86 protein-coding genes and 1 pseudogene (2 of these 87 running past the window's edge) are annotated in these 115,343 nt (G+C 47.1%); 51 read left to right on the forward strand and 36 right to left on the reverse strand.

The window, feature by feature from the left end:
* Positions 1 to 592: the 5' portion of a RagB/SusD family nutrient uptake outer membrane protein gene (locus ASG33_RS03565; RefSeq protein ID WP_056280387.1), read on the reverse strand. 1,166 nt of this gene lie to the left of the window's left edge; 592 of the gene's 1,758 nt are visible here — the first part of the coding sequence; it begins with the start codon at positions 590 to 592; its stop codon lies beyond the left edge, outside the window.
* Between the two features lie 27 nt (positions 593 to 619).
* Positions 620 to 3,721: a SusC/RagA family TonB-linked outer membrane protein gene (locus ASG33_RS03570; RefSeq protein WP_229238549.1), complete on the reverse strand. Its 3,102-nt coding sequence runs from the start codon at positions 3,719 to 3,721 to the stop codon at positions 620 to 622.
* A 371-nt stretch (positions 3,722 to 4,092) separates the two neighbouring features.
* On the opposite strand from ASG33_RS03570, the gene ASG33_RS03575 reads away from it, so the two are divergent.
* From ASG33_RS03575 to ASG33_RS03585, 3 genes are all read left to right on the forward strand, one after another.
* Complete coding sequence (locus ASG33_RS03575; RefSeq protein ID WP_409012507.1) at positions 4,093 to 5,547, forward strand: arylsulfatase; 1,455 nt, start codon at positions 4,093 to 4,095, stop codon at positions 5,545 to 5,547.
* 91 nt (positions 5,548 to 5,638) lie between these two features.
* Positions 5,639 to 5,824, forward strand: coding sequence for a hypothetical protein (locus ASG33_RS03580; RefSeq protein ID WP_157474551.1), 186 nt, complete (start codon positions 5,639 to 5,641; stop codon positions 5,822 to 5,824).
* A gap of 38 nt (positions 5,825 to 5,862) precedes the next feature.
* A complete protein-coding gene (locus ASG33_RS03585; RefSeq protein WP_056280393.1) occupies positions 5,863 to 6,924 on the forward strand; it encodes a PLP-dependent aminotransferase family protein in 1,062 nt (353 codons plus the stop codon).
* 4 nt (positions 6,925 to 6,928) lie between these two features.
* On the opposite strand, the gene ASG33_RS03590 is transcribed toward ASG33_RS03585, so the two are convergent.
* The 3 genes from ASG33_RS03590 to ASG33_RS03600 form a co-directional block, all read right to left on the reverse strand.
* Complete coding sequence (locus ASG33_RS03590; RefSeq protein WP_056280395.1) at positions 6,929 to 7,546, reverse strand: response regulator transcription factor; 618 nt, start codon at positions 7,544 to 7,546, stop codon at positions 6,929 to 6,931.
* 20 nt (positions 7,547 to 7,566) lie between these two features.
* Entirely contained in the window at positions 7,567 to 9,495 is a 1,929-nt protein-coding gene (locus ASG33_RS03595) for a sensor histidine kinase (protein ID WP_056280399.1), read from the reverse strand.
* Between the two features lie 268 nt (positions 9,496 to 9,763).
* Positions 9,764 to 10,960 carry a M23 family metallopeptidase gene (locus ASG33_RS03600; protein WP_056280402.1) on the reverse strand — a complete coding sequence of 399 codons (1,197 nt, stop codon included), beginning with the start codon at positions 10,958 to 10,960 and terminating at the stop codon, positions 9,764 to 9,766.
* A 131-nt stretch (positions 10,961 to 11,091) separates the two neighbouring features.
* Between ASG33_RS03600 and ASG33_RS03605 the strand changes: the two genes are divergently transcribed.
* Entirely contained in the window at positions 11,092 to 12,102 is a 1,011-nt protein-coding gene (locus ASG33_RS03605; RefSeq protein WP_056280405.1) for a GlxA family transcriptional regulator, read from the forward strand.
* 36 nt (positions 12,103 to 12,138) lie between these two features.
* On the opposite strand, the gene ASG33_RS03610 is transcribed toward ASG33_RS03605, so the two are convergent.
* Together ASG33_RS03610 and ASG33_RS03615 are read right to left on the reverse strand one after the other, a co-directional pair.
* Positions 12,139 to 15,918, reverse strand: a complete 3,780-nt coding sequence (locus ASG33_RS03610; protein ID WP_056280407.1) for a carbohydrate-binding protein — start codon at positions 15,916 to 15,918, stop codon at positions 12,139 to 12,141.
* Positions 15,919 to 16,170: 252 nt separating this feature from the next.
* Positions 16,171 to 16,437: a hypothetical protein gene (locus tag ASG33_RS03615; protein ID WP_056280410.1), complete on the reverse strand. Its 267-nt coding sequence runs from the start codon at positions 16,435 to 16,437 to the stop codon at positions 16,171 to 16,173.
* A gap of 177 nt (positions 16,438 to 16,614) precedes the next feature.
* Here ASG33_RS03615 and ASG33_RS03620 point away from each other — a divergent pair, with 177 nt between their 5' ends.
* The 9 genes from ASG33_RS03620 to ASG33_RS03660 all read left to right on the forward strand — a co-directional run bounded on the left by ASG33_RS03620 (position 16,615) and on the right by ASG33_RS03660 (position 26,991).
* Complete coding sequence (locus ASG33_RS03620) at positions 16,615 to 16,776, forward strand: hypothetical protein (RefSeq protein WP_157474554.1); 162 nt, start codon at positions 16,615 to 16,617, stop codon at positions 16,774 to 16,776.
* 114 nt (positions 16,777 to 16,890) lie between these two features.
* Positions 16,891 to 17,166 carry a helix-turn-helix transcriptional regulator gene (locus tag ASG33_RS25480; RefSeq protein WP_082489077.1) on the forward strand — a complete coding sequence of 92 codons (276 nt, stop codon included), beginning with the start codon at positions 16,891 to 16,893 and terminating at the stop codon, positions 17,164 to 17,166.
* 155 nt (positions 17,167 to 17,321) lie between these two features.
* Positions 17,322 to 18,416 carry an efflux RND transporter periplasmic adaptor subunit gene (locus ASG33_RS03630; protein ID WP_056280418.1) on the forward strand — a complete coding sequence of 365 codons (1,095 nt, stop codon included), beginning with the start codon at positions 17,322 to 17,324 and terminating at the stop codon, positions 18,414 to 18,416.
* 14 nt (positions 18,417 to 18,430) lie between these two features.
* Positions 18,431 to 21,556, forward strand: coding sequence for an efflux RND transporter permease subunit (locus ASG33_RS03635; protein ID WP_056280420.1), 3,126 nt, complete (start codon positions 18,431 to 18,433; stop codon positions 21,554 to 21,556).
* Positions 21,557 to 21,582: 26 nt separating this feature from the next.
* Positions 21,583 to 22,926, forward strand: a complete 1,344-nt coding sequence (locus ASG33_RS03640; RefSeq protein ID WP_056280423.1) for a TolC family protein — start codon at positions 21,583 to 21,585, stop codon at positions 22,924 to 22,926.
* A gap of 158 nt (positions 22,927 to 23,084) precedes the next feature.
* Positions 23,085 to 24,044, forward strand: coding sequence for a YjgN family protein (locus ASG33_RS03645; RefSeq protein ID WP_056280426.1), 960 nt, complete (start codon positions 23,085 to 23,087; stop codon positions 24,042 to 24,044).
* An 18-nt stretch (positions 24,045 to 24,062) separates the two neighbouring features.
* Positions 24,063 to 25,157, forward strand: a complete 1,095-nt coding sequence (locus tag ASG33_RS03650) for a M48 family metallopeptidase (protein WP_056280428.1) — start codon at positions 24,063 to 24,065, stop codon at positions 25,155 to 25,157.
* Between the two features lie 43 nt (positions 25,158 to 25,200).
* Positions 25,201 to 25,983, forward strand: coding sequence for an SHOCT domain-containing protein (locus tag ASG33_RS03655; protein ID WP_056280430.1), 783 nt, complete (start codon positions 25,201 to 25,203; stop codon positions 25,981 to 25,983).
* A 102-nt stretch (positions 25,984 to 26,085) separates the two neighbouring features.
* Complete coding sequence (locus ASG33_RS03660) at positions 26,086 to 26,991, forward strand: mechanosensitive ion channel family protein (RefSeq protein ID WP_229238550.1); 906 nt, start codon at positions 26,086 to 26,088, stop codon at positions 26,989 to 26,991.
* A 19-nt stretch (positions 26,992 to 27,010) separates the two neighbouring features.
* On the opposite strand, the gene ASG33_RS03665 is transcribed toward ASG33_RS03660, so the two are convergent.
* Positions 27,011 to 27,691 carry a hypothetical protein gene (locus ASG33_RS03665; RefSeq protein ID WP_056280436.1) on the reverse strand — a complete coding sequence of 227 codons (681 nt, stop codon included), beginning with the start codon at positions 27,689 to 27,691 and terminating at the stop codon, positions 27,011 to 27,013.
* Positions 27,692 to 27,967: 276 nt separating this feature from the next.
* Between ASG33_RS03665 and ASG33_RS03670 the strand changes: the two genes are divergently transcribed.
* The 4 genes from ASG33_RS03670 (at position 27,968) to ASG33_RS03685 (ending at position 31,787) form a co-directional block, all read left to right on the forward strand.
* The gene (locus ASG33_RS03670; RefSeq protein WP_056280439.1) at positions 27,968 to 28,477 is read left to right on the forward strand and encodes a hypothetical protein; all 510 of its coding nucleotides are present in this window, start codon (positions 27,968 to 27,970) and stop codon (positions 28,475 to 28,477) included.
* A gap of 83 nt (positions 28,478 to 28,560) precedes the next feature.
* Positions 28,561 to 29,649 (forward strand): type I restriction endonuclease, encoded by a 1,089-nt coding sequence (locus ASG33_RS03675; protein ID WP_056280442.1) that lies wholly within the window; start codon positions 28,561 to 28,563, stop codon positions 29,647 to 29,649.
* 39 nt (positions 29,650 to 29,688) lie between these two features.
* Positions 29,689 to 31,104, forward strand: coding sequence for an RES family NAD+ phosphorylase (locus ASG33_RS03680; protein WP_162242721.1), 1,416 nt, complete (start codon positions 29,689 to 29,691; stop codon positions 31,102 to 31,104).
* Between the two features lie 449 nt (positions 31,105 to 31,553).
* Positions 31,554 to 31,787, forward strand: coding sequence for a hypothetical protein (locus ASG33_RS03685; protein ID WP_056280448.1), 234 nt, complete (start codon positions 31,554 to 31,556; stop codon positions 31,785 to 31,787).
* A 99-nt stretch (positions 31,788 to 31,886) separates the two neighbouring features.
* On the opposite strand, the gene ahcY is transcribed toward ASG33_RS03685, so the two are convergent.
* Positions 31,887 to 33,203 carry an adenosylhomocysteinase gene (gene ahcY, locus ASG33_RS03690; RefSeq protein WP_056280451.1) on the reverse strand — a complete coding sequence of 439 codons (1,317 nt, stop codon included), beginning with the start codon at positions 33,201 to 33,203 and terminating at the stop codon, positions 31,887 to 31,889.
* A gap of 1,022 nt (positions 33,204 to 34,225) precedes the next feature.
* On the opposite strand from ahcY, the gene ASG33_RS03700 reads away from it, so the two are divergent.
* The 8 genes from ASG33_RS03700 (at position 34,226) to ASG33_RS03735 (ending at position 40,845) form a co-directional block, all read left to right on the forward strand.
* Complete coding sequence (locus ASG33_RS03700; RefSeq protein ID WP_056280456.1) at positions 34,226 to 35,323, forward strand: sensor histidine kinase; 1,098 nt, start codon at positions 34,226 to 34,228, stop codon at positions 35,321 to 35,323.
* 5 nt (positions 35,324 to 35,328) lie between these two features.
* Positions 35,329 to 36,051 carry a LytTR family DNA-binding domain-containing protein gene (locus tag ASG33_RS03705; protein WP_056280460.1) on the forward strand — a complete coding sequence of 241 codons (723 nt, stop codon included), beginning with the start codon at positions 35,329 to 35,331 and terminating at the stop codon, positions 36,049 to 36,051.
* Positions 36,052 to 36,197: 146 nt separating this feature from the next.
* On the forward strand, positions 36,198 to 37,664 hold the full coding sequence (locus ASG33_RS03710) for a PKD domain-containing protein (RefSeq protein ID WP_056280463.1): 1,467 nt from the start codon (positions 36,198 to 36,200) through the stop codon (positions 37,662 to 37,664).
* A 4-nt stretch (positions 37,665 to 37,668) separates the two neighbouring features.
* A complete protein-coding gene (locus ASG33_RS03715; protein WP_056280466.1) occupies positions 37,669 to 38,433 on the forward strand; it encodes a hypothetical protein in 765 nt (254 codons plus the stop codon).
* Positions 38,414 to 38,737 (forward strand): hypothetical protein, encoded by a 324-nt coding sequence (locus ASG33_RS03720; protein ID WP_056280468.1) that lies wholly within the window; start codon positions 38,414 to 38,416, stop codon positions 38,735 to 38,737. Before ASG33_RS03715 ends, ASG33_RS03720 begins: the two co-directional genes overlap by 20 nt.
* A complete protein-coding gene (locus ASG33_RS03725; protein ID WP_056280471.1) occupies positions 38,724 to 39,203 on the forward strand; it encodes a hypothetical protein in 480 nt (159 codons plus the stop codon). The genes ASG33_RS03720 and ASG33_RS03725 overlap by 14 nt, the downstream gene beginning before the upstream one ends.
* 51 nt (positions 39,204 to 39,254) lie before the next feature.
* Positions 39,255 to 40,079 (forward strand): hypothetical protein, encoded by an 825-nt coding sequence (locus ASG33_RS03730; protein ID WP_056280475.1) that lies wholly within the window; start codon positions 39,255 to 39,257, stop codon positions 40,077 to 40,079.
* 7 nt (positions 40,080 to 40,086) lie between these two features.
* Complete coding sequence (locus tag ASG33_RS03735; RefSeq protein WP_157474557.1) at positions 40,087 to 40,845, forward strand: carboxypeptidase regulatory-like domain-containing protein; 759 nt, start codon at positions 40,087 to 40,089, stop codon at positions 40,843 to 40,845.
* 167 nt (positions 40,846 to 41,012) lie between these two features.
* Here ASG33_RS03735 and ASG33_RS03740 read toward each other — a convergent pair whose 3' ends face one another.
* From ASG33_RS03740 to murF, 3 genes are all read right to left on the reverse strand, one after another.
* Complete coding sequence (locus ASG33_RS03740; protein WP_056280480.1) at positions 41,013 to 41,603, reverse strand: carboxymuconolactone decarboxylase family protein; 591 nt, start codon at positions 41,601 to 41,603, stop codon at positions 41,013 to 41,015.
* 122 nt (positions 41,604 to 41,725) lie between these two features.
* Positions 41,726 to 42,277 (reverse strand): peroxiredoxin, encoded by a 552-nt coding sequence (locus ASG33_RS03745; RefSeq protein ID WP_056280482.1) that lies wholly within the window; start codon positions 42,275 to 42,277, stop codon positions 41,726 to 41,728.
* A 216-nt stretch (positions 42,278 to 42,493) separates the two neighbouring features.
* Positions 42,494 to 43,798 (reverse strand): UDP-N-acetylmuramoyl-tripeptide--D-alanyl-D-alanine ligase, encoded by a 1,305-nt coding sequence (murF, locus tag ASG33_RS03750; RefSeq protein WP_056280487.1) that lies wholly within the window; start codon positions 43,796 to 43,798, stop codon positions 42,494 to 42,496.
* A gap of 118 nt (positions 43,799 to 43,916) precedes the next feature.
* Between murF and ASG33_RS03755 the strand changes: the two genes are divergently transcribed.
* The 15 genes and pseudogenes from ASG33_RS03755 (at position 43,917) to ASG33_RS03825 (ending at position 71,250) form a co-directional block, all read left to right on the forward strand.
* Positions 43,917 to 46,160: a T9SS type A sorting domain-containing protein gene (locus ASG33_RS03755; protein ID WP_056283221.1), complete on the forward strand. Its 2,244-nt coding sequence runs from the start codon at positions 43,917 to 43,919 to the stop codon at positions 46,158 to 46,160.
* A gap of 41 nt (positions 46,161 to 46,201) precedes the next feature.
* The gene (rhaT, locus tag ASG33_RS03760) at positions 46,202 to 47,284 is read left to right on the forward strand and encodes an L-rhamnose/proton symporter RhaT (RefSeq protein ID WP_056280490.1); all 1,083 of its coding nucleotides are present in this window, start codon (positions 46,202 to 46,204) and stop codon (positions 47,282 to 47,284) included.
* Positions 47,285 to 47,443: 159 nt separating this feature from the next.
* Positions 47,444 to 48,043: an RNA polymerase sigma factor gene (locus ASG33_RS03765; RefSeq protein ID WP_162242722.1), complete on the forward strand. Its 600-nt coding sequence runs from the start codon at positions 47,444 to 47,446 to the stop codon at positions 48,041 to 48,043.
* A 90-nt stretch (positions 48,044 to 48,133) separates the two neighbouring features.
* Entirely contained in the window at positions 48,134 to 49,219 is a 1,086-nt protein-coding gene (locus tag ASG33_RS03770) for a FecR family protein (RefSeq protein ID WP_056280496.1), read from the forward strand.
* A gap of 22 nt (positions 49,220 to 49,241) precedes the next feature.
* On the forward strand, positions 49,242 to 52,757 hold the full coding sequence (locus ASG33_RS03775) for a TonB-dependent receptor (protein WP_200942718.1): 3,516 nt from the start codon (positions 49,242 to 49,244) through the stop codon (positions 52,755 to 52,757).
* A gap of 12 nt (positions 52,758 to 52,769) precedes the next feature.
* On the forward strand, positions 52,770 to 54,662 hold the full coding sequence (locus ASG33_RS03780) for a RagB/SusD family nutrient uptake outer membrane protein (protein WP_056280499.1): 1,893 nt from the start codon (positions 52,770 to 52,772) through the stop codon (positions 54,660 to 54,662).
* A gap of 37 nt (positions 54,663 to 54,699) precedes the next feature.
* Positions 54,700 to 57,822, forward strand: coding sequence for a SusC/RagA family TonB-linked outer membrane protein (locus ASG33_RS03785; RefSeq protein WP_056280502.1), 3,123 nt, complete (start codon positions 54,700 to 54,702; stop codon positions 57,820 to 57,822).
* A gap of 17 nt (positions 57,823 to 57,839) precedes the next feature.
* Positions 57,840 to 59,609: a RagB/SusD family nutrient uptake outer membrane protein gene (locus ASG33_RS03790; protein WP_056280505.1), complete on the forward strand. Its 1,770-nt coding sequence runs from the start codon at positions 57,840 to 57,842 to the stop codon at positions 59,607 to 59,609.
* A 71-nt stretch (positions 59,610 to 59,680) separates the two neighbouring features.
* Positions 59,681 to 61,405: a hypothetical protein gene (locus ASG33_RS03795; RefSeq protein ID WP_056280507.1), complete on the forward strand. Its 1,725-nt coding sequence runs from the start codon at positions 59,681 to 59,683 to the stop codon at positions 61,403 to 61,405.
* Positions 61,406 to 61,524: 119 nt separating this feature from the next.
* Positions 61,525 to 63,300: a hypothetical protein gene (locus ASG33_RS03800; protein ID WP_200942719.1), complete on the forward strand. Its 1,776-nt coding sequence runs from the start codon at positions 61,525 to 61,527 to the stop codon at positions 63,298 to 63,300.
* A gap of 59 nt (positions 63,301 to 63,359) precedes the next feature.
* Entirely contained in the window at positions 63,360 to 66,944 is a 3,585-nt protein-coding gene (locus ASG33_RS03805; protein WP_056280510.1) for a PVC-type heme-binding CxxCH protein, read from the forward strand.
* A 206-nt stretch (positions 66,945 to 67,150) separates the two neighbouring features.
* Complete coding sequence (locus ASG33_RS03810; RefSeq protein WP_056280513.1) at positions 67,151 to 68,347, forward strand: VCBS repeat-containing protein; 1,197 nt, start codon at positions 67,151 to 67,153, stop codon at positions 68,345 to 68,347.
* A 5-nt stretch (positions 68,348 to 68,352) separates the two neighbouring features.
* Positions 68,353 to 69,198, forward strand: a complete 846-nt coding sequence (locus ASG33_RS03815; protein WP_056280516.1) for a sugar phosphate isomerase/epimerase — start codon at positions 68,353 to 68,355, stop codon at positions 69,196 to 69,198.
* 86 nt (positions 69,199 to 69,284) lie between these two features.
* Complete coding sequence (locus ASG33_RS03820; RefSeq protein ID WP_056280519.1) at positions 69,285 to 69,881, forward strand: Uma2 family endonuclease; 597 nt, start codon at positions 69,285 to 69,287, stop codon at positions 69,879 to 69,881.
* 117 nt (positions 69,882 to 69,998) lie between these two features.
* Positions 69,999 to 71,250: pseudogene (locus ASG33_RS03825) on the forward strand (transposase).
* A 154-nt stretch (positions 71,251 to 71,404) separates the two neighbouring features.
* On the opposite strand, the gene ASG33_RS03830 reads toward ASG33_RS03825, so the two are convergent.
* Both ASG33_RS03830 and ASG33_RS25710 read right to left on the reverse strand, forming a co-directional pair.
* A complete protein-coding gene (locus ASG33_RS03830) occupies positions 71,405 to 72,931 on the reverse strand; it encodes a malate:quinone oxidoreductase (protein ID WP_056280522.1) in 1,527 nt (508 codons plus the stop codon).
* A gap of 252 nt (positions 72,932 to 73,183) precedes the next feature.
* Complete coding sequence (locus tag ASG33_RS25710) at positions 73,184 to 73,867, reverse strand: hypothetical protein (RefSeq protein ID WP_157474563.1); 684 nt, start codon at positions 73,865 to 73,867, stop codon at positions 73,184 to 73,186.
* Positions 73,868 to 74,193: 326 nt separating this feature from the next.
* Here ASG33_RS25710 and ASG33_RS03840 point away from each other — a divergent pair, with 326 nt between their 5' ends.
* Both ASG33_RS03840 and ASG33_RS03845 read left to right on the forward strand, forming a co-directional pair.
* Positions 74,194 to 77,217: a C25 family cysteine peptidase gene (locus ASG33_RS03840; protein WP_056280526.1), complete on the forward strand. Its 3,024-nt coding sequence runs from the start codon at positions 74,194 to 74,196 to the stop codon at positions 77,215 to 77,217.
* Positions 77,218 to 77,289: 72 nt separating this feature from the next.
* On the forward strand, positions 77,290 to 80,604 hold the full coding sequence (locus ASG33_RS03845) for a C25 family cysteine peptidase (RefSeq protein WP_056280529.1): 3,315 nt from the start codon (positions 77,290 to 77,292) through the stop codon (positions 80,602 to 80,604).
* A 3-nt stretch (positions 80,605 to 80,607) separates the two neighbouring features.
* Here ASG33_RS03845 and ASG33_RS03850 read toward each other — a convergent pair whose 3' ends face one another.
* The 7 genes from ASG33_RS03850 to gcvT form a co-directional block, all read right to left on the reverse strand.
* On the reverse strand, positions 80,608 to 82,392 hold the full coding sequence (locus ASG33_RS03850; protein WP_162242723.1) for an asparagine synthase-related protein: 1,785 nt from the start codon (positions 82,390 to 82,392) through the stop codon (positions 80,608 to 80,610).
* Positions 82,393 to 82,871: 479 nt separating this feature from the next.
* Entirely contained in the window at positions 82,872 to 83,591 is a 720-nt protein-coding gene (locus ASG33_RS03855; RefSeq protein ID WP_056280534.1) for a hypothetical protein, read from the reverse strand.
* 36 nt (positions 83,592 to 83,627) lie between these two features.
* Positions 83,628 to 84,266: a uridine kinase gene (locus ASG33_RS03860; RefSeq protein WP_056280536.1), complete on the reverse strand. Its 639-nt coding sequence runs from the start codon at positions 84,264 to 84,266 to the stop codon at positions 83,628 to 83,630.
* A gap of 53 nt (positions 84,267 to 84,319) precedes the next feature.
* Positions 84,320 to 86,134, reverse strand: coding sequence for a two-component regulator propeller domain-containing protein (locus ASG33_RS03865; RefSeq protein ID WP_056280539.1), 1,815 nt, complete (start codon positions 86,132 to 86,134; stop codon positions 84,320 to 84,322).
* A 59-nt stretch (positions 86,135 to 86,193) separates the two neighbouring features.
* Positions 86,194 to 88,188 (reverse strand): hypothetical protein, encoded by a 1,995-nt coding sequence (locus ASG33_RS03870; protein WP_056280545.1) that lies wholly within the window; start codon positions 88,186 to 88,188, stop codon positions 86,194 to 86,196.
* A gap of 17 nt (positions 88,189 to 88,205) precedes the next feature.
* On the reverse strand, positions 88,206 to 88,916 hold the full coding sequence (locus ASG33_RS03875; protein ID WP_056280549.1) for a 2-phosphosulfolactate phosphatase: 711 nt from the start codon (positions 88,914 to 88,916) through the stop codon (positions 88,206 to 88,208).
* A 27-nt stretch (positions 88,917 to 88,943) separates the two neighbouring features.
* Positions 88,944 to 90,026, reverse strand: coding sequence for a glycine cleavage system aminomethyltransferase GcvT (gcvT, locus tag ASG33_RS03880; protein ID WP_056280553.1), 1,083 nt, complete (start codon positions 90,024 to 90,026; stop codon positions 88,944 to 88,946).
* 162 nt (positions 90,027 to 90,188) lie between these two features.
* On the opposite strand from gcvT, the gene ASG33_RS03885 reads away from it, so the two are divergent.
* On the forward strand, positions 90,189 to 91,358 hold the full coding sequence (locus ASG33_RS03885; RefSeq protein ID WP_056283229.1) for a VCBS repeat-containing protein: 1,170 nt from the start codon (positions 90,189 to 90,191) through the stop codon (positions 91,356 to 91,358).
* A 148-nt stretch (positions 91,359 to 91,506) separates the two neighbouring features.
* Here ASG33_RS03885 and ASG33_RS03890 read toward each other — a convergent pair whose 3' ends face one another.
* The 4 genes from ASG33_RS03890 to panD all read right to left on the reverse strand — a co-directional run bounded on the left by ASG33_RS03890 (position 91,507) and on the right by panD (position 94,234).
* Positions 91,507 to 92,187, reverse strand: a complete 681-nt coding sequence (locus ASG33_RS03890; protein WP_056280556.1) for a zinc metallopeptidase — start codon at positions 92,185 to 92,187, stop codon at positions 91,507 to 91,509.
* A gap of 8 nt (positions 92,188 to 92,195) precedes the next feature.
* Positions 92,196 to 92,684, reverse strand: coding sequence for a D-glycero-beta-D-manno-heptose 1-phosphate adenylyltransferase (gene rfaE2 / locus ASG33_RS03895; RefSeq protein ID WP_056280559.1), 489 nt, complete (start codon positions 92,682 to 92,684; stop codon positions 92,196 to 92,198).
* A 139-nt stretch (positions 92,685 to 92,823) separates the two neighbouring features.
* A complete protein-coding gene (locus ASG33_RS03900) occupies positions 92,824 to 93,852 on the reverse strand; it encodes a lysylphosphatidylglycerol synthase transmembrane domain-containing protein (protein WP_056280562.1) in 1,029 nt (342 codons plus the stop codon).
* A gap of 31 nt (positions 93,853 to 93,883) precedes the next feature.
* The gene (gene panD / locus ASG33_RS03905) at positions 93,884 to 94,234 is read right to left on the reverse strand and encodes an aspartate 1-decarboxylase (RefSeq protein WP_031526370.1); all 351 of its coding nucleotides are present in this window, start codon (positions 94,232 to 94,234) and stop codon (positions 93,884 to 93,886) included.
* Between the two features lie 230 nt (positions 94,235 to 94,464).
* Between panD and ASG33_RS03910 the strand changes: the two genes are divergently transcribed.
* Complete coding sequence (locus ASG33_RS03910) at positions 94,465 to 95,940, forward strand: Gfo/Idh/MocA family protein (protein WP_056280565.1); 1,476 nt, start codon at positions 94,465 to 94,467, stop codon at positions 95,938 to 95,940.
* Positions 95,941 to 96,107: 167 nt separating this feature from the next.
* On the opposite strand, the gene panC is transcribed toward ASG33_RS03910, so the two are convergent.
* Positions 96,108 to 96,950: a pantoate--beta-alanine ligase gene (gene panC / locus ASG33_RS03915; RefSeq protein WP_056280568.1), complete on the reverse strand. Its 843-nt coding sequence runs from the start codon at positions 96,948 to 96,950 to the stop codon at positions 96,108 to 96,110.
* 205 nt (positions 96,951 to 97,155) lie between these two features.
* Between panC and ASG33_RS03920 the strand changes: the two genes are divergently transcribed.
* The 4 genes from ASG33_RS03920 to ASG33_RS03935 all read left to right on the forward strand — a co-directional run bounded on the left by ASG33_RS03920 (position 97,156) and on the right by ASG33_RS03935 (position 101,531).
* Entirely contained in the window at positions 97,156 to 97,962 is an 807-nt protein-coding gene (locus ASG33_RS03920; RefSeq protein WP_056280570.1) for a glycogen/starch synthase, read from the forward strand.
* Positions 97,963 to 98,177: 215 nt separating this feature from the next.
* Positions 98,178 to 100,016, forward strand: a complete 1,839-nt coding sequence (gene glmS, locus ASG33_RS03925; protein ID WP_056280573.1) for a glutamine--fructose-6-phosphate transaminase (isomerizing) — start codon at positions 98,178 to 98,180, stop codon at positions 100,014 to 100,016.
* Between the two features lie 133 nt (positions 100,017 to 100,149).
* Complete coding sequence (gldD, locus tag ASG33_RS03930; protein WP_056280576.1) at positions 100,150 to 100,743, forward strand: gliding motility lipoprotein GldD; 594 nt, start codon at positions 100,150 to 100,152, stop codon at positions 100,741 to 100,743.
* Between the two features lie 71 nt (positions 100,744 to 100,814).
* Positions 100,815 to 101,531 carry a hypothetical protein gene (locus ASG33_RS03935; protein WP_056280579.1) on the forward strand — a complete coding sequence of 239 codons (717 nt, stop codon included), beginning with the start codon at positions 100,815 to 100,817 and terminating at the stop codon, positions 101,529 to 101,531.
* A gap of 2 nt (positions 101,532 to 101,533) precedes the next feature.
* Here the strand turns inward: ASG33_RS03935 and ASG33_RS03940 are convergent, their stop codons facing one another.
* Both ASG33_RS03940 and ASG33_RS03945 read right to left on the reverse strand, forming a co-directional pair.
* Positions 101,534 to 102,331 (reverse strand): SDR family NAD(P)-dependent oxidoreductase, encoded by a 798-nt coding sequence (locus ASG33_RS03940; RefSeq protein ID WP_056283232.1) that lies wholly within the window; start codon positions 102,329 to 102,331, stop codon positions 101,534 to 101,536.
* Between the two features lie 26 nt (positions 102,332 to 102,357).
* The gene (locus ASG33_RS03945) at positions 102,358 to 104,076 is read right to left on the reverse strand and encodes an IlvD/Edd family dehydratase (RefSeq protein ID WP_056280581.1); all 1,719 of its coding nucleotides are present in this window, start codon (positions 104,074 to 104,076) and stop codon (positions 102,358 to 102,360) included.
* 150 nt (positions 104,077 to 104,226) lie between these two features.
* Between ASG33_RS03945 and ASG33_RS03950 the strand changes: the two genes are divergently transcribed.
* Entirely contained in the window at positions 104,227 to 105,441 is a 1,215-nt protein-coding gene (locus tag ASG33_RS03950) for a serine hydrolase (RefSeq protein ID WP_229238551.1), read from the forward strand.
* A gap of 1 nt (position 105,442) precedes the next feature.
* Here ASG33_RS03950 and ASG33_RS03955 read toward each other — a convergent pair whose 3' ends face one another.
* Positions 105,443 to 105,838: a MerC domain-containing protein gene (locus tag ASG33_RS03955; protein WP_056280587.1), complete on the reverse strand. Its 396-nt coding sequence runs from the start codon at positions 105,836 to 105,838 to the stop codon at positions 105,443 to 105,445.
* A 188-nt stretch (positions 105,839 to 106,026) separates the two neighbouring features.
* On the opposite strand from ASG33_RS03955, the gene ASG33_RS03960 reads away from it, so the two are divergent.
* Positions 106,027 to 106,437 carry a Fur family transcriptional regulator gene (locus ASG33_RS03960; protein WP_056280590.1) on the forward strand — a complete coding sequence of 137 codons (411 nt, stop codon included), beginning with the start codon at positions 106,027 to 106,029 and terminating at the stop codon, positions 106,435 to 106,437.
* Positions 106,438 to 106,501: 64 nt separating this feature from the next.
* Here ASG33_RS03960 and ASG33_RS03965 read toward each other — a convergent pair whose 3' ends face one another.
* From ASG33_RS03965 to ASG33_RS03995, 7 genes are all read right to left on the reverse strand, one after another.
* Complete coding sequence (locus tag ASG33_RS03965) at positions 106,502 to 107,056, reverse strand: hypothetical protein (protein WP_056280593.1); 555 nt, start codon at positions 107,054 to 107,056, stop codon at positions 106,502 to 106,504.
* Between the two features lie 28 nt (positions 107,057 to 107,084).
* Positions 107,085 to 109,415, reverse strand: a complete 2,331-nt coding sequence (locus ASG33_RS03970; RefSeq protein ID WP_056280596.1) for a TonB-dependent receptor — start codon at positions 109,413 to 109,415, stop codon at positions 107,085 to 107,087.
* Between the two features lie 149 nt (positions 109,416 to 109,564).
* Complete coding sequence (locus tag ASG33_RS03975; RefSeq protein ID WP_056280599.1) at positions 109,565 to 110,626, reverse strand: 6-bladed beta-propeller; 1,062 nt, start codon at positions 110,624 to 110,626, stop codon at positions 109,565 to 109,567.
* A 66-nt stretch (positions 110,627 to 110,692) separates the two neighbouring features.
* A complete protein-coding gene (locus ASG33_RS03980) occupies positions 110,693 to 111,652 on the reverse strand; it encodes a 1-phosphofructokinase family hexose kinase (protein WP_056280602.1) in 960 nt (319 codons plus the stop codon).
* 128 nt (positions 111,653 to 111,780) lie between these two features.
* Positions 111,781 to 112,548 carry an SDR family NAD(P)-dependent oxidoreductase gene (locus tag ASG33_RS03985; protein WP_056280606.1) on the reverse strand — a complete coding sequence of 256 codons (768 nt, stop codon included), beginning with the start codon at positions 112,546 to 112,548 and terminating at the stop codon, positions 111,781 to 111,783.
* Positions 112,549 to 112,650: 102 nt separating this feature from the next.
* The gene (gene clpX, locus ASG33_RS03990) at positions 112,651 to 113,895 is read right to left on the reverse strand and encodes an ATP-dependent Clp protease ATP-binding subunit ClpX (RefSeq protein WP_056280609.1); all 1,245 of its coding nucleotides are present in this window, start codon (positions 113,893 to 113,895) and stop codon (positions 112,651 to 112,653) included.
* 248 nt (positions 113,896 to 114,143) lie between these two features.
* Entirely contained in the window at positions 114,144 to 114,818 is a 675-nt protein-coding gene (locus ASG33_RS03995) for a ClpP family protease (protein ID WP_031526349.1), read from the reverse strand.
* A 243-nt stretch (positions 114,819 to 115,061) separates the two neighbouring features.
* On the opposite strand from ASG33_RS03995, the gene ASG33_RS04000 reads away from it, so the two are divergent.
* Positions 115,062 to 115,343, forward strand: partial view of a helix-turn-helix domain-containing protein gene (locus ASG33_RS04000; RefSeq protein WP_056280613.1) — the 5' portion only. The gene runs 96 nt beyond the window's last position; only the first 282 of its 378 coding nucleotides appear in the window; its start codon is at positions 115,062 to 115,064; its stop codon lies beyond the right edge, outside the window.

Consider the following 115,343-nt stretch of genomic DNA (forward strand, 5'->3'; position numbering starts at 1 on the left):
CGGCTGTTGCGGGCAAATGCTGTACTGCAAATTCCATATCCGACTGGATCTTGTTCAGGATCGCCCAGCGGCTGTGCGTTTTGAAATCCAGCTTCGCACCGATCAGCTCTTTACCGATAAACGGAACATCTCCGTACGTATTCACAAGCCGGTAGTACCAGTAAGCCCGGTGCCAGTAAGCTTCTGAGAGCAGCATATTACGGTCGGCTTCATTGGTCCATTTGATGTTATCAATTCTGGAAATCAGCACATTCGCATTCTTGATCGACGCATAAGCCGAGTTGAACATCGCCAGGAACTTGTAGTACCGGTCGGTGTTAGGGGTGAGTTTGTAAAAATCCAGCTGCACGCTCGCTGCACCCAGGTCGGAAGCTGCGAACTCGTTGATCAGGAAGTTGATCGCGCCGGTATTTTCATTTTTCAGATCCTTGCGCATCGTGATCAGCAGAGATTCAAAACCTGCTTTGTCGGTATACACATTTTCAGGGGTAAAAAACGAAAGCGGCTGAGGTTCAAGCCATTTTTCGGTGCAGGAAATTGTCACCACAAACAGCAGCAACAATGTAAATGTTATGTTTAAGATCCTTTTCATGATTTCAGATTTTGGGATTGCAATGCATTAAAGAGAAACCGAAACGCCGAATGTGTAAGTCCGCGGCATAGGCGAATACCCCGATTCAGGGTCCCAGCCGGGCCACTTGTCAAATGTGTACAGGTTGCGGACAGAAGCAAACAAGCGCGCATTGTTCAGCCGGATCTTCTCTGAAATACTTGAAGGAAGGTTATAGCCGAGCGACAAATCCTGAATTCTCACAAAAGAACGTGGCTTGTAAATCATCACGCCGCCGCCGAATGCATTCTCATTTACATTCAGGCGCGCATAATCGTTGATCGGATTGTCGGGTGTCCAGTAGGGGATAGCCCAGGTATTCCGGCGATCGTAAGTTTCGGAGCCGCGGTGCAATGCTTCTGCAAACGAACCAATATGGCCCAGATCAGCCCGCACGAATATGGAAGCAGTAAAGTATTTCAGGAAGTTGACGTCATTACGAAATCCAAGACGGAACCTCGGCCGCTCCCAGCCGATGAATTTCTTGTCTGACAAAGCCTCGTAAACTCCGTTGTTATTTACATCTTCCGCTTTGAAATCGCCGGGTTCCATTCTGTAAACTGCGGCTGCGTCTTTCTCGGCTGTCTGCCAGACTCCCTTGATATTATAGTTCCAAACGCGGTCGATTGCCTGTCCGGGAAACCATTCATTGGAATAATCCGGCAGCTCGCGGGTTACCTGTTTTCCGTCCACTTCCACCGTTTCATAGTCACCAAACAGTTCTTTGATCTTGTTCCGGTTCAATGAAAACACAAAACTCGACCGCCAGTTGAGTTTAGGTTTGCTCACGTTGACTGTATTGATCGTCATCTCAAAACCTCTGTTACCCAGCTTTCCTAAATTGGAAGTCACACTTTGAAAACCAGTGAGCTGAGGAAGCAGCCGGTTCATCAGCAAATCCGTCGTGGTCATATCGTAATATTCCGCACTTACATCCAGTCTGTTTTTGAACAAACTGATATCTGTACCGATGTTAATAGACTGCGTACGCTCCCAAACCAGATCGTGGTTAGCTAACGTACTGTTATATACGCCAACTTGTACGTTTGTTCCATCATAATATAAATTCTGGCTCATCTGCGCCAGTGCTGAGTAGGCACCGATTTCGCGGTTGCCATTCACACCCCACGAAACGCGTAGTTTCATCTGGCTCACCCAATCCAGCTGGAAGAAATCTTCTTCCGAAATCCGCCATGCCAATGCGGCGGCAGGGAATACTGCGCGGGGATTTTTGATACCAAAAGCAGAGTAACCATCGCGGCGGACCGAGCCTGTGAAAAGGTACTTATCGTTGAATGTGTAATTCAATCGCGCCATAACCGCGTCGCCGGTGATGATCGAGTCGGCATTCATCAGGGCAGGATTGGTACCGTATTGCAGTCCATTGAAGCCCAGGTTTTGATTCGGGACAAAAATTTCATTGCTGATCCGCGTATAGAATTTCCGGTTTTTCTCTGTGCTGTAAAGCATGGTTACGTCAAAGCTGTGCTTGCCGAACTGCTTGTTCCAATGCAAAAGGTTATCCAGGATAAATTCGTAATTGGAAGATTCCACGCGTGTTCCGTAACCTTTTGAATGGTCGTTTCCGCCTACAATCGTTTGTGCCGACCAGAAATTATAGTCTTTCAAAAACTGGAATCTCGGCTGATAGGAGATTTTATAATCAATACCAAAAGGCAGCTTGATTTTGGCAAACATACTGGCAAACAAGCTGTTGATCTTCCGGTATTTATCCTGACCATAATAATCGATCAGCGGATTGATACCTCCCGGATAATCGTGCGGGTACCAGTTGATATCGCCGGCAGCATTGAACTCCGATCCGTAGGGACTGGAGTTGAACATGCCTGATAGATTGGCAGGTACTGCACTTTCATCACGATCGGAAAACTGGGTGTTTACACCTACATTCAGCCAGTCAGTGATCGTGAAATCCACATTCAGGCGCGTTCTCAGGGCCGAAAATTTGTCGCCGATTATCACACCTTCATTGTTGGTGTAACCCAGCGAATAGTAGTAATTGAATTTTTCAGAACCGCCCGCTACGCTCAGATCGTAGTTCTGGCGAAATCCGGGCTGCATTACTTTGTTGTACCAGTCGGTTGTTCGGCCGGCTTTATAATTTTCGAGTTCGGTAGGGAAAAGTCTGAGCCTGCCCAGCCACTCGTCGGTATTGTCGGGCTGCGGGTTATTGCTCGCATTCCGCCATTGTTCCGTAGTCACGCCGGCGGGTAGTTGTTGTGGGTTAAAATAGTAGAAATCAGGATTTCCGGAGTTGGTTACGCGCAGGATATCCCTTCTGAAATCCAGGTAGCCTTTGGCGTCAAATGGTTTGAAATCATTTGCAACTTCCGTAATGCCCAGCTCACTCGAAAAGTTAATGGTCGTCTTCCCTTTGGTGCCTTTTTTGGTCGTGATCATCAAAACCCCCGCCGCTGCGCGTGCACCGAAAACTGCTGTTGAGCTCGCATCTTTGAGGATGTCAATGGTTTCAATGTCAGACGGATTAATGTCCCGGATACTTCCATTGAAAATCACCCCATCGAGCACGATCATCGGTTCAGTAGATGCATTCAGCGATTTCGGCCCGCGTATTTCCAGCGATCCCCCACCTGCTGCGGTGGTAGACTGATTGGCGTAAAAGCCGGCTACCGTACCTGTGAGCATATCCGTCAGCTGCGTCATCGACTGATTTTGATACGCTTCCTTATTCACCCGCATTACCGCGCCCGTCAGGTCGCTTTTCTTCATTGTTCCGTAACCCACTACCACCAGCTCTTCCAGATTGGTTAGCGAGGGTTGCAGGATCACGTCAATAGTCGACTGGCTTCCGACGGTAACCTCCTGCTTTTCATAACCTATAAACGAAAAAACGAGTACTGCTTCCCGGGCAGCAGCAATCTCGAAATTGCCTTCCGCGTCGGTGGTAACCCCTTTTTCTGTGCCTTTAATTACCACATTCACTCCAGGCAGACCGATCTGCGCTTGCTTATCAGTAACTTTTCCTTTCACAGGCACTTCGGTTTGAGCGAGGCAAAAGGCTGGTAACATACACACCGTGAACGCCCAGCAAGCAAAAACCTTCAAATAGTAGAGCTTTACTTCTTTCATGTAGGAAATGGGTTAAGAGTTTAGAAATAGTTTCGGGTACGTACACGCATTGACCTAATTGAATTCATCCTGGAAACCACCTGAAATGAAAAATGCAGCGGCTCTTGTTAGAACTTAATGTAAGCTTTTGATGGAAAAATATCGGGTACGTACCCGAAAGATAGAAAGTGTAAATCATAAATCCAAAGTGTGTTATTATATTTTGTTAAAAATCATTTTGGTAGAATAATGTTGTTCGATACACTGCGCAGACATAAAAAATTAAGTAAACAAAAGTCCACTAACTCAGTAGAGAACAGGATAATTTGATAAATTCCCGGATTACTCACCGCCATATCACTTTCGCTTTGACTTCTTTTCACAGGAATATGATGAAATTCAGTATTTTATCAGCACTCATCTTCTCCATTATATGGACACCAGCTACACTGAAAGCCCAGTCTCCGAAACCAGCCCGGCCGAATATTGTTTTTATACTGGCCGACGATCTGGGATATGGCGATGTAGGTTTTAATGGGCAAAAGCTGATCAAAACACCCAACATTGACAAGCTCGCCAGGGAGGGAATGATTTTCAGCCAGTTTTATGCAGGTACTTCTGTGTGCGCACCGTCGCGTTCTTCCCTGCTCACGGGTCAGCATACCGGTCATACTTACATTCGCGGCAATAAAAGTGTAGCACCCGAAGGCCAGTACCCGATCGCCGATTCGGTAACAACCATTGCCGAGGTGTTGAAAAAGGCGGGTTACATCACAGCTGCATTCGGGAAGTGGGGACTGGGGCCGGTAGGGTCGGAGGGGGAGCCGGGTAAGCAGGGATTTGATAAATTTTACGGCTATAACTGTCAGAGTCTCGCGCACCGCTACTATCCAGACCATTTGTGGGATAACAGCGAGAAAATCGTACTGGAGGCGAATAAGAACCTGATGTATGACAAGGACTATGCGCCGGATCTGATCCAGCGGCAGGCTTTGCAGTTTATGGACAAACAGCAGACAGGAAAGCCATTTTTCCTTTTCCTGCCGTACATACTTCCCCATGCCGAGCTGCTCGTGCCCGACGACAGTCTTTTTCAACAGTACAAGGGAAAGTTTGAGGAGAAATTTTACAGAGGCGCGGACTATGGTTCAAATGCAACTCCGGGCGGATATGCGTCTCAGGAGTATCCGCGGGCCACTTTTGCCGCAATGGTAGCCAGGCTGGATATGTACGTAGGGCAGGTGATGAGCAAGTTGAAAGAGAAAGGATTGGACAAGAATACGCTCGTAATTTTCACCAGTGATAACGGTCCGCACGTGGAAGGCGGCGCGGATCCTAAGTTCTTTGGCAGCAGCGGCGGGTTCAGGGGTGTGAAGCGCGATTTGTACGAAGGCGGAATTCGCGAACCTTTTGCGGCACGCTGGCCGGGTACCATCAAACCCGGCTCCAGAAGCGACTACATAGGTGCATTCTGGGACATATTACCCACGTTCGCAGCGCTGGCCAACACGCCCGCGCCTGCCCATATTGACGGGATCTCATTTACGGATGCATTAAAAGGCAAGCCCACCCAGAAAAAGCATGATTATCTGTATTGGGAATTCCACGAACAAGGCGGGCGGCAGGCTGTGCGGCAGGGCAACTGGAAGGCAGTCCGCCTGAAAGCAGCCGGAAACCCCGATGCATTGGTTGAACTTTACGACCTCTCCAAAGATCCTGCTGAAACAACCAACCTCACACCACAATTCCCCGAAAAAGCCAAGGAGCTCGGCCAGCTCATGAACCGCGCACACGTGACGTCGTTGGTATTTCCATTCGGGAGTCTGGCGACGAATTCGGAGAAATAGTTACCGTTTGTGCATTGTAAAAGGTTATTATAATTTCTTTTTGTAAAATCGAGGGTTAATTAATTTGCATTCGACAAACACTATGAAGGAAATGACACACACCAATTGGGCATCGGTAATTACTGCGGCATTGTCGGGAATTGGAGGAGGAGCAATGCTGGGAGGTTCCTTGTTTGGTTTTCCAGGCGCGGTGACTGGCGGACTGATCGGGGCATTTGTTTGCGGGCTTGCTGAGGTAAATACGGAAAAACGTCTGCGCAGGGAGCAAAACATGTGATTTGATGGAAGTTAACTGCCACATTTAGTATAAATTCAATGATCGATTTCCGTTTTAACTATCCCCTTACCAGTTCGCATCATGAACTTATGAAGGGCGTGCTGGCTGGTATTTCGGAGGAAATAAGCCTGCGGATGGTGCCGGTAGGAGGGGTGGGGGAAGACCGTGAAATTGGTGCCCGCTGGCTATCGCGTCCCGACCATATTATTGACGCTGAGAACATTCTGATTGCAGGTGGCGGGCACAATGCATTGACCTCTATTTTACTGGGCTTAAAATTTTCAGGAGAAGTTGTGGTGACTGACTCCATTACGTATAACGGATTTAGTGCGCTGGCCAGAATGCTCAATGTGCGGCTAATTCCTTGTGCCTTCGACAGTGAAGGTATGTTGCCAGATGCATTGGAAAACATCTGTATTCAGGTTGGTGCGAAGGCGGTTTACCTGATGCCGACTGTTCATAATCCTTTGTGCATTACCATGCCGGAGAATAGGCGAAGGGAAATTGTGGAAGTGGCAAGAAAGTATGATTTGATGCTGATTGACGATGATGCCTACGGGTTCCTTGAGGTGCAATCGCCCCCTAATTTTGAGCAACTGGCACCTGAAAGAAGTTTTTACATTTACAGTTTCGCCAAACCACTGGCAGCCGGGCTCAAATGCTCCTACATTATCTCACCGCCTAAATGGCAAAGCAATATTGTAGAGGGCATACGTTTATCCGGCAGCGGCGCGCCTGCATTGACGACAACATTGGTTGGACGGTTGATTAATACTGGCGTTGCCAATCGAATTATCCAGGAAAAACGTGTTGAAGGCGCTTTCAGGCAAAAGATCGTAAGCGAAATACTGACCGGATTGCCATACATTTCTCAGGAAAACAGCTTCCATCTTTGGGTCCCGCTTTCTCTCAAAACGGATGTCGCCCTGTTTGAAGGTGAGTTGAAAAACGTCGGCGTTGAGGTCGTGACCAGCCTGGCATATCAGGTTGAAAACAATCCGAAAAACAATGGTTTTCGGATTGCGCTGGGCAATGTTGAAAACCATTCTGAGATACGCACCGGGTTAAAGATTATATCCGATATTCTCAGAAAGCCTTAACCAGCTAAATCAACCCCAACCCCGCCGCCAGCTTAATCAGCGAAGCCGTATTTGATACTTCGAATTTCATTAACAGGTTCTGCCGGTGGGTGTTTACGGTGGTGACACTTACGAAGAGTTGCTCGGCGATTTGAGGGTTGGTGAGTCCCTCCGCGATGAGCAGCAAAACTTCCTTTTCTCTTCTGGTTAAAAAAGGTATCGTTTTCGAGGGAGCAGGTGAAGATGCCTGGTCGAAATTGACATTCATGAAATAGCCACCCGCCTGCACCTGCCGGATCGCTTCAAGGATTTCTTCTTTACCCGAACTCTTGATCAGATAACCCGATGCGCCATTCTGGATCATCCGCGATACATACGACCGTTCATTGAATGTGCTCAATGCGAGTGTCTTCACTGACGGGAACTGCTCTTTGATTTTCTTGCAAAGCTCTATCCCACTGATATCGGGCAGACTGATATCCAGAAATGCAATATCAACCTCATTGGTCTTCAAAAATGCAATCGCTTCAATTGCATTCGAGGCGGTACCTGCCACCAGAATGCCTTCGCAATCCGCCAGCAGCGATTTTAAACCTTCCAGTACCAGCGGGTGGTCGTCGACGATCAGTATCTTAACACTCATAATAGCTGTTTAGTAATCTTTCAGACCTCAATTTCAACCAAAATAGAAGTACCCTCGTCAGGTGCAGACTGGATATCCAGTTTTCCATTCAAATAGTCCACCCGCGCCTGCACATTCCGCATTCCGGCACCCTTATTCTGGTCAAGCTTGCTGACATCAAAGCCTTTTCCATTGTCTTCCACCGTCAAACTGACCCGGTTATCGACTTTGGTGAGCTGTACCTGAACTTCGGTCGCTTCTGCATATTTAAGCACATTATTGAGCAGCTCCTGCACGATCCTGTACAAAACGATTTCCACGGAAGAGTCGAGCCGCTTCTCGAAACCGAAATGCTGCATGCTCACCAGCAGCTTACCCGAGGCGCTTATCCCGTCGCAAAAGTCGCTCAATGCATCAATGAGCCCGAAATGCACCAGTGTTTCGGGCATCATACTATGGGCAACGCGGCGCATTTCGCTGATCGCCCCGTCCAGTTGGTTCAGTGCCCGGGTGAACGTCAGCGCGCTCTCTTCGGGCAGGATTACATTTCCTTTCACGGAGTTGAGTGTTAATTTAATACCTGATAATAGCCCGCCGAGCCCGTCGTGTAAGTCCCGCGCCACACGTGTGCGTTCCTCTTCCTGACCTTTCAAAATAGAATTGGTAGCCACCAGCTGCTTTTCCTGCTGCAACTGCAATACTTCCTGCTCGGCAATGCGTTTTCTAATTGTAATGTTACGGTACACCAATACTGAAATACTCACCAGCACAACGAGCCCCGCCGCCAATCCGTAAATCAGCGTGTTGCGCGTTTGTTTTTCCTTTTCCAATGTAAGTATCTGCTTTTCCTTTTGTGCTGTGAGGTACTTCGCGTCAAGTTCCTGCAGTTGCTTTTGAATGTCTGTTCCCTGAATGGAATCGTTGAGTACCACGTATTTCATCAGGTAATCGTAAGCAGCTTTATGTTTGTTCTGCCGGCTCAGGTCTGTCGCATAATCTTCATAGAGCTCGATCAGGTGGTCGGTCATTTCATTTGCTTCGGCAATCTTCAATGCTTCTTCGGTGTACCTGGCTGACAATGCGGTATCCTTATAGTCTTCCGCCACAAACATCAGTGCGCGCAGGCATTCCATTTCAAGAAATACATTGCCTGTTTCTCTTGCCAATGCCAGTCCTTTTTCACCATATTCCCGCGCCTTTTGTAGGTTTTTAAAACCTCTGTTGGCGCGGCACAAACCTGCATAAGCCTGTATAACAAAAATATCCGAGCCTTTTTTCTGCGCAATAACAAGTCCCTCATTGAAATGGACAGTCGCCTCTTTGAATTTCTTTAAATTGAGATAGCATGTGCCCAGCGTAGTCAATATATCTGCAAGTTGCAGGCTGTCCTTCATTGGCCGGGCAAGTTCCAGTGCCCTCTTTTTGTATCCCAATGATTTTTCAAAAAGGTTAGCGTGTTCAAATGCAGCCCCGATGTTGACGTAAAGTCTAGGCAGATAGTCTTTCCGGCCCAGCTTGTCAAACTGGTCTGCCGACTGCTGGTAATATTTGATCGCCTCCGTAAAATTGCCCATGTAGGTATGGCTAGCCGCTACATTAGCCAGCGCTTTTCCCACATTCAGCGGGTTCTTCATTTCCCTCGCAATGGTCAGGCTTTCTTTGTTCAGCTTCAATGCCTGCTCAAACTTCCCCTGCAGGTTTAGAATGTAAGTATAATAAGTCCTGAACTTGAACTTGCCGGCCGGGTAAGCCAGTTTGTCACTCAATGTCCCGGCTTTTAAATAGTACTTCGCTGCACTGTCCAGATTTTGGTTTTCGAGGTATTGACCATAATCAATGTAGGTGAGCACCATGCTGGTGTCCTGCTTTCCAGCCTGCAAGCGTCGCCGGATGGATTGAACATCCGAATCCTGCGCAGAAACACGGAAGCAGATCAGCAATAACAGCAGCGCCTGAACAAAAAACTTCATATTGCCGGAGGATGGATCGACAGGATTTTACAGGAAGCAAAATTCTGAAATAAAACGATTTAGAAATATCCTCTAAAAGCATGATTTTTCAAAAATCGTGTTTTTAGAGGATTGATTTGGAAGAACACAAGGGGGTACCTTTGTTTTGTCAAGAGGCACAGCAATGTCCTTGGTAGATTACAAATTAGCCATGAAAAAGAGCCTTGTGCCGGATGTTATTGCCGGGTACGGGGGTAAAATGAAGAGCCCGGCCCGGTCGCTTTGCAGCTTACAACCCTGCACTGGACCGGGCCGGACTGTTTTTTATCAGCTCCGGACGCTTGTATTTTTGAAGTGGTACTGTGGGTATATATCCTTTGGTGCCGTCTTCCAGCGTCACGCGGTAACCTTTCGCCATTTCTCCAATGATCCTCACAACCGTATTGGCCGGCAATGTGCTGATCTGGCTTGTTTTGTCAAATTGCGGAGAATAGAACAGGTTTGCCTTCTTTTTTAATGTAACTGTATCACCAAACCATTTAGACGTCTCAGGCAGGCCGGACAGCTTTTCTTTCCTGTCGTTGATAAATGGAAGTGGGTTAACAGCGCCCTGCCCACGCAAGTAGATCCCAAAATGCAGATGCGGCGCGGTTGTGATTGCATTGCCTGTATTTCCTACGAGCCCGAGCGTATCGCCCAGGGTAACGCGCTGTCCGCTCGACACAAGCTGGCTATCAAGGTGTGCATAATAGAGCGAGTAGGGACTTGACAAAGTCGATAGAAACACCACTTTTCCGCCCAGATTGTTGGTCCCGGTTTGTGTTACAAAACCAGCCTGCGCTGCCACCACGGGCGTACCGCGTTTTGCCCGGATATCGACTCCCTCGTGTGACCTGATGCCACCATCGCGGTCGGCACCCCAGAAACTGATCAGAGCTGACATGTTGTGACCCGCAACCGGAAAGCTCAGTGACGGCAGGGTGGTCAGTGAGAGTGTAACCGACAGCTTTTCATTGAGGCCCGTTTGCAGGCGAAGCAAGAGGGTATCCTGTTCGTAGTTGGTATAGGTGAGTGATTGTCCGTCTTTGTTCAGGTAGTCGAGCCGCTGCGTTTTTCCATTGCTTTTGATTTTATAGAGTTCAAGAAACAGGTGCGCAGTTGTGTCTGCGTCCTCACGGAGCGGGGTAATGACGAGTTTTCTTCCTTCGGGTATTTTAAGCCGGATTGCCTGTGCAGGAACCGAATCGCCGAGGTAGAAACGTTCCTGATAAGGCGCGAGCGAAAATACGGAATCGGATAAAACTTTCTCGCCGACGCGAAACCAGGTTTGTCCTGCGGGTGTCTTTTCAAGCTTGGCTTTCAGCAGGTCACGTTCGTAAAATTCTTGTGGAGTCACCGGAAACCAATGCGAAACGGGCACAGGCTTGCAGGAAGCGAGCAGCGCTAAAAGCAATGCGATCAGTGACAGTTGTTGCAAATGTTTCATGACTTAGGACTTCGTTTTAACCGGCTACTAACAAATCCATGCCTGTTACGTCTGATATTTTGTAGAAGAGGGGTATTTAGGACAAAAAATTCTATATTACGTGCAACTTCAACCTATTAGCCGCTAAAAACATGATACAGTTAGGCCTCTTGATCACACACAAACATCGTTTATTGAGTGTTGCTGCTATTCTGGATGTTTTTGAATCAGTTAACAACTTTTGCGAAAGCGAAGGAGCACCTCCGTTTTTTAACATCACGCTCTTTTCACCCGAAAATCAATCCGGGCAATTTTACGGAGCCTACAACATGGAACCGATCGCAGGTGCTCCCAAACAGGACTTGATCCTTGTGCCTGCATTCGGTGCCGGCGACCTGAAATCTTCTCTCGCGATCAATCAAATGTGCATTCCCTGGCTGCACGAGCAGTATAAGCAGGGTACTGAGCTGGCCAGTTTCTGTACGGGCGCATTTTTGCTGGCAGCGGCGGGCTTGCTGAACGGGCGGCAGGCAACTACCCACATTGATTCAGCGCAGGCACTCGCATCGAATTTTCCGGATGTGATTATGAAGAGTGACGCAGTAGTGACCGAAGATCGGGGGATATATACCAGCGGCGGCGCCACGAGCAGCTTCCATTTAATGCTATACCTGATCCAGCGTTTCTGCGGAAAGGAAATCACGTTGCGCACAGCCAAAATGTTCGCGATTGATATGGACCGGGAACAGCAAACCTACTTCGGCACATTTACCCCGCCCCAAAATCACGGCGACGGGCTCGTAAATATGGCGCAGCAAAAGATAGAGAAAGCATATCAGGAAGGAAGTACGATTGAAACCCTGATCCAGGATATTCCAGCGAGCCGCCGCAATGTAGTGCGCAGGTTCAAGCAGGCAATCGGAGTAACACCCATTGAATATCTGCAGCGCACCAGGATAGAAGCTGCCAAGAAACTACTCGCGCAAACCGACCAGAGCGTACTGGAAGTAATGCTCAATTCGGGCTACAACGATCTTAAATCGTTTCGTCAGCTATTCAAGAAAAGTACTGGTGTTACACCCAAAGAGTACAGAGATAAATTTAACATTGCCCGGCTGGAAAGCGGCGCCCGACTCGACCGCAGGATGAGCGGCGTGGCGTAAAAAAGAAGCGGAGCCGGTTTAATGCTCCGCTTCTTTTTAGTTTAACTTGGCCAGCTTCCTGAATGCCCGGTCCTGATCCTGACTGATCTCGACTACATACATACTTGCCGGCAAATTGGTAATGTTGATTTTATGAATGAATTTGTTACCCGTTTTCTGCACTTTGGCTTTGTGGTGTAAACGGCCCGTGCCCGCCTCAAATATCTTGATTTCAACCTCCGTATTTCTTTCATTCGCCAGATCAATGCTCACAAAGTCGGAAGACGGGTTGGGGTAAATGCTTACATCGGTGTGCAAAAGCTGTTCTTCAACGGGAGGCGCGGGCGCTTCTACCATTGCCTTTCTTGCACTGGATTGCTCTGCGATAACAAAAATGGGCGTTTCACCTGCGGTAACCGTCACTTTTCCATCCACAATGGGAAGTTCCTGCATGCTCATGCTGTTGCTTCCCGCTTGCGGCGTGTAAATTCTTGCGATACCTGCTTCGTTCAGGTTCACGGTGTACTGCTCTGTGCGGCCAATCTCGTCTGGTACGGTCAGGATGAAAAGTGATTTTCCATCGAGTTCATAGCGGTCGACGATCGGATCGGAGTTCAACGTTTCTTTATACCGGTAGTTACCAAAACGCTGGTTAACCTGGTAAATGTAATCTGCGGCTGGACGGCGTGTCTGGTCCCAGTTCAGCAGGCCCGACGTTCCAAACATCCCGGAACCGTTGTTATCATCATACATCTGATAAAAGAACACTTTCTCAATACCCGAGCGTGCTGCAACCAGTGAAGTTCTCAAAATCCAGTCAGCCTGAGTTACCAGCTCCGATTTGCTACCAACGGGGATTGCTTTCAGCGGACTTCCCTGGTTCACATCGTAGCCTGTTTCTGTAATCCAGACGGGCATATCCTGCGAAACCTCGTGCGTTGTTTTAACATAATCGTCGATGATCTGCTTCGCATTCGGGTTTTCAGGAGCAGTACCGCGGGTAGATGTTCCGCTCTGGTTCAATGTGGCGTTATCAATGTATAAATGGAAGTTGACGATATCCCAGCAAAGGTTTACAGAACCGTCTGCGCGGTAACCGCGGAATTCCCGGCACCAGTCTACCATTCCTTTGATGTAATCCGAACCGGTTACAAGTCCCGCGATCACTACTTTCATGTTCGGGTCGGCATTTTTGATCCCTACGCCTGCACCCATTGTATTTTTGTGTCCGTCGTAAAATGCAGAAAGATTGGCTGCATATTCCCGTGCGGTCTGGTAGGCTTTGCGGCCTTTCCACCATTTGTCGCGCTCATTGTCGCATTCAATGTACTTCACCAGGTTCAGCCCGATCTTCACTGAATTGGGAACATCTCCATTCCATCTTGGCGTGTTATGTGTGCTTAAAAGGTTGGGATCAACGTTCGTGTTGCTTCCGTACCTGGCTGCATACTGAAAACCAACTTTCGCCTGTTCAATGTATGAAAGCGGATCTGCGAAATCTTTACCATAACGTACCGGCGTATTCTCATTGTCGCGCTCGCCGGCAGGGTAAGTATCCAGCATCCAGCCCGGAAGTGTTTTCAGGCAAGCCAGTACTTCCATGTTTTCAGCTTTGCAACGCTCATAAATCGCATCATAATTCCAGCCGCCCGAAAGGGTCGGGTTGTAAGTAAAAACACCTTCCTGCGATTCCAGCTTTTCCCAGTCGATATAGTGACGGAAGCCAGGGAAACCTTTCGCCAGGTTCATCAGCGGCTCATTGATCACCTGCGGGTTATTGCCCACTTCGAAATTCCATTCGTATCCGTTTACGCCAAAGGTATCCCCCAGTCGCACCGACTTGTGCGGAACGGCAGTCGGGCCTTGTGACGGTGCTGTATATGTGCCGTAAAATTCTATTTCGGTAGGCAGTACACCCTGTATTTTCAAAACCAGGTACCTGATGTTGCCCACAGTTGCATTCAGCTTGAACCTGTTCTCCTCCGAAACCTGTGCGTCGGGGTAGGGACCTACCCAGCTGTTGTATTCATATCCTTTAAAAGAAGCGATTTCAATGCGCTCCCAGTTGTTATTAATGATTGAAAGCGTCATCGGGTTGTTAGCCGCACTGCCTTCGAGGTCGAAGAACTTGATGCTTTCCAAAGTCATTTGCTCGCCTTCGAGCAGCGGGTAATATGCCTCGTATTCGTTGATTACCTTGCCCCAGCCGGTGTTCACCGATGCTTGTGTGTTACCATCAAAAAGTGGTTCGAGCGAGCTGGTGGCGTTGGTAAGCTGGTACCAGCGCTTTCCGTCTATGGTAACCTTATTCGTCGGTGCCGAAGGTTGTACGGGATAAATTACCTGTGTTTGGGAAACCTGATCTGCCGCAGCAAAAGAAGTACTCGCCGCCTGAGAGGCTGTAATTACAGCGCTGCCCTCTCCCTGAATAATTGCCTGCCAGGCAGAGCCCGTGTTGGATACGGTAATTACCGCCGTGTTTGAAGAGGTAAATGTAACAGGTGCTTCGTTGTTGGTACTGATTGCATTCAGTGTAAAAGGCGCATTTGCAACTGTTTTGGCAGGAAGCGTAGCGAAGGTAATAATGCCCTTTGGCTGTGGAATTGTAGCCTCTTCCACTTCAAACCAGTTGAAATTAAAGCCGCCCCGGTTCACCTGAAGGCGCAAAACCTGCTGTCCTGCTGGTAACGTTACCGTGTCCGCGAAAACGGCATAAGTTTGCCAGCCGCCTGTCCAGGGTATATCCACGCTGCCGAGGGTATTACCGGCGGCATTTTTGATTTCAAGCTGGCTGTTACCTGTCGCTCCTGCTACCCGGAAGCGAAATGCGTGCGGACCGGCATGCTGAACATTCACGTGGTAATCCATCCAGTCGCCATTGTCTGTTCCGCTTACATTCAGGCCACCTCCGTTTGCGTCGCCTGTATTCTCGGTTTGCAAGCCATTAACCCCGTCAAAATCCTCTGCCTCTATTTTTCCGGGAATGTTTTTGGTCAAAAGCGGGGTGGTACCTGCAACTTCAAACCAGTTGAAATTGAATGCGCCTCTCGTCGCCTGAATGCGCAGCAGGTGACTGCCTGCCGACAATGTAGCAGTCGTGCTCACGGTAACATAGTTCTGCCACCCGCCTGTGCGAGGAATGCTCACCTGGCCAAGTGAAGGACCATTTCCATCCCTGATATCGATCAACCCGTCTCCCCACGCGTTGGATACCCGGAAGAAAAACGTGTAAGTGCCGCTGGTTGCCACATTTACATTATAATCCATCCAATCATTATCATCAATATTGGCGACATTCAGGCCGCTGCCGGTGTCCGGTGTATTCTCTGTTGTCACATTAGCGGCTGCGTCAAATTGCTCTGCTTCTACTTTGCCGGGGATATTGATTGTGCCTGCGGCTGCTTCAAACCAGTTGATAGCAAAAACGCCATGTTCGGCAAACAAGCGGATTGTCTGATTACCTGCTGGCAGGGAAGCAAACATAGTCACCGTTGCCCAGCCCTGCATTCCGCCGGTTCTTGGAAGTGTTTTTTGTGAGAGTACCGTTCCGTCTGCTGATTTGATCTGCAGCGAAGCATTGTCGCTGAAACCGTTGGCAATGCGGATTTTAAAAGTGTAGAATCCCACAGTAGCTGCATTGACATTGTATTCAACCCAGTTGTTGTCGTTCATCCAACCTACATCCATGCCGCCGCCGGCATCTTCTGTAGGCTCTGTTCCTACCCCGGAAATCGCATCGTAGCTTTCGGCTTCTATTTTGCCCGTAAGTGGACGAAATGTTTGGGAAAATGCATTAAAGCCAACTATCAATAAGAAGGAGAGTAAAAGACTTTTCATAGAGGAGAGGTTTAAATTCGATCCAAGATAGTATTTGTTCGTATTATTTTATTTGAGGATCAAATTTATTCATTAAATTTTTTGTAGCAAAGTAGCTACAAAGTCTACATATTGTTCAATGCAGTTGTAAATGTGCCTGAACGGCGGGTAGTTTGGTTTGTAATGCGAATGGAAGTTGTACTACACGATATGAGAAGAGGGTATGTAGCTGCCGTTTGATTCAGACAAAAAAAACTAACCTTGGAACGAAGGTTAGTTGAATGCTGGAATTCCTGGTTCTCCGCCGGGCTCCCGGATCGGTTCCACTTCGGGGACCACAGGTTCTACGGGTGGAATCCCAGGTTCAGGGTTAATGGGCGGCGTCTCGGGTTCTTTCTCGTAAGGCGGCGTTTCTTCCGGAATATCGGGCGAAGGTACCTCGGGTCTTGGATCAAATGGAGGTGTTTCGCTTGGCCCGGTAGGGTCGCCACCGCCATCAGCGGTCGGCTCCCAGTAAGTATTTGCAAGATAAATGTCCATGTCTTAGTTGTTGTTGAAGCTGTAAAGTGACGATCAGGTAATTACAATAACTGTGCCTGACATTATGCTCCGCTCGCCTATTGCTTTGCAAAAAACTTATATGAAACTTTGAAGAGCTGCATAACTATATACACCATGAGTAATTCAATACAGAATCAGAAGCAATTCAAACTTATTATGGAAAGGATTGAAGACTACCTTCAATTAGCAACTTCGGAAGGCGGCTTTCAGATGTTCAATGAGGATGAATTAGCTGAACTTCAACAACTATCAATGCTTGCTGAACAATATGAAGATACTGTCTTGCATATAATGCCTATCATAGTTAGAAAGGCCTAAAAATTCTCTCGCCTTGAAAAAAATCGTTGCGTCAGGAATTATTTTTTGAGCACGGTTGTAATGTAGCCACTGTACAGTAAATCAATATATTCAAATCTATCAATATATCTAGGCATGGAGGTTCGAAAAGTAGAGCGGATATCGAAAGCGTTGAGTGACCCAAGCCGCATTCTCATATTAAAGCAGTTGCGTCAAAAAGAAGATTGTTTGTACTGTCATGAAATAGCTGATTTTATAGACCTGGCCCAGCCTTCCATTTCTCACCACGTCAAACAGCTCGCAGATGCCGATCTGATCGTAGTAGAAAAAGAAGGAAGGAACGTGAAATACAAACTCAATCAAGCCATACTGAATGAGTATGTAGATTTCCTGAATACGCTGAAAGTTTAAAATTTTTTGTTCAAATACATCGAAACATTTCAATATATCAATAAGTAACCGGTGTTAACTTAATCCCCAATGCCGGTTACATGATTACTCTCCCAAATTGCCCGTTACTCGTTTTTCATTCATCGAAATATTCAAATATATAAATCAATCAATACATGGAAAAGACAATTCTCTCTGCCAAAATCGTCTCCGGTCTGATCATCACCGGTGTGATCTTGCTCTCGGTGTTTCTTAAAGGGTATACTTCCGAAGACGGGGTTCCCAGGAAAGCAGCAACTACTACTGAAAAGCCTGCCGCTAGCGCAGGTTCAGGTGTGCCGGTTGACGGCCAGGTACTCCATTCAGAATCACTGAATGATGAAATGACGGTTTCAGGTACGCTGCTGGCTTACCAGGAAGTGAATATTACCAGCGAGCTCAACCGCAAAGTGGTTGCAGTGCACGCAAAAGAAGGTAAATACGTGAATGCAGGTACATTGCTTTTTAAGCTTGACGATGCTGATCTGCTTGCTGAAATGGAGCAGTTGAAACAACAGGAAAAACTTGTGTTACTCAACGAAAGAAGATTGAAAGACCTGATCGATAACGAAGCAGCCAAACAACAGGATTATGACGAAGCATTTACAAATCTGAAAGTATTGCAATCGAAAATCGAGCAGTTGAAAGTAATGATCGCGAAAACGAGCATTCGCGCGCCATTCAGCGGTAACCTGGGGATCGTGAATGTACATACCGGCGCTTATGTTACTCCGGGCAGTCCGCTTGCGCTGCTTACAGATAATAGCAAGCTCAAAATCGATTTTGCCATTCCAGAAAAGCACGCGAATACGCTGAAAACGGGGGACGAAGTGCAGTACCACGTCGAATCTGACGATCGTACTTTCAAAGCGCACATTATCGCACATGAAGCTGGCCTCGACCAGAAAACACGTACTCTGCTAACGCGCGCCGTCACCAACAATAGCAGCCGCGACTTACTGCCGGGCCAAAGTGCCAGACTTACCTTACGTTTAAACAACACCGGTAATGCATTGATGGTACCAAACCAAGCTCTTATCCCTTCTTCAAAAGGATACAGTGTGTACGTGGTTAATCAAAATAAAGCCACCTTCAAACCGATCGAAGTAGGCCAGCGCAATGCGTACTCGGTACACGTGACCAAAGGACTGGCTCCCGGCGACACCGTGATTACCAGCAATATGCTTCGATTAATGCCAGGTGCTGAGGTACAGCTGGTTTCAGTTCACTAATAAATTATTCAAAAATGAGTGCGATTTCTCAAGTAAGTATTTCCCGGCCGGTTCTGGCCGGGGTAATGTCCGTACTGCTTATACTTTTCGGGATTGTAGGCTATACCTTCCTCGGAACGCGGGAATATCCCGTTACCGATTCCCCGATCGTGATGGTCACTACGGTGTATCCGGGTGCGAGCGCAGATATTATCGCGTCGCAGGTGACCAAACCACTGGAAGAAGCAATTGCGGAAGCAAATGGGATCAGGTCGGTTTCGTCCACGTCCCGCGAACAGGTGAGCATTATCACCGTCGAGTTTGAGCTCAATGCAGATCTTGAAGCAGCCGCAAATGACGTGCGGGACAAAGTTTCCAAGTCGCGCCAGCAGCTGCCTACCGACATTGAACCGACGATTGTTGAAAAAGCCGGTCCGGCCGATTTCCTGGTCTTCCTGACAGTTCAGAGCAAGACTAAAACATTGGAAGATGTTACCGATTTTGTGAATATCAATATCAAGGAAAGGCTCCAATCCATTCCCGGTGTAAGGCTGGTTGATTCTTATGCCGGCCGCAAACGGGCAATGCGTTTGCGAATGGACCCGGTAAAGCTGGCAGCATACGGATTGACTCCGGTGGACATTCAAAATGCATTGCAGCGTGAGAATGTAGACTTACCAAGTGGCCGCATTGAAGGCCAGAACACAGAGGTAACCCTCAAAACGCAGGGGCGGCTTGTGACCGAGGATGATTTTAACAATATGATTATCCGTGAAAGCGACGGTGCAATTGTGCGGTTCAAAGATGTGGGCCAGGCAGTGATGTCTTCGCAAAATGAACGTACCGCGATGATCATTTATAATGGAAAAACTGCTGATTACGGAGTAGGTACCGGGGTAAGTCCGCAGCGCGGCGCCAACTCACTCGCGATTGTGGATGAGTTTAAAAAGCGGTTTGAGGAAATCAAGAAAACCGCGCCGAAAGAGTATGAGATCGCATTGGGTAAAGACTTTACGGTGCCTGTTAGGAATTCACTTTCCGAAGTGGAGGAGACTTTGCTGCTCGCATTCGCATTGGTTTCGCTGATCATTTTCATCTTCCTCCGCGACTGGCGCAGTACGATTATTCCGCTGCTGGCTATTCCCGTTTCGATTATTTCGGCCTTCTTCATTATGTACGTAGCCGGGTTTTCGATCAATGTATTGACACTGCTCGGGCTGGTACTCGCGATCGGGCTCGTGGTGGATGATGCGATTATTGTTTTGGAAAACATTTATAGTAAGGTTGAAAAAGGCATTTCGCCCATTGAAGCCGCTCGTCTTGGATCTAATGAAATCTATTTTGCAGTAATCTCTACTACCATTACCCTGGTCTCCGTATTTCTTCCGATCCTCTTTTTGGGCGGATTGACCGGCCGGCTCTTCAAAGAATTTGCGATCGTAGTGGCAGGCTCCGTTACCATCTCGGCATTCGTCGCATTGACTTTAACCCCGATGATGAGCGCGTATTTACTTAAATCCAATTCGGGTCAAAGTTGGTTTTACCGCAAAACAGAACGCTGGTTTGTGGCGCTGAACAATGCTTACGGAAGATCCCTGTCCGCATTCATGAAAGTGCGCTGGCTGGGGATTGCGCTCCTGCTGGTTTCATTTGGAATTGCATTTTGGCTCGCGCCGAAGTTGCCTTCTGAACTGGCACCACTGGAAGACAGATCGATGATCGGACTCGCTGTGATTGCACCGGAAGGAACTTCATACGAAAGTATGGAGCAAAGCATGAAGGCGATCGGGAATTACATCAGTGACTCCATTCCCGATTTGAATGCACAACGCACTTACACAGCCGTGGCTGCGGCGGGAGGTACTTTGGCCCAGCCCGTGAATGGCGGTTTTCAATGGATTTTCCTCAATGAACCCAAAGACCGGAAAAGTGGATTGACACAAGGCCAGATCTTCCAGAAACTGGTTGTCGCTTCGCAGCAGTTCAGGAATGTATTGATTATACCCGTGCAAACGCCCACTATCGGCGGGTACGGAAACACCCAGCCGGTGCAGTATGTGGTACAAGCGCCGAGCTTGAAAGCATTGATCGACGTGATGCCAAAGTTGATGACCGAAGTAGGCAGCAACAAAAAACTGACTTTCGCCGATGCCGATTTCAAAATTAATCGTCCGGAGATCAGTATCAGTATCGACCGCCAGCGCGCGGCCCAGCTCGGAATTTCGACGCAGGATATCGGAAAAACTTTACAGCTCGCATTGAGCAGCCGGAGATATGGTTATTTCATTTACAATGACCGTCAATACGAAGTAATCGGCCAGCTCGACCGCGAAGACCGCTCTGCGCCTTACGATCTGAAATCGTTATACCTCAAATCCGGCAGCGGCGAAATGGTTTCGCTGGATAATTTGACGAGACAAAACGAAGGGATCAGTCCGCCAGCGATTTACCGTTACAACCAATCTTACAGCGCCACGATCTCGGCTACACCTGCGAATGGGGTAAGTTTGGGAGAAGCGATCAAGGAGCTTGATAAAATCTCCGCGAGAGAATTGCCAAAAGGTTTTACAACTGCATTGGCCGGGCAAAGCCGCGATTACTCAGAAAGTAGTTCCAGTCTGATTTTCGCATTCATCTTCGCGATTATCCTTATTTACCTCGTGCTCGCGGCGCAGTTTGAGAGTCTGGTTGATCCATTTATTATTCTGCTGACCGTTCCAATGGCGCTGACAGGTGCATTGCTGAGCCTCTGGTTCACTGCACAAACAGTCAATATTTTCAGTCAGATCGGGATCATTATGCTCATTGGTTTGATCACCAAAAACGGTATCCTGATCGTAGAATTCGCCAATCAGAGCAAGGAAGAGGGTGTTTCAACATTCGAAGCTGCCAAGATAGCCGCCGTATCCCGTTTCCGTCCGATCCTGATGACCACACTGGCGATGATCTTCGGTACGCTGCCGATCGCGCTTTCGCTGGGTACAGCTTCGGGCAGTCGTCAATCGCTTGGTATAGTGGTAGTTGGCGGGCTGATCTTCGCGGGTGTACTCACATTGTACGTCATTCCTTCCATTTATTCATACCTGTCCCGGCCGCATAAAAAGCGCCACGAAGAAGGACAGCAAACGCTGGCGAGAGAATCAGCTTTGCAACCGCATTGATCCCAACAGCATACCCCAACAACATCATGAAAAGTAAATTTTTAAATCAATGGAAACGCGCACTGCTGACCTTCGCATTAGCAGGTGTGCCGCTCTTCCTGGCCGCTCAGAAGCAGACGATATCTTTGCAAGAAGCCATTGAGCAAGCTAAGGCGCACAACCGCGAGCTGCGGGTTGACTCGCTGGGCATTAACAAATCGAGACAGCAGACTGCGATCACGAGAGGGTTATTGTTACCGAATATCAGTCTGAGCGGGCAGTACCAGCATTACTTTCAGCGGCCTGTATTTTTTGGTCTGAATGGAAATTCTGCTTCTTCGGAGCGCATTGACTATGCCCGTTTCGGAGGAGAAGATGTAGCTGGCGCGCAGGTTTCGCTGGTGCAGCCGATCTATAATTCGGGAACGCGGCACGAGATCGCGCGGCGCAAGCTTTTTGAAAAACAAAGTCAGCTTAATTACCGCGACAAAGAAGTGAATGTGATTGCGAGCGTAAAGCAAAGCTATGTCCGGCAGCTGGTTTTGAACGAGCGCCTTAAATTGCAGCAGGAAAGCATTCTCCGTAACAAAAAAGCACTGGCTGATTCCCGGTATCTGCTGGCGCAGGGAAAAGCATTGCGGGTGGATACTTTGCGGGCGTATACTTTGGTCAAGAACCTCGAACCGGACGTGCTGAGACTTACTTACGCATTGCAGGTGAGCCAGCAGGAACTCCGGTACCTGCTCGGGGATACGCAGCAAACAGAGTACGTGCTTTCTGATTCGCTGCGGCTCAGCCCGGCAGATTCCATTCCTTCTGAAACCGGTGCATACCGCCTTTCCGTAGAGCAGCGGCCCGATTTGCAGTTGCTCAACCTCAATAAGGAGATTGCTGATAAAGAGATTATGTTGTCTAAATCGGCGCGGTTGCCGGTGGTGAGTTTTATCAGTCAGTACCAGTTACAAACGCAGACAAACCAGTTCCGCTTCGGCAATGCGGGTTACCCGCCGGTTTTCTTTGCAGGGATACAATTTGCGATACCGATTTTCAATGGAAACCAAAATGTAAACCGGGTTGCATTGGGGAAGATCGAAAGACAGCAGGCTGATATCGTATATACCAATGCGCAGGAACAGCTGAAAACGCAGATCAAGCAGGTTCTGGCGAGTTTGTTTGAAACCTCAGAGCGGATCAAAACACAACAGAATGTGTCACAAACAGCAGAATTAAGCTATTCCATTACCAAGTACCGCTACGAAAAAGGTGTAGCGACGAGGCTGGAATTAATGGATTCTGAATTTGCATTGACGACTGCAAAAGCCAATTACCTCGAATCTGTTTTCGATTATCTGTCGGCCAAGATCGAGCTGGACAGGATTACAGGCGATTAGGTGGGTAATTTCTAATATCTTACTGGGATTAAGGTTGTTTGGTATACCGCGGGATAATTATCCTGCGGTATATCTGTTTATAGCCGGTTACAAAGTTTAAATTTTTTCAAAGAAACTTTATATTTGACGTAAACTCCCCATTTCAACTTCGTCAAATTATGGAACAGCATTACGATCAGCAAAGACAGGTAACTTTTCACGGAAAAGGCCCTGGCTTGTTTGGAATTTACATCATCAACATCCTGCTCACAATCGTGACACTGGGACTCTACTATCCCTGGGCCAAAGCCGCCATTCTTAAATACCTGTATGCGGAGACGGAATTTGAACAAAGCCGCTTCACTTTCCACGGTACCGGGCGTGAAATGTTCCTGGGCTTTATCAAAGCGATCGGGATTTTCATTGTGCTTTACGGCGTGCTGCTCACCGCCGCGTGGTACAAAGACACCACTTTACTGGTGATTGCTTTGATCTTCTTCTACGGCGGGTTTCTCCTGCTTATCCCAGTGGCAATTCACGGTTCAATGCGGTACCGGATGTCGCGCTCTTCCTGGCGGGGCATTCATTTTGGCTACCGCGGCGAGTTGAAAGAGTTTGTGCAAATGTTCGTAATCGGCAGCGTTCTCACGCTTTGCACGTTCGGGATTTACTCTTTCTGGTTTATCATTGATATCCGTAAATACATTTTCAAGCATCTCCGGTTTGGTAATCTGACTTTCGCATACGTGGGGAAAGGCGACACTTTTGCGTGGCTGAATGTGAAAGGTTACCTGCTGTCGTTGTTTACGTTAGGTATCTATTCTTTCTGGTATGTCAAAAACCTTTTCAACTATTATATCAACAACATTCGGATGTACCAGGGTGAGAACCGACTGGTGTTTCGGTCCACTGCAACTGCCGGCGGCTACTTTATCCTGATCGCAGGTAACTTGCTGATTATCGTGCTCACACTCGGGCTCGGAACACCCTGGGCGATCGTGCGCGCACTCAATTTCGTATTCTCCAACATTGTCATCGAAGGTCCGCTGGACGTGGATGCGATTCAGCAAACCGAAGAAAATTATACCGATGCAACCGGCGAAGATCTGGCAGATATGATAGATATTGGCCTGGTGTAAGGTCAAATTGTGAATGAAATGCAGCTAATTAATGTCAGGTACCACGATGGGAGAACCTCTGCCGCTCACGATGCGGTTCTTGAACTCATGCCGGGCTACTGGCTCATCCATCCTGTTGCAGGGAATGCAGATTTTCAAACGGTCCGCTGGGATTTGCCGGGCATTATAACCGAGCAGGGCTTTACCAATCTCTCTATATTCAGGTACGGCGAATATCCGCAGCAAACCATTGAATGCAGGGATGATGCGTTGCCCGCAATTTTAAAACAAAAGTATCCTGACAGGGTATTTTTCAGAAAAAGGATATCGGACAATGTCTTCAAAAGTCCGTTGGCGCTGGTTGGGTTTATCGTTCTTTTACTCGGTTTGCTGGTTGCTACTTACCTGTTTGTTCTGCCTTTCGCAGCCGAAAAAGTAGCGCGCCAAATTCCTCAGGACATTGAAGTCAGGCTCGGAGACGCGATGTACGGCAACCTGATTGCGGGCTATAAAGTCGATAGTAGTCTTTCAGCGAAAGTCAATCATTTTGCCAAAGCCATCGATTTCAAAACAAATTACCCCGTCCGGATTACGGTAGTAAAAGAAAAGGAGGTCAATGCATTTGCGCTGCCTGGCGGACATATCGTAGTCTTTGACGGTATTTTGAATAAAATGAAAACCAAGGAGGAACTTGCCGCTCTGCTGGCGCACGAAGTTTCGCACGTGCATTACCAGCATTCCCTGAGAAGTGTTTTGCGGAGTTTGTCAGGATATCTGTTCGTTTCGGTTATACTGAACGATATCAATGGGATCATCGCGGTACTGGCCGAAAATTCCAATATGCTCGTCAATCTGACTTATTCAAGAGAGCTGGAAATGGATGCCGATCGAAAAGCCATGGGTGTGTTCCAGGCGCAGGGGATCAGTTTGAAAGGGTTTGTGGATTTGTTCAAAATCCTTGATACCGGCGCCGAAGGTTCCACCTCCATTGAATTGCTGAGTACACACCCGCTCACCGCCGATCGCATGCAATATGCAAGCGAGCTGGCACGCGAGCAAACCTCCTTTCGGGACCAGTCTGAACTGCAAAAACGCTGGCTTGAACTTCGCCAGGCGAGTGCCCCGCGTCAGTAATGGCACTGTTTTTGTGACTTCTTTTGAAAAGAACCAATTAATTATGAAAGCGTTAACAAAAGAAGGCGAGCAATATGTAGCAGAAATTGCCGCAAAATATAACCTGAAGAAAGAGTCAGTCGAGGCTCTTTTGAAAGCAGTGATCGATGGTAGCGGTAACATGGCGCAGTTCAACATTCAGGAGCTGGGCGGACAAGGTCAGTGGATGCGTGGCGGAATGACGATGGTAGGGGATATGTTCAATAATTCTACCAAATCTACCGTCGATAAAGTATGTAGTGAACTGGCGGAACTGGCAAGTACGCGGGTGCTTTTTGAGGAATCGGAGGAGCCCGCTGGTATTGCTGCAAGTACAGGTAATGGAGGTTTTCAGCAACAAAGCAGCAGCTCATGGCCGGCGGTTTTCGGAACACCTACCACTAGCGGATCACAAAATGACTTCCGGTATGCTTATTTCGCCCCGGTTCGCAGACTTGTGATCGAGGAAAATGGAAAAAGGACTATTTACGACACCAAGCATCACCACATTACAGGAGTTTCCCAGCAGCAGGGTTCATCGAGTTCTTACCGGTTTACAAGTCAGGACGGACCGGTTGACCTGAGTAGCCTGAGTGTTATTTCTGAACCCGGGCAACCTTCCCAGCCTACGCCGGAGATTGCTTATGATGTAACTTCAACGGCAGACCTGAGGACGGAGCAGCAAGGTTCAACTCCGCAGGACATTATCATTTCGACGATCGAGCGGATCAATGTACTGTTTGAAAGAGGGCAGATAACTGAGGAAGAATTCAAATCAAAAAAGCAGGAGCTACTGGCCAGGCTGTAAGATTTATATGATACGTGTGAAGGCAGTGAGCTGGATTTTTCCAGCCTCGCTGCCTTTTTTTATGTAGAAATTGAGCACTTTTGAAGTGGTTTTTAAAATGCATTGAACGTCCAGATGATTTTTGCGCAGATCTCAAAAATAGTAGATCCCATTGCTGTTAAGCTCGACAGGTGGTTTGTGGAGGGAATTCGTTTTGTTCCCAACCTGATCATCGCGATACTTATATTGGTGGTATTCCGGTCCCTGGCAAGGTTTGGCAGCCGGTTTATGGAGAAAGTACTCGGCCGGGCTTCGCAGAACATTGCATTGGTAAGCCTCGTATCCGCAATTACGCGGATAGCAATTGTAATGGCGGGACTGTTTTTCGCATTGGGCGTTTTAGGTCTTGACAAAACGGTAACCTCGCTACTTGCCGGTGCCGGAGTTCTTGCGCTCGCATTGGGTTTTGCATTCCAGGATTTGACTACCAATTTTATTTCCGGCGCATTCATCGCAATCCAGCGGCCGATCAAAGTAGGCGACATTATAGAGACAAATGGATATACCGGGAAAGTCCTGTCAATCGGGCTGCGGTCGGTAAAGCTGGACAATTTCGCGGGCCAGCATGTGGAGTTACCGAGCAAGGATATTTTTCAAAAACCGATTGTAAACTTCACTTTTTCGGGTGAAAGAAGGGTGCAGGTTGAATGCAGTATTGGTTATAAAGATGATCTGGGAATCGTAGAGAACCTGGCGCTTTCTGTGATCAACCAGCTGCCGTTTTTGAACAAACTAAAACCAGTAGAACTCAACTTTACGAAGTTCACTGAAAAGAGCATTGATTTCGAAATTCTCTTCTGGATCGATCAAAGTAAAATAGGTCCCGGCCCGGCGAAAAGTGTGGCGATGAAAGAAGTGAAGAGGGTTTTTGATGAAAATGGAATTGCATTCCCGACGCCCGCTCCGCCTGTTAGACTCGGAGAGCTGCCTGTTTCAGGCAGAGAAGGATTTGGTGGAATTCATTCTTAGCCAGCCGATTTGTGTGCCATTACATTTGAAATCTCAGGTGTTTTCGAAAAGCATAATAACCGATATAAACCAGGATTTCGAGCAGGATTACAAGGTAGGGCATACCCCAGATCGTGTCGGCTAAAAAGTGGTGTTTGATAATCAGGTCTTCCATTAAAATGCCGAAAAAGAGGAAGACGAAAACAGGAAATGCGAGTAGGTAGAAAAGAAAAACTGCCAGTCTATTCGCGTTTTTGATCGACCGGAAAGCCAGTATCAATGGTGGAAATGTGATCAGCCAGATACAGCAGTTCATTAGCCAGAATAGTAGTTTGTCGTCACCAACAAACGCCCGCAGAACTGCTGATTCGTCATTTGCGCCCATTAAATTGAACACAATCCGCATGATCGGGATTGTTGCGAAAATCAGTGTTATCCCAAAAAGCTTCTCGCGATTATTCCCATTCTTCAATTTGAAATAGCCGATCCACATTGGAATATAATTGAACAGAACCGGCCCCGCCAGAGTAGCCGCCCAGGCCAGAACAGGGTGATCCTTCGTGCAGCCTTCTGCCAGCTGAAAAGAATTAAAAGTCTTATATCCCCATTCCCCACATATCAAAAAGCCAGCAACATGGTGCGCAAGCTCGTGACTGATACCAAGTATCGAACCCAGGCAGACGAATACGAAGAGGTATTTCGGAGTGAATTTGATGATCATGTGGAGTGGGAGGTTAGCGGATTTATTTTGAGATATTTAGAATCGAAGCAGGAGGTGTGCTTCTTTGAAATATCAATAAATCGGACTAAATGCCTGCATGAAATGAGCTGCCGGTGGGAATGAATAGATGTTCGGTATTCCAAACATAAAAAAGCGCCCGGCACCCGTAATCTGAATAGTCACGAATGCAGTATTTGCGGGTAGCGCCGTTTAATAAGTTAATTTTGTCACCGGCACCGGAAGTTGTAGTATTACTTAATTACTCCAACCTCTATCATGTATAAATATTTACTCTCTTTTTGCATTCTTCTTGTTCTTCAAAGTTGCGCGCCCAGCATCGTTCCGTTGCGTGGAAAGTACCAGCAAGGATCCATTAAATCCAAAATAGAAAAGCCATTTGAGCAGGTCTGGGAAAGTGTTATTGATTTGATAGCCGAAACTGGCGTGTCGGTCAAAATGATTGATCGTAGTAGCGGGTTGATCATCGCTGATGTTGCGTCCTTCGCAGGGTTACTGTCTTATGAAGACACGAAAGGTAACCTCACCAACCCGGCTGCCTACATTGCTGTCGAGAGGATAAGCAGTGAATTTCCAAGTTCAGTAGCCAGGTACCAGGCATCTGCTATCTGGAATATGAGGGTAAAGGCGATTGGCGATAATACCACCATTTTGAGTGTAAATCTTCATTCAATCAGAATCGAGAAAGCTGTGCTTCCACTTAATGGCCAGTCAACCGGCAATTTTGAAAAGATGTTGATTGATGAGATTGTCGATGGAGTTGAGTGAATCGGCATCTAATTAGATCTTACACCAAAGCCAGTAACTAACACCAGTTTTCAATTATATAAGTAATAACTCCTTTTAAAATCATGGACTTCAAAGATCAAATCAAGCAATTTAGTGACCGTGTTACAAAGCTTAAAGACAACATTCACACAGAAGAAGCGACAAAGAATGCGTTCATAATGCCTTTCCTCCAAATACTCGGCTACGATGTATTTAACCCGCTCGAAGTAGTACCAGAATTTATTTGCGACATCGGTATCAAGAAGGGCGAGAAGATTGATTACGCGATCTTTCGCGATGGCTCACCGATTATATTAGTTGAGTGTAAGCATTGGAAGCAAAAGCTTGATGTACACGACGGTCAATTGCTCCGGTACTTCCATGTATCAAAAGCTAAGTTCAGCATTTTGACCAACGGTCTCATTTTTAGATTTTACACCGACTTAGTTGAGCCCAACAAAATGGATGAAAAGCCATTCTTGGAATTTAACATAGAGGAAATTAAAGACGGCCAGATCGAGCAACTTAAAGAATTTCACAAGGCATATTTCGACGTTGAGAACATTTATCAGTCCGCCAGTGAGCTGAAATATATTAATGAGATCAGGCATTTAGTTAACCAGGAGTTCTTGGAGCCAAATGACGACTTCGTCAAATACTTCGCAAAACAGGTGTATTCTGGGGTAGTCACGGCAAAGGTTTTAGAAGCATTCCGGTCCTTAGTAAAACGGACAATCACCAATATTATCAACGATACTATCAATGATCGTCTGAAATCTGCAATAGCTAAAAACGATGCTCCAATTCAGGAGGAGCCTGCACCAGGTACTTTAACAGCTAGCACCAGCAGTCAGGATAAAGAAGTCAATACAACTCAGGAAGAAATGGAAGGCTTTTACATTGTTAGGTCTCTGCTGAGACAGAAAGTAAGCTCGGCCAGAATTACACATCGGGATGCCTTATCTTACTTCGCAATCTTTCTAGATGATAACAACCGCAAACCACTTTGCAGGCTTTATCTTAATAGTCCTACTAAAAAGTACATTGGTCTTTTTGATTCAGAGAAAAAGGAGACTAAAATGGAAATTTTGACAATTGATGAGATTTACAATTTTGGAAAGGATTTGGATAAAACCATTGAGATCTATTTAGATCCTAAAAATCAAAAGTAAATCGATTGAATTGTCAAGAAGAAATCCTTTCAAATGAGTATGAGTAGTAAAAATGCCTCCGAAGATGATATGATTTGCCACAAGTGTATTGAGAATCATGATTTGGCGTACAGAGTTCTAGGTGAAGGCGAAAAAAACACATGTTTCTATTGTGGAAGAAGAGAAAGTGCGATTAAGATGTCTAAGTTATCGGCGATTATAGAGCATGTTTTCGAAAGACATTTCGAGCTGGTTTCTAACACTCCTGATAGATACCAGGAAGCTACCCAAAATGATCCAGACAGAGATTACATCTTTGAGCCTGACGGTGATTCTTTCACAGTCTTAGTCGAAGAAATAGCCGGAGTTAACAGCCAAATCGCCTGTGATATTCAAGAAATATTGTCTCAACAGTATTCCTATTTGTCGGAGGCCGACGATACCTCCTTGAATGAAGACTGCTACTATAAGGAAAAATCATCACATGAGCACGAGTGGGATCTTGATTTGATACTTGTACAACACGCAATAGAAACGCAGGGGCGGCATTTTAACTCCCGTGCAGCTGATTTCCTGAACAGGATCTTTGAGGGGCTTTCAGAGCACCAGACGAAACACGGCAAACCGATTATTGTTGAAGCAGGACCTGAAAGTTTAATTTCCTCTCTATTTCGAGCACGTGTTTTCAAGACAGGGAAACTGCTTGAAGAGGCAATGGCAAATCCTGAAAAAAATCTCGGGCCTCCACCATCAGAAATTGCAACAGCTGGACGCATGAATCCATTCGGCATCTCTGTCTTTTATGGTTCAAATGACCCAATTGTAGCCAGGGCCGAAGTAAGGCCGCCAATTGGCAGCATGGTAGCTATCGCTAGTTTTCGAATACTTCGCCCACTAAAGCTATTAGACCTTGAAGCACTCGCCGACGTTTATGTCAAAGAGAGCTACTTTCATCCTGATTTTGAAGAAAAGAAATGGCGTGCTTATTGTATTCGACATCTCTCGCAAGCGATGTCAGTAGGTGTGATGCCAGGTGATGAAAACCGTGAATATATTTTGACCCAAGCAATGGCAGATTATTTGGCGTATTATGATGGATACAGAATTGATGGCATCATATATCCTTCCATTCAAGCCGCCAAGCTAAAGCAGAACATCGTTCTTTTTCATAAGGCATCTCGTGTACAAAAATTCAATAGGACAATAAATAGGATAGAAGCAAGATTACAAAACCCGGAAGATGGAAGTCCGGATTTTGTCATTAATGAATTTAAGAACTCTGACCAAGAGAACTTTGAAATGTCAAATGTTTACAGCAAACACCTCGTTCAAAATGACATTTTCGAGAATCGTTTAGTTACTCTTTCATTAGATTTGGACAGTATAGTCGCCGAACAAGTAGTAGAGATTAGCTATAAAGTCACGCAAAGTCAAGGTAGTTATTATCCGCTGTTTGACTTGAGACAACCAAAATAGCGCCCTTGCTAACCGGCCCGAGCCGTTGTGCATCACACACACTATTTTGGAAATTCTTTCCCTTACCCCTTTTGACGCCGGTTCCGCAGTTTGGTCGCATGATTTGAAAATTTATTTTCGATAACATTGATAGCGGAATCTTGAAGCGCCTTTGTCGACCCACATTTCCACATCCTCTCCCCAAATTTTCCGCTACCATTCGAAAATTCCTTTTGATTTCTTCAAACAATCATCTTACGTTTGCCACGCTCAATTTCAGTCTGACATATGGTAATTGGCCTCTTCTTGTGGAGGTCAGGAGGTCGCCTTACGGAACTACGTATACCTATTAACGGTGTCGTGGCTACCGTAATGGACGTAAGGCGCCATTGCCCGTTAGACTGGGTTGAGCAACGGAAAGCGCGGCACCGTTAACTGGCCCGCACCACGCAAACCGGTATACATACACAATGTCTAACATCGAAAAAACCATCAAACCTCGTTTCACATCCGAGGAATTAATCGAGAATTTCGTTGCCGCCGAGTACGATCTGGCTGAAATGGAGCATCTTTTTACGGATATGATGCTGCGTTATATCTACCCGGGCGAAGATTGGAATCCTGGCCCAAGAGTGACGCGTGATGTTTTAGATCGGGGAGAGATTTTCCTGGATCTGCTGCGGGGGATACGTTGCCGATTGTAACTTTAAAGAGGAGGAGAGTAGAACAATTCCCATTAATACACAACACAAAAGCCCCCGCTACAAATGCAGCGAGGGCTTTTAACTGAACCTTAATTGATATTAATATCTGTAAGTCTCTGCTTTGTATGGGCCTTCCAGAGAAACGCCGATGTAAGCAGCTTGTTCGTCTGAAAGCCTTTCCAGCTTCGCGCCTACGTGGGCAAGGTGGAATGCAGCTACTTTTTCGTCCAGTGCTTTTGGAAGTACGTATACTTTTTTCTCGTAAGCAGCTGTGTTGGTCCAAAGTTCGATCTGAGCCAAAGTCTGGTTAGAGAATGAGCAGGACATTACAAATGAAGGGTGTCCCATTGCGCAACCCAGGTTAACCAAACGGCCTTCCGCAAGGATGATAATGTCTTTTCCTTCAACAGAATAGATATCAACCTGTGGTTTGATCTGAGATTTTGTATTACCGTAAGAGCTGTTCAACCAAGCCATATCGATTTCATTATCGAAGTGACCAATGTTACAAACTACGGCTTTGTCACGCATTGCAAGGAAGTGACGATCTGTGATGATCTTGTAGTTTCCGGTTGCAGTAACGAAAATGTTCGCACGCGTTGCAGCTTCGTCCATTGTTACTACTTCAAAACCGTCCATTGCAGCTTGAAGCGCACAGATAGGGTCGATTTCAGTAACCAATACACGGCAGCCTGCGCCACGAAGTGACTCCGCAGAGCCTTTACCTACATCACCGTAACCAGCTACAACTGCGACTTTACCAGCAAGCATCAAGTCAGTTGCGCGACGGATTGAATCCACCAATGATTCGCGGCAACCGTATTTGTTGTCGAATTTAGATTTCGTAACTGAGTCATTTACATTGATTGCAGGCAAATGAAGCGTTCCGTTTTTCAGGCGGTCGTACAAACGAAGTACACCTGTTGTAGTTTCTTCTGAAAGTCCTTTAATACCAGCGATCAGCTCAGGATATTCGTCGAAAACCATATTGGTCAAGTCGCCACCGTCGTCCAGGATCATGTTCAAAGGCTTACGATCTTCGCCGAAGAACAACGTTTGCTCGATGCACCAGTTGAATTCTTCTTCGTTCATTCCTTTCCACGCGTAAACCGGGATACCTGCTGCTGCGATTGCCGCTGCTGCGTGGTCCTGCGTAGAGAAAATGTTACATGAAGACCAGGTAACTTCTGCACCCAAAGCTGTAAGTGTCTCGATCAAAACCGCAGTCTGGATCGTCATGTGCAGACAGCCCGCCACGCGTGCACCTGCCAAAGGCTGTGAAGGACCGTATTCTTCACGGATAGCCATCAAACCTGGCATTTCAGCTTCTGCCAATGTAATTTCTTTGCGTCCCCACTCAGCCAGGGATATGTCTTTTACCTTGTAAGGAATGTACGTGTCGGTTGACGTTGCCATTATTTTACAGTTTAGTTATATCTTGATTATAATACAAAACTAAGTAGAAAAACCACGGAGGGGAAGAAATGTAGATACAAATTGTGATTTGTGATTGTAAATCAGATATTTTATCTTTTCAGTCGCTGCTTACGCGCACTTTGGCACTCTCACTGCCCTGTATCTCCATGAATGGCAGATATTTTGTCTTGAACACAAAAAAGTTGCCCTGTTAGCCTGTATCCGAGTTAACCTGTCGTTCCTCCTGATAAGTGGCTCCTTGTATTTTTATAAGCCATTTTTATGTTAAATAAGAAAACACAGAACAGGGGGCGTGACTTTTAAATAGGATTAAGATCTTTACTCCGACTGTATAACCATTGATAGAAAATTCTAAGTAATTGAGCACCTCCTTTGTATGTTAAAAGCTCAATTATTGAAGAAATGGTTATCTACAGAGCTATTCTAGGGGGCATTGTTATTGTATTTTCGTTTTTTGCCGTTTACGGAAGTTTAGGAGAAAATAGTTCTCTAACGTTTTTTTCATTCTTGATGATAGTGATCACTAGCCTGGTTTTGTATCAGAGCTTTGATCGGCTAGTATCTCAAATGGCAATTGGTATAATAGGATTTTTTGTTGGAAGGCTCTTATTTGTAGGAGTTGTGATATATGCCAACTATCTGATATTTAACTTTCTTAAATCAAGGGTTATACAACAAGGAAGTGTTAGAACGTATGGAATAGCTACTGGAATTTCTAGCAGATACTACAGAGGGAATTGGCATTATTCTCGAAATTTTACCTATGTAGCCAATGGGAAGTCTTTCGTGGGAAGGATCAACTTCAATCACGAGCTAAGCAGCGGCGATACAATCTATCTGAGGTATTCGAGAAGTAATCCATACTTATTTGAATTTGAAGACAATGATCATAACCGTAGACATGGAATAGTTCGATAATGCTGTTCGTCGACAAATTCCGTACATCTGTCTACCAGCTTTGCTGCACAAATCTTTGGCTTTTGAAATAGCTATATTTGTCCATGCGTGCAAATGTCCCGATACTTTCCGATCCGGCCAGAAGAAGAACCCTGCTTCATGTATTATTCTGGATAACCATCCTGATCATATTAACGGTTATCTATGGCGCGGGTATGCCCGGCTACGGGCTTGCTCTGGGCGTGGTGGCTATGTTTATGCCAATCCACATGCTCTATTTCTATTGCATTGCCTACTTTTTGATCCCGAGGTTTTTCAATAGAAAGCGATATGTGGAGTTTGTGATCTATCTGATTTTATGCATTATTCTTTCCACGCTTGTATTCAGGTTTCTCGAAATACTGGTTGCCGATCCGATCGTTTACGCGGCGGTGCGAAAGACGGACCCGACATTTGTCTGGGTGAAATTGCAGGGCAGTTTCCGCGAGCAGCTTTCGCGGCCGGTATACCTGATCAATGCATTTGAGCAAACGAATATTTTCGTCTGGATAGCCTTGTCCATTAAATTTTTCAAAATGTGGTTTGAAAGAAGGCAAGCGGCCATTGAGGCAGAGCTTAACTTTTTGAAAGGGCAGTTACACCCTCATTTTCTGTTTAATACCCTCAACAACCTTTACGCACTGACATTGACCCAGTCGCCGCAATCCCCGGCGGTGGTAATGGGACTGGCTGAAATTTTGCGTTACATGCTCTACGAAGCAAACACAGATATAGTGGAGCTGGAAAGGGATATCCGCATTGTTGAAAGCTATATCGAGCTCGAAAAGATCCGGTATGAAGAGCGGCTGGATATCAATTTCAGTATAAACGGACTGTCGCCAGGTTTTAAAATAGCGCCGCTGCTGCTTTTGCCGCTGGTTGAAAATGCATTTAAACACGGAGCCAGTGAGCAGGTCGGACAAGCCTGGATCAACATAGATCTGCGCATTAAAAACAATAACCTTAAATTCAAAATAGCCAATAGCAAGCCCGAAACGACCGTAAAAGAAGTGCGGAAACATCATGTGAGCATCGGACTGGCAAATGTGCGCAAGCGGCTCGATATCCTTTATCCTTCGGCGCACCAGCTCCGGATACTGGAAGAGGATGATGTGTTTGCGGTAATTTTGGAGATAGAACTGGACAAACGACTGGAAATCTGATTGACATGAAAATTACCGCCATGCTGGTCGATGACGAGCCCCACGCCATTGAGGTACTGGACAATTACCTGGGCAATTTCGGGGAAATAGAAGTGGTTGCCCGCTGCCAGGACGCGATCCAGGCTTTTCAGGTATTGCAGCAGCAAAAGGTAGATCTGATGTTTTTGGATGTGAAAATGCCCGGGCTAAAAGGCACAGATTTACTGCGAAGCCTCAAAAACCCTCCCAAAGTCATTTTTACAACTGCCTACCAGGATTATGCTGTGGAAGGTTTTGATCTCAATGCAGTTGATTACCTTCTCAAACCAATCCCATTTGAACGTTTCCTGCGTGCGATCGACAAGGTTTTTACAGGATTGAATATCAGCAACCAATCCGTTTCCATTGCTCAGCAGAATCTAACAGCCAACAAAGACATTTTCCTCTACCTCAAAGTAGACCGTAAAATGGTGAAGGTGAACGTAAATGACATTTACTGGATCGAAAGTCTCCGCGATTACATCAAGGTGGTATTAAAAGACAAAGTGCTGATTACAAAACAAAAGATCAGCCTGCTGGAAGAGCTGCTTCCCGAAGATAGCTTCATCCGCATTCACCGCTCATTCATCGTCTCGGTTGAAAAAGTAGAAAGCTACCATTCCCACAAGATCGAGATCGATGGAAAAGAACTCCCCATCGGCCGAAATTTCAGAAATGATTGCCAGAAAAAATTCAAACTGATCTTTTAAAATCTGTTATCAGTGGCGTTTGTCGATAAAAAATGTTGTTGATCGACAGTAACTTCCCCGCCTTATTTCTCCTCGGGTTTTCAACTTAAAATTGCAGCGCCATTTGCATTGGCACTCTCATTTTTTAAGTAAAAAGCCATTTAGCCATGTTAAAAAGTAAAAGAATCCTTCTGGCAGTGCTCTCTCTGGGGCTGCTTGTATCAGGTTGCAAAGAAGATGAAGAAGTGAAACCGTCACAGCTGACTGCACGCGCAGGCGCCGACCAGAATGTGAAAGTAGGGGAGCAGGTGACCATCGATGGTACCGGGTCTACGGACAGCGACAACAAGCCTTTCCAGTTCCGCTGGAATGTTACCAAAAAGCCGGCTGGAAGTACTGTGACCCTCGCAACACCCTCGCAGGGTAAAGCTACATTCACGCCAGATCTTCCGGGTGATTACGAAGTGGATATGACGATCTTCAATGAAAGCGGCGAGAATACCGACAAAGTTTTGGTAACAGCAACCATTATCCAGCCCATTGAACTGGAAAGGGACATCAGGACTAAAACCGTTCTCGAAAACCGCATCGATAATCCGAACATACCCGACTATATCGTCAACAACAACACCCAGGTAAATGCAGAACTTACATTGAAGCCGGGCGTAGTAATTGCATTTGCAAGAGATACCAGGCTGGAAGTCAACTATAATGGCGGTATCCTGATCGCAAAAGGTGATTCCACGAAACCCATTCGGTTAATCGGTAAAGAAGCGAGTAAAGGATACTGGTCAGGCGTGATTTTCAGGTCGGCCAGCAGCGCCAACGAAATGGAACATATCCAGATCCTGCACGCAGGAGGAAGACCGATTATCTCTACGATCAAAGCGGGACTGGCGGTAATTGGTACTTACAAAGCTAATTTGTCAATCAAAAACTCGCTTTTTGAAGATAACGGAGGATATGGTTTGTATGTGGATGAAGGGGTAACGATTACAGGTTTTGAGAAAAATACATTCAAAAACAACTTGGAAGCGCCCGTGTACGTCGGTGCCGACATTGTGAGCAGTCTGGATTACAATTCAAGTTTTACCAATGGAAATGGCCGGAACGTGGTGGAGATCTTCGCTTCTACGCTGAAAAAGAATGTCACCTCCGAAGTAGTATGGGCCGGTTTCAAGGATAAAACGCCGTATCGCATCCTGGAAGGGATGGGCTCCGACGCCAACTGGAAACTGATGCCGGGCGTAACGATTGAAATGGGCCGCGGAGCTAGATTATCTATTGATGACGGTTACTTTAATGCGGTGGGCACGAAAACCAACAAGATCGTGATCAAGCCGGCGGAGAATGCCCGTGCCTACTGGCGGGGACTGATCTGCTTCTCGACAAGCGGCAAAAATGTAATGGATTACGTGGATATTTCAGGTGGAGGCAGCACTGCACTTGTATCTGGCAAGAAAACCAACATCGCTGTTTACGGAGGTAATGCAAGACTCGAAATCCGGAATTCTCAAATTACAGGAAGCGGTGGGTACGGTGTGTTTATTAACTATCAGGCTGTTGTAAATGAAGACATTGAAACTGCAAATACTTTTGCGGACAATGTAGAAGGGAAATTGTTCAAAGAGTAGCCTGATGGACAACCTGACTCCCTGCATCAGCCTGATCTTCGGGCTGATTGCATTCCTCACTGTGTTCACATTTTTCCAGGCAGCAGGAAGCGGTACCAGATTCGGGATACTGCTTCTTACCTGGATTGCATTGCAGATCTGTATTTCAGCCTCGGGATTCTATCATATTACCGGTACTGCATTCCCGACGCTTCTCATTATGGTGGTCCCGCCTGTGATCCTGATGGCCTGGCTTTTTCTAGCCAGGTCCGGGAAATCACTGCTCGACCGCATGGATTTGCATCTGCTGACGGTAATCCACGTCGTTCGCGCTCCGACGGAAGTGGTCATGTACTGGCTCTTTATTTGTCGGGTGGTACCTGCTGAAATCACACTCCAGGGCGGTAATCTGGATATGGTTGCCGGGCTGACTGCACCTGCGATCTACTATTTCGGTGTTTTAAAAGAAAAAATCCGGTGGCAGCTGATGGTTTGCTGGAACCTGCTCGGGCTTGGTCTGGCGATAAGTGTTGCCTTGAAGTTTGTATTTTCTGCGGCCTTTATCCCTGAAAACCCCACGTTCGAACAGCCTAACATTGCGCTGTTCCAGTTTCCATTCGTGTTTTTACCTGCTGTTGTTATCCCATTGGTCATTTGCTCGCACCTGGCCGCCATTCGCCTGCTGGTGAAAAGCAATTCTGTCCAATCCAAAAACAAAATTGACCCGGGTTATCTGCTGCGTCAGCTTATGATCAAAACATTAGCCAGCCATGGAAAGCATCAAAATTAATGTACTCGCTGCCGCTTTGTTGGCGGTAATTAGCCTGTCCTACGGTATTCCGCCGCAAACCAGATCGTGGCGCCAGCCGGTACCCGAAAAGGGATTTTGGGTAACCGAAACAGACCCTGCCAGCCGGATAACCACCGTCCGCTTTTACGCCGCGAGCAACTATCTGGTATCTGAAAGAAAAGAGAATAAAGAGCTCGATATCAAAAAGCTTTCGGTGAGAAGATACCTGAACAATGCATTGAAAGAAGCACTCGAAAAAGACTCACTCGCCCAATCTCTGCCCAAACTTTATGAAATCAATTGAAGTAATATCCATCGTGCGCCTGGCAGGTTTTGCATTGTATTTCTTCATCGCAGCCCAGGGTGCATTCTACCATTTTGGATTTGGAAAAGCACTATACCAGATCCCCGCCGAGCATTTTATTGAGCTGCGCAAAGTGGTTGACCCGGTGGTCAGGAGCAAGTTCAAAGTGCTCTACCTGTCTGCCCTGGCGGTGATGCTGCTGTGGGTTGTTTTGACAGATAAATCGGCAGGTTTCTGGTCTTATGGGCTGATCCTGCTTGCATTTCTCCTGCTGGTGGCCGATATGGTTTTCATACTCCGGTTCAGCGAGCCCGTCAACGACCTGATCAACAGCAACCTTTTAAACACAGAAAGAGGCTATTCCAATGCAAGGTCCGAATGGTTAAAGTTCATCTTGATCAGAGGATACCTCTCTCTTACCGGCTTCGCGCTGCTTGTCATACAGCTGGCCTTTAAGTCAAATTAATCGGGTCGACGTATAGCCTTTTCAGTGGATCATTTTTAAACTCTAATAGCCATGAAAAACCAACTTCTTTCATTTACAAATCTCCCAGGCAGAAAAGCGCTGCTGGCAGTACTTTTTGCCAGCTTTTCGCTCGGCGCCTGCAAGGAAAACGGCCCGGATGTTGTGCCGGATGTAATCAGTAAAGACGAAAAAGCCATTATTCCGGCTAAAAACCAGCGGTACCTCTACAAGATTCTCGAAAGCGACAACACAGAATCAAGTGCTGTTACGCGGGTGCTTGCCGAGCGTGATTCGGCGGGTGTGCCTGTGTATGATATCGAAAATGCGATCCAGTATGAGGAAGCCGGCAAACTGGTTCTTAAATACCGCGCTTTCAGTAAAGATGGGTTAACCACGAACGAAATTTCCCAGGCCGCCGGCTTGAATGCGATTACTGAATACATCGGAAGTTTTGCGATAATTAAAAGCACGGAAATGAGCGGCCTGCCACAGCGCCAGATTTTCGAGAATAAAGGAACGGTAGGCAGCAAGGTAACATTCAGCAGCGCGCCTGTGCGACAATATATGGAACTCGAAATCCCTATTGAAGACGGCGATCCTGTGTCGGCAGAGATTGAATGCGTGGTAACCTATCACGAAGGCAAGGCAGTGAAAGAGGAATCGGTTACTACGCCCGCAGGAACATTCAATTGTACCAAATGGGAGTATACCTACGATCTTGAAACCAAGCTCACTTCCGACGCATTCCCTCCTGAGGAATCGGGCGTCATTTATACAGTCCGCCTTTGGACTGCGCCGGGTGTTGGGATTGTAAAGTCAGAAGAATTTTCGGGTTCGGATGTGACCAAAACGGAGTTGCAGAAAATTGAAAAATAGAGCTGCTATGCGAAAACAACTGATTTGGTTGCATTGTCTGGCGGGTATGATCCTGCTTTTCAATGCCTGTAAAACTGACAATAATCCTTCTCCCGACGGTGTTCAGTCCGAGAAAGGATATGCGGTCGGGAAAGTCACCGGCACCGACGGCAGCCTGCTGAAAGGTGTGGAGATTGTGGTAGATAACACAATGTTGTATAATTCGTACGCACTGGGCAGGTCTGATGAAAACGGCAACTACAAAATCCAGCTGCCCAAGGTCGGTACATTCATGGCTTCTGCTCAGATCAAGAAGGAGTATAACGGCGAGATATATGAGCTTGATCTTGATCCTGACGTGTACGAAGAATTCAGTATTGATGGCGCCGTCCGGAATTTCACCTGGAAACTGACAGGCCGGCGACCGGAAGGCGAAGGATATTATGGCGCGTCCATTGAAGTAAACAAATCAGTGAACAGCGAAATATACGATTCTGAAAACATTGAATTCACCTTAACCCCGGTCGGAAACCTGATCGATGGTTCAAAGGGAAAGTCACTGAAACTGAAACACGGCGCGCCTTTCTCAAAAGAATACGGGCGCCTGGTAGATGTGCCTTTGGGAAGATATAGGATGACGGCTTACTACAATGGAGAAGCAGGGAAAATGCCGCTGAAACTCAGAAAGCACTTTTCAGAAGATGCATATGAAGATGAACTGACCATCGATTTCGAACCCGAAAACATCTGGGGAAAGAACATTTCGATTATTAGTTACAAAGAATAATAACTCAATAGTCAGAGATTGATTTCAAAATCAATTCAAATATTGATTCAAAATTCATTTTAAAAGAAACCCCGGGCTGAAGCCCGGGGCAATGGATCTTTTTAGGGCCGAAGGCCCTCTTTAATTTAAATTCTATTACCGTCGACTTCAGTCGACGGAGCTTAAAACTAAATTAGCACTGAAAAACTTTTGAAAATGGCGCCTACTCTCACTGCGTCGAATATACGCGCCTGTGTGCCGCCGTGGTTCAGTACCGATTGCTCGTGAGATGTAACGCACATTTCACAACCATTCAGCGCCGATACAACCAGACTCAGCAACTCAAAAAACTCTTTGCCAAGTAAAGGATTTACCATAATGCTCATTTTGATACCTGCCGGTGCATTATCATAAAATTCCTTGTGCATGAAGTGTCTGAAACGATAAAACACATTGTTTGCATTCATCAGGGAAACACAGGCAGTAACTTCTGCAATCTCCTTTTCCTCAGCACCTTCTGTTTTCAAAAGCTCTTCAAGCGCAGAGATCAATGCGGTGTTCTTTTCGTTCACAGCTACCGATAGCGCGATCAAAAGTGCCTCTTTGCGGTTCAATGTATTTGATTTCAATACATTGCTCACATTTACTTTCAGGTCCTTCAAATAGCGGTGATCCAGTGCTGCCAGCTTGTTGATCAGTACACTTTCAAAATCTGCGGGCAGGTTAACTTCTTTATACAGGGAATCCTTCGTATTTCCTGTTGCTGCAAATGGGTACATGTAGGGAAGTTTGAGTGAAGAGGTTTATGAGTCTATGAGTCTATGAGTTTAGAGTTTACGAGTTTATGAGTACACTTTACGACAACTCATAAACTCATGAACTTTAAACTCATAAACTTAAATTAAGCAAGAGTCGCCTCGCCTTTTTTCCAGTTGCAAGGGCAAAGCTCGTCAGTTTGAAGTGCATCCAAAACGCGGATTACTTCGCTTACGTTACGGCCAACTGAAAGGTCATTTACGCTTACCCAACGAATAATTCCTTGTGGGTCAACGATATAAGTTACGCGGTAAGCGATTTTCTCGTTTTCTTCCAGGATACCCAACTCTTCTGCCAATGATTTAGAAGTATCAGCCAGCATCGGGAATTGCAGGTCGCGAAGATCGTCATGGTTTTTTCTCCATGCAAGGTGAACGTACTCGCTGTCAGTAGAAGCACCGATCAGGATAGTGTCGCGGTCAGCAAAGTCACCCACGTGCTTGCCGAACTCAGCGATCTCTGTTGGACATACAAAAGTGAAGTCTTTTGGCCACCAGAACATCACCATCCATTTGTCAGCATTTTTGTGATCTTCTGAGGTAATATCATAGAATTCGTTTCCTTTTTCCAGAGATACTACTGATGTTTTCTTGAATTCAGGGAATTGAGATCCTACTGATAAAATTCTATTTGCCATGATTGGTCGGAGTTGATAATTTGTATTTTTTAGTGTTACAAATTTATAACCGTGCGTATCCTTAGGCAAGATTGAACCTGGTACTATGGCAGGAAAGAGTTGTTTTAAACAAATGAATTTAGTTTTGTTTATACAAAAACCAATGTTATAAATATTATCGATAACTCTATTGATGTACACAATAGGATTATGCCAATATTTACTTTAATGTGACGGTTATCCGGGCAGCAGGTTCAGGACTGTTTCAAGCGACATTCCCCTTGATCCTTTAATAAGAATATATGTATTTTCCTGCGGGTTGTCCATCACCCAGTTATGCAGCGAAAACTTATCAGGGAAGTAGTAAGCTTTGGGCAATGCGGGCAATGCGTGCTGCATTAATGCGCCTGCAAGGATCACGATATCAAACTTTTCCGCCGCAATCTGCCTGCCAAGTGCAAGGTGCTCTTCCGGCGCGGCTTCGCCCAGCTCAAACATATCTCCCAGGATCAGCATTTTACGTGGCGCATCCAGTCTGGCGAAGTTGGCGATGGCGGCAGACATCGAAGATGGGTTTGCATTATAAGCGTCCATAATCACCGTATTTGAGCCTTTCCTGACAAACTGAGAGCGATTGTTGTCAGGCTGGTAAGTAGCAACTGCTTCAAGCGCATCCGCATCAGCTACACCGAAGTGCTTCCCAACCGCCAGTGCTGCGCAGATATTATCGAAGTTGTAGCTGCCGGGTAAATGCGTCGTCACCGTTTTGCCCCCCGACTGGAAAACGACCACCGGGTTCTCGGAAACGAGCTTCGGATTGACCGGGCTGTTTTCGGAGCAGTAAAAAACGATCTCGCCGAATGCGCGGCGTTTGCTTACCATTTCCATAATCACGTCAATAGTCGAATTTACGAAAACAGTACCCTTCTTTTTGGAAAGAAAATCGAACAGCTCGCCTTTCCCTTTTTTTACACCCTCCGGCCCGCCGAAACCTTCCAGGTGCGCTTTGCCGATGTTGGTGATCAACCCGTGGGTTGGCAGCGCGATGGAGCAGAGTAGTGCGATTTCTTCCTGGTGATTCGCGCCCATTTCGATTACCGCCATTTCCTGTTTTACCGGGTCAATGGAAAGTATCGTGAGCGGCACACCAATGTGATTGTTGAGGTTGCCCACAGTCGCATAAGTGTTGAACTTCATCGATAACACTTTCGCGATCAGCTCCTTTGTTGTCGTTTTTCCATTAGAGCCGGTAAGCGCTATAACCGGGAATGCGAACGTTTTGCGATGGTGCCGCGCCAGGTCCTGCAAGGCAGCGAGTACATCTTCAACCAATAGAAAACGTGCGTCGGCCGCCACAGCTTCATCATCTACAACCGCGAATGCAGCGCCTTTTTGCAGTGCCTCGGCCGCGTATTGGTTACCGTCAAATTTATCCCCCTTCAAAGCGAAGAATATACAACCATTCGTGATCCTGCGGGTGTCTGTACAAATGGAAGCGCCTTTTTTAAAGTGCTGATAAAGGGTTTCGGTGGATGTAAACATGGAAATAGGTGTTCGTTATAAAGTTATCAGGCCTTATTTCGTTAGGTTTGAAGAGCAGAAACTCAGGCCGGCGCGGTGTCCTCAGACACCTGCAAAACTAATAGATTATTCCTCAACGATGCGAACCATTTATACCTCCTTATCTCTTCTGATCTTTTCTTTTCTGACAACGGGCACAGCGTTTTCGCAGCAGGTTTGGTTCAAAATGGATACGGCTACCAGTGTAACTTCCGGCGGCGCCAAAATGCTTAATCCCTGGGCAGGCGGACTGAATGCTTCGCAATTCCTGAAAATGCATTTGAACAACGATGCTGAGGAAGATCTTGTCGTATTTGATCGCACCAATAGCAAGGTCACCACGTTCGTAGCCGGGACTGATCCCACTAATCCCTCTAAAAAAGCCTTTATACACGCACCCTACTACGAAACACGCTTTCCGCAGGCTGATAACTGGATGATACTGGCCGATTACAATGGTGACGGGAACAAAGATCTTTTTGCAAGTACCTCACTCGGGATAAGCGTTTACCAACAGGTGAAAACCGCCGGTTCGTGGACGTGGAAGCTGATGCAGCCTGTGATCTACACCAAAGGTTTTTCAGGAAATATCAATTTGCAGGTTTCCGGCACAGATATTCCGGGTATTACTGATATCGATGGTGACGGAGACCTGGATCTGCTCACATTTGACTTTTCAGGTACTTATATCGAACTACACCAAAACCTCAGCGTCGAGAAGTTCGGCGTGCCGGATAGTCTTGGCAATGCAGGAAGTCCCATTTTCCAGCGTAATGGAGATTGCTGGGGGAATTTCCGCAAAGGCGACGGGGAAGGATTTGAGTTTGATGTGGACTGTGGTGTGGTTACCAATCCGGGCGGCCGCGAAATGCATGCAGGCAATTCCATACTTCTGCATGATCTCAATGGCGACGGGAAGAAGGATTTGCTCGTGGGTCACGTAAGTAACGAGCACATCTCGCTGCTTACCAACTCGGCTGCGGGCATCATCGCCGATTTTACAACTTACTCCAACGTTTATCCCACAAAAGACCCGGTGCTGCTGCACATATTTCCGGCTGCATTTTATGAAGACGTGGATTTTGACGGAGTACCCGACCTGCTGATCGCGCCCAGCCTGCCTTCCAATGATCTGAATTTAACCGATTTCAAATCATCGGGCTGGTTTTATCACAATGCAGGTACAGCATCGAAACCCGATTTTCGGTTGGTTCAAAAGAATTTTCTGCAAAATCAGATGCTGGATGTGGGTGAAAATGCAGTACCCGCATTCTTCGACATCGACGGAGACGGTGACCTTGATATGCTTATAGGAACAGGCGGAACAGCCCGGAGCAATGGTTTCAGGGGTGGGTTCTGGCTGCTTACCAACAAAGGCACCGCAGCAGCGCCGAGCTTTGAAGTAACTTCTGAAAATTACCTCGGCCTGCCAGCTTCGCTCGGACTTTTTAACCTGAAACCTCAATGGGCTGATTTCAATGGGGACGGTGTCGCAGATCTGGGTTTCTCAGGCGTTTCGCTCAGCAATCTGAAACTCGAATACCGGTACATTCCTAACAAAGCGGCGGCTGGCGCACCGGCCCAGCTGAATGTGGCCGAAGCAGTAACTATTGCATTGCCAGCTGAATTGATCAGCAGCGATTCACCGCATTTCTACGATACCGATGGGGACGGCGACCTTGACCTGCTCGTGGGGCGAGGCCAGGGAAATATTTACCATTACAGCAATACGGGTAGTAACAAGCAGTTTACATTCAGGCTCGAAACCGATGCGCTGGCTGGTGTCGGCATCAGCTTCGCAGGCCGGTCACCCCAGTTGGCAGTTGCCGATTTCGATCTCGACGGTCTGCCCGACCTTGCAACCGCGGACCATACAGGTAACCTCCGCATTTTCCACGGTGCCGAATTTGGTAAATGGACAGCGCGCGAAAGCCAGCTGGTAGCAGTGAGCGGAAAGCCCGGCGCACCTAACTTCGGAAATTACCTGTCCATTGCCGCTGCCGACCTCAACGGCGACCGCAAACCTGATCTCGCGATCGGGAACAATGCAGGGGGCGTACGTTTGCTCACCAATGTTTTACCCGTTGAAATTACAGGCACAGAGCCTGAGATCAGTCCTATCCGGGTTTTTCCGAACCCCGCAGCCGACTTTTTAAAAATAGCATCCACAGAAACCGGTACCTTCGATATCATCACCGCAGGAGGGAAAAAGATCCTGCAAAACCAGCGCGTCAATGCCCATGCGGAGCGGACAATTTCTACTGCGAGCTGGCCTTCGGGCTTGTATCTGGTGGAATGGAAAGGCGGCAGCAGGCGGTTTGTAAAAAAGGTGATTGTAGAGTAGATACCCGCCAGGCGGCTCTTACATGATAAAATCCTAAACTCATGCAAGCTCTTCTTGGCGTTATCTTCCACTTTATCGGTGGTTTTGCTTCCGGCAGTTTCTATATTCCTTACAAACAAGTCAAAGGCTGGGCCTGGGAATCCTATTGGATCGTCGGCGGATTGTTCTCCTGGCTTATCGTTCCGCCTCTTGCCGCTTACCTGACCATTCCGGGCTTTTCAGAAATCATTGCACATACAGACAGTGGTACCCTGCTGATCACCTACATCTTTGGGTTGCTCTGGGGGATCGGGGGGTTAACCTACGGCTTAGGCGTACGCTACCTCGGCGTGTCACTCGGCAGCTCCATTATCCTGGGACTTACTTCCGTTTTTGGTGCATTGATTCCGTCCATTTATTATCAGTTTGAACCAAAACCCGGGAAAGACAGCATTTCAGACCTCTTTACCAATACCTGGGGACAAATGGTTTTGCTTGGCCTGCTGATTTCCATAATCGGCATCGTCATCTGCGGGAAAGCCGGCAGCATGAAAGACAAAGACCTTACAAGAAGCGGCTACGTACCTGACGATAAATCAGAGTTCAAGATCGGTCTTGGGTTGACAGTTTCCATTATTTCAGGCGTATTGAGTGCGTGTTTTGCATTCGGGATCGATGCGGGCAAGATCATGGCGGAAGAAGCAAACAACATCTGGAAAGCGGCTAATCCAGGTCAGGGAGAGTTTTTGTTTCAAAATAATGTCACTTACATCATCATTCTCTGGGGCGGGCTTACGACCAACTTTATCTGGTGTATGTTTCTGAATGCACGCAACAGGACTTTCGGCGACTATACCAATTCAGCTACGCCGCTGGTTAGAAACTACATTTTCTCAGCGCTGGCCGGTACCACCTGGTTTATGCAGTTCTTTTTCTACGGAATGGGAGAGAGCAAGCTGGGCAACGGACCGAGTTCGTGGATCCTGCACATGGCGTTCATTATCCTCATTGCCAACACCTGGGGCCTTATCCTGAACGAATGGAAAGGCGTGAGCAAGAAAACCATTACGACGGTAATCACCGGTATTCTTGTCATAGTGCTTTCGGTACTTGTGGTAGGTTATGGTAACTACTTACGGGAATAGTTTTCAAATATTGACCAAATCGGAGAAATATTTAAATAAAAGCATGATAGCGCAGGATAGTTAAGGTAACATCAGCATTGATATTTACATACTGATTACAAGATTTAGTTGGATGTATTGAAGTGGAATGTTTATCAATGATTTTTGTCCCTGATTCCCGTGAAGCATTCAGATAATTTACCCGAAGCCTACCTGGTCACACGTTGGCAGCAGTTTTGTGCTGGTGATAAAAGTGCATTTGGTGAAATAACGGAGCTGAATTATGCTCCGTTGTACCATTATGGAACCCGCTTTACTCCGGACCGCGATATGATCAAGGACTGCCTGCAGGACCTGTTTCTTTCCATCTGGGAAAAGCGGGAATCGCTGGCAGAAATCGCTGCGATCAAGCCTTATCTGTTTCAGTCGCTGCGCAATAACCTGGTCCGCAGGTGCAGGCGCCAGTCTGTATTTTCTGAAATCGGGGGAAATGAGCCTTTTGACGACATTTCACCGGAGTCCGACTGGATCATTAACGAAACCGACCACCTCACCAGCACAAGGCTGAGGCAGGCGATCGACTCGCTCCCGAAAAGGCAGCGGGAGGCATTGTACCTGAAATACTACGAGAACCTTTCCTATGAAGAAATTGCCGTGATTATGGGCTTGCAGCGCCAGGCTGTGGCCAATTACTTGCAGTATGGTATTCAGAAATTACGCGAATACTGGCACCATGCCGCTGTTTTCCTGGCGATTCTCTCCGACATTAACTGGTATTGATAAATTCCTAAAAAATATTTGAAAGTTCATGGGTACTATTTGTTGAGGCGATACTCATCGTATTAAAGCAAATAACTTTTCAAGAAATCCATGAATAGCTATAAAGACTTCGAAGTCAAAGACTGGGTGGAAGATCTGCAATTCCGGCGCTGGGTCTACCAGGGCGAATCCGACCTTTTCTTTCGAAGTTACATTCAGAACAACCCTTCGCAGCTCTCCGCTATCGAGCAGGCAAGAGAAATCCTTTTGTCCATACGCGGTGAACAGGACGTTATTTCCGAAACCGAAGTTAAATCCAGGGTATCTGAGATCCTTGACGCTATTCCGGCTGCCAACCAGCAGCCATTTCTCTGGTGGAAAGGCAATTGGCTAAAAATAGCGGCCATTTTAATCCTTGCTTTCGGAATCGGTTTGAGCTTGTACCGCAGGCCGGGCGCATTGAACGAACTCGCATTCACATTTGCAGAAGTTCAGCAGCCCAAAAAGGCCCGTAGCATGCAGGTGACCAATCACACCGGCAACATCCGGCTGGTAACACTGCCCGACGGCAGCTCGGTAATCCTGAAACCCAATGCACGCATTACATATCCCGAGCAGTTTGATAAAAGCAAAAGGGAGGTGAGCATGGCAGGCGAGGCATTTTTTGAAGTTGTTAAAAATCCCGCACAGCCTTTCATCGTCTTCGCAGGATCCATGGTGACCAGAGTAAAAGGTACCAGTTTCAGTATCCGCGCCAATGATGGGGACGATGAAGTAGAACTTGTTGTAAAATCCGGCCTCGTGGAGGTATCGGCGCTGGAAAGTGAAGATGAAGTGGCAGGCCAGCCGGCGTCACGCAAGCTGATCCTGAAACCAAACGAGCAGGTAACTTTCAATCAGAAGAATAAGATAATGACCGCCAAACTGGTCGAAAAACCAGTCTTACTCGATTTGACAGTCGAAAAGCAGGATTTCGAATTCAAGCGCACCCCGCTGACCGAAGTATTTACGATGCTGGAAAAAACCTACGGGATCATGATCCGCTTCGACGCCGACGCTATTTCCGAATGTACCATTACTGCAAAACTGGGAGATGAGCCTGTATCCGAGAAAATGGATATGATCTGCTCAGTTGTAAATGCAAAATACGAGCTCAGTAACGGTGTAATTACGGTCACTTCCAACGGATGTGACTAAACAGTCTTAACCTAAACCATCTATGAGAAGACTTCTTCAATGTAAAAAGGTCATTTTTCCGATCATGAAGTTTACCGTCGGCCAATGTCTGCTCCTGCTGCTGTTTGTGGAGATCGCGACGGCCAATAACCTGCGTGCACAGGAAATTCTGAGTCAACGTATATCCATTACAGTTAGCAATATGGATGTAGCGCAGGTGCTCGAAAAAATCGAGGGACAAACCAAGGTGCGCTTTGTATACAGTGCCGAAATGATAGGGGCCGAGCGCAAGGTGAGTTTCGAGGGAGCCAACCAGCGACTGGATTCCGTACTCGAAAATCTGCTTGGTCCGCTGGGTATTGAATACAAGGTTTCCAAAAGGACCATTCTGCTGAAAAGGGCCGGAGAAAAGAAAACTTCGGAGGAAAGAAGTGAAAATACGCAAACCTCTCCGGCAGCAGACAGGGACGTGACCGGTACTGTAATTGACGAAAAAGGCGCGGGCATTCCGGGGGTGAGTGTGGTTGTAAAAGGTACCACACAGGGTACTTCCACCAACATCGACGGAAAGTACCAGATCCTTGTTCCAGAAGATAATGCCGTGTTGATTTTCAGTTTCGTAGGTTATGTGAGCCAGGAAATTGCATTAGGCGCAACCACGAGGCTAGATGTTACGCTGAAAGTTGACGAGAAAGCATTAGAAGAAGTGGTAGTTGTTGGTTTTGGAGAGCAAAAGAAAGTGTCCGTTACAGGCGCAGTATCGTCTGTGAGTTCGGAAATATTACAACAGAGTTCATCAGCAAGCTTGGCCAATTCCTTGTCGGGGCGCTTACCGGGCCTGACCTCCATTCAATCGGGTGGGGGCCAGCCGGGACGCGATGACGCTACGATGTACCTGCGCGGCGCTGCCACCACTAATGGAAAAAGCCCGCTGATCCTGATCGACGGTGTGCCCAGGGACAACATCCGTACATTGGACGCAAATGAAGTCGCCTCTGTCTCCATTCTGAAAGATGCATCGGCTACCGCAGTATTTGGTGTGCGGGGTGCAAACGGCGTTATCCTGATTACCACGAAACGTGGTACCGCCGGCAAAACCGAGCTTACGATCAATACCGAGCAAAGTTTTTCGTCCTTCACCCGCGAGCCCGAGCGCCTGCATTCGCTTGAATATATGGCATTGCGCAATGAAGCTTCCAAAAATGACGGGATCACGCCGCTGCCTTTTACCCAGGAACAAATGGATAAATACGCCAATCCGCTCGCCGGACTCGATCCTAACGATCCTGAATACGCGCAAAAATCAATGGTCAGGAGATATATGTACCCCGATCACGATTACTACCGCGAATACATTTCAAGATATGCCCCCCAAACGCGTGTTAACATGAATGTGACAGGAGGAACCGACAAGGTTTCTTACTTTGTAAATGGTGCTTACCTGCACCAGGGGGGGAATTTGAACACACAGCCCAAATCAGTGCTCGGCTATGATCCTTCTTCCAAAATGGACCGTTACAGCTTTCGCGCCAACCTGGATTACAAGGTTACCAACTCCCTTAAAGCATTCCTGAACATAGGCAGCTACATTGAGCAGGTGAATATGCCCGCAGCCTGGCTTTACGGAAATGATACCAACTGGATGATGCGCGACCTGCTTTACCAGGCACAAACGATCCTGCCCATTACGCCCGGACCAACTACGATCGACGGGTTTGGCGTAGCACCCGGCCAGATCGTCGACCCCGGTTATATGGACCGCTCTGCATTTGAAATCATGAACAGAATGGGCTACCGCAATGAGATCCGCTCCAACCTGAATTCATCTTTCGGGATGGAATGGGATCTGGGTAATACGGTTACCAAAGGGCTGAGCATTAAAGGGATGATTTCTTACGACTCAAAATCAACAACTGCGATGCAGGGTGACAAGTCAGAGCGCCTATACCTGGCAGAAGTGAACCCGGCTACCGATGTGCTCACTTACGCAGTTAAAAGGTCGGACGAAAGGCTGTTGTCACTTGGCAAAGGCGCTGATTCCCGCTACAACATCAATATGCAGGGTTCCATTAACTACCAGCGGTTGTTTGGCGAGAAACACGACATCGGCGGGATGATACTTGCCCAGCGCGATACCTGGGAGACTACGGCCGGCGAAATTCCTTACAATGTACTGGGCGTCGCTGCGCGGGCTACTTATGGTTTTGATGAGAAATACCTGGCCGAGGTAAATATGGGGTACAATGGATCCGAGCAGTTTGCGCCTGGTCACCGGTTTGGTTTTTTTCCGGCGGTTTCGATTGGCTGGGTAATGAGCAACGAAAATTTCCTTAAAAACAACCGGTACATCACCAACCTTAAATTCCGCGCTTCTTACGGAAAAGTAGGTAACGACATTCTGGGTGCGTCGCGTGAGACCAGTCCGCGGTTTTTGTACCAAAGCAATATCACAATGAGCGGCGGCGGTCCGCTGGGCAGCCTGGGCCTCGGCCAGCAGATCAACCTTGGTTTGTTGGGTAACCCGAATATTACCTGGGAAGTCGCAGCTAAACAAAACTACGGAATTGATTTCCAGCTGCTGAGAGACCTGACCCTCACCTTTGACTACTTCAAGGAAAAACGCAGCAATATCCTGATCAACAGAGGTACTGTACCTGAATTCCAGGGTGTTTCGCTCGGTAATATCCCCAAAGTGAATATGGGACTGGTGGATAACAAAGGCTACGAGATCGAGCTGACGTACAACAAAGCTTTTTCCAAAGATTTCAATATCATGATCTCAGGAAACTACGGGTACAACCACAATACGGTCAAATTCATGGATGAATCGATCCGTGATGAAAGCTACGCGCACAGGTACCGTCAGGCTGGCTATTCTTTGAATCAATCCTGGGGATACAAAATTGATTACAGCAATGGAAACGGTTTTTTCAACTCCAAAGAAGAACTTGATTCCTATCTCGCCAAAACCCGTTACGGATTCGGGGAGCCGAGGGTAGGGGATTTCAAATACATTGACCTGAATGGCGACGGTACCATTGATGACAAGGACCAGGCGCCGATCGGCTACTCAACCATTCCCCGCGTCAATTACGGTTTGTCGCTTACATTCAATTACAAAGGGTTCGACTTTACTACTTTCTTCCAGGGTGTTGGAAAATACACGATGAACTACGCGCAGCAGGGTGTGTATGAATACATTATCCGGGGTACCTATTTCGATTATCACAAATCTGCCTGGACACCCGAACGCTACGCAAATGGAGACGACATTACCTATCCTGCATTGAGCACACATAGTACAACCAACCATACCTCCAATGATTTTTTCATTATGGACAGGTCTTTTACCCGCCTCAAAAACCTGACGTTCGGCTACACATTGCCTTCCGGGTCGCTGAAAGCTATTGGTATCAGCAAGTTCCGGGTATATGTAAGTGCACAGAACTACTTCACGTGGGACAAGCTCAGAATGAACCATCTCGATCCGGAAAACGACGATTCGCTCGGTTACCCGGTAACGAAAATGGCGAACCTCGGTCTTAACGTCACCTTTTAATCAGAGAGATCAATGAAAAAGATATATCGTTTTTCAATGCTTGTTTTTGTCTTGCTGACTTCCTGTAAAGGTGTGCTGGATATGGCGCCCGACGGTAAGCTGGCCATGGACGAGATTTTTGCAGACAATGACAAAGTGGGTGCCTTTTTGAACACCTGTTATGCCAACATACCCGTAAAAGGAACGCGCTACTTCTTCTGGAGCCGCGGGCCTGTGAACTGGAGTGACGAATCGTGGGATACCGACGCGGAGGCAGAATCGTGGATTATGTCGGGCAGGATGTATAATGGAGATGCATCCGCGGGAAGTCACCCGGTAACGAACATCAGCGCTGACGGCGGCAACGGCGAGTACTGGGCAAGATACTGGGCTGCAATCCGGAATTGTACCGTTTTTATCAGCCGCATTGATGAGGCCGTAGTACGTGTACCGACCGATCGCGCCCGCTGGAAAGCGGAGGCGCATTTGCTGCGGGCTTACTACTATTCGGAACTGCTTAAATGGTTTGGCCCCGTGCTGCCGATCGAAAGAGAGCCTTACGACTTTTCCCAGGATTTTTCTACCGTGGAAAAAGCGAGCTATTATGATGTGGTCAAATTCATTATCGAAGATTGCGACGTAGCATTGAATACGGCCGAGCTTCCGTGGCGGGTTACTACAGCCAGCGAAGGCGGGCGCGTACATAAAGGTCTGGCGGAGGCGATTAAGTCCAAAATGATCCTGTTCGCAGCCAGTCCGCTCAATAATGCCGGTCAAAATCTCTGGCAGGAGGCTTACCAGATCAATAAAACGGCTCTGGAAAACCTGAAAGCAAATGGGTACCAGCTGTACAATCAGGTTAATTTCCCGCAGACCTACCTTTCTGAAACAGCTTTCCTCGGCCCGAACAAAAATGTGAATACCGCCATTTATAATGAATATTTTACCCAGACCATGAACTACTCGGCTGCGCCGGTGGATCGTGAAACCATTTACCAGAGCCGTGAAAACCAGGGTAACATCTGGAATATCGACGGTATTGGCTCGCAGGATGGTTATAAGTCGGGAACTTGTCCTACGCAGGAGCTGGTGGATGCTTATGAAACGATCGACGGTCAGCCTATCCTTGACTTGGATAGGCCGTACCTCGACGACCAGCATTTGCAGCCCAACTACAATGCAGCCAACAAGCTCTACAATCCAAATGATCCTTATGCCAACCGCGACCCGCGTTTTTACGCATCCATTTATTACAATGGATCAAAGCGCAAAGCAATGTGGAACTTCGCCGAAGCACCGGAATCCGTAGAAAACTATCCGGCACCTATCGGGAACCGCACGCGCATTATCGCCACTTACGCCGGCGAGCCGCAAACGGGCATTCACCCGACCACGCGCCGGGCAACGCGCACGGGGTATTATGAGCGCAAGTTTTTACATCCCAATTCAGGCGGCGACAATCCGATCGCTGGTGCCAACTGGAAGCTTTTCAGGCTGGGCGAGGTGATCCTCAACTTTGCTGAGGCAGCAGCCGAAGCTGGCCAGCTTGCCGATGCGGCCAAAGCCGTAAACGAGATCCGCACCCGTGCCGGAATGCCGAATCTTCCAGCGGGTCTTTCCAAAGATGCCTTGATCAAGCGCGTGCGCGCCGAGCGCCGGGTAGAGCTGGCAATGGAGGAAAACAGGTATTTCGATGTGCGTCGGTGGTCCATGCCGACGGAGGATCTTTCCAAAACCGACCGCTGGATTACAGCTATGGAAATCACCCGGAACGCAAACGGCACTTTTAGCTATAAACGGCGGAATGTGCGCGGTACGGAAAGAAAGAATTACACAAACAAGTTCCTGTGGGTGCCTATGCCATTGAATGAGGCAAACAGACTGCGGTCTATTACAGGAGCGAACTGGCAAAGTCCGGGTTGGTAATCAATATTGTTTTCAACGATTTATACGATCATTTTTTATGATAACATATATAAAATCCGGTATCCTTTCGCTCGCAGCCTTTGTGATCCTGTCCGCATTCAGCACGGCAGCTTTGGCGCAGGAACCGACAGAAACGATCAACGGGCTCGTGCTCGATGAGTTTGGCAAGCCGCTTTCGGGTGTTGTGATCAATTCTGAAAACGGGAAAAATGGAACTTCTACGAATAGTAAGGGAGAGTTTGCGATGAGTATCGACGACGGCAGCCGCGCCATTGTATTTTCATTATATGGTTACAAAAACCAGAAAATCAATGTCACCGACAAGCAGGAGCTTGATGTGAAGCTGGAATGGGACGCGCACAGGAAGGACGAAGTAATTCAGCTGGGTTACACCTCGCAGTTCAGGAATGATATCTCGGGTTCGGTTGCGACAGTGAAAGGCGAAGAGCTGGAAAAAGCGCCTGTCGCTAACCTGACGCAAACACTTGCCGGCCGTCTGCCGGGACTTACCACGCAGGAAACCTTCTCGGAACTCTCGCGGGCAAATACCAACCTGTACATCCGCGGGCTTGCTGCGGCACGGGACGGTGGGCCGCTGGTGATCATCGACGGGATTATCTGCGCTTACAACAGTAACCAGACGCTGGATTACATTACCGCCAATGAAATCGAAACGGTGACGATCCTGCGGGATGCTTCTACCCAGGCGCTTTACGGTATTCAGGGTGCAAACGGGCTGCTGGTGATTACCACGAAAAGAGGTAAAAAAGGGCCTTTGCAGATCAAGACGAGGTTTGACCAATCAATGCAGCAGGTAACTACAACCCCGCCGTTCTATAACTCGGCCGACTACGCCACCATGCGGAACCAGGCTGCATTCAATGACGGTTTGGGAGCCAATTATCTGTATAGCCAGCAGCAGATTGAAGGTTACCGGTCAGGCTCAGACCCTGTTCTTTACCCTAATAACAACTGGTACAAACGCTTCATCAAGGATTTCGCCAACATGCAGCGGGCGAGTGTGAATGTGACGGGCGGAAACGACAAAGTGCAGTTCTTCTCGAACATCAATTTCATGCACCAGGGCGGCTATTTCAAAACCGACCAGGAGCGCTACAATCCCAATGCGAACAATATCTGGGTAAACTATCGCTCCAATGTGGATATGAACCTGAACCGTTACCTGAAAGCATTCGTGAGGCTGAGCGGGAATGTGAAGCGCGAACGTACGCCTGGCGCAAGTAATGCAGATGTGTATTCGAGCATTTTCCGGATTCCTTCTACGGTGTACGGTCCGGTAACGCAGCCGGTAGTGGACGGTTCCGGCGAAGTAACAGATCCCGGTGGAAAAGTGATCACGACCGAACGTGTGGAATCGCCTACCTATGGTTTGCTCAACCGGACAGGCTATGTGCGCCACACGGTTACCAACATTACCTCGCAGTTTGGTCTCGACCTGGATATGGGTTTTCTGACGAAAGGTTTGAACATGACCGGCAGACTGGCTTACCAGACCAACTCCGTGGGTAGTTTGAGTACCAAGCAGGATTATGAGCGCTGGGTGCAGACGAGCGATTCTTCGGGTACCGGATTCATTAAAAAAGGTGCGCAGAACAACACGCCGCTGGCATACTCCAAGTCGCATTCCTACTATTACCATTTGACTTACAATGTGGCAATGAACTATCAGCGCGACTTTGGCCGGCACCGGGTGGGAGCAATGGCGTATATGTTTTACCAAAACCTCACAAGAGCTGAAAACGATTCGGCGCGAATGCTGCCTTACAATAGGGTTAGCTCAGGATTTGAGGTCAATTATGGGTTTGATAACCGGTACCTGCTGAAACTGGATCTCGGCTATTCAGGATCTGAGCAGTATGCGAGAAGCTCGCGTTATACAACCACACCTGCAATTTCGGCGGCTTGGGTGATTTCCAATGAGGCGTTTTTAAAAGACAATGCATTCCTCTCTTACCTGAAACTGCGCGCTTCTTACGGGAAAACGGCTAATGATGAAAGCGGGCTTGCGCGGTATGCATACCTGGACAATGTGACGGTGACGGGCGGCGGGCCGATCGGTTCACTGCAATATGAAGTGAAGGAAGGCCAGGTGGGTAATCCCAACATTGCAGCTGAAATTTCCAAGAAGCAGAACTTCGGGATCGATCTTGGATTTCTGAATGCAGTGAATTTGTCGGTAGATGTTTTTCATGAAAAAATGGACAACATGATCGTCAGCGCGCTATCCACAATTCCGCTTTACCAGGGTGTGCAGCTCGTTAACTATCCCAAGCTCAATGCAGGTAGTTTTGAAAACAAGGGTGTTGATCTGACACTCGGGTATAACAAAGCAGTGAGTCGCGACTTTTCAGTTTTTGGTAAACTGATGGTGAGCTACGCTAAAAACAAGATTATCAATCAGAATGAGGCGCTCAAAACGGAGGATTATGCTTATCGTAAATGGCAGGAAGGGTATTCTTTTGGTCAGAAGTTCGGGTACCTCGTGGATCGCAGCAATGGAAACGGATACTTCAATTCGCAGACGGAGATCGACCAGAGCGGACTTACTTATGGGTTTGGTACACCGCGCCCCGGAGACCTTAAATACCGCGACCTGAATGGCGACGCCAAGATCGACGAACGTGATAAAGCGCCCATCGGAACGGGCATGCTGCCGAGTACGATCTATTCCTTATCGGCCGGATTTACTTACAAAAACCTTGATCTCAGCTTCCTTTTTCAGGGCGTAGGCAAATACGCAACGGTTGAAACAGGCACGCTCACGGGTATCTGGGAAACTGAGTACGACGGCGTTTTCGGCTCGCTGCACCGTAATGCATGGACACCCGAACGGTTTGCAAACGGGGAGGAGATCACTGCACCCGCACTCTCGCTGGGCAAGAGTGTCAACCACGAAACGAGCGACTACTATCTGGATAACCGCTCTTATCTGCGCCTGAAAAATGTGGAGATCGGCTACACGCTTCCTGCTTCCATTTCACGCTACATTCTTTCCGAAAAAATAAGGATACTGGTGAGCGGACAAAATCTGATTACGTGGGATAAAATGCGCTCGAAGGATTACGGTCCCGAAGGCGGCGGCTTTGCCGGATTCCCAGTTTACCGCGTGTTCAATGCAGGTATCAGTGTCATTTTCTAACTCTGTCATTTTACAAAATGAAAAAATATAAGATACTTCTCCTGACACTTGCAGTTACCTCCATATTGGTATCCTGTAACGAAAAGCTGGACTTGCCAAGCGACGGCCGCATTACCATGGACCAGGTATTCAGCGACTATAACCGGACACGCGGCTATCTGAATTCGTGCTACGGCTTTACCCCGAAACCTTACATGGACCGTGCCTCTTTTACGGATGAGGCCCAGGACGCAGACGATATCACGCCAGGCTCAAAATACATTGTCTGGTACGGCGGCAATGTGACTTCTCTTACTTACGCGACCAATTCAGCAGACGGAAGTCCGTGGGGGAAACTGTATGAAGGGATCCGGAAATGCAATGTATTTATTGAAAACATCAAAACCGCTACGGTTTATGCGAGCGAAGGAGAGAAGAATTCTTGGATAGCGCAGGCGCACACTTTGCGTGCATTGTATTACCTGCAATTGATCAAACGCTATGGCGGCGTGCCTATCTTCGATAAGCCGCTCGCGATTGACCACGATTTCTCGCAGGATAAACGTGCTACCTTTTCGGAGGTAGTAACCTTCATTCTGGCGGATTGCGACAAGGCACTTTCATATCCTGCTACGCGGGAGGGTTTGCCCTGGGATATTTTCGACAATCAATATGGGATCATGACGCGGGCAGTTGCTTATGCTGTCAAGTCGCAGGCGGTTACCTATGCAGCAAGCCCGCTTTGGAGCGACGGTACCTATAACTGGCAAATGGCCACTACAATTACTGCCGAAGCGCTGGGAGAATGCCTGGCAAACGGTTATCAGCTTTTCAACCAAAAACCATCAGCTGATATCGCTCAAAACAGCTACGCGCTTTACTTTTTCACCAGTTCAAATGACCAGCGCGCTACCGATAAAGAAACCATCTATCATGCCGGAGATGCTATGCAGGTTTGGCGGTATGCAGGCATGCCGACCAACCCTGGCATGGAAAGAACGGGCCCGTGCCCCACGCAGGAACTGGTAGACAGCTACGAAATGGCGAATGGGGAAGCACCGATAACAGGGTATTCCGATGCTAATCGTACCACGCCGGTTATCAACGCAACTTCGGGCTACAAAGAAACGGATCCTTATGCAGGACGCGATCCCCGTTTTTACGCTTCCATTTACTACAATGGCGCTGTCAGGAACCTGGACCAGCCTGCGGGAAAGAAGGTCGAAACCTTTGTCGGCGGGGCTGAGGAGATTTCAGATATCAACCGGAAACATACGCGGACGGGCTATTATCTCAGGAAGTTCAACAATTTCAGGTCGGGACAGAACAATGATGCAGACGGTGCGATCAGGCTGTTCAGGCTGGCAGAGCTGTATCTCAATTTTGCTGAGGCTGCGAACCAGTCGGCCGGACCGGATGCGGCTGTGAAGGTAGGCGCACAAACCATGTCTGCGCGGCAGGCTGTGAATGCAGTGCGGGCGAGGGCAGGAATGCCCGGCTTTCCGGCTGCGATGACGAAAGAGGCATTTGAGAAAAAATACAGGAATGAAAGGCGCGTTGAGCTGGCATTTGAAGAGCACCGGTTTTTTGATGTGCGCCGCTGGAAGATCCTGGACCAGACCGACCGTTTTGTAACAGGAATGCGGATTACCAAAAGCGGCGCCAACTTCGTTTATCGCCGGTTTAAGTTCACCAACCGCAATGCGTTTTCAGACAAATACCTGCTTTACCCGATAGACCAGGCCGAAGTGGACAAGATCGTCGGACTGTCCGGTGCAGACTGGCAAAATCCCGGCTGGCTGGATTAAATCTGGCCAGCTACGGCACTGCGCTACTGCGTGGCGGCCATTGAATGCAAATACATCCTAAATCCTTAATAATGCTAAAGAGAATCTTCACACTGTTAGGCCTGACAGCGACTGCAAGTTTTGCGCAGCCGCTGGCAGGTACTGATGACCTCGGCAGGACAATTCCGCAAAACAACGTTGTGGGCGATCCAAAGAGCGACCGCCAGGTAGGTATGTTCTATTTCCTGTGGCACGATGTAGCGCCGGCACGGCATTGGGACCTCCATGCGATCGTTTCCAAAAATCCCGCGGTACTGGAAGACTTTGATCATCCCGATTGGGGAGGTGATCCCAAGAATGGCGTAGGAATGTACTACTGGGGACAGCCTATTTATGGATACTATAAAGGCGATGATTACTGGGTGCATCTGCGGAGCATTCAGCTGCTCACGGATGCGGGAGTTGACTTTCTGGTGATTGATGCAACGAACCGGCTCACTTACCCGAAGCAGGCCGATGCGCTGATGAAAGCAATGGACGCAGTGCGCTCGCAGGGCAGGAAAGCACCCAAGATTGTTTTTTATACCAATACGCAATCTGGTGAAACGATGCAGGAAGCGTATGATATGTTTTACAAAGAAGGCGCCCCTTACCGCCACCCGGACAGCTGGTATATGCTCGACGGCAAGCCTTTGATCATCGGGATCAGTAAAGAGGCAGAAGGGAGCAACTACAAATCCTTTTTTACTTTCCGCGAGTCACAATGGCCTACGGAGGCGCAGAAGAAAAATGGCTGGCCGTGGATTTCTTTTACCCGACCTCAGAAAGTACATTATAATAATGCAGGCGAAGCGGAGATTATCAATGTCTCGGTTGCGCAGCATCCAAATCCCACTGCGGGAATGGGCGGGTCGGCGTTTTACGGGAACAAAGACAACTGGGGCAGGAGCTATCGCAATGGCTCGCCCGGCGATCCGAAGAAGGATATTGTTTACGGTTACAATGTGCAGGAGCAATGGGATTTCGCGATCAAGCAGAATACGCCTTTTGTATATGTGACCGGCTGGAATGAATGGATTGCGGGTAAGTTTCCTAGTCACGACAAGAACCCGGAACATTCGTGGTTTTGCGATCAGGCGAGTCCGGAATACAGCCGGGATATTGAGCCGTCGCTCACGGCAGGTTTGAAAGACCATTATTATATGCAGCTAGTCGCCAATGTGCGCAGGTACAAGGGTGTGGAAGCCAATCCGGCTTTGGGGCCGGTAAAAAGCATCAAAAATCTGGAAGACTGGAAAGGCATTGCGACCATTTACAAAGATTACACAGGTGATACTCAGGCGCGAAACCATCCCGGTGCGCAAACAGAGCCTGCGATGGTGTATGTGAACAAAACGGGAAGAAATGATTTTGACGAAATGAAGATGGCCCGTGATGAAAAGAACCTCTATTTCTATGTAAAAACAGTAGCTGAAATCACGCCGAACTCCGGCGACAACTGGATGCGCCTTTACCTGGATATCGACCGGAAGGCGGCTACCGGCTGGAAAGGGTACGAGTACCGCATTGTTTCAGGGAACACTTTGCAGCAATATAAATCGGGTAACTGGCACGACGTCAAGAAAGTGACCTACCAGGTTGCAGGCAATCAAATGATGGTCTCTATTCCTAAATCCTTTTTAACAAATCTGAAATCCCCCCTGAACATGGAGTTCAAATGGTCGGACAACATGCAGGAAGACAACAACCCGCTAGACTGGTATGTAAACGGCGACGTTGCGCCTGGCGGGAGGTTTAATTTTATCGCAAACGAGTAGCGTGTTTCTCACCCAAGCGCATTAACACTTGTCACCCTGAGCGCAGTCGAAGGGCCTTCGACCGCCCGGCGGCCCGGTGCGCTCAGGGTGACAAAAACTTACAAACCATCTTTTGAAAAATGAAAATCAAACTTCAACTTATCCTCCTACTCCTCGCACCACCAGCCTTCGCCCAAAATTACAGCCCACTCGTCACTGCTACCGATGCAGTCGGCCGCAGGTTGCCTTCGCATCAGGAGGCAGGAGATTTTAAAAAGGACAAGTTTGTGGGACTGTTTTACTGGACCTGGCATACGCAGCAGGCGAAGAATAATCCTGCATTGAATGTAACCGAATACCTTTCCCGCAATCCCAAAGCGATCCACGATTACAATGATCCGATCTGGCCGAAGCGCAAAAGTCCGTGGTTTTGGGCGGAGCCGCTTTTTGGGTATTATGTAGATACCGACGAGTGGCTGCTGCGCAAACATGCTGAAATGCTGGCCGACGCAGGTGTGGATATGATCATTTTTGATTGTACCAATGGAAACCTGACCTGGAAGGAATCCTATATGAAACTCTGCGAGGTATTTACGCAAGCCAGAAAAGACGGCGTAAAAACGCCTCAGATCTGCTTTATGCTGCCTTTCTGGACAACTGACGGCGGAAAAGAGATCATCAGGGAGATTTACGCAGACCTTTATAAGCCGGGAAAGTACAAGGATCTGTGGTTTATGTGGAAGGGAAAACCATTCATTATGGCTTCTCCTGAATTTACCGAAACCATCAAAGGAAAAACGGCTGAGCCTGCATTGGAAAAGGAACTGCGTGAATTTTTTACATTCCGTCCGGGGCAGCCGGTTTATAACAAAGGGCCGGAAAAAGCAGATCACTGGGGCTGGCTGGAAATTTACCCGCAGCACGGATATAAGAAAAACGCAGACGGGACTTTCGAGCAGGCGACGGTAGGCGTAGCCCAGAACTGGACCAAAGCACGCGGGTTGACTGCATTGAATGCAACGGGCTCATTTGGCAGAAGCTATACGCACACCAAAGGGCAGGTTACCACGCCTGGCGCAGTGAATTACGGCTTTAATTTTCAGGAGCAGTTTGACAGGGCGCTGGAAATTAACCCCGAGCTGATATTCATCACCGGCTGGAACGAGTGGATTGCAGGCCGCTACGATGTGTGGCAGGAGCAAACCAATGCATTTCCCGACGAATTTGACCAGGAAGGCAGCAGAGATATCGAGCCTATGAAAGGCGGTCACGGCGATAATTATTATTACCAAATGGCGGCGAATATCCGAAAGTTCAAGGGCCTGCCTGCCCGGGAGCGAACTTCGGCAGCTACTACGGTTGCGATCGATGGGAAGTTTACAGAATGGGATCAGGTAACTCCTGCATTCGCGGCGCATAAAGGCAGTACGATGCATCGGAACAGTCCGGGCTGGGGGAGTCTGGTGTACACAAATACGACCGGCCGGAATGATATTGTGCTTTCAAAAGTAGCTCGTGACGCGGATTTCGTGTACTTCTATGTAGAAACCGCACAGCCGCTTTCGCCTAAAACAGATCCGGGCTGGATGCGTCTTTTTATCAATACTGATAAGGATAAGAACACGGGCTGGGAAGGATATGATGTGGTCATCAACCGCATTAATCCTGATAAAAAAGCAATTGTTGAAAAAACGGATGCAGCCTGGAACTGGACAAAGGCGGGTGAAGCCGAGTTCTCTGTCAATAAAAATAAAATGGAGATCAAAGTGCCTAAATCCATGCTCGGCATCACCGGCGAGCCCGATTTTGAATTTAAATGGAGCGACAGTATGCAGGAGCAGGGCAATATCATGGATTTCTGGGTTAATGGAGACGTGGCACCTGCGGGAAGAGCTAATTACATTTATCAGCCGTGAGCCCACCCCCCTGCCCCCAAAGAGGGGGTCGGGGGGCAGGGGGTAAAATCAACTCCTAAATGAATGATTATTTAAAGAAGTCTCGCTTTGGCAGTACCGTTGTTTTATCTGCGGTACTTTTTCTTTATGCGCAAAGTTGCAGCGCGCCGAAAAGCAAATCCGGGCAGAGCTCCAAAATTGCCCTGAACGCCCAGCCTTCGCCTGATCTTTACGCTGAGCATATCAGAACCAGCGAATTCAAAACGCCTGACGAAGAGCGCAAGAATTTCATCCTGCCTCCTGGTTTTGAAGTCACCCTTTTTGCCTCTGAGCCCGATATTACCAAGCCCATTAATATGGAGTTTGATGACCGCGGCCGGCTTTGGGTGACTCAAAGTTCGGAATATCCGGTGGCTGCGGGGCAGGGTGACGGGAAGGATCGGATCACGATTCTGGAAGATAAAAATGGCGATGGGAAGGCAGATACCTTTACGCATTTCGACGATAATCTGAATATCCCGATCGGGGTAATGCCCGTGGCCGACGGTGCGATTGCTTACAGCATTCCCAATTTGTATTATATCAAAGATGATAATAATGACGGGACAGCAGACAGCAAAAAAGTACTGCTGGGACCATTCGGTCACAAAGACACGCACGGAATGGTGAACAACCTGGTGCGCGGCTACGACGGCTGGCTCCACGTTTGTCACGGTTTTTCCAATACTTCCAATGTGGCAGGTACCGACGGGGATACCATTAAAATGACTTCGGGGAATACATTCCGGGTGAAACTCGACGGGACTCACGTGGAGCAGACCACCTTCGGTCGGGTAAATCCATTTGGCTATGCTTATGATGAAAAAGGGTATTTGTATTCGGTGGACTGTCACACGAAGCCGATCACGCAGCTCATTTTCGGCGGAGAATATCCGCATTTTGGTAAAAAAGCACCGGCCGGACTAGGGTTTGCTCCGGTGATGATGGACTACGATCTGGGTTCAACTGCATTGGCTGGTCTGGTTTATTATACGGGCACCCAGTTTCCCGAGCAGTACCGAAACAGTTTTTATACGGGAGATGTGGTAACCTGCCGCATTGACCGCAATACGATCACATATAAAGGTTCGACGCCCGTTTCCAAAAAGGAAGAACCATTGCTGGTAAGTAAAGATCCGTGGTTCAGGCCGGTGGATGTGAAGCTGGGGCCTGATGGCGCTATATACATTGCTGATTTTTATAACAGAATCATCGGTCATTATGAAGTTGCATTAAATCACCCCGGTCGCGACCGGCTTAGCGGACGCATTTGGAAGATTACCTACAAAGGTGACTTACCGCATCAGGATATGAAGGTGGTGGATTGGTCAAAAGCGACGCTGGATCAACTGATCGAGGGATTGAAACACCCGCAGCTGAATACCAGATTGAAAGTGGCGGACCGAATTGTGGATAGCTGGAAAGAACAGGCGACCAGGCCTTTGGAGATATTATTTTTTGATAGTGAAAAAGCGGGATCTAAAACGGCGGCTGTACATGCATTGTGGATACTGAACCGGTTGGACGTGCTGAACCCGGAATTGTTAATGAGCGCAATGGAAAGCAGTGATCCAGTGCTTCGTGTGCATGCGCTCCGAATTGTTGCGGAGGGTCTCGGAGTGGCCAATAACTTTCATCAGCTGACGGTAAATGCATTGAAAACTGATTCTGACCCATCTGTACGCAGGGTTGCCGCAGAGACGCTCGGCAGATTTCCACGCTTCCAAAACATAGCACATCTAACCGAGCTTTACGATAAAACGGATTCGCAAGACACTCATTTGCGCTATACTGCTTTGCTTGCGCTGCGGGATAACCTCAAAGATCGGAGCATCCAGTGGCGGCTTGCCGGCTCCAAGTGGACAGAAGCGCAGCTTGCATTGATGACGAGGGCAATGCTCGATATACCATCTTCGACATTGGCTGCATTCGTGCTGGATTATACGCTTACGCACGAAATATACTCGGAGGACCTGGTTCGAAATCTGGAATATATTGGCAGGCATGTTTCGCCTTACCAGCTAGAAAAAGCTATTGGCCTGATCACTAGCAAGTTCGCGAATGATCTTGAAACACAGCTTTCCTTATATAAAACGATCCAGGCGGGTGTAAAGCAGAGCGGGATGGAGCCCGGAGAGAAACTGGTTTCCTGGGGTACCAGTCTGGCGACGCGGTTCCTGGAAGGTATCTCCGAAAGTTCGGAAGTCTGGAAGAACAGACCACTGGCGAAAACGGCTGATGCCGGTAATACATGGACAGTCTCAGAACAGTTTCTGACGGATATCACACCCGCTTTTCGAATTATTTTGAGTGAGAAAAACGGCTATGTGCCCACTGCTGCGCTTTACTCAGTCCCATTCAAATTGCCGGCTACGTTGAAAATGAATGTTTTTGATAACGATATCCACAACCTGCCTGAGAAAAAAGGTGTTTCAAGAAATGCTATTCGGGTAAGACTCGCAGAAGGTGGAAAGATCATTCAGGAATACCGCCTGAACCAGAAAGAAACAATGCAATGGAAGGATTTGATCAAAAATACAACCTTTAATCTGAGTAAATACGCCGGACAAATGGGCTATATCGAGGCGGTTGACAGTTCGCAGACCGGCTCGGTGGGTTTTGGGAAACTGGAACCGGCTGTACTGGAAATTCCGGCGAAGGCGCCTGGCATTATTTCTGATCAAAGGGTTGCGGCAGCAGAGATAGCTAATGAGTTTCGGATCAAATCACTTGAACCGAAATTAAGAGAAATGGTCAAAGCGAAATGGCTGGATTACCCGGTTCGCAGCGCGGCGGCAAATGCATTGATGAATATTGATCCGAAGGCAAATGTGAATGTGCTTGCGGAAGCTTTTGATGATCCTGCGGAGCTGCCGATACTACGCGAAAAACTAGCGGCTTCGATGAGCCAGGCGCCTTCACCTTCTATTTATGAAATGCTGAAAAAGCAGCTGGCGGGCGGTGCACGAAATTTGCAGGTTGCGATCGCTACGGTACTTTCCAATACTTCACAAGGTATTGATTACCTGCTGCATGCATTTAAAGAGGAAGCCGCTAATCCTGATATTGCCAATGAAATTCCGGTGAAAGAACGTTTGGATGTGAATGCCAATGCTGGTCAGCGGGAGCAAATGCAGAGATACCTTGCGGCTGGGGCAGACGAGCGGGAAGAGCGGCAAAAGCTGATTGATACGCGCATTGCCAACTTCAAGCCGGCGGGTGGATTGACCGATGCAGGGAAAGCCGTTTTTGTGCAGAATTGCAGCGGCTGTCACCAGATTTTAGGGCAGGGCGGAATGGTCGGTCCGCAGCTCGATGGTATCGGAAACTGGGGCCACAAAGCATTGACCCAAAAGATTCTTGACCCTAACAGGAATATAACCGAGGCATTTCGTACTTATAATATCACATTGAAAAATGACCAGACGCTCACGGGCTTGTACCGCAGGACAGAAGGCGAAACAATGGTATTTGCAGATATGACCGGAAAGGAATTTGCGCTAGCCAAAAGCGAAATGAAAGAACACCGCGCTTCCAAGTACACCTTAATGCCCGACCAGTTCAGGAATATAATCCCGGAAAAGGATTTTTACGCATTAATGGATTATTTGCTGAGTGTGAAGTGATGGCGTTTATGTGAGTTTACGTTTGTTACAGTAAGCGTTCTTTTGTCACCCTGAGCGCTTTTCTGCCGGCCTAAGTGCCTTTTTTGTCACCCTGAGCGGAGTCGAAGGGAACTTGTGAGACGCTTTTGTGCAGGCCCTTCGACTCCGCTCAGGGTGACAAAAGGTAGACAATCAATAGAAGTTTGTAAACATTAAATAAGATTGAAATGCATCATCAAATAAAATTCCTCTGCCTCCTGGCTGCTTTAATGCCTTGCTTTGCTAAGGCGCAGACCAAGGCTAAAAAGGGCAGCGATATCACATTCAAGAAGACGGAGTTAACGAAGCGGTTTATCTCGGAAGGAGCTGCGATGGGGGATGTGAATAAGGATGGGAAAAAGGATGTGCTGGCAGGGGCGTATTGGTTTGAGGCGCCTTCCTGGAAGGCACATGAAATTATGAAACCCGATACTTTTCAGGTAAATGGCGGTTATAGTAACTCATTTCTGGACTATGCAATGGACGTGAACCAGGACGGCTGGATTGACCTGGTTCGGATTGACTGGCCGGGTAAGGCTGCCTATTGGCACGAAAACCTGAAAGGAAAGCCAGGACACTGGCCGGCGCATCTGATCCATTCCTCGGTGGGAAACGAATCGCCGATGATGGTGGATATTGACGGCGACGGCAGGCTCGACCTGCTTTGTAATGATCCCACGGCTAAGAAAGTGATCTGGATGAAAAGTCCTGCGAAAAAGGGTGAGATAGCCTGGGAAAAGTATGTAATCAGCAATGATCCCAATAACTCTACCCACATGTACACGCATGGAATCGGGTATGGGGATATCAATGGCGATGGAAGGAAAGATGTACTTGTGAAAGCGGGCTGGTGGGAAGGTCCGGCGGAGGGACCGGCAAAGCACGGGAAAGAAGAAGACTGGAAATTTCATCCCGCCGACCTCGGTAAAGACTGTTCGCAAATGTATGTGATGGATTTAAATGGAGATGGATTGAATGACGTACTCAGCGCCTCAGCCCATGACTATGGGGTGTGGTGGCACGAGCAGCAGAAAGATGCCCAAGGCAATGTGATCTGGCGTCATCATACAATCGACGATTCGTTTTCGCAGACGCACGGTTTGGAAATGAAGGATATCAATGGTGACGGGAACATGGATTTCATCACGGGAAAAAGGTATTTTGCCCATCACGGAAACGATCCGGGAGAATTTGAGCCGGCAGTAGTTTACTGGTTTGAATATAAACCGGGGAAAACGCCAACGTGGACCCGGCACGAGGTTGATAACAATTCAGGGGTAGGGCTGCACGTAACTGTGGAGGACATTAATAATGACGGCTTGCTGGATATCGTGACCGGAAATAAAAAAGGAGTACGGGTTTTCACGCAGCAAAAAGGTAAGTAACATATATGAAATTCGGGATCAATACCTATTTGTTTGCGTCGCCTTTTACCAATGAGGGTGTTTCGTGGTTTCCGAAATTCAAAGAATGGGGATTTGATTTTGTTGAGATAGCAATCGAAGATCCTGCGAACATCGATCCCGTATTTGTTAGAAAAGCATTGGACGAAGCCGGGCTGGAATGTCGCTCGGTATGTGCGGCAACCGGGCCGGGGAGGGATTTGAGAGGAAATAAAAAAGAGCAGCTCACTTCAATCGAATATGTGGAGCAGCTCATTGATATAGCTCCGGTGCTTGGCAGTAAGCTGGTGGCAGGACCTATTTATTCTTCGGTAGGCCGCGCTGATTTATATGATGAGGAAAAAAAGTTGAGACAGTGGCAGACTGCTGTGACCAATCTGCGCAGGTTGGCTGCTTATGCAAAGGAAAATAATGTCATGCTGGCTATTGAACCATTGAACAGGTATGAAACGGATATGGTCAATACCTGTGAGCAGGCTTTGAAAATGATCGCTGATGTGGGAAGTGACCATTTGCTGGTGCATCTGGATTCATTTCACATGAACCTGGAAGAGAAAGATCCTGCGCTGGCGATCAGAAAAGCAGGAAATAAGCTGGGACTGCTCCACGCGTCAGGCAGTGACCGCGGCACGCCGGGTGGTGATCAGATCAACTGGGACCGCATTTTCGCCGCACTCGACCACATTCATTATCAGGGTGACATTGTCATCGAATCATTTACTCCCGACGTCAAGATCATCGCCAAAGCCGCGTCAATCTGGCGAACAATCGAACCTTCAAAAGAAGCAATCGCAGTTGACGGACTTCACTTTTTGCGGTCGCTGGCATTTTAAGTCAAGTACGAGGTTCCCAATGCGGGACAGTTCTGATTATGTCAAAGCTTTCCTATATTTGATATCATTGCGAACAAAACATCTCCATGATAATAGACACACTTGAACAACTCGACTTTGGTAAGCAATATACTTACGCGGACTATCTTAAATGGCAGTTTGAAGAACGCGTTGAGCTAATCCGTGGGTATGTTTCTCATTTGTTACCAGCACCTTCACGCCAACACCAGAAAATTATTTGGAACTTAAACGGGGCTATTGGGGCGTATTTGAAAGATCAGCCCTCGCAAGCTTACTCCGCTCCTTTTGATGTTCGTCTTCCAATCCGGGATAAAAAAAGCAACCAGGAAATTTCTACGGTTTTGCAGCCCGATATATGCGTGATCTGCGATAGCTCCAAGTTGGATGATCAGGGTTGCATTGGAGCTCCCGACCTGGTTATTGAGGTACTTTCGCCGGGTAATTCTGCGAAAGAGATGAACCAGAAATTTGATATATACGAAGAAAGCGGCGTTAAGGAGTATTGGGTTGTATATCCTGAATACGAGCACGTACTAATATTTACATTGTCTGAGGCGGGGAAATATGTTGGGCAGCACCCAAAAACCAGCAAAGATTTGCTCCGATCAACTGTTCTCCCGGATTTGACAATTGATTTGTCCCAGGTTTTTGCAGACAAGTAATTGCGTTTGGTTTTAAAACAAAAAGAGGGTGTCTCAAATGAGGCATCCTCTTTTCATTTTAAGGGTTGTTTGATTTTTGTGAATTGATTATCTTTAGACATAAGCAATTCCGGAAAAATGGGTCGCCGACAGCCTAATTTCAAGCCTTACCAACAGCAGCAGCTGATGCTGCTTCCTCCAAGTTTAGAAGAATTGGTCCCAAAAGGCCACGTTGTGCGTGTGGTCGATGATGTGATCAATAAGATCAATTTAGAGCCGCTCAATGCTGCCTACTACCTCACTGGTCCTGCGAGCTACCATCCTCAGATGCTATTAAAAGTGCTCGTATTCGGCTATATGAGCAATATATATTCGAGTAGAAAGCTAGAAGCAGCATGCAAAGAGAGCATTTACTTTATGTATCTGAGCTCGATGAGCTTCCCTGATCATAACACCATTAACCGGTTTCGGGGCATACGTTTAAAAGATACGTTCCGAACGATTTTTGAACAAGTAGTCAGTCTGCTTGCCCAGGAAGGCTATTTAAGTATTGAGGAAGTATATACCGACGGCACTAAGATCGAGGCCAATGCTAATAAATACACCTTTGTTTGGAAGAAGGCCATCGCCACCAACAAAGAGAAGATGAAAAAGCAGCTGTCCGAGATCTGGTCGTATGCCCAGAGCGTGGCTGCCACCGAGGACAACCTGCCAGAACCGCCAGACCTGACCGGAATCAACAAAGAGAAAGTGCAGGATACGGTCGATACGCTTAACCAGGTGCTTGGCAAGAAAGAAAATATTGACAAGAAGATGAAAGCCAAACTGGGTTACGTAACCAAACACTACCCGGCCAATATCACCCGTTATGAGCAACAAGAGGCTATTTTAGGCGACCGCCTTTGTGAAGTACAACCTGTTTGACAAACGCCAAAACCACGCCTTTAACAAGAAACATCCGTTCTCGACTAACAAGCTTTATTATAATCCTGAGCAAGACCATTACATCTGCCCGATGGGCCAGAAAATGGCTTACATAGGTGACCGGACAAGGAAAACAACGACCGGCTTTGAACAGACCGTCAGGCTTTACAAAGCCAAAAACTGCCAAAGCTGCCCATTAAACGGAGCTTGCCACAAATCACAAGCAGATCGGATCATTCAGGTAAATGTCAATCTGGAAAGGCAAAAGCAGCAAGCAGATGAGCTACTAACAAGTGAAGAAGGCATTGCCAAACGAAAGAAGCGGTGTTTTGATGTCGAACCTGTCTTCGGAAATATAAAACACAACCACGGCTTCCGCCGGTTCATGCTCCGTGGCAAACAAAAGGTCGAAATCGAGTGGGGATTGATCGCATTAGCCCAAAATCTCAGAAAAAGGGTGGCCTAGAAGGACTGCTTACATCAATATTGTCAGATAAAGCTGATTAGCTTTGGATCCAGGATTTTGAACAGCTATTCTTGATTAACAAAAACCAAAATAAAAGAGGGTACCCCATTTTTAAAATGAGACACCCTCTTTACTTTTATATCGACCTGGGAAATCAGGCTGTTAATTCTTCTTCTAGTCTGGAAGCATTCAGTTGAAGTATCTCCGTGGTCCAGGCGCGGGTCTTCGCAGCCAGCTCCGAATCTTTGGCAAGAGACTGCCCGTAAGACGGGATCATTGTTTTGAATGCAGTCTGCCAATCCGAAGATTTTGCTTCCGGGAAGCAGCGGTTAATCAGATCGAGCATAATGGATACCGATGTAGAAGCACCCGGAGATGCGCCCAGCAATGCAGCAAGTGAACCATCAGCGGCAGTTACCATTTCGGTTCCGAATTCGAGCACACCACCTTCTTTTTCATCTTTTTTGATCACCTGAACGCGCTGACCTGCTTTCAACAAATCCCAGTCTTCCAGCTTTGCATCCGGTAAGTAATCTCTTAATGCTTCAACACGGTCCTCAGGAGACTGACGAACCTGGTCGATCAGATATTTGGTAAGCGGAATATTGTGTATCCCGGCTGCAAGCATCGGCTTGATGTTATTCAGCTTAATTGATAATGGTAAATCCAGGTAAGAACCATTTTTCAGGAATTTAGTTGAAAATCCTGCGTACGGCCCAAAAAGCAACGCCTTTTTCCCATCGATCATGCGGGTATCCAGGTGAGGGACAGACATCGGAGGCGAACCTACCGAAGCTTTTCCGTATACTTTTGCCTGGTGTTTTTCTATGATTTCAGGTTTGTTGCAAACAAGCCACTGTCCGCTTACAGGGAATCCGCCAAAGCCTTTTCCTTCCGGAATGCGCGACTTTTCGAGCAATGGGAGAGAGCCTCCGCCTGCGCCTATGAATACAAATTTAGCCTGAACATTGCGCGACTTGCGTGTATCACGGTCTTTCACCTCAATGTTCCATGATCGGTCACGGTTGCGCGTGAGATCGTCTACTTCATGGTTCAGGTAAAGGTTTACACCGTCCTGTTTTTCAAGATAGTCAAACATAGCGCGGGTTAATGCGCCAAAGTTTACATCTGTACCCAGTTGCATTCTGGTAGCCGCCACTTTCTGATCTTTTTCGCGGCCTCTCATAATGAGCGGGATCCAGGAACTGATTTCTTCCTGGTCTTCGGTATATTCCATTCCACGGAAAAGGTGGTGGCTGGTCAGCGCTTCGTAACGCTTGTGCAGGTAGTCTACATTTTCATCACCCCACACAAAACTCATATGCGGAATATTGTAGATAAAGTCAGCAGGACTGTCGATCACGCCCGTTTCCACCAGGTGCGCCCAGAACTCTTTTGATACTTCAAACGATTCAGCGATTTTGATCGCTTTCTTGGTTTCCACAGAACCGTCAGGAAGCTGCGGTGTGTAATTGAGTTCGCAAAAAGCAGAGTGCCCGGTACCTGCGTTGTTCCATGCGTCGGAACTTTCGGCAGTAACACGGTCAAGGCGCTCGAATATGGAAATAGTAGTAGCAGGATTTAACTTTTTGAGCAAGACGCCCAGGGTTGCGCTCATGATTCCCGCACCAATCAAAACCACGTCAGGAGAGCTCGTTTTTGAAGACTTTTTGGTATTCATAACGAAAAAAGTAAGATATGTTTAGCGGGATGCAAACCCGGAAAAGTACAAAATGCAGTTAGATAACAAATTAGCTAGTGCCTTTTGTTTCGAAAATAGTATAATTTCAAAAAATAAATTTATGGCGGGTTACAAGTTCTTGGTTACGGGCAATTAAAACTTCTTAAGTTTCAAAAAGCGAAGAACTCAGGCATAAAAAAAGGTACAGTATGCAAAGTGCACCTGTACCTTTCTGATGGCAGCTCCAATCGCTTAGATATCTGCTTCTATAATGTCTGATTCTTTGATGCCATAAGCCTTTACAACTTCCTCGTAATTGTTCATGTTCACACCTGCATTGGCACGGAACGATTTGCTAGGAATGATGACCGCGCGAATTCTCTGAAATGTTCTTTCCGGAGCAGTTGGCTGATCTTCAGACCAGCTTACCGGACGAATATCTATGAAGAACTGGTTTCCTCTGAGCAGTGTGATGAAGTTAAAGGTTGTGCTTTTTCCTTCTCCAAACTCAACTTTTCCAGGAATTGCCCACCAAAGGTTCTGGCTTTGAATGAAAACGACCACTACACTTTTTGCAAGCGCTGCTGTATCGGCTGCTGAAAGGTTGTTTTTTCCCATTGTGTAGCCGCCATTGGTACTTGGCTGGTTAGGAGCTGTAATCAGTTCTCTTGCTCCCAGAGCGTCCTTACCGGCTACTCCGGTATCACCTTTCGGTCCTGCTGGTCCTGCGGGTCCCGCCGGGCCTGCTGCTCCTGCTGTGCCGGCAGGGCCAACTTCCCCTTGTGGGCCTTCGCAGCTGAGGGATACCCCAACAATACCAATCCAAGCAATTACAATTAGTTTTTTAAGCATAGCTGTATCGATTAAGTTAAAATAAATAGAAATAGATTGTGCAAATAAACGGTGAATAATAGAAATACCTAAAGTGGGTGGCAAAAAATACACTATTGGTCACAAAGTAAAGCTTTGTGAACGTAACGTTCTTTGCAAAAAAATTGTACCCGAATTGCCGCTGTCCCCGATCATATGCACTGAGTGAATCCAATTCGGAGAGCAAAGTAGATGCCGCGGTAAGTTTTTGTAGTATATGTTCTATTGATCTTGCGGAAAATTTGTTAGCTTATTCAAGATGTTGTAATTTCATGCTAAAATCCATTCTTTCTATCAGTTACAGCTTTTTTCCACGGATACCCTTCACCTCGCAGACCTTTTCCAGGCTCTCGCATTGAAAACAGAAACACTATAACATTTTGTTAAACCTTATGAAATCTAAAAATTTTACAAAAAAATTCTTAGTACTACTTGTCTTTGCATTGATCAGCTTTGGTGAATTGCATGCTCAATGGAGCGGGGCGTACGGAAATGAATGGCTTGCGGGAAAGTACAATCAACCTTGGGTGAGCATCAAAGCAGGTGCAATTCCGGGCAGTAACAACACTTACACGCGCTCAAAGGGCATTTACAGGATTGCAATGAACTCTGCTGCATTGCCCAGCTCAATCAAGAATGCCGACAAATCGCTGCTGCAGCTGTACCACCGCGGAAGGCAGGTTGATATCATCAAAGCTGATAATACTGAAATTCTCTTTTACGCGGTACCCAATGACGGTAAGTCTGATGAGCTCTTTTACCGTCCGACTTCTTCCCGCGTAAATCCTTACTGGAGCGCCTATTCTGACGAAAGTACTTACTTCCTTACAGTAGGAGCAGAGGCGGGCGCCCGCGCAGCTTCCGTACAGCTTAATAACCCTGGGGCGACTGTCTTGGATGCGCACGTTAAAACCGACCTGAAGACTTTCCAGAACGACTATTCGCACGCGGCTTACTCCCCGATGCGTCCGCCAAATATCAACAGTTTCTTTGAAGACGGGAAGACGAAAACAGGCGCGAGCCTTTATGATGACGGTAATCCAACCTGGACAAAAAATGGTGCAACCGGTGCAGAATTCTCGGTTCAGGTAACGAATAAATCAGGCTCCGGTAATCCGCAGATCAAGGGTTTGATCCATGGAAGAAGTTACTTCCCTTCATTCGGAGGATCGCGGGTGATTAAAGTTTATATTGGGAAAACTGCCGCTACGTTGAGAGAGGCCACACAAGTATCCATCCCTGGCTTCTACTTCGCTGAATTTACCATTGATGTACAACCTGACGATCTGGATGCGAACGGAAAAGCAGTACTCGGATTTACAACACTCGGCAACTCGGAGAATGTTGGGGGTACAACGGTTTACGACAGTTTTTCGGTGACCTATTATCAGGTAACCTATTCGCAGACACTTAATATGCAGAATGCAGCGGCTGCAGAATTTGTGTTTCCAGGTGCAGCGACAGGTACCGTAAATAAGGTAAGTATCAGCAATGTACCGGCAGGAGCATCTTTTTATGACATTTCAGATCCGGACAAACCACGGAAGGTGATCGGCGCGACAGATAACCTGCAATTCTCAAGGATCAATGACAGCCAGCTGACTTTATTGGCAACCAACCAGACTCCATATACAGTTACAGACGCCAAAATAGCCAGTATCAGCTTCTCGAATATTAATCCTGCTGATTTCAACTATCTGATCGTCACCAATAAAACGCTGGAAGCTGCCGCTGATGAATTTAAGGAATACCGCACAAATGGTTCTCCGGGCGAGAAGTATAAAGCAGGCGTGTTCAAGATTATCGACATCTACAATCAGTTCAACTACGGAGAGCCTAGCCCTGTTGCGATAAGACGCTTTGTTGATTACATGATTTCAAATGGCGACAGACAAAAGTATTTGTTGTTAATGGGACCTTCTATTGCCAGGAACGACAGGGCAGTGAGAGAAATGCCTGACGAAGTACCTACGGTTGGTTATCCAAGTTCTGACGTATTGCTGGTAGAAGGTCTTGGTGGCGAGCTGGAAGATGTGCCGGCTATTCCGGTGGGAAGGATCCCGGCGGTAAGTTACGACCTTGCACATGGTTACCTTGAGAAAGTGAAAACTTACGAGAGTGCGAATGTGGATCTTGCGTGGAGGAGAAAAGTAATCCATGTGAGCGGAGGAAAAAGCAGCGCAGAAATCAACCTGCATGCTGGTAACCTGGCTACTGCTGCTACTGCAAGTGGAATTACAACCCAATTTAGCGGAGTTGTAAGTGAATATAAAAAGCCCGCAGCCCAGGCTGGTACGATCCCCGTGACACTTGATATCACATCGCAGGTAAATGCAGGAGTAGGTATGATCACCTATTTCGGGCACAGCGCGCCTTATCAGACGGACTATAACTTCGGTTATGTTTCGGATGCGGCCAAAGGCTACACGGCGACAAATGGAAAATACCCGGTGATTTATTACAATGGATGCGATATTCTGAACATTTTCAGCAACAACATTGGAAGTACAAGTGTGAACTCTTCCTCTTCACGTCCTCAGTCAGTTGACTGGCTGTTAACCCCGGACCGTGGCGCGATTGCTGTATTTGGTAACTCGTTCTCGGGTTATAATGAAAGCTGCAACGAATTTCTTCAGGAGCTTTATCCATTGATTTTTGGTACACCTGATAAAGCCCGCCAGACATTGGGGAATATTTTAAGGGCTACTTCTCACGAAACAAAAAGCAATCCGAATCCTTACAGAATGTCAGCTGATAATGCGAGAATTGCCGCTGACTATCAGAAAAGAAGGGCACAACTGCATCAGACGGTATTGATCGGAGATCCTGCTATCCAGATCTTGTTCAGCACAGAAGGTGGTTTGCCAGTCGATCTCAGCTACTTCAATGCAAAAGCAGTAGGCGAGAGTTCGGTTGAAGTTACCTGGAAAACGGCTTCTGAGAAGAACAACAGCCACTTCATAATTGAGAGAAGCTATAATGCGAAGAATTTTGAGGTAGTTGGTCTCGTGGAAGGAAAAGGCGACACTGATTCACCAAGCAGCTATGTTTGGTATGATAACAAACCACTTTCCGGAAAAAGCTATTACAGGCTGGTTCAGACAGACAGGAGTACTGTTGAAAATGGACAGAATGTTGACGGTAAAAAAACAACTTCGCAGATCGTTCCAGTTGACAGACCTTTTTCAAGCGCGCTCATTATTTCTCCAAACCCGGCAACGGACCAGGCTGAAATCAAGCTTGACCTGCCAGTTTCAATGAAAAGCTGGAAACTGATTGACCTGAACGGAAAAGTGAGACGTAAGGGTCTGACTTCGAATCAAATCAATACAAGCGACCTGCCTTCCGGAGAGTATGTTTTGGAGGTAACCACAACAGCAGAAGATACCTATTCCAAGAAATTGATCAAGAAATAATGCACGTATAATAAAGAAGGTATAGCAGATCGTTATTTGCTATACCTTCTTTATTATAAACCAAAATCATAAATGAACTATCGACACACTCTCTACAACATCTCCCTTCTGATTTTTATTCTGACTGCAAATCTGTCCTTTGGGCAGGCGGGCAAGTCTTATGATAACAGCTGGATTAAGTACGACCAGCCTTATCTCAAAATTCTGGTGAGTGCAAAAGGTATTCACAAAGTGCCGCTTTCGGCTCTGCCAGCCAGCTTTCCCGTTTCTGAACAGGCCAAATTGCAACTGTGGCATTATGGAAAGCAGGTAGCTATTTCGATCATCAACAATGAAATCATATTTTACGGAGTTCCCAATGAAGGTAAAAGGGATTCCCTGCTGTATCGTCCTTACAGCGCGCGATTGAATCCTTATTTCAGTATGTATTCGGATGAAACCGCATATTTTCTTACTGTTTCGACTTCAAAATCGCTTCGGGCAGAAACAATTACGAGGGCAGTGGACATGAAGGTGCCTGCCACGGTAAGTCACATCGCGAAAGATCCTTATATTCTTAAAACAGACTACTCTCTCATTACCCCGAGTCCTTTGAGACCGCATTTGTCCAACTCCTTCTTTGAGGATGGAGCAAGTCGCACAGGTCCGGCCGTCGTGAAAAATACACAAGTAACCTATCCCGTTCAACTCACCAACCCGATTGATGTAGCTACAAATAGGCCAAGGCTGAAAATGCTTATTCATGGAAGGAGTAATAACCTGCGAAATGTGGAGGTTTCGATTGGGAAAACAGCCCAGGACTTGCGTTTAGTCGGAAAGATAACGAGCAGAGATTTCGTTGGATCCGAATTTGAATTCGATATTCTGCCGGGAGATTTAGACCAGGCTAACAAAGGAGTAATTGCATTGAAATCGCCCAGCAATGAGGCTTACGAGGCGTTTTCGCTGGGCTACTTTACAGTTACTTATTTACAAACTCTATCAGCACAATCAAAAAAGTCATACGAATTTTCTTTGCCTGCCTCCAAGGAAAGTGTAAGCCGGTTAAATATTTCCGGGTTGGCAACCGGTTCTGTATTGTACGATATTACTGATACACTAAAAGTAATCTCGGGAGACCCGGCCAATCTAATGGTTCCCCGCAAAGCGGGCAAAGAATTGAAATTGCTTGCTACCAGCGAAGTAGTTACTGTTGATGCTGCGAAGATCAGTACGGTTGATTTCAAAGCCTATGATCGTACAAAAGCTGAATTCATCATAATTACAAGTGAGAATTTGCTTAGCAGTTCACAGACTTACGCCGCTTACCGCAGCTCAGCGGCAGGAGGCGGGCGCTCTGTGTTGGTTGCAAATATTAAAGACTTATATAATCAGTTTAACTACGGAGAGCCCAGCCCGCTGGGGATACGTGGGTTCATGGACTATATACTGGCTGATGGAAACAAAAACCGGAATCTTTTTCTAATCGGTTCTGCCACTTCTTATGTGGACCGCATGAAGAGAGGAATACCGGACGAAGTTCCGACTGTTGGGTACCCTGGCTCCGATCTTCTGCTGGTGTCTGGTATTGCAGGCGCTTCCATAGACAACGCGGCTATACCTGTCGGTAGGCTGCATTCCATTACAAATGAGCAGGTATTAAGTTACCTTGATAAAGTAAAAGAGTACGAGCACAGCAAAGCAGAGGATCGCGGCTGGCAGAAGCAGATATTACATTTAAGCGGTGGGAAATCGGTATCTGAAATAACCCAGCTAAAAAACTTGTTGGAACGGGAGCGACCGGCTGTTGAGAATGGAAGGGTAGGTGGCAAGGTTATCGCGCTTACAAAACAACAGGCAATGGCGGAGGTCGAGAAAGTAAATATCACACCTCAGGTGAACGCCGGTGTAGGGATGATTACCTTTTTCGGTCACGGTAGTTCCACTATAACTGATCCGGATATCGGGTATGTATCGGATGTGGATCGTGGTTACGACAATGCGGGAAAGTACCCATTGATGTATTTTAACGGATGCAGTGTTGGCAATATCTTCGCCGGTAAAACGAATACCAGCCCGAGTGCGGGCAACAATCGTGCCCCATTGTCATTGGATTGGATGATAGCTCCTAAAAAGGGCGCAATTGCTGTTATTGCTAATTCCTATGAAGGGTTTATAAGTCCGCTTACAGGTTACCTGGACGAACTATATGCAGGCATTTTTTCAGATGAACAAACTTCCAACTTATCCATTGGGCAAATACAGCTGATTGCAAACGAAAAGGTACTGAAAGCCGGCGCTAACGAGTATGATATAGCGAACATACATCAGTCCGTTCTACAAGGTGATCCCACCCTGAAATTGGTAAGTGTAGCAAATGCAGATTACGCACTTGATGCGGATGAGGCGATCTTTATCCGGTCGGAGGAAAAAAATAAATCGATCGGGAATTCGGCTAACCTCACTACCGGCATTATCATTGAAAATCATGGCAGGTACATAAAAGACCAGAAAGTGCCTGTGGAGGTGAGTTACGAGTATAAGGACGGCACAAAGCGTGCATTGTCGGCAACGGTCAATGCATTTGCCAGCCGTGATACTTTGCTTGTTGCGGTTGTCAACAATAAGGATCTGGCAAGAATTATCGTGAGAATAGATCCGGACAGTACGATCAGCGAAACTTCCAGGAAGAATAACTATTCCGATCTGGTGATCGACTGGGACAGGGCAAAAGATCAGAGTTTTTACCCGACCGAGCCTTTGAAAGATGTTGTAGCGCCCATTATGAATGTAATGATCGATGGCAGGACAATCAGGAATGGTGATTATGTTTCATCAAATCCCTCGATTGAAGTTGTGCTCGAAGATGACCGTCTGCTTTCTGCGGACTCATCATTAGTCGATATATTTCTTAAATCGTGTCAGGATGATTCCTGCGAGTTTATAAGACTCGCCCATTCCAGTGGGATTGAAATTGTAGAAAATTCGGAACGATCATTGAGCTTTAATTACCAGTTTGATAATCTGATTCCTGGCACTTATGAACTGTTAGTGAGCAGCAAAGATGGTTCTGGCAATGCATCTGTCAAATCGTACCGGATCCTGTTTGTGATACCTGAAAACGTGCAGCGAAGTGCATTGATCGCAAGTCCTAACCCGGCATCTGAATACGTGAGGTTTGCTCTGGAAAATGTTGGACAGGATGTTTACGATTCAATTACCTGGAAGATTTACAACCTGAACGGCATTTTGGTAGACTCAGGATCTGAGCGTGCTGAGAAGCAGGTTATTAAAGAATGGTACTGGCTTCCCCGTCAAAATGTCAAATCTGGCATTTACATCTACCAGGTGAAGCTTTCAGGCAACACTGAGAAATCGATCACTGGGCGGATCGCACTTACAAGATAGTAATCAGTAAAGATTGTTTTCCCGGAGCCAGTTGAGCCAGATGGCAAGTGAGATTGTCCTGGTCACAAAGAACTGGCTTCGGGAATGTTTATAATCCGGCAAGCCCTCCGTAAAAAGGATCGAGAGGCATTCTTCAAATTTGCTTTTCTCTACATATTGCCAAACCGGATTATCCTCTTTTTCCATTAACGCTTTCGACTGTGTAGCCAGCCGCAATGCAGCCTGCCTCCCGTAGATACTAAAATTAGCCTTAAGTGGCCTAGTACGCACATTTTCGGGCAAGAGATCCTTCATAGCCTCTCTGAAATGCTGCCGGCCCAACCCAACTCCGAATTTTGTCCGCATCGGAATTGACAGGCAAAATTCAAAGAGATCCTTGTCGTAAAAAGGAAACAGGTTGACAATGTTGTAGTGGCGCCCTAATGCGAAAAATTGTTCACTGGCTATGATTGACTGTGCATTAAAAACGTCGTCGAGCCCCATTTTATATTGTTCCGGAAGTGCTCCCCTCAGCAGGTTGGACGTTTCCTGGGAGTCGCTTTGCATTTCAGTATCGCTGAGGTATTCCGTTGCGACCGAGGTCGGCAGATTATCGCCGCTGATCCTTGAAAGCCTGTTCTTAAAAGCGCTGACTCCCTTCTTGAAGAAGTGCCAGAGCGACACATTCATTTGACTGGATGAGGTCAGTAAGAGACTTGCCGCCTGGCTTACAGAAAGTTGTCTTAGCTCACGATAAAACTCCTCAACAACAAGCGACCGTTTGTACAATTCGTACTTTTTATCATCATTATAAGCATCCCATTGAGGGAAGTTCTTGGTCAGAGACGTGTATTGAATCCGTAACCGGATCAGCGATTTAAGTTCTTCCCAATTCCGTTTCGCGTAAGTTTGTCTGATCAATTCCAGCCCGCTTCCCACAACTGAATCCCCGTCGTGCCCGATCAGCAGGGACTTACAGCCCAACTCAGCCGCCTTTTTCATCAGGCTTCCCTGTGCAGATGGGCTGATCACCATGCATTCGGGATGCCCGTAAAGAGAGGTGTAAAGCGAGAAAAGCGCGAAATCGTTAGTTTGTGGAGGCACCTTGTGGTGAATGGATCCGATTTTATCCGCTACTGCAGACGCGTAATCAGATTCATCCGAATACTTTGTTTTCGTATCCAGATAAAGAGTGTGCAGTTCCGCATCCGGGTTCAGCAGATTTGTAATAGTGCTTAAAGAAGACGAATCCAAGCCGCCACTCAAATGGGAACCAATAGGTTCGGTCGGTCCTTCAAGGGATTTCGCTACCGATTTGAAAAGCAACTTTTTGAAAGTCTGGCCGAGCTCTTCAATGGTAGTGATATTGTTCCATTTAGATGGAGAGAAATGGAGGTATCGCTCTAAATTTACTTCCGTAGCATTGATAACGGCTGTATGACCTGGGAGTACTGTCCTGATATTTTCAAAGAAAGTACGGTCAGTATAACTTCTTGCCTGGTCTCTCCGGTAGCTGATGTAATTAAGAATACGCGCCTTATCAACTTCTAGGTAAGCTCTGGCGCTTTCCATTTGAAGCAATGTGACCAGGCTATTAGAAAAGGCTACGAATCGGTTGGAGACGTGGAGGTAGTAAAAAGGAGCAGTGCCGAAGATATCACGCTTTAAGTGAAGCGTTTGTGTTACCTCATTGAACCAGATACCCCATTCAAATTCGTGCAAAATATGCTCTGGATGCTCGATATATTGGTTCTCAGAAGGCAGATCTACCTCAGCCGGGGTCAGTATTTCACTTTGAGGTTTATGCAAAAAATTAGCTCCGAAAATAACCTGTTTACTGAGGTTACTTATCGGAGCTGATTTTTGTAATCTTAAAAATCCGTTTGCCCAATTAATTGTACCAGACTGGTTGTTTTCAGTGTGGTTGATGTTGTTTTCGAAAGATATTACTCCCTCAACAACCATTAACTGATTCACGGACTTTTTTGAATGCTCAAATACTTACAGACTATTCAGAAAAGTCAAACGTTGGACCTAGATCCTGAGCGCTGCCAATTTTTCCTTTTGTTAGTTTCGCCACATTACCGAATCTGTTCAAAACCGGTTTGCGATAAGACTTTTTTGTCTGTGTAGAGTGCGATGTCACTGTTCTCATGTGTAATTGATTAAAATGATTTTTACCAGTATCCGCCGTAAAATTAGCTACTTTAATCTAATATGCAAATTTTGAGGGGATTAAATGTGAAAAAACAAAATGAAAAAGTTTGGAAATCCTAGAAATTTCTGGATTATTCTGCTCCAAATTCAACAATTTTCCTTGTTTTTCGGGTTCCAGAGTCGATTTTGCCAGATCCTATGCAAGCTTCATCCTGACAGAATTCGAAAGATGTTTGTAGGTCAGTAATGAGGCCTACACCAAGTGCGTACTGCTTAATACCAACGTACCTGTTGATAATGGAACTGTCATTTCGCTCCACCACATTCAATACCTTCTCGAAATCCTGATCTCCAACTTTCGCAGGTAACCCGAAATCTTCGTAATGGTATTCCTCCTTATCCAGATTGTTGTAAGTATTCCCATTCCAGCTCATTCGCGTGTCAATTGGAAATGCCATTGAAAAGAAAGTCTGGTTGTCAATGTTTGTCAGGATCTTGTCCGGGAATTTCTGAACAGCAAACTCTTTGACTTTCGTCCAGTACTCACCCGCTTTGTTTCGGGTGGACCGGGAATAGGTGTACGTGGAGATACCTTCTGCATTAACATTAACGCGCTCGATTTGGTCCTTCTCCTGCCAGCTCTTGATCACGGGATTAGCCTGGCCTGTGGAGTAGACTTCTTCCCGGACATCGTAAACCGCATACCGGCCAACTTCCAGAGGATAATACTGATAGGTATCCACCGGCTCAGCATTGTCGCCATCGCATGCGGCGAGTGACAATGAAGCAAAGAGCATCAACGCCCAGTTTTTAAGTGACCTGTTTTTTGCAATGTGTGTAAATGTGTTCATTGAGGGATATTTTAATTGTAAAATGATTCAAACTGACTAGACGCGCTCTTGAAGTTTGGCCTTCAAAAAGCCGATCAGTACCTGCAAGCCCGTGTCAAACCGGTTGTTGTTATTAATGATAACATCGGCTTCGGACCGAAGAGGTAATATAAACTTGTCATAAGTTGGCGCGACATGATGCTCCCAGCGGTAAAGCACATCATCTAGATCGTAGCCGCGTTCGTTATTATCACGAATAATGCGCCTTTTTATTTTAACGTGTTCCTTGGCGTCAACAAAAATTTTGAGATCAATAAGCCGCGCAATTTCAGGGAAGTAAAAGACAAATATACCTTCAACTATAATGATCGGACGTGGTTCAAATATAAGCATTTCCGGCTTGATCAACGGATTGTTGAACGTGTACTCCTTTTGATGCACTTCTCTGCCGGCCCGGAGAACAGCAATGTGTTCGGCAAACAAATGATGGTCTATCGTCTCAGGTAAGTCAAAGTTTTCCACCCCATTTTCATCCCGCGGGATTTCGTGTATGGGCCGGTAATAGTTATCCTGGGAAATACGCGTGATTTCATCCTTTCCAAAAGAGTCGATCAGGCTCTTCATGAAATAGGTTTTGCCTGACGCACTTCCACCTGTTATACCAACAATGTATGGGGGTTTTTCCTGGGTTATCATAATGCTGCTGAGATCCTGAAAACAGGATATCCTGAAAATTAAATTAGAAAATATTAGTTAATAACTGCCAGCTTACCGGCAAGTTTCTCGCTTCCGTCGCCGGATACAATGAAGACCATATAAACCCCGCCCCGCGCCCGCTTGCCGGTATAATCAGCCAGGTTCCACGAAGCAGTTCCGCCTTGTGACCGCGTTTCAAAAATCAGCCTGCCCGAAAGCTCGGTTACCTTCACCGTCGATCCGTCCATTAAACCCTTAAAGCCCACTTTACCCCCGAAATCGGGCCGGACGGGATTAGGGAAAATGGTGACCTGATCAAGGTTTTGGGAAGCTTCGCTGGCATCGCTCCGATAAGATACCATTCCATTTGCAGTGTCCACAAACAGCAAACCCTGCGCGGGGTCAAATCTCAATGCGTGAATATCGGTGGAAGGTAGCGGACTGTTTTCTGTGTTGAACATGGTCAGAAGCTCCGTTCCGTCCGCGCTGAATTGGTAAAGTCCGTTCCGAGTTGCTATCCACTTTCTGTTGCCCGGCTCCACGGCAATTGCGGTACATTTTTCATTGCTGAACAATTTCCGTTGTCCGTAAATGGGAAGGATCGCGTCAATGCGCCCGCCGTCCAGCACATTATCAGGCACAAAGTACCCCGCGCCTTTGTCACTTGCAAACCAGACATTGTCTTCATAGTCCAGTGCAAGGCTGTTGATCACGTTCGACGGCAGACTGCCTGATCCGATTGAAGCAGATAAAATTCGTTGCTGACCAGCGGTATTCTTGACAAGAATGCCGCCGCCCTGATAATCAGGAATACGTGCCCAGCTTGTTCCCGCCCAGTCGATCACCACCGAATCGAGGCTTGCATTGATTGTCGTATCCGTTTGAGCAGGTAATACCGGTTGAAAGCTTGTCCCTGCATTCGTGAGTAATCCCGCTTTTCCGTCGGCTGTCCACAGTCGCCCGTTCTCGCGAATGGTTGTCGCCAGGGCTTTAAACATCGGATCGACTTTCACAGATACTTTGTTTTGCGCGTTGATTGAAACGATCTCGCGGGGAGTAGTTACCAGCATTTCATTTTCAGAAGTGTCAATGTTTAAATATTCACTTGGGGAGGAAAAGACGGTTTGCCAGCTGCCTTTATACAATTGGTAAACACCCTTCCCTGAAAATGCAGCATATAGGTTATTGTTGAAAATGGATACAGCTATCGCCTTTTCACTTGCATTGACCAACTTCCAATTGGCAAAATATTGACGATTGACACTCGGCGACATCGAAGCTGCCAGAATACCCTCGCGGGTGGCAGCAAATATCGAATCCGCAGAGAATGCAAGATCTCTCACTGCTGTCTGAATCCCACCTGCGCCGATATAACGGTAACTTTCTTTCACCTGGCGCATTTCAGTGTCAAGCACAATAATTCCAAAATCGGTACACAGATAAGCCAGCTGTTCTCTGAAAACGATCTTACGAACGGCCTTACTTTCTGTTATTCCCGCCGTTTCAGCCAGTACAGACCAGCCGGCTATTTCAGCAGGTGCTAAATTCTCATCAAGGTAAACGAAATCAATGTAGCCGCTTCTGTAAGCGAGCAGGAGCAGGTTGTTTTCAGGCTCAAATGCGAATGCACTTACTCCATTATCATGCAAACCTTCCGTCTTCGACCAACTTGTAACCTCGCGGGTTGTAGTATCGAGACTGAAAAAACCATTGTAGGTACTATATAGAATACGGTTTTTAACAGCCATAACCTGCCTGGCAGACAAGTTGCTGAAATGGTTTTGCCAGTGTCCGATCGGAATGGTCTGACTTTTGGCCTCGGGCAAAAGGTTACCCAGCAAACAAAGAGTGACCAGAATATTTTTCATCTGTCTGCGTGTTTCCTTTTGGTATCAATCCCCTCTCGCCCTTCGTCCATCGTGATTGATTATTCAACCGTTATCACAGCGGAACCTTTTCCGGTACCACTGCCGCAGCCGCTTTTGAGTGAGCTGATCGTGTATTCAGTGGTTGCAGTTGGTGAAACCGAAATAAGGTATGGGTTCAGAAATGTTCCATTGATTGCTGTTCCGTCGGACAATGTGAATGACCAGGGCGGCAATCCGTTCTTAAATTTCAGCTGTATTCTGGTTGTTCTTCCTGCGGAGATGGCGCCTCTTCCCGAAACTTCGCCGATTGCGCGGTCAGGTGCAACTACGTCAATCTCTTCAATGGCGCTTGAAACCGCTGGTGAGCTGGATACAATCCGGATTTTCTGGGTCTTGATGGTGTCTCCCGCTGCTGCATTTGCGATTTTTACTTTCATCGCCGTCGGCGTGATAGTAGTTGGGAGGTTTACAAAACGTCCCGACTTATCGGTCATTTGCACTGTAAACTTGTTGCCGGCATTGTAGCGTCCCTCGGTTTTATAAGGGAGTTCAATGGTCGAGCCTGCGCAAACCATATTCTGGGGTAGCTTTTCCAGCGTAATGCTGGCGGGGGGCATTTTTACAGATATTTTCGCACTTCCCGAGAATTTGCCCACTCCGCAAAGTCCTCCCGCAGACGTGATCTGGTAATTGGTATCGTATAAAGGTTTCACCTTGATTTTTGCGGGTGATTCCTGAATATTGTTCTCATAAGTACCATCTGATAACAGCACGAACCAAGGCCCGCCGCCTGTAAATCTGACAGTCAGTTCACCGGTTTCATTTTCACCCAACCGGAGCGAATCCTTTTCAAGCGTGGCTACTGTGGGAGAAACAATGGATACATTGGCTGTTTGTGTAACTAGGTATGGTGCCGAGGAAACAACCCGCAGCTTGTACTCTCCGGGTTTGTAGGTAGCCGGTATTTCGGCAGTGATAAAACCAGTGGTATCCGGGGCGGAAATTGTCTTGAATGCACCTGTGCGCTCTGCAATTTGCACCACGAACTTATTACCCTCCTTAAACTTGCCCGTTGCATTGAATGGAACCTGGAATGGAACCCCGCCGCATAGCCGCGCTATTTTTTCGGCTTCTTTCAATTCCAGTTTTGGCTCAGGATTGTTGTTTACATTCACGATAGCCTCACCCGACGTAACACCACTCCCGCAAGCATTGGCCACACCCGAGATCCTGTAAGCCTTCACTTCTTTTGGCTTCACAGACACATAATGCGGATTCGAAAGCGTGCTTAAAATCGTAGTGCTGTCCGAAAGTCTGAAAGACCAGGGCGCGGTTCCGGTAAGGTGCACCCGAAGCTGCACTTCCTGGCCGGGCATTGTTCTGGTGGTCTGGCTTCCATCCAGGAAGTCGATGCGGGCGGTAGGTGTCTGCAATAACCTGATTGGTACCTCCTGGCTTCTTATAACCGGAATGGAACTGACAATTTGCAGGCGATACACTTCACCGCCAATCTTGTAAGAAGGAATAACTGCTTTTACCGGGCTTTTCTTAACCGGCAGCGAAATAGGTACCGTTTTCCCCGAAGCATCAATCATTTGTGCCAGGTAAGTATTGGCTTCGTCAAACGGGCCGCTTACTGTAAAAGGAATTTCAATTGTAGTGCCTGGACAAACCGACAAATAGGAAATGTCTCCAATTGTTATCGTAAATGAATGAAGACTGTCGCCGCGTGCTTTTTCAAGTTTTTCAACCTTCTCGTCTAATGCCCGCTCCGTGAGACTATCCGGTGTTGCCTCCGTAGAAAGATCGGCAGCATTCGTGGTATCCTGTCCTGCATTGGTATTTGTCTGGACAGAATCTCTCAAAGGTGCAGTTACCCTCGTCGCTTTCGGCAAAGTATCAGGAGCAGCAGCTGCCGGTTTTGTTGCCGGAGTGGTCGCCTTCTTTTTAGGTGGTAAGATTGTCTTTCTGGGCGACGTGGTTTTTTTCTGGGCATCCACCTGCGTGCAGACGAACATCAAACCAAAAAACAGTAAAGCGATAAACCGGAGCATGTATAGGTTTTTATTTTCTAATTCATTGAAACCAATGTACTTCCGCGGAGTACCGGGACTACATCGTAAAGATCTCTCTGCAAACAGTACGAAATGTCTTTCTGGATTCCCAAACGCTGCAGCCTGCGAACGTGAGATGAATTGGAGACACTCGCTAGCAGGTTGTCCCTGCTTTGATCGTAAAGTCGCTGCGCCATTAAGGTCCCGTCTTCCAGCAGCATAAACTGCTCTTTCAGCGCATCAGCAAGCGCGCCTGCAAACAATGTATCCTCCAGGTTTGGCCGGCCTTTCCAGCCTGCACAAAGTACAAGAACATCGTAAGGTTCTGATCTGAGATGATTGGCAAGAGCACCCAGGTTTAAGAACGACCCGATCATCACTTTCACTGCGGAAGATTTTGCCTTTGAAATGGATAACGTTCCATTGGTCGTCGTCATTGCTACCTCAGAGCCGATCAGCCGCTCATTCATAAAGCTGAACGGGGAATTGTCAAGGTCGAAACCCTCCACTTTCCTTGCATCGCGCTCGGCGGCAGCTATAAAGCCTTTATCCTGTAAAAGCTTGCATTCTTCTATAGTCGCGACGGGCGTAATGCTTTTTACACCATAGGCAAGCCCCGTAACCATACAGGATGTCGCGCGAAAAATGTCGGCAACTACTACAATTGAATTATCAAGCTTATGTAAATGGAGCAGATCGGGGGTAAGACAAACGTCAAGTTGTTTCATTCTGAAAACAGGTGCTGATTTTTTTGTTTAGTTTTTTACAAAAGGCAGTTTTACAATTCTCGCCTTCAAGAGCTTTTCCCTGACTTTTATAAATACTTCCGAATCAGCTTTCGCAAATTCTGTGGGCACGTATCCCATTCCGATCCCTTTTTGTAAAGTAGGTGACTGGGTACCGGAAGTAACTTCTCCAAGCTTGTTACCTGCTGCATCGCAGAGCTCGTAATGTCCTCTTGGTATACCCCGGTCAATCATTTCAAAACCAACAAGCTTCCTTTTCAGGCCCGCTTCTTTCTGAGCTTTGAGGTTTTCCGAATTGATAAAGTCTTTCGTAAACTTGGTAACCCACCCCAATCCGCCTTCCAGAGGAGAAGTTTGATCATCTATATCATTTCCGTAAAGACAGAAACCCTTTTCCAGCCTTAATGTATCCCTGGCACCGAGTCCGACCGGTTTAATGCCGAATTCTTCACCTGCTTCAAATATCGCTTTCCACATTGCCTTGGCAGATTCATTTTTAACATAAATCTCAAAACCGCCAGCGCCGGTATAGCCCGTTGCAGAAATAATTACATCCTGTATACCCGCCATTTCTCCTGTTTGAAAGGTATAATAATCCATCGCAGCAAGATCAAGGGTAGTCAGCTTTTGTAAAGTAGCCGTCGCATTGGGACCCTGTACCGCAAATAGACAGGTAGCGTCGGAAATATTCTGCATTTCAGCTCCCTCACTGTTATGGCTCTGGATCCAGTTCCAGTCTTTCTCGATATTGGATGCATTCACAACCAGGAGATAACTGTCTTCTTCGATACGGTAAACCAGCAGATCGTCCACAACACCGCCGGTTTCATTGGGTAAGTAGCTGTACTGTACTTTTCCGTCAAACAATGCAGCTGCGTCGTTGGCGGATACTTTCTGAATCAGGTCCAGTGCTTTGGGACCTTTAACAAGGAACTCTCCCATGTGGGACACATCAAAAACACCCACGTTATTTCTTACAGTATGGTGCTCGTCCAAATCAGATGAGTAACGCACAGGCATTTCAAAACCTGCAAATGGGACCATTTTAGCGCCTAATCCGACGTGGAGCTGATGCAATGGGACTGTTTTCATGTAGAATAAATTGATTCACTTTAATTCACAAAAGTATGCAAAGCGGCGCAAAGCCGCACAAAAAAGTCTTTATTCACTGACCGTCCAGTTCATTTTGAAGTATATTGTGAAAAAATAGGTTAAAAATTGTATCCGCTGAATCGTGGATTATTTCAAAAAGGGATGAAGAAACAACTACTGGTCTGGGCAACTTTACTGAATGGCGCAAACGCATTTTCGCAAACCGCTACATTCAATGGGCAGGTTATCGACGATAAAATAAGTATTGGGTATGGAGTGGCCGCCGGCGATGTGGACGGGGATGGAAAAACAGACATTTTGCTCGCTGATAAGAAGGAGATTGTCTGGTACAAAAATCCTGGTAATAAAGAAGGCAGCTGGTCGAAATATGTGATTGCAAAAGATCTGACCGAGCAGGATAATGTATGCATTGCCGCCAGGGATATTGATGGTGACGGAAAAGTGGAGGTAGCGGTAGGCGCGCAATGGAATCCTTCTGAGACAAAAAATCTGAGAGAATCGGGCGCGGTTTTCTATTTGTCGGCACCGGAAGACCGCACCCAAATGTGGGAGCCGGTCCGTTTGCACCATGAAGTAACAATTCACCGGATGCAGTGGGTTAAAAAGGCCGAAGGAGATTTTCAGCTGGCTGTTCTGCCACTGCACGGAGAAGGTAATGCAGGCGGAGTAGGAGCCGGGGTCAAGATGATATTATTCGATGTTCCGGAAAACAGAAAAGGGATATGGGGTTTCGATTTGCTGGAAACCAACATGCATATGACGCACAATATGCATCCAATGGAAGTACCCGGGCGCATTCTGGGACTTTCAGTGGCGGGAAAAGAAGGTGTTCAGGTGTTTTTAAATGGAGCCGATGGTTGGGCGCCTTCGGGTAACTGGATGGTAGCCGATCAGGGAGTAGGAGAGATCAGGACGGGCAGTTTGGGCAAAAATCAACTTTTCACAGCAACGATCGAACCAATGCACGGAAGTTCGCTGGTTGTGTATTCGAAAGATAACCGCACTGTGCTGACAGACAAGATCAAGGAAGGACACGCATTGGCTTGCGGAGATTTCTTTGGGCAGGGCCGCGACCAGGTGGTGATGGGCTGGCGTAACCCGAATGTGCTGGGAGAAACAGGTGTACGGATTTTTGTAGGATCCGATCCGGAAGGTAAAAAGTGGCAGGAATACACATTAGACGAAAAAATCAAAATTGCCTGCGAAGATCTCCTGGCTACTGACCTCGACGGTGACGGCGACCTGGATATCGTAGCTTCCGGCCGCGCTACCCACAATGTAGTAGTATACTGGAACCAAAAGAAGAAGTAACAAGAAAAGGCTGGGAAACAAAGTTTCCCAGCCTTTTCTTGTTGTTAATAAGTTGCATTGTCTTCTTTTGTCACACTGAGCGGAGTCGAAGTGCATGCACTTCGACTCCGCTCAGTGTGACAAATATTTGACTAACTAGTTACAAGCATCAGTCCCTGCGCCCCATCAGCAAGCTCACATAGTAAAGTAATGTAGCCAAAGAACCGATAGCAGCTACCAGATATGTTCTTGCAGCCCATTTCAATGCATCGGCTGATAGTACATATTCTCTTTCTGTAACAATCCTGTTTTTCTGTATCCACGCCAAAGCACGGTTACTTGCATCATATTCAACCGGCAATGTGATAAAGCTGAAAAGGGTTGTTGCAGCAAATAACGCAACGCCGATTGTAAGTGGCAGAACAGTTGTATTGATCAGCAAAATACCGATCAAAATAATCCATTGCATATACTGTGAAGCAATGCTCAGGAACGGAACCATTTGCGAACGGAATTGCAGCCATTTATAAGCAGTAGCATGTTGCACCGCGTGCCCGCATTCGTGGGAAGCCACTGCGGCGGCAGCTACACTCCGGCCGTAAAATACATCCGGGCTCAGGTTAACTGTTTTATCCTGAGGATTATAATGGTCGGTTAGCTTTCCTTCAACAGACAATACGCGAACATCGTAGATACCATTTTCACGAAGCATAGTTTCAGCGATTTCCTTTCCGCTCATTCCGTTGCTTAATCCTACCTGCGAGTATTCTTCAAACTTGCTTTTCAGCCTCCACTGGACGTACAAGCTTACAAGCATTACAACAATACCGATTACATATGCACCCATCATAGCTTTTCCTATTTATATCCTTGTTTTATTTTCTCTATCAGCGCCGTAGTCGAGTAACCCTTCACAAGAGCTATCGTTTTTACTTCGCCTCCATTAGCTAAAACAAAATCCGCGCCAGCAATGGTTTCAACGGTATAATCGTCTCCTTTGACCAAAATGTCAGGTTTTACAGCCTCAATCAACTGACTAGGCGTCGGTTCATCGAACAAAATGACAGCATCGACAAATGAAAGTGCGGCCATTAACCTTGCGCGGGCATACTCATTTACGACCGGTCGCAATGGACCTTTCAGTCTGCTTACCGAAGCATCGGTGTTCAGCCCGAGCACCAGTTTGTCACCCAGCGCCTGTGCTTTTTCCAGGTAATCAATATGTCCCAGATGCACAATGTCGAAACAGCCGTTGGTGAAAACAACTTTCTGTCCGGCACGCTGCCATGATTCTACGGTAGGGATTGCTTCTTCCAGTCTCAGGATTTTGCTCTCAGTAAGGTTCATAGGGTATAAAAGGTGTTAAATGCCGGAAAATGAATGTACAATCATCATACTGATTTTCCATTATCCCAGACTATTACAAGGCATTATTCACTTGCGTTCCGTCATGAGGTCATTAAGTCACTTAGTAGCAATCATTCAATCAAGCCGATACCTGCTCAGGTTCGTCTACTGTTTTATTGTTTTTTAGCAAAACAAAAAGAAACGCTAATGCACCTGCGGCCAGCATAAAGAGCATTTGCGCCCCGTGGATAAATGTTGCGAGGGTTATCCCGTCACTTTGCGACAGTCCGTAAAGGATCATAACGTTGCCCACCAGCAGGTGATATGCGCCAATTCCGCCTTGCGTAGGAGCGGTCATTCCAATTGCGCCTACCACCAGTAGCGTCAATCCGGCGAGGGGGCCAAGATCGGAAGTTTCGGGAATGCAGAAGAAAAGTACGTACGAGACGAAGTAGTAGAGCACCCAGATCATCAATGTACTTAAAATGAAAAGTCCGGGATTGCGCAGCTTGCGGATACTCAGCAAACCTTCGAGCATACCTTGTGCAAACTGGACGATTTTAGCGACCAATGCATTCTGCTGGAGCTTCGATCTGAGCGTGAGGTTTTTATAAAGATAAATTGCGAGTAAGACAACGAGCACCAATCCACCGACCAGGATACCCAGCAGCATCCCGCTGCCCGAGCCTCCATTTCCGCCTGCGACTTTGCTTTGGAAGAAATCGGTAAAGAATGTACTGAGCCGATCAAATTCTAAAATGAAGTTCAGGCCGATCAGCAGAACCAGGATAACCACGTCAAAAATACGCTCCGCCACTACTGTCCCGAAGCTGAGGTTTACAGGAATGCGTTCCAGTCGGTACAATGTTCCGCAACGTGTTACTTCGCCCATTCTGGGTACAATATAATTGGCAAAATAACCGGTAAGAACAGAGACCGAGCTGTTGACAATGCCTGGTTTATGGCCGAGCGGCTCCATTAACATGCTCCACCGCCAGGCTCGGGTAACGTGGGCGCAAAGAAGAAAAAAGCAGGAAACGGCTATCCAGCGCCAATCCGATTTGGCAAACCGGTCCAGCATTTCAGCCAGATTAATATCTTTAAATACAAACCAGATCAATCCGCCGGCCAAAACCAGCGAAATGGTGTAACGTAGAACATTTTTCATAGCTGCTGTTTATGTGGTGCCGGGAGCAGGATTAGCTCACCAGATGGTTGTTGTGGTCGGGAAAAACGATCATCGGCTTGAAGGTTTTGGCCTCTTCCTGGCTCATTGATCCGTAAGCAATAATGATGATGATATCTCCAATCTGCACGCGGCGCGCGGCGGCTCCATTCAGGCAAATCATACCTGATCCTCTTTCTCCCTTGATTACGTAGGTTACAAAACGTTCGCCATTGTTGTTGTTGACAATGTGAACCTGTTCATTCTCAATAAGTCCGGCAGCATCGATCAGGTCTTCGTCGATGGTGATACTGCCAACATAATTCAATTCTGCCTGAGTCACCTTCACGCGGTGAATCTTGGATTTCATTACTGTTATTTGCATTACCCGGTATTATAAGTCGAGATAAAAAAGAGTGCATTACTGCCCAAAGTTACAGGAATAATGCGCAGTCCTCAAAACATCAGGGTCCGGTTTACGGTTCCACCCGCATCCTATGCAGCCGCTCCCTAAATTCTACTCGTTTGAACGTGCCATTTTTCCAAGGTCTTGAAGTAATATTCCGAGCCACTCTGCTTTACATATATTATCACCTTATTTTTCTTAAATATCCGATGAGTACAGAAAATAAACCAAAAGATGTAAACCGCCGGGACTTTTTACAAAAGACTACGGCAGCAGCAATTGGTAGCTTTTTTATAGTCCCGCGACATGTTTTGGGTAAAGGCTACCGGGCACCAAGCGACAAGCTGAATATAGCTGGCGTAGGTGTCGGAGGAAAAGGCTTTTCGGACACCAATAATGCATGGAACAAAGGCGCCGAAAACCTGGTAGCACTTTGCGACGTAGACTGGGGTCAGGCAAAGAAGAATTTTGAGCTCCACCCGACAGCCAAGAAGTACAAGGATTTCAGGAAGATGTTCGACGAAATGGGAAAGGATATCGACGCGGTAACTGTTTCCACTACTGATCATATGCACGCCATAATCGCAATGGCCGCAATGCAGAGAGGCAAGCACGTCTACGTTCAGAAACCTTTGACGCACGACATTTATGAGGCGCGTATGCTCACAGAAGCAGCCAGGAAATACAAAGTTGTGACCCAAATGGGAAATCAGGGCGCTTCTAACCCGGCGCAGAACCAGATGAAAGAATGGTTTAATAAAGGTTTGATCGGAAATGTGCATGAAGCGCATGTTTGGACAAACCGTCCCGTGTGGCCACAAGGAATTCCGGTTCCAACCGAAAAATTCCCTGTTCCTGCTGATATCGACTGGGAACTTTGGGTAGGATGTGCGGATTGGGTTGATTATAATCCGGCCTGGCACCCGTTCAAATGGAGAGGTTGGTGGAATTTCGGTACAGGTGCATTAGGCGATATGGGCTGTCACCTGATCGACCCGGCGTTCCGTACGCTTGGGCTGGGTTACCCTACCGAGCTGGAATGCAGCGTGGGGCAGGTGTTTATCAAAGACTGGACTCCTGAGTACATTCCTGAAGGCTGCCCGCCATCTTCAAGGGTGCAATTGAAATTCCCTGCCAACAAGGTAAATAAGTCAGAAGTAACATTAACCTGGCACGATGGCGGTCTCCGCCCATTCCACCCGGACATTATCCCTGCAAACGATCCGCTAGGCGAGCCCGACAGCAGCAATGGTGTTTTGCTGATCGGTGAAAAAGGTGTAATGACCTGCGGTACGTATGGTATCGATCCAAAAGTATATCTGAAAGACGGAACCAAGCTGCAATACAAGCAGGGTGATTTCGGAAACAAATACACCACCATGCCGGAGTTCGGTCACCATGTTTCCTGGTCTGACGCTTGCAAGGCTGGCTTCAACAGCAAGGAGCACAAAGCGCTTACCTCTTCATTTGACTACGCAGGTCCATTGACTGAAACTGTGATTATGGGTAACCTTGGTATCCGCAGCTACAACCTGCGCAAAGCCAAAGCAGATGGCAAAGGTTTTGACTATCCAGGCCGCAAGAAGCTGCTATGGGATGGTACAAATATGAAAGTAACCAACTTCGACGAAGCAAACCAGTTCGTAAAGCGCCAGTACCGCGGCGACTGGAAGCTGGGAAGCTAGGTTGCAGTATGTTCATTTCACATAAAGGCGGCACGTACCTGATACGTGCCGCCTTTATGCTATGCTTTGTCACCCTGAGCGGTGTCGAAGGGACGCTACTCACAGGCGGTAGCGCCCCTTCGACTCCGCTCAGGGTGACAAGTCTGGCCCAGGGTGACCAACTATTTTCAAAACACCAAATTATCAATAAGCCGCACCGGCCCCAGGAATACTGCTACGCATATTGCGTTATTCCCCTTACTTCCAATTATGTCGATGGGTTGCAAATCGGATAGATCCACTATTTCAAAGTAATCCAGCCTAAATGCATCGACAGCTGAAAACTCCTGTTTCGCTTCTTTAATAACCTCTGAAACACTTTCTCCTTTAAGCAGGGCATTTTTCGCTGATTCCATGATCCGGAAAATGTGTGGCGCAATGTGCCTTTCTTCTTCATTCAGCCTGCGGTTTCGTGACGACATCGCCAGTCCGTCGGCTTCGCGGACTGTAGGTGCTATAACAAGTTCCAGGTCAAAACTCAGGTCCGCAACCATTCTGCTGACCACCGCCACCTGTTGCAGGTCCTTTTGACCAAAATAGGCGCGATGGGGTTTTACAATATGAAAGAGCTTTGAAACCACGATCCCGACACCATTGAAGTGCCCTGGCCGCGAAGCACTTTCCATTACCGTTTCCAGCGCGCCGAAATTAAATTTCAGAATAGGCTGCTCGGGGTACATTTCTTCTGCTGACGGAGCAAATACAACATCGCAGCCGGCAGCTTCAAGCATTGCGCAATCGGCTTCCAATGTCCGCGGATATTTCAGAAGATCTTCGGGATTGTTGAATTGGGTAGGATTGACGAAGATGCTGCAGACTGTCACATCGTTATCGGCTTTTGAAGCCTGTATCAATGAAATATGACCTTCATGCAATGCGCCCATTGTGGGGACAAGCCCTATTTTTTGCTGTTGTTGAACTTGCTGAACGAGGTACTTTCTGAGGTTGGAGATCGAAGTAAATACTTCCATGGAAAACTGAAATTCGGAGGGAGTAACCCTGCTTGTCAAAGTGCTTTATATCTCAGAATGAAACCGGAAGTGAGAAAGCGAAATATTTGGAAATAGACTTCCCAAACTGAGCGCAATATGACAATTAGTTTGGAATATCTTTTGAAAATGCGATTTTTTTTGTATAATTTTGCAAAACTTTTTTTCACAAACTGCTAAAAGATCTATGGAGAAACTACGAATTTTATATGTAGCCAGTGAAATCAATCCTTTCCTCCAGACCACTGATGTTGCCGATTACGTAAGAAAGCTCCCACAGGCAATGCAGGAAAGAGGTGCAGAAATCAGGATTCTAGTTCCGCGATTTGGTCTTATCAACGAACGCAAAAACCGGCTTCATGAAGTAGTTCGACTGTCAGGAATAAACATTACCGTAGGAGATGAAGAAAAGCCACTGATCATCAAAGTTGCCTCAATCCCTAATGCCAAGTTGCAGGTGTATTTCATTGACAATGATGATTATTTTCACCGTAAATCTGTGTTCTTTGATAAAGAGAACAACTTTTTCGATGACAATGACGAGCGTGCAATTTTCTTTTGCAAGGGTGTTTTGGAAACAGTTAAAAAACTGGGTTGGGCTCCGGACGTAGTACACTGTAATGACTGGATGACCGCCCTGATTCCGCTTTACCTGAAAACCACTTACCGCAACGATCCGATGTTTAAGGATACGAAAAGTGTGTTTACGGTTCACAACAATGCTTTTGATTACAAGTTTGATGCAGATTTGCAGAGCAAGGCAAAAGCAATGGATGTAAGTGACGAGGCTTTGGCCCATTTACATTCTGCTGATTTTGAAGGATTCGTTAAAATCGGCTGTGCTTATGCAGATGCAGTCTTGAAAGCTGACGATAGCTGCAGTGATAGTTTGAATGAAATCTTCAACAATGCACCGAAACGTGTAGAGCTGAACGAGCAGGATGAAAACTTCTCTGAATCATATTACAACTTGTACACTGATCTGATGAGCTGATTAGCATATAACAGTCACAGAAACCGGCAATTTTGGAATTGCCGGTTTTTTTGTGCCTTACCAGATCGTTTCTTCATTGTTTCAATGTGTTCGAGCACTCCGTTTAAATTGGATAATTTCCAGTATTTAACTTAAAATAAGCTTGTTAGGAAAGGTGTATTGCTCTTTATTTGCGCTCCAAGTTGACATACACTTTAACCAAAATTGAAAAAACTATGTGTGGAATTGTGGCTTATGTTGGAAATAAGGAAGCTTATTCCCTGATCTTGAAAGGCCTTAAAAGACTGGAATACCGGGGTTACGACAGCTCTGGTGTTGCCTTGCTTGAAAATGGTGAATTGAATATTTACAAGAAGAAAGGGAAAGTCTCCGAGCTGGAAGCCGGGTTGGCGGGCAAAGAGCTGCATGCGACTATCGGGATAGGGCACACTCGCTGGGCTACCCACGGAGAACCTAACGATGTGAACGCACACCCGCATTTTTCCAATAACCGCAAGCTTGCTGTTGTTCATAACGGGATCATTGAAAACTACGCCGCAATTAAGAAAAACCTGATCAGCAAGGGACATACGTTCCAGAGTGAAACTGATACAGAAGTTCTCATTCATTTTATTGAAGATATCCAGGCCGAAACCGGCGACTCGCTTGAATCTGCCGTGAAGCTGGCGCTGAAAGAAGTAGTGGGAGCGTATGCAATCGTCGTAATGTCGGTGGATCAGCCCGGACAACTCATCGCCGCGCGAAAAGGCAGTCCGCTGGTAATTGGAATAGGGGAAGAGGAATACTTTTTCGCTTCGGACGCAACGCCCATTATAGCCTACACCAAAAACGTGGTTTACCTCGATGACTATGAGGTTGCGGTAGTACGTGACGGAAAGCTGAGCATCCAAAATCTCGATAATACCGAGACAATTCCTTACATCCAGAAGCTGGAAATGGAACTCGAAGCCATTGAAAAAGGCGGCTACGACCATTTCATGATTAAAGAAATATTCGAACAGCCGCGTTCCATTGCCGACAGTATGCGGGGCCGACTGCGTTCAAGCGATTCGCATTTGCAGCTCGGAGGATTAAGTAACCATCTCGATAAGCTCGCCCAGGCGGAGCGGATCGTGATCGTAGCCTGCGGCACTTCCTGGCATGCGGGACTGGTGGCTGAGTATCTTTTTGAAGAGCTTGCCCGGATCAATGTGGAAGTGGAGTATGCTTCCGAGTTCCGGTACAGAAATCCGGTTATTAAAGAAAACGACATTGTAATTGCCATTTCCCAGTCGGGTGAAACGGCGGATACACTCGCAGCGATTGAACTGGCCAAATCAAAAGGAGCTACGATTTTCGGGGTTTGCAATGTAGTTGGCTCGTCGATTGCGCGGGCTACGCATGCAGGTGCCTATACACACGCCGGGCCGGAGATAGGCGTGGCAAGTACCAAAGCGTTTACAGCACAAGTGACGGTACTTACATTAATTGCATTAGCTACCGCAAAACAAAAAGGCACGATATCGGAAGAAGTATTCCGGCAATTGCTGACTGAGCTGGAAAACATTCCCGACAAAGTCGAGAAAGTGTTTGAGAACGCATCTAAGATCAAAGAGATCGCATTCATTTTCACCTATGCACGCAACTTCATTTATCTGGGCCGCGGACTTAACTTTCCGGTCGCGCTGGAAGGCGCGCTGAAATTGAAAGAGATTTCATACATCCATGCAGAAGGCTACCCTGCTGCTGAAATGAAGCACGGACCGATTGCATTGATCGACGAAGATATGCCGGTCGTTTTTCTGGCGACGAAGGATAGTTCCTACGAGAAGATCGTATCCAATATTCAGGAGGTAAAGGCGCGGAAAGGCCGCGTGATCGCCATTGTTACCGAGGGCGATACGCTGATCCCGGGAATGGTAGATTTTGTGATCGAAGTTCCGGAAACGCACGAGATACTTACGCCGCTTGTTTCCGTGATCCCGTTGCAGCTTTTATCCTACTACATTGCGGTTATGCGCGGCAGGAATGTAGATCAGCCAAGAAATCTCGCCAAGTCTGTCACAGTTGAATAACTGCTTTGACAAATACGATAAAGAAAGCGAAGCCCGTAAATGGTTTCGCTTTCTTGTTTACACAAATCCGGTGAAAATAATATATACCCGTTTTCGTTAGCTTTGCGCATCAGCATTGTCGGATTTGATTTATATGTTAAAGCAGTTACCCCTTCTTTTTGCGGCGCTTTTCAGCCTTTTTCTCGTTTCCTGCGGTAAAGAGCAGCAATCTTCTTTTGCTCCGAAGCCCAAAGGTTTCAATCGCATTGACTTGCCGGCTCATCAGTATCAGCAATTAACGGAGCTGCATCCTTATACTTTTCAATATTCCACTTTTGCCAGAGTAGAGCCCGACACCTTTTCCATTGCGGAAAAAGACTGGATTTTTATCAACTATCCTGCATTAAACGCGAATATCCAGCTGACTTACAAATCGCTTGAAGGTGATCCTTCAAGACTGAAATCCTACATTGACGATAGTTATAAGCTCACAGGAAAGCACCAGATCCGGGCATCCTCCATTCAGGAGCAAAAGGTTTTGAGTAAAACCGGTCGTACAGCAATAATGTTTAAAATCGAAGGCGATGTGCCGAGTCCGTATCAGTTTTACACAACAGATAGTACCAAGCATTTTTTGCGCGGCGCCATTTATTTCCCAACTGCTACCAAAAACGACTCCCTGGCACCTGTGATCAGCTATCTGCAAAAAGACATGCTGCAACTTTTGAATACCCTGAACTGGAGATAATTCGTCGTAGTTATTGCAGTGAAAAATCGAAGGACGTATCTTTGAAGTTCTCACCTCAACAAGATCAGCAAATGGCAAAAAGGCAACCTAAGAATCAGCTTCCTTTAGATTTCTCGGTTCGTGGTAACCGGATCGTCCTGCATCTGGGACAAGTCGAAAGCCAGCGCTTGGGTACCCGGCTTTTTGATGAGCTCGTTAATGGTGACTGGATGATCGAACCCGCCGGAGAAGCTGCGGATATCTCCTACGCACAGGATATCGTGCATCAGATAGGGCATAAGCTGCCTTATCCTGAGGGTATTAAAATAGCGCAGCTACATAAAGTTGATCCCGCGTTCAAAGGTTTTTCTGCTATTTACAGACAGAAAGGCTGGGTGTTTGTAAATGCGGCGTCGGAGATAAATGAGCGTAATTACCACATTCATTTACTGACTGTTTCGCTCGGCCTTCATACCTTGTATTCCAGCACCACTTCGCTGGCTGCCCGCTCTGAGCAGCTGATTTTTGAGGCACTTCTGCCTTATAAGGAAGTGGAAAGCTTTTTCAGGAATGATATATACAAAATCCCTGATTCACTTGCTTCCGATATTGCAGGCTATTTCAAAGTGCCTTTTCCAATGGTGCTCAAACGCGCACTGGCATTGAAAATCATTTCTGACGAGCAGTACAGGAATTTTATGACAGCCAATCCTACATCACCGGTAAGGCCCAAAGAGCTTTTTGTTTCGAAAGACGGGAATATTGAAGATCTGGAAGCGCAGCTATTCTCAGGTAATCTGGAAGATTGATTTTACTGTTTGACAGGATCCAGGTTGCTGAGATCAGGCAATGGACTTACCGACGTCCACCCGCCATCTACCACAATGCTTTGCCCTGTAATATGTCCTGAATGTGGCGAAAGCAGGAATAAGGCTGCATTAGCAATATCTTCACAAATAGCAGGCCGCCCCATCGGAGTGATCGACGACCAGATTTTGGGGTAGGTAGGATCCTCGGCCATTGTCCGCTCCGTCATAGTCGCTCCCGGCGCAACCGCATTGATTGTAATTCCAAAAGGCGAAAGTTCAAGAACCAGATTTTTAGCCAGCATTTCTAACCCTGCCTTTGTCATCGCATAAGCAGCTAAAAACTGGTGCGCCTGGTGGCCTACGACGGATGACATTAATAAAATGCGACCTCCCGATTTTTGTTTCCGCATTTGTCGGGCAGCTGCCTGTGTAAGCAGGAAAGAACCCATTAAATTCACTTCCAACACTCGCCGCAGATCATTGGCGGGATACTCAAAAAAATCGCCGAATAAGGTGATACCTGCATTGGCTACCGCAATCGTGAGCTTGCCGAAACATTTGACAGCTTCATCAACCATTCCTTCGATCATCTCAGGATTGGAAGCATCTCCGGCAAAGGCGACGCACTCGCCGCCTTTGTTACGGATTTTCTTTGCAGCTTCTGAAGCAAGTGCTTTATCAGTATCATTCAAAATCACACACGCACCCTGGACTGCCAGTTGGCGTGCAATTTCAAAGCCGATACCCTGGCCTGCGCCAGTGACAATTGCTACCTGATTTTCAAAAAGATTGTTATTCATTTTACCCAAATCAAAAACCATTCTGCTTAATGAGAATCTCTGGTCACCTTATCTCCTGAACCACCTTTCAGGAAGTCCAGGTCCGCGCCTTCGTGCGCTTGTAAAACGTGGTTAATATGCAGATTTACATAGCCGCGTTTATAACCCAGATCGAGCGGCTGCCAGTCGCGCCGTCTGATTTCAAGCTCTTCCGGCGACACTTCCAGATTCAACCGTCTGTTAGCAACATCGAGTTCGATAAAATCCCCGTCACGAACCAATGCAAGCGTACCGCACACCGCGGCTTCGGGAGAAATGTGCAAAACAACCGTTCCAAAACCGGTACCGCTCATTCGTCCATCAGAAATGCGGACCATATCAATCACGCCTTTCGCCAGCAGCTTCTTCGGCAGCGACATATTACCTACTTCCGGCATACCGGGGTAACCTTTCGGGCCTACATTTTTAAGTACCAGAATGCTATTTTCATTCACATCCAGCTCTGGATCGTCGAGCCGGTGTTTGTAATCATCTATATCTTCAAAAACGACCGCTTTTCCCCGGTGCTGCATCAAGTCAGGGTTGAGGGATGCAGAAGGTTTGATCACCGCGCCGTTTTCGCAAAGGTTACCCCGCAAAACAGCCAGTCCGGTCAGGTCTTTGATAGGCTCGGCCAGCGTGCCGATTACTTCGGGGTCAAAGCACTCTGCATCTGCACAGTTTTCGCCCATTGTTTTTCCATTGGCTGTAATTACCCCGTCATGCAACCTGCCGATCAGCTCTTTGATCACCACCGGCAAGCCGCCTGCATAATAGAAATCCTCCATGAAATAACCACCGGAAGGTTGCAGGTTGAGCAAAAGCGGAACACGTGCGCAGATATCGTTAAAATCGTCGAGCGTAAGATCCACACCGATCCGGCCGGCGATAGCGAGGAGGTGAATCACGAAGTTGGTAGAGCCGCCAATAGCCGCATTGATCATGATCGCATTCTCAAATGCTTCTTTGGTCAATATTTGTGACAGCCTTAAATCCTCATGGACCATCTGCACGATCCTTCTTCCCGATAAGTGCGCCAATACTTTGCGACGCGAATCAGCAGCCGGAATAGCCGCGTTTTCAGGCAGGGTTAACCCCAGTGACTCCACCATGCACGCCATTGTGGAAGCTGTTCCCATTACGGCGCAATGCCCCGCGCTGCGGCACATACAGGCTTCGGAGGTCGTGAATTCCTCCTGCGACATTTCACCTTTCCGGTAAAGTTCGCTGAACCGCCAAACATCGCTGGTACCTACTGTCTTTCCTCGGTACCGGCCGGTGAGCATGGGCCCGCCCGAAACAACGATCGTCGGAATATCCACACTCGCTGCACCCATGACAAGCGAGGGCGTGGTTTTGTCACAGCCGCAGAGCAATACCACACCATCAATCGGATTGGCACGGATCGATTCTTCTACGTCCATACTGGCCAGGTTGCGGTAAAGCATGGCGGTAGGCTTCATCAATGTTTCACCAAGAGACATTACAGGGAATTCGAGCGGGAAACCGCCTGCTTCCCAAACGCCCCTTTTTACCGATTCGGCCAGCTCGCGAAAGTGTCCATTGCAGGGTGTAAGCTCCGAAAAGGTATTGCAAATGCCGATTACAGGTCTTCCCTCAAATTCATCGGCCGGGTATCCCTGGTTTTTCATCCAGGCGCGGTATATAAATCCATCTTTCCCGGATTTTCCGAACCAGCCGCGGCTGCGTAGCTTATTTTCTTCCATTGATCGCCATAGTTTACAGATAACAGGTAAAGCCCGTTTTCAGTAAAATATAATTCTACTGACCCTTTTAAATAAAAAGTGTATCTTCGTTTTATACGTGTTCCAGGCTTGCCAATGATTTTCGGAAAGAGTTATAAATTGTTGCTTTTCTTGCTCTTAACGCTGTTTGCTTCTCCTTCATTCGCCCAATTTCAGGCAGATAGTTTCATTGAAAAACTTCTGAAAAAGCACCCAGAGCGATTCTCTGAAATCCTTAAAAATCCCGATAAGTACCAGGTACAGATCCTGTATACCCGCATTGACAGGAACAAGAAAAACGAGCCGCATTTCACAACGCACGGTTATCGGGTCAATCGCAATGCATATTTCTATCCTGCCAGTACCGTTAAGCTCCCTGCCGTTGCATTGGCTTTTGAAAAGCTGAACAAGCTTGGCATTGATAAATATACGCCCATGCTCACCGGCGTCGACCGGGCAGGGCAGACCCCGGTATCAACAGATACCACTGCCGAAAACGGGCTTCCATCCGTCGCGCATTATGCAAAGAAGATCCTGCTTGCTAGTGATAACGACGCATTCAACCGATTGTATGAATTCATAGGGCAGGAAGAATTGAATGACAGCCTGCATAAGAAAGGTTATTCTGACACACGCATTGTACATCGGCTTGAATCGCCTATGAATGCGGAAGAAAACAGGTATACCAATCCTGTACGCTTTGAAAAGGACGGAAAAATCATTTACCAACAACCCGGTAAATACGCAGGTAAAGAGCTGAAAGCGCCTTCTCAGATTTTAAAAGGAAAAGGTTATCTAAAAAATGGCGAGCTGATCAACGAGCCTTTTGATTTTACGTATAAAAATGCTTTTCCGCTGGAAGAACAGCATAAGATGCTGAAAGCACTTTTCTTCCCGGCCCAGACACCCGTTAATCAGCGTTTCAATCTGACGGAAGACGATTACAGGTTTATCTACCAGTATATGTCCCAGTTCCCGGTGGAAACTGATTTTCCGGCAAGCTATACCGACGATTATTATGATGGTTATGTGAAATTCTTGATGTTCGGAGCGACTAAAACGCGGCTGCCGCGGCATATTAGGTTATTTAATAAAAGCGGGGATGCATACGGTTTCTTGCTGGATAATGCCTACATCGCCGATTTTGAGAAAGGAATTGAATTTATGCTGACTGCCGTGATCTATTGCAATGAAGATCAGATTTTCAATGACAACGAATACGAATATGAAACGGTCGGCTTACCGTTTATGGCTAATCTCGGGAAAACGATTTTCGAATATGAACTCGGGAGAAAACGTGCAGTAAGACCGGAACTGGACCGGTTTGAAGTGCAATACGATAAGTAGATCAGGAAATGCGGACCTTAAACCTCGGCGCGATCTGGCAGATGTAAAGGTTGATCAGGTGGCCGATAATCAGAAGTGCAGAACCCGCGTAGCCCAGCCACGAGAAAATAATGTGCTTTCCTTCAAACAACAACGAGAAGGAAAAAAGCATTAAAGCACCCCAAAGGAAGATTTTCAGAGGAAGCGATTTGTGATTTCGCGTAGCGTAATAAACAGCGACGCCATTGATAAGAATGAACAGGAAGTCAAGCGAACGCAAGCCTGCATGATGCTCGTGGTGCGTGGCCATCGTTGAGCCGAACGCCAATGCAGGTACCAGTAAACAATGGACAATGCAAAGCGCAGAACCCAGAATTCCTATGTAATCGGCTTTGTTATGTGAGTGTACTGACTTCATTTCTAAATACAATGATGTTGCAAAAATACGACCATTAAAATCAACTTGCAACAGAGTTGCAGAATATTTTGCCTGTCATAAAATTCTGTTCCACCGCGTTGTTTGTGGAAATTGTAAGTGATAGAACTTAACTTTGAAGTGAAAGGTTTTATAAGTACCAAGATTTTATAAGAATAACTGTGGAAAGAATGGACCAGTTGAGAGAAACCCTGAAAGTACATCACCTGCGTACAACTACATGCCGGGAAGATGTGCTATCGACATTTATAAATAAAAAGAATGCGCTTTCTCACGGTGATTTGGAAGGTGCGCTGGGAGAAAATTACGACCGCGTTACTATTTACAGGACTTTAAAAACTTTTCTTGAAAAAGGAATTATCCATAAAGTGCTCGACGATGAGGGGCTGAGATATGCATTATGCTCGCACAGCTGCTCCGAAGAACAGCACCACCACGATCATATCCATTTCAAATGCGTTGAATGCGGCGAGACAAACTGTCTTGAAAACCTTCATATTCCGGCAGTACAGCTGCCTGCGGGTTACCATTCCGAGAACTTCAATCTCCTGATCCAGGGAACCTGCCCGAAATGCAATTGAGGTTTTCAGTGCATTATAGATCATGCATTGAAAACCTCAAAAAATAAAAGTCTTCTATCCGGATCTATTGCACTTTCAGCACAAAGTCCAGGTTCGCGTCGTCGCTACCGATAGTTGGCGAGCCGTTTTTTCCTTCTGGCTGGTGACGCAGCTGCACTTTTAAGTTACCCGTACCCGCAGGCCCGGTTTGTACTGTTCCCGTCAAACCGACATTGAAATTGTTCTCGTCCTTATCTCCATAAGTATAAGTCAGCAAACTCGCCGGAGCAGGTGTGTAAACAAGCAAATGCTCATCCGATTCTTCCCTGATCTCTTCTGTAATATTATCAGCAGGCGTTTTACTTTCATCCAGGAATTCGATCGTCATCGTGTACTTGGTATTGGCCTTTAATGCGACCGTATCAAACTTGGTAGGCGCATTTCCACCATCTCCGTCTGCATCCTTATAGCTGAATGAAGTAACGGTTCCCGTTGCATCCTCCTTGAAATTCAATGTCACAGAAGTAATCAGCTCATTTTCATCGTCGGGTTGGAGGTCTTCGCCTGAATCTTTGCATTGTGTGAAGGACATAGCCAATCCCAGAAACAGCAGGGAAGAAAGCTTTCGGTACATTTTCATAGGTAATGAATTTATTGATAAAACAGATTTAAGCTCCAAATTTCCATTTGAGCCGCAGTGAAGCATTGCGGCCCATTTCGTCTGCATAGTAGCGGAACCTGTTCAGGTAATCACGGTATGCCGTATTAAAGAGGTTTTGAATGTTAATTCCGATTTCGATCTCCTGCTTTTCTGCGAAGTGCACGGAGGTGCCCGCCTGTAAGTTCCAGAGGCTGTAAGCTTTTGGAGGGGGTAAAAAATCGCTGTTTGCCGGTACCCGCTTTTGTCTGGCTACAAGCAGGTTGCCGAGTGACAGGAATGTTCCATGCAGATTACCTTTGTCTGGCAGCTCATATTTTAGCTGATTGTCAACGCGGTTAGGCGGGATCATTACCAGGTAGCTGTCATTTCGCTGATCGTAAACGCGCAGGTAGCTAAGCTTGCTGGCTATGGTTGTATTTCTTAAAAACTCCCAGCTAGCCGACACGTCGATTCCCTTGAAAGTAGCGTCTGTTTGCGTGTATTTAAAATAAGGAAATGCGCCACGAACTGTCAGAATAGGTTCTGCTTGTGGTTTCAAGTAGATGAAATCAGCAATGTAATTAAAATAGCCACCTATTTCTGCCGACCACTTTGTGTCTACATATTTAAGACTCGCGATTGTGTTGAAGGCTTTTTCGGCCTGCAAAGCAGCGTCGCCCCTTTCAAATGCGGCCGCACCGTGATGCACACCGTCGCTGAACAGCTCGCTTACATTGGGTGCCCGCCAGGCGGAGCCCGCATTTAGCCGCACGGAAAACTTTTCCGAAAAACTGCGGGTAGCACCTACGGTACCGGAAAAATTGGCAAACTGGAAATCATCGGCGACTTTTTGCCTGTTGACAATGCGATAGGTTTTTAAAGTCCGGTAATCATAACGTATCCCGGCTTCAAACTCCCACCGTTTTGTGACATACCTCTCCATCCAGAACAGACCCACATTAAATTGATTGAAATTCGGGATCAAAGGTCTTCCGTCCATCAGATTGTACTGATACAACGTACTTATCCCTACCTGGCCAGCCAGTTTTCCGGCAATCGGCTTGTGGTCCCAAACCAGATCGTTGGTTAATGTGGAGAGTTTGAATGTAAGCTCAGGATGATTGAGCGCAGCTATCGAATCGTTTCTTGGCCGGTGTAAATCGTATTCATTTCTATCGTTCAGCTGCCGGGCAAATGTCCATTGCAGCCGGTTACCATTCTGGAAATGATAATGCGTTTCAGCTTTGATCAGCTCGTGAGCAACGTTTTGATTGGGCCGGTTAATTGCATAGCTGAATCCGGATTTTACCAAAGGTTCGCCTTTTTGAATCACATTCAACAAGTCGGTAACACTTCCAATGTGAGAACCTGAGAAAATACCGATTTGGGTAGCAAACCTGCTGTAGAACACGTCGATACCGAACCCTTTGTGACGATACCCCGCAGAAAGCGAGAAGTTCTTTTCACTGATTCCCGTATTGTCGAGGAAATAATTGGGAGTACGGATGTTGCCACCCCGCTTGAAAGTGCCTTGCGCGCGCCACGCAAATCCTTTAAAATTTTTAATTCCACCCTGCAAAGTGCCGGATACCACACCTTGCCGGCCATTTGAAAAACCGACCGCATTCAGTTCCCCACTTAACATTTTGTCAAATGGAAGCTCTTCCGGCTCCACGAGGATCACGCCGCCGATTGCATCCGAACCATAGCGAACCCCTGCCGCCCCTTTTACAACAGAAAGCCGCGTCGCGATAAACGGGTCGATTTCCGGCGCGTGTTCAGAGCCCCATTGCTGCCCTTCCTGCCGCACACCATTGTTCATGATCAGAATGCGGTTACTATGCAAGCCGTGGATAACTGGTTTGGCAATGGAAGAACCTGTTTGCAGGGTAGTTACGCCAGCGACACCTTTCAGGCTCTCGCCGAGGTTCTGTCCCCTCGTTTTTTCAAGATCAATGCCGGACAAAGTGGTCAGCGGCTGCGAAGAAGGCGACTCAGTACGGTGCGCGGTAATTTCCACGTCCTGCAAATGCACCTCTTGCTCTTCCAGGTCGAAATTCTCTTCGTGGCCAGCAGTCAGGTCGAGCTTTTGCCGAAACGGATTATAGCCCACAATGCGACATTCAAGCGTGTAGGAGCCGGGGCAGAGGTTTCTAAGTTCGTACCGGCCATTCTCGTCGGTGAACACACCTGTATTTTGTCCCACTAGCAACACCGTCGCACCAATCACAGGCTGGTTTGTGTGCTTGTCCTTCACAACTCCCTTTACAAAGCAGGCACAGCCCGGATTTTGGCCAAAAACGATAATTGGCAGAGATAGTAGGACTGCCAGAATAATCAAGAGGAACTTGTTGCGCATTTGTTAAAAGCAGGAGCTTTCTGTTACATTGTTGCAAAAGTAACGCTAATGCAACTTTGTTGCAAATGAAATTTGCGGCTATTTGTGGATTCAGGTTGGTTTTAGTATAAAAAAAGGCTGATTCTGAGAGAACCAGCCCGACTAAGCTTTTAAACTCTTTCCAGCTTGACTGGATAGGTCTTCTTCGCATTCCACTGACACACGTAGATATTTTGATCGCCATCCACGCAAACATCGTGGCAATGCATGAAAATAGGTTTCTCCTGAACCATCAATTGTAGCTCGCCACTTTTATACTCGGGTTTGGTACCTCCCGGATTTGATATCACCTTATTTGATTTGTCAAGGATTGTTACAAAACCTGAATTGGGCGTTTGGTTGAGGTATCTCAGTCTCGACCAGCAAACACCTGCGAACAGGTTTTCACCATGAAATACCGGGCGGCAGACAAATGCGCCCGGAAGGAATATCGTGCTCAGGTATTTACCGTCGAGCGAAAAACGCTTGAATGCATTGTGCGCCCTTGAAGTTACCAGCAGGGTAGGGTTGGCCTTATCCCTGTAATCAACAGCGATTCCGTGGGCTGTCGAAAACTGGGCATCTCCGTCGCCGCTGCCTCCAAATTTGTCAATGAATTCGCCTTTTTGATTGTAGCGTAAAATGTAATTGGAGCCATAACCGTCGGCAATATATAGTGTCCCGTCAGGTCCAATTGCCGTTTCTGTTGGTTTGAATGGGTCTGTCTCTTTGTATGCACCTACCTTCGACGGATGCTCAATCGTAAGTAGAACCTTGCCTTTCAGGTCAGTTTTGATGACCTTACCTGTATTCGGATCTGTGATAAACAGGAATTCCTCGCCGTTTGCATTCCAGAGCGTAAGTCCGTGCCCGCCGGGATATTCGTGCCCCCAGCTTTCCAGCAACTTACCCGACCGGTCGTAGATAAGAATATTGTTCTTAATCTCATCAGTGACCATAATCAGCCTGCCTTTGCTATCCTGGACCATTTCGTGGCAGTTATTGACAGGAAATTTAGATGCGTCGAGATTGCCCCAACTCTGATTTACCTTGTACCGGAAGTTTCCGTGCCCGATGGTCTCTCCATCAGCTTTCGGTTTGGCATTAAGAATGTAAAATGGCTTGAATGCAATTGCGGCTGCCGTAGCAGCTGTGACTTTGGCAAATTGACGACGGGATGGGGTATAGGACATGATCTGGACTTTTATCAAAAAAGACAGCCCATTCACATTCTTACTATCACAAAGTTCTGATTCGGGCTAGCTTGCAGAGTAGCGTTTTCCGTAGCGGTTCAGCCAGTCCATCAGGTGGTTCACATCCTGCATCTTGAAAAGCTCGCTTCCGGCATTCATAGTTGCAGCAGTGCCACAGGCTACGCCCATTCTAACAGCTTCCCGGAAAGATTTACCCTGCGAGAGTGTCCAAACGATGCCCGCCAGCATACTATCTCCTGCGCCTACTGTGCTTTTGGGCTGCACTGGCGGTGCCGGAATGTGTTCAACCTGATCTTCGGTCACCAGCATTGCGCCCATTGCACCCATTGATACAACGACCACCTCGCATTGTCCGCGGATGATCAGCGCGCGGGCAGCATCGTCCACCTCGTCCATTTCAAGCTTATCCACACCCACGAGCTCACTTAGCTCCGTGATATTGGGTTTAAGAAGGTACACACCTGACTCAGCAGCATAACGCAATGCATCTCCGGAAGTATCGGCAATGAACTTGGCACCTTGCTTGTTGGCGATCCTGGATATCTGGCCGTAAAAGTCCTCGGGAACACCCGGAGGCAAACTGCCGCTGGCAATGATATAGGAAGGTTTTGGGTCAAACTCTTCCATCATTTCTAAAATTGATCTTACTTCGGTCGGCATCATTTCGCTGCCGGGCATTCCGAACCGGTACTGAAAGCCCGTGCTGGTTTCAAGCACGTGGAAGTTTTCGCGGGTCCATTGCTTGGTTTCAATAACCATGGTTTCCACGCCTTCATTTTTAACAAGCTTGTGCAACCTCTGACCAGTAGGACCGCCGATTGTGAAAATGGCGATCGGATTTCCGCCTAACCTGTGAATGGCCTTCGCCACATTAATCCCCCCACCTCCGGCCTCGAATGTGGGCGTTCCGCAACGGAGCTTATTGTCCGGTACAATTCGGGAAACCTCCGAACTTTTGTCGAGCGCAGGATTGATTGTCAGGGTCACAATTGGTCCGGTAGCCATAAAAATGCTGTATGTTAGTTTAAACCTCGAAGGCGGAACAACTTATCACTTAATTTACGCGAATAAAAGAAAAAAAGTGATTGCCGATGCAGCCTTCTTGATATGTTCACATAACCCCGGCATTTTATTCAGTATTGCCCGTCGCTCACTTCCCAGCCGCCATCGACAGATAAGTTCTGTCCGGTAGTGAATTTTGAATAATCAGACATGAAATAGACAGCAGCCCCATCCAGATCGCCCGGTACACCATAGCGACCTCCGTCGAGTGACTGTTTGCTGGTGACAAACTGTTCAGATTCCTTGCCTTCAACTCCCTCAATGATACCTGGCGAGAGCACATTCACCCTGATATTTTTAGATGCGTAAGAAGAAGCGATGGATTTAGAGAAGCCAAGTACCGCCGACTTTGCGGTAGCATAAGCATGGTTTGAGAACTGGGAAGAAGGATAAAAGCCCAGTACCGAGCTCATGTTCAGTATGCTGCCACCTTTGTTCATTCCCATAAATGTCCGGATTGCTGCCTGGTTTGACAGCATCAGCGAAGTCAGGTTCCAGTCAAGTGTTTTGTGCCAGCCTTCAAGCGAAAGCTCGTGCAAAGGTCCGTCACCAAATTTCTCTCCGCCACCGCCTGCAACATGGTATAGGCCGTCGAAACTACCGAATTCGCGGATACAGAGTTGTATCGCTTCCATTGCGGTTTGCGGGTGAGTAGCATCGGCCTGCTTGGCGCGAGCGGTGCTTCCGAGCTGCAACTCAGCAACAAGGCAGTTTTCAGGGTTTCGCCCGACCACAACCACGTTTGCTCCGCTTCTTACAAATGCCCTGGCCGCAGAAAACCCCAGACCGGTTGTTCCTCCTATGACCACAATCGATTTATTACCCAGCCAATTTTCCATTTTCACTATTCATTTTTATTGCAAAATAGGATTATTGGGGTAAAAAATAAAACGCCTGGCATCTTGAAGATACCAGGCGCCACTTACTATGAAGTCAATTGTCTAGGCCACAGAGCGTAGCACCGACATTGCTGATTTCTCAAACTTATCTTTTGCATAGTCCAAGGAAAGAGTGAAATCTTTCACATCCGTTTGCGAAGGCAGGTCAAACATCGCGTCGGTCATAATTGATTCGCAAATCGAGCGAAGTCCGCGGGCACCCAGTTTGTAAGTCATTGCCTGATCAACAATGTAATCCAGCACTGCGTCTTCAAAATGCAAATTGATGCCCTCCATTGCGAAAAGTTTACTGTACTGCTTCACCAATGCATTTTTCGGTTCTGTCAGAATGCGGCGCAGTGTTTCGCGATCAAGCGGGTTTAAATGCGTGAGCACAGGCAAGCGACCGATCAGCTCTGGGATCAAACCGAAAGATTTAAGGTCCATTGCCGTTACATAGCGCATCAAATTTCCTTTGTCGAAAATCTCGATGATCCTGTTATCACCTGAAAAACCGATCGGACGGGTATTAATGCGTTTTCCAATATGTCTTTCAATGCCGTCAAATGCGCCTCCGCAGATGAAAAGAATGTTTTCGGTATTAAGGGTAATCATTTTCTGGTCGGGGTGCTTGCGGCCGCCTTGCGGGGGTACATTCACGATAGAGCCCTCCAGCAATTTCAAAAGCGCCTGCTGTACACCTTCGCCGCTTACATCGCGTGTAATGGAAGGGTTATCTGACTTACGTGCAATTTTGTCGATCTCATCAATGTAAACGATACCGCGTTCAGCAGCTTCTACATTGTAATCGGCAGCTTGCAGCAAGCGTGTTAAAATCGTTTCAACATCTTCCCCAACATAACCTGCTTCCGTAACAACAGTTGCATCAGCCACGCAAAAAGGCACTTGTAGTATCCGGGCAATGGATTTGGCAAGATAAGTTTTGCCGGTACCCGTTTCGCCCACCATAATGATATTCGATTTTTCAATCACAACATCATCTTCGGTAGTTGCCTGGTTGAGCCTTTTGTAATGATTATATACAGCAACGGCCAGCGAGCGTTTCGCTTCATCCTGACCTATTACGTATTGTTCGAGAAAGTGCTTGATTTCGGACGGGGGAATGGGTTTCAGCTTAGGTAGCTTGCCCTTTTTTTCCTTCTTATCTTCTTTTGCCCCTAATTCTTCCGTGATCACCTGATGCCCCTGGGCAATGCAGTGATTACATATATGTGCATCTATTCCGGAAAGTAATAAATCGACTTCGTTTTTCTTACGTCCGCAGAACGAACAGCTTACTTGTGCCATTGAATTTGTTTATACAGTGGTGAATTACCCGGTTCGCTGAGTTTATTTATTATTAGCAACAGCCAAGACCGTGTTAACAAGAAGGTTTACATTATTGTTTCCAAACGCCGCACATTTTGCAGCCAATCGAAAGGATATTACAAATTTCCGGTTTTTTGACCGGGTTACCAAAAGAAAATGAGGCTAATGCATAAAAAAGCACCCTGACAAGCTGGTTGTCAGGGTGCTTTCAGCAAATCAAAAATGGCTTATTTGTCTCTTGTCAAAACCTCGTCGATCAAACCGTATTCCTTCGCTTCTGTCGCTTTCAGCCACTTGTCACGGTCAGAATCCAATGCGATTTGCTCCGGTGTCTGGCCGGTATGGTTGGCAAGGATTTCGTACAATTCGTGACGCAGCTTAACAATCTCGCGGGTTGTAATTTCGATATCAACCGAAGTTCCCTGCGCACCTCCCGAAGGCTGGTGGATCATCACACGTGCATGAGGAAGCGCCGAACGTTTTCCGGCAGCGCCGCCCGCCAGCAATACCGCGCCCATGGAGGCAGCGAGGCTGGTACAAACAGTTGCTACGTCTGGACGTACATATTGCATGGTGTCATAGATTCCCAAACCTGCATACACAGAACCGCCCGGGCTGTTGATGTACATCAGGATATCTTTCTTAGGATCGGCTGATTCGAGGAAGAGCAACTGTGCGACAATGATATTCGCAATATTATCGTCCACACCAGTTCCCATGAAAATGATGCGGTCGGCCATCAAACGAGAGAAAACGTCAACTTCACGGAAGTTCATCGGACGTTCCTCGATCACCGAGCGGGTCATATTTTCAACGGTGTGGTTCATATAACCGTCCACTGAAAGGCCATTCACGCCAAGGTGGTGGACAGCATATTTTCTAAATTCATTTCCGTAATTCATCGGTAAACTTAATTTTAATTGAGTTTATATTTAAAGGGCAACGACTATCAGAACAAAAAGCAATATATGTTAGTTTCTGATTAAAAACCTGCCTGCTGAATAATCGGCTTGCACAAAATTGACTAATTCATCGGGAAAACCTTGTCAATTCCTGCGATAAATTCTCGGAATTTGCGAGGAGCAGGAGCGGGGCAGTTAAGTACATTGCATTTGAAAAGTTTGAAAAAGATAAACACGGCGACCATGAGCGCAGCAGCTAACTTATCAGAGAAAATCCGGTTGATCAGGTTACAGAAAGGTCTCTCCCAGGAAAATATGGCAGATATGCTTGGGTTATCCACTACTGCTTACGGTGATCTCGAAAGAGGCAGGACGGAACTGTCAGTTTCGCGCCTGGAAAACATTGCCAAACTGCTTGACGTAAAACTCCCCGACCTGCTGGGGTTTGATTCGGTTTCGATGTCGGAAACGGATTGGCTCAGGCAGGAGAATACCCGGCTGCTGGCAGAAAACCGGAGATTGCAG

Origin of the sequence: Dyadobacter sp. Leaf189 (genome assembly GCF_001424405.1) — a bacterium.
Lineage (GTDB): Bacteria > Bacteroidota > Bacteroidia > Cytophagales > Spirosomataceae > Dyadobacter.

Coding starts and splice junctions, on each gene's coding strand:
- rfaE2 (WP_056280559.1), bottom strand. CDS start 92,684: ATGAACCTTACTGAGAGCAAAATCCTGAGACTGGAAGAAGCAATCCCT.
- ASG33_RS03665 (WP_056280436.1), bottom strand. CDS start 27,691: ATGATCATCAAATTCACTCCGAAATACCTCTTCGTATTCGTCTGCCTG.
- ASG33_RS03820 (WP_056280519.1), top strand. CDS start 69,285: ATGATAATAGACACACTTGAACAACTCGACTTTGGTAAGCAATATACT.
- ASG33_RS03655 (WP_056280430.1), top strand. CDS start 25,201: ATGAAAGCGTTAACAAAAGAAGGCGAGCAATATGTAGCAGAAATTGCC.
- ASG33_RS03610 (WP_056280407.1), bottom strand. CDS start 15,918: ATGAAAAGTCTTTTACTCTCCTTCTTATTGATAGTTGGCTTTAATGCA.
- ASG33_RS03755 (WP_056283221.1), top strand. CDS start 43,917: ATGCGAACCATTTATACCTCCTTATCTCTTCTGATCTTTTCTTTTCTG.
- rhaT (WP_056280490.1), top strand. CDS start 46,202: ATGCAAGCTCTTCTTGGCGTTATCTTCCACTTTATCGGTGGTTTTGCT.
- ASG33_RS03855 (WP_056280534.1), bottom strand. CDS start 83,591: ATGAACACATTTACACACATTGCAAAAAACAGGTCACTTAAAAACTGG.
- ASG33_RS03920 (WP_056280570.1), top strand. CDS start 97,156: ATGGAGAAACTACGAATTTTATATGTAGCCAGTGAAATCAATCCTTTC.
- ASG33_RS03590 (WP_056280395.1), bottom strand. CDS start 7,546: ATGAGTGTTAAGATACTGATCGTCGACGACCACCCGCTGGTACTGGAA.
- ASG33_RS03865 (WP_056280539.1), bottom strand. CDS start 86,134: ATGAAAAATATTCTGGTCACTCTTTGTTTGCTGGGTAACCTTTTGCCC.
- ASG33_RS03780 (WP_056280499.1), top strand. CDS start 52,770: ATGAAAAAGATATATCGTTTTTCAATGCTTGTTTTTGTCTTGCTGACT.
- ASG33_RS03935 (WP_056280579.1), top strand. CDS start 100,815: ATGGCAAAAAGGCAACCTAAGAATCAGCTTCCTTTAGATTTCTCGGTT.
- ASG33_RS03745 (WP_056280482.1), bottom strand. CDS start 42,277: ATGGCAAATAGAATTTTATCAGTAGGATCTCAATTCCCTGAATTCAAG.
- ASG33_RS03810 (WP_056280513.1), top strand. CDS start 67,151: ATGCATCATCAAATAAAATTCCTCTGCCTCCTGGCTGCTTTAATGCCT.
- ASG33_RS03675 (WP_056280442.1), top strand. CDS start 28,561: ATGGACTTCAAAGATCAAATCAAGCAATTTAGTGACCGTGTTACAAAG.
- ASG33_RS03790 (WP_056280505.1), top strand. CDS start 57,840: ATGAAAAAATATAAGATACTTCTCCTGACACTTGCAGTTACCTCCATA.
- ASG33_RS03615 (WP_056280410.1), bottom strand. CDS start 16,437: ATGGACATTTATCTTGCAAATACTTACTGGGAGCCGACCGCTGATGGC.
- ASG33_RS03650 (WP_056280428.1), top strand. CDS start 24,063: ATGCAGCTAATTAATGTCAGGTACCACGATGGGAGAACCTCTGCCGCT.
- ASG33_RS03670 (WP_056280439.1), top strand. CDS start 27,968: ATGTATAAATATTTACTCTCTTTTTGCATTCTTCTTGTTCTTCAAAGT.
- ASG33_RS03645 (WP_056280426.1), top strand. CDS start 23,085: ATGGAACAGCATTACGATCAGCAAAGACAGGTAACTTTTCACGGAAAA.
- ASG33_RS03840 (WP_056280526.1), top strand. CDS start 74,194: ATGAAATCTAAAAATTTTACAAAAAAATTCTTAGTACTACTTGTCTTT.
- ASG33_RS03700 (WP_056280456.1), top strand. CDS start 34,226: ATGCGTGCAAATGTCCCGATACTTTCCGATCCGGCCAGAAGAAGAACC.
- ASG33_RS03575 (WP_409012507.1), top strand. CDS start 4,093: ATGAAATTCAGTATTTTATCAGCACTCATCTTCTCCATTATATGGACA.
- ASG33_RS03970 (WP_056280596.1), bottom strand. CDS start 109,415: ATGCGCAACAAGTTCCTCTTGATTATTCTGGCAGTCCTACTATCTCTG.
- ASG33_RS03945 (WP_056280581.1), bottom strand. CDS start 104,076: ATGGAAGAAAATAAGCTACGCAGCCGCGGCTGGTTCGGAAAATCCGGG.
- ASG33_RS03580 (WP_157474551.1), top strand. CDS start 5,639: ATGACACACACCAATTGGGCATCGGTAATTACTGCGGCATTGTCGGGA.
- ASG33_RS03740 (WP_056280480.1), bottom strand. CDS start 41,603: ATGTACCCATTTGCAGCAACAGGAAATACGAAGGATTCCCTGTATAAA.
- ASG33_RS03685 (WP_056280448.1), top strand. CDS start 31,554: ATGTCTAACATCGAAAAAACCATCAAACCTCGTTTCACATCCGAGGAA.
- ASG33_RS03630 (WP_056280418.1), top strand. CDS start 17,322: ATGGAAAAGACAATTCTCTCTGCCAAAATCGTCTCCGGTCTGATCATC.
- ASG33_RS03890 (WP_056280556.1), bottom strand. CDS start 92,187: ATGATGGGTGCATATGTAATCGGTATTGTTGTAATGCTTGTAAGCTTG.
- ASG33_RS03940 (WP_056283232.1), bottom strand. CDS start 102,331: ATGAATAACAATCTTTTTGAAAATCAGGTAGCAATTGTCACTGGCGCA.
- gcvT (WP_056280553.1), bottom strand. CDS start 90,026: ATGAAAACAGTCCCATTGCATCAGCTCCACGTCGGATTAGGCGCTAAA.
- ASG33_RS03680 (WP_162242721.1), top strand. CDS start 29,689: ATGAGTAGTAAAAATGCCTCCGAAGATGATATGATTTGCCACAAGTGT.
- ASG33_RS03635 (WP_056280420.1), top strand. CDS start 18,431: ATGAGTGCGATTTCTCAAGTAAGTATTTCCCGGCCGGTTCTGGCCGGG.
- ASG33_RS03910 (WP_056280565.1), top strand. CDS start 94,465: ATGAGTACAGAAAATAAACCAAAAGATGTAAACCGCCGGGACTTTTTA.
- ahcY (WP_056280451.1), bottom strand. CDS start 33,203: ATGGCAACGTCAACCGACACGTACATTCCTTACAAGGTAAAAGACATA.
- panD (WP_031526370.1), bottom strand. CDS start 94,234: ATGCAAATAACAGTAATGAAATCCAAGATTCACCGCGTGAAGGTGACT.
- ASG33_RS03795 (WP_056280507.1), top strand. CDS start 59,681: ATGCTAAAGAGAATCTTCACACTGTTAGGCCTGACAGCGACTGCAAGT.
- ASG33_RS03735 (WP_157474557.1), top strand. CDS start 40,087: ATGCGAAAACAACTGATTTGGTTGCATTGTCTGGCGGGTATGATCCTG.
- ASG33_RS03710 (WP_056280463.1), top strand. CDS start 36,198: ATGTTAAAAAGTAAAAGAATCCTTCTGGCAGTGCTCTCTCTGGGGCTG.
- ASG33_RS03830 (WP_056280522.1), bottom strand. CDS start 72,931: ATGAATACCAAAAAGTCTTCAAAAACGAGCTCTCCTGACGTGGTTTTG.
- clpX (WP_056280609.1), bottom strand. CDS start 113,895: ATGGCACAAGTAAGCTGTTCGTTCTGCGGACGTAAGAAAAACGAAGTC.
- ASG33_RS03965 (WP_056280593.1), bottom strand. CDS start 107,056: ATGAAAATGTACCGAAAGCTTTCTTCCCTGCTGTTTCTGGGATTGGCT.
- ASG33_RS03870 (WP_056280545.1), bottom strand. CDS start 88,188: ATGCTCCGGTTTATCGCTTTACTGTTTTTTGGTTTGATGTTCGTCTGC.
- ASG33_RS03770 (WP_056280496.1), top strand. CDS start 48,134: ATGAATAGCTATAAAGACTTCGAAGTCAAAGACTGGGTGGAAGATCTG.
- ASG33_RS03720 (WP_056280468.1), top strand. CDS start 38,414: ATGGAAAGCATCAAAATTAATGTACTCGCTGCCGCTTTGTTGGCGGTA.
- ASG33_RS03815 (WP_056280516.1), top strand. CDS start 68,353: ATGAAATTCGGGATCAATACCTATTTGTTTGCGTCGCCTTTTACCAAT.
- gldD (WP_056280576.1), top strand. CDS start 100,150: ATGTTAAAGCAGTTACCCCTTCTTTTTGCGGCGCTTTTCAGCCTTTTT.
- ASG33_RS03705 (WP_056280460.1), top strand. CDS start 35,329: ATGAAAATTACCGCCATGCTGGTCGATGACGAGCCCCACGCCATTGAG.
- ASG33_RS03730 (WP_056280475.1), top strand. CDS start 39,255: ATGAAAAACCAACTTCTTTCATTTACAAATCTCCCAGGCAGAAAAGCG.
- panC (WP_056280568.1), bottom strand. CDS start 96,950: ATGGAAGTATTTACTTCGATCTCCAACCTCAGAAAGTACCTCGTTCAG.
- ASG33_RS03845 (WP_056280529.1), top strand. CDS start 77,290: ATGAACTATCGACACACTCTCTACAACATCTCCCTTCTGATTTTTATT.
- ASG33_RS03875 (WP_056280549.1), bottom strand. CDS start 88,916: ATGAAACAACTTGACGTTTGTCTTACCCCCGATCTGCTCCATTTACAT.
- ASG33_RS25480 (WP_082489077.1), top strand. CDS start 16,891: ATGGAGGTTCGAAAAGTAGAGCGGATATCGAAAGCGTTGAGTGACCCA.
- ASG33_RS03725 (WP_056280471.1), top strand. CDS start 38,724: ATGAAATCAATTGAAGTAATATCCATCGTGCGCCTGGCAGGTTTTGCA.
- ASG33_RS03585 (WP_056280393.1), top strand. CDS start 5,863: ATGATCGATTTCCGTTTTAACTATCCCCTTACCAGTTCGCATCATGAA.
- ASG33_RS03600 (WP_056280402.1), bottom strand. CDS start 10,960: ATGAAACATTTGCAACAACTGTCACTGATCGCATTGCTTTTAGCGCTG.
- ASG33_RS03955 (WP_056280587.1), bottom strand. CDS start 105,838: ATGAAGTCAGTACACTCACATAACAAAGCCGATTACATAGGAATTCTG.
- ASG33_RS03805 (WP_056280510.1), top strand. CDS start 63,360: ATGAATGATTATTTAAAGAAGTCTCGCTTTGGCAGTACCGTTGTTTTA.
- ASG33_RS03985 (WP_056280606.1), bottom strand. CDS start 112,548: ATGGAAAATTGGCTGGGTAATAAATCGATTGTGGTCATAGGAGGAACA.
- ASG33_RS03620 (WP_157474554.1), top strand. CDS start 16,615: ATGGAAAGGATTGAAGACTACCTTCAATTAGCAACTTCGGAAGGCGGC.
- ASG33_RS03570 (WP_229238549.1), bottom strand. CDS start 3,721: ATGAAAGAAGTAAAGCTCTACTATTTGAAGGTTTTTGCTTGCTGGGCG.
- ASG33_RS03640 (WP_056280423.1), top strand. CDS start 21,583: ATGAAAAGTAAATTTTTAAATCAATGGAAACGCGCACTGCTGACCTTC.
- ASG33_RS03605 (WP_056280405.1), top strand. CDS start 11,092: ATGATACAGTTAGGCCTCTTGATCACACACAAACATCGTTTATTGAGT.
- ASG33_RS03800 (WP_200942719.1), top strand. CDS start 61,525: ATGAAAATCAAACTTCAACTTATCCTCCTACTCCTCGCACCACCAGCC.
- ASG33_RS03595 (WP_056280399.1), bottom strand. CDS start 9,495: ATGAAGTTTTTTGTTCAGGCGCTGCTGTTATTGCTGATCTGCTTCCGT.
- ASG33_RS03995 (WP_031526349.1), bottom strand. CDS start 114,818: ATGAATTACGGAAATGAATTTAGAAAATATGCTGTCCACCACCTTGGC.
- ASG33_RS03775 (WP_200942718.1), top strand. CDS start 49,242: ATGAGAAGACTTCTTCAATGTAAAAAGGTCATTTTTCCGATCATGAAG.
- ASG33_RS03715 (WP_056280466.1), top strand. CDS start 37,669: ATGGACAACCTGACTCCCTGCATCAGCCTGATCTTCGGGCTGATTGCA.
- glmS (WP_056280573.1), top strand. CDS start 98,178: ATGTGTGGAATTGTGGCTTATGTTGGAAATAAGGAAGCTTATTCCCTG.
- ASG33_RS03860 (WP_056280536.1), bottom strand. CDS start 84,266: ATGATAACCCAGGAAAAACCCCCATACATTGTTGGTATAACAGGTGGA.
- murF (WP_056280487.1), bottom strand. CDS start 43,798: ATGTTTACATCCACCGAAACCCTTTATCAGCACTTTAAAAAAGGCGCT.
- ASG33_RS03885 (WP_056283229.1), top strand. CDS start 90,189: ATGAAGAAACAACTACTGGTCTGGGCAACTTTACTGAATGGCGCAAAC.
- ASG33_RS03960 (WP_056280590.1), top strand. CDS start 106,027: ATGGACCAGTTGAGAGAAACCCTGAAAGTACATCACCTGCGTACAACT.
- ASG33_RS03980 (WP_056280602.1), bottom strand. CDS start 111,652: ATGGCTACCGGACCAATTGTGACCCTGACAATCAATCCTGCGCTCGAC.
- ASG33_RS03900 (WP_056280562.1), bottom strand. CDS start 93,852: ATGAAAAATGTTCTACGTTACACCATTTCGCTGGTTTTGGCCGGCGGA.
- ASG33_RS03975 (WP_056280599.1), bottom strand. CDS start 110,626: ATGTCCTATACCCCATCCCGTCGTCAATTTGCCAAAGTCACAGCTGCT.
- ASG33_RS03785 (WP_056280502.1), top strand. CDS start 54,700: ATGATAACATATATAAAATCCGGTATCCTTTCGCTCGCAGCCTTTGTG.